At 34.5% G+C, this 115,343-nt stretch carries 112 protein-coding genes, 3 pseudogenes, 3 riboswitches and 1 other annotated feature (1 of these 119 running past the window's edge); of the genes and pseudogenes, 61 read left to right on the top strand and 54 right to left on the bottom strand.

All coding sequences use genetic code 11. The annotated features are described in order from the left end of the window. The 12 genes from J4O15_RS11690 to J4O15_RS11635 all read left to right on the top strand — a co-directional run. On the top strand, positions 1 to 179 hold the 3' portion of the coding sequence (locus J4O15_RS11690) for a Dabb family protein (protein ID WP_009218799.1). It extends 115 nt beyond the left edge of the window; the window shows 179 of its 294 coding nt (coding positions 116–294); its start codon lies off the left edge, out of view; it ends in the stop codon at positions 177 to 179. Positions 180 to 389: 210 nt separating this feature from the next. Then, positions 390 to 495: riboswitch (TPP riboswitch) on the top strand. Between the two features lie 161 nt (positions 496 to 656). Next, positions 657 to 1,187: an energy coupling factor transporter S component ThiW gene (thiW, locus tag J4O15_RS11685; RefSeq protein WP_208100897.1), complete on the top strand. Its 531-nt coding sequence runs from the start codon at positions 657 to 659 to the stop codon at positions 1,185 to 1,187. Then, positions 1,181 to 1,996, top strand: a complete 816-nt coding sequence (thiM, locus tag J4O15_RS11680; protein WP_208100896.1) for a hydroxyethylthiazole kinase — start codon at positions 1,181 to 1,183, stop codon at positions 1,994 to 1,996. Before thiW ends, thiM begins: the two co-directional genes overlap by 7 nt. Then, the gene (gene thiE, locus J4O15_RS11675; RefSeq protein ID WP_208100895.1) at positions 1,983 to 2,618 is read left to right on the top strand and encodes a thiamine phosphate synthase; all 636 of its coding nucleotides are present in this window, start codon (positions 1,983 to 1,985) and stop codon (positions 2,616 to 2,618) included. Before thiM ends, thiE begins: the two co-directional genes overlap by 14 nt. A gap of 28 nt (positions 2,619 to 2,646) precedes the next feature. Beyond that, positions 2,647 to 3,477 carry a bifunctional hydroxymethylpyrimidine kinase/phosphomethylpyrimidine kinase gene (gene thiD, locus J4O15_RS11670; protein ID WP_208100894.1) on the top strand — a complete coding sequence of 277 codons (831 nt, stop codon included), beginning with the start codon at positions 2,647 to 2,649 and terminating at the stop codon, positions 3,475 to 3,477. After that, positions 3,452 to 4,618, top strand: a complete 1,167-nt coding sequence (gene cytX / locus J4O15_RS11665) for a putative hydroxymethylpyrimidine transporter CytX (RefSeq protein WP_208100893.1) — start codon at positions 3,452 to 3,454, stop codon at positions 4,616 to 4,618. The genes thiD and cytX overlap by 26 nt, the downstream gene beginning before the upstream one ends. Positions 4,619 to 4,823: 205 nt before the next feature. Next, positions 4,824 to 7,064: a formate C-acetyltransferase gene (pflB, locus tag J4O15_RS11660; protein ID WP_208100892.1), complete on the top strand. Its 2,241-nt coding sequence runs from the start codon at positions 4,824 to 4,826 to the stop codon at positions 7,062 to 7,064. Between the two features lie 211 nt (positions 7,065 to 7,275). After that, the gene (gene pflA, locus J4O15_RS11655) at positions 7,276 to 8,004 is read left to right on the top strand and encodes a pyruvate formate-lyase-activating protein (RefSeq protein ID WP_208100891.1); all 729 of its coding nucleotides are present in this window, start codon (positions 7,276 to 7,278) and stop codon (positions 8,002 to 8,004) included. Between the two features lie 199 nt (positions 8,005 to 8,203). Further along, positions 8,204 to 9,076, top strand: a complete 873-nt coding sequence (locus J4O15_RS11650; RefSeq protein WP_208100890.1) for a ketopantoate reductase family protein — start codon at positions 8,204 to 8,206, stop codon at positions 9,074 to 9,076. A gap of 107 nt (positions 9,077 to 9,183) precedes the next feature. Beyond that, positions 9,184 to 9,618 (top strand): cytidine deaminase family protein, encoded by a 435-nt coding sequence (locus J4O15_RS11645; protein WP_208100889.1) that lies wholly within the window; start codon positions 9,184 to 9,186, stop codon positions 9,616 to 9,618. A 240-nt stretch (positions 9,619 to 9,858) separates the two neighbouring features. Then, complete coding sequence (locus tag J4O15_RS11640) at positions 9,859 to 10,758, top strand: helix-turn-helix transcriptional regulator (RefSeq protein ID WP_208100888.1); 900 nt, start codon at positions 9,859 to 9,861, stop codon at positions 10,756 to 10,758. A gap of 62 nt (positions 10,759 to 10,820) precedes the next feature. Continuing rightward, on the top strand, positions 10,821 to 11,096 hold the full coding sequence (locus J4O15_RS11635; RefSeq protein ID WP_208100887.1) for a GyrI-like domain-containing protein: 276 nt from the start codon (positions 10,821 to 10,823) through the stop codon (positions 11,094 to 11,096). 199 nt (positions 11,097 to 11,295) lie between these two features. Here the strand turns inward: J4O15_RS11635 and tnpA (J4O15_RS11630) are convergent, their stop codons facing one another. Further along, a complete protein-coding gene (gene tnpA, locus J4O15_RS11630; RefSeq protein ID WP_208100886.1) occupies positions 11,296 to 11,775 on the bottom strand; it encodes an IS200/IS605 family transposase in 480 nt (159 codons plus the stop codon). A 150-nt stretch (positions 11,776 to 11,925) separates the two neighbouring features. Here tnpA (J4O15_RS11630) and J4O15_RS11625 point away from each other — a divergent pair. Then, a pseudogene (locus J4O15_RS11625) lies at positions 11,926 to 12,405 on the top strand (ClbS/DfsB family four-helix bundle protein); the annotation flags it as partial. Positions 12,406 to 13,040: 635 nt separating this feature from the next. Here J4O15_RS11625 and J4O15_RS11620 read toward each other — a convergent pair. The 3 genes from J4O15_RS11620 to J4O15_RS11610 all read right to left on the bottom strand — a co-directional run bounded on the left by J4O15_RS11620 (position 13,041) and on the right by J4O15_RS11610 (position 16,240). Further along, positions 13,041 to 14,312, bottom strand: a complete 1,272-nt coding sequence (locus J4O15_RS11620) for an IS1380 family transposase (RefSeq protein WP_208100885.1) — start codon at positions 14,310 to 14,312, stop codon at positions 13,041 to 13,043. A gap of 69 nt (positions 14,313 to 14,381) precedes the next feature. Continuing rightward, the gene (locus J4O15_RS11615; protein WP_208099434.1) at positions 14,382 to 16,058 is read right to left on the bottom strand and encodes an IS66 family transposase; all 1,677 of its coding nucleotides are present in this window, start codon (positions 16,056 to 16,058) and stop codon (positions 14,382 to 14,384) included. Next, on the bottom strand, positions 16,058 to 16,240 hold the full coding sequence (locus J4O15_RS11610) for a hypothetical protein (RefSeq protein ID WP_208099433.1): 183 nt from the start codon (positions 16,238 to 16,240) through the stop codon (positions 16,058 to 16,060). Before J4O15_RS11610 ends, J4O15_RS11615 begins: the two co-directional genes overlap by 1 nt. A 642-nt stretch (positions 16,241 to 16,882) precedes the next feature. Between J4O15_RS11610 and J4O15_RS11605 the strand changes: the two genes are divergently transcribed. Both J4O15_RS11605 and J4O15_RS11600 read left to right on the top strand, forming a co-directional pair. Next, a complete protein-coding gene (locus J4O15_RS11605) occupies positions 16,883 to 18,076 on the top strand; it encodes an IS630 family transposase (RefSeq protein ID WP_208100349.1) in 1,194 nt (397 codons plus the stop codon). Between the two features lie 60 nt (positions 18,077 to 18,136). Further along, positions 18,137 to 19,936, top strand: coding sequence for a hypothetical protein (locus J4O15_RS11600; protein ID WP_208100884.1), 1,800 nt, complete (start codon positions 18,137 to 18,139; stop codon positions 19,934 to 19,936). A gap of 219 nt (positions 19,937 to 20,155) precedes the next feature. On the opposite strand, the pseudogene J4O15_RS11595 reads toward J4O15_RS11600, so the two are convergent. Next, positions 20,156 to 21,524, bottom strand: a pseudogene (locus J4O15_RS11595) (transposase). Between the two features lie 308 nt (positions 21,525 to 21,832). On the opposite strand from J4O15_RS11595, the gene J4O15_RS15990 reads away from it, so the two are divergent. The 13 genes from J4O15_RS15990 (at position 21,833) to J4O15_RS11535 (ending at position 32,821) form a co-directional block, all read left to right on the top strand. Continuing rightward, positions 21,833 to 21,955: a hypothetical protein gene (locus J4O15_RS15990; RefSeq protein WP_442911601.1), complete on the top strand. Its 123-nt coding sequence runs from the start codon at positions 21,833 to 21,835 to the stop codon at positions 21,953 to 21,955. Between the two features lie 90 nt (positions 21,956 to 22,045). Further along, positions 22,046 to 22,975, top strand: coding sequence for a site-specific integrase (locus J4O15_RS11590; protein ID WP_208101297.1), 930 nt, complete (start codon positions 22,046 to 22,048; stop codon positions 22,973 to 22,975). A 173-nt stretch (positions 22,976 to 23,148) separates the two neighbouring features. Then, positions 23,149 to 23,589: a hypothetical protein gene (locus tag J4O15_RS11585; protein ID WP_208100883.1), complete on the top strand. Its 441-nt coding sequence runs from the start codon at positions 23,149 to 23,151 to the stop codon at positions 23,587 to 23,589. A 76-nt stretch (positions 23,590 to 23,665) separates the two neighbouring features. Continuing rightward, complete coding sequence (locus J4O15_RS11580) at positions 23,666 to 25,006, top strand: FAD-dependent oxidoreductase (protein WP_208100882.1); 1,341 nt, start codon at positions 23,666 to 23,668, stop codon at positions 25,004 to 25,006. A 196-nt stretch (positions 25,007 to 25,202) separates the two neighbouring features. Further along, positions 25,203 to 25,341, top strand: a riboswitch (cobalamin riboswitch). Between the two features lie 295 nt (positions 25,342 to 25,636). After that, a complete protein-coding gene (gene cbiQ, locus J4O15_RS11575) occupies positions 25,637 to 26,437 on the top strand; it encodes a cobalt ECF transporter T component CbiQ (RefSeq protein ID WP_208100881.1) in 801 nt (266 codons plus the stop codon). A 159-nt stretch (positions 26,438 to 26,596) separates the two neighbouring features. Next, positions 26,597 to 27,433 (top strand): energy-coupling factor ABC transporter ATP-binding protein, encoded by an 837-nt coding sequence (locus J4O15_RS11570; RefSeq protein ID WP_009218735.1) that lies wholly within the window; start codon positions 26,597 to 26,599, stop codon positions 27,431 to 27,433. Between the two features lie 39 nt (positions 27,434 to 27,472). Then, on the top strand, positions 27,473 to 28,225 hold the full coding sequence (locus J4O15_RS11565; RefSeq protein WP_009218734.1) for an energy-coupling factor ABC transporter permease: 753 nt from the start codon (positions 27,473 to 27,475) through the stop codon (positions 28,223 to 28,225). Continuing rightward, positions 28,225 to 28,539 carry an energy-coupling factor ABC transporter substrate-binding protein gene (locus J4O15_RS11560; protein WP_009218733.1) on the top strand — a complete coding sequence of 105 codons (315 nt, stop codon included), beginning with the start codon at positions 28,225 to 28,227 and terminating at the stop codon, positions 28,537 to 28,539. The genes J4O15_RS11565 and J4O15_RS11560 overlap by 1 nt, the downstream gene beginning before the upstream one ends. Before the next feature lie 220 nt (positions 28,540 to 28,759). Continuing rightward, positions 28,760 to 30,097 carry an ATP-binding protein gene (locus J4O15_RS11555; RefSeq protein WP_208100880.1) on the top strand — a complete coding sequence of 446 codons (1,338 nt, stop codon included), beginning with the start codon at positions 28,760 to 28,762 and terminating at the stop codon, positions 30,095 to 30,097. Positions 30,098 to 30,393: 296 nt separating this feature from the next. Further along, complete coding sequence (locus tag J4O15_RS11550) at positions 30,394 to 31,377, top strand: diaminopimelate dehydrogenase (protein WP_208100879.1); 984 nt, start codon at positions 30,394 to 30,396, stop codon at positions 31,375 to 31,377. 186 nt (positions 31,378 to 31,563) lie between these two features. Beyond that, on the top strand, positions 31,564 to 31,905 hold the full coding sequence (locus tag J4O15_RS11545) for a hypothetical protein (RefSeq protein ID WP_208100878.1): 342 nt from the start codon (positions 31,564 to 31,566) through the stop codon (positions 31,903 to 31,905). Between the two features lie 125 nt (positions 31,906 to 32,030). After that, positions 32,031 to 32,354, top strand: coding sequence for a hypothetical protein (locus J4O15_RS11540; protein ID WP_208100877.1), 324 nt, complete (start codon positions 32,031 to 32,033; stop codon positions 32,352 to 32,354). Positions 32,355 to 32,455: 101 nt separating this feature from the next. Beyond that, positions 32,456 to 32,821, top strand: coding sequence for a hypothetical protein (locus J4O15_RS11535; RefSeq protein ID WP_208100876.1), 366 nt, complete (start codon positions 32,456 to 32,458; stop codon positions 32,819 to 32,821). 63 nt (positions 32,822 to 32,884) lie between these two features. Here the strand turns inward: J4O15_RS11535 and J4O15_RS11530 are convergent, their stop codons facing one another. Then, the gene (locus tag J4O15_RS11530) at positions 32,885 to 33,454 is read right to left on the bottom strand and encodes a hypothetical protein (protein ID WP_040457514.1); all 570 of its coding nucleotides are present in this window, start codon (positions 33,452 to 33,454) and stop codon (positions 32,885 to 32,887) included. Between the two features lie 101 nt (positions 33,455 to 33,555). After that, on the bottom strand, positions 33,556 to 33,849 hold the full coding sequence (locus J4O15_RS11525) for a hypothetical protein (RefSeq protein WP_208100875.1): 294 nt from the start codon (positions 33,847 to 33,849) through the stop codon (positions 33,556 to 33,558). 309 nt (positions 33,850 to 34,158) lie between these two features. Between J4O15_RS11525 and rpsO the strand changes: the two genes are divergently transcribed. The 21 genes from rpsO to topA all read left to right on the top strand — a co-directional run bounded on the left by rpsO (position 34,159) and on the right by topA (position 58,791). Continuing rightward, the gene (rpsO, locus tag J4O15_RS11520; protein WP_208100874.1) at positions 34,159 to 34,425 is read left to right on the top strand and encodes a 30S ribosomal protein S15; all 267 of its coding nucleotides are present in this window, start codon (positions 34,159 to 34,161) and stop codon (positions 34,423 to 34,425) included. A gap of 289 nt (positions 34,426 to 34,714) precedes the next feature. After that, positions 34,715 to 36,817: a polyribonucleotide nucleotidyltransferase gene (locus J4O15_RS11515; RefSeq protein WP_208100873.1), complete on the top strand. Its 2,103-nt coding sequence runs from the start codon at positions 34,715 to 34,717 to the stop codon at positions 36,815 to 36,817. 44 nt (positions 36,818 to 36,861) lie between these two features. Then, on the top strand, positions 36,862 to 38,211 hold the full coding sequence (gene mgtE, locus J4O15_RS11510) for a magnesium transporter (protein WP_009218722.1): 1,350 nt from the start codon (positions 36,862 to 36,864) through the stop codon (positions 38,209 to 38,211). Between the two features lie 108 nt (positions 38,212 to 38,319). Continuing rightward, the gene (locus J4O15_RS11505) at positions 38,320 to 38,952 is read left to right on the top strand and encodes a GTP pyrophosphokinase (protein ID WP_009218721.1); all 633 of its coding nucleotides are present in this window, start codon (positions 38,320 to 38,322) and stop codon (positions 38,950 to 38,952) included. Next, positions 38,933 to 39,604 (top strand): response regulator transcription factor, encoded by a 672-nt coding sequence (locus J4O15_RS11500; RefSeq protein ID WP_208100872.1) that lies wholly within the window; start codon positions 38,933 to 38,935, stop codon positions 39,602 to 39,604. The genes J4O15_RS11505 and J4O15_RS11500 overlap by 20 nt, the downstream gene beginning before the upstream one ends. Position 39,605: 1 nt before the next feature. Then, a complete protein-coding gene (locus tag J4O15_RS11495) occupies positions 39,606 to 40,871 on the top strand; it encodes a sensor histidine kinase (protein ID WP_208100871.1) in 1,266 nt (421 codons plus the stop codon). Between the two features lie 36 nt (positions 40,872 to 40,907). Further along, positions 40,908 to 41,037: a sequence feature (ribosomal protein L10 leader region), on the top strand. Positions 41,038 to 41,087: 50 nt separating this feature from the next. Further along, positions 41,088 to 41,576: a 50S ribosomal protein L10 gene (rplJ, locus tag J4O15_RS11490; protein WP_208100870.1), complete on the top strand. Its 489-nt coding sequence runs from the start codon at positions 41,088 to 41,090 to the stop codon at positions 41,574 to 41,576. Positions 41,577 to 41,603: 27 nt separating this feature from the next. Further along, positions 41,604 to 41,978 carry a 50S ribosomal protein L7/L12 gene (gene rplL, locus J4O15_RS11485; RefSeq protein WP_009218717.1) on the top strand — a complete coding sequence of 125 codons (375 nt, stop codon included), beginning with the start codon at positions 41,604 to 41,606 and terminating at the stop codon, positions 41,976 to 41,978. A gap of 161 nt (positions 41,979 to 42,139) precedes the next feature. Beyond that, complete coding sequence (locus tag J4O15_RS11480; protein WP_009218716.1) at positions 42,140 to 43,438, top strand: dihydroorotase; 1,299 nt, start codon at positions 42,140 to 42,142, stop codon at positions 43,436 to 43,438. 21 nt (positions 43,439 to 43,459) lie between these two features. Then, positions 43,460 to 43,891 carry an HIT family protein gene (locus tag J4O15_RS11475; protein ID WP_009218715.1) on the top strand — a complete coding sequence of 144 codons (432 nt, stop codon included), beginning with the start codon at positions 43,460 to 43,462 and terminating at the stop codon, positions 43,889 to 43,891. A gap of 525 nt (positions 43,892 to 44,416) precedes the next feature. Then, a complete protein-coding gene (locus J4O15_RS11470; RefSeq protein ID WP_009218714.1) occupies positions 44,417 to 44,788 on the top strand; it encodes a GntR family transcriptional regulator in 372 nt (123 codons plus the stop codon). A gap of 26 nt (positions 44,789 to 44,814) precedes the next feature. Continuing rightward, the gene (locus tag J4O15_RS11465; RefSeq protein WP_009218713.1) at positions 44,815 to 45,381 is read left to right on the top strand and encodes a UvrB/UvrC motif-containing protein; all 567 of its coding nucleotides are present in this window, start codon (positions 44,815 to 44,817) and stop codon (positions 45,379 to 45,381) included. Then, positions 45,371 to 46,402 carry an ATP--guanido phosphotransferase gene (locus J4O15_RS11460; protein ID WP_009218712.1) on the top strand — a complete coding sequence of 344 codons (1,032 nt, stop codon included), beginning with the start codon at positions 45,371 to 45,373 and terminating at the stop codon, positions 46,400 to 46,402. The genes J4O15_RS11465 and J4O15_RS11460 overlap by 11 nt, the downstream gene beginning before the upstream one ends. Before the next feature lie 12 nt (positions 46,403 to 46,414). Beyond that, positions 46,415 to 48,904 (top strand): ATP-dependent Clp protease ATP-binding subunit, encoded by a 2,490-nt coding sequence (locus J4O15_RS11455; protein WP_009218711.1) that lies wholly within the window; start codon positions 46,415 to 46,417, stop codon positions 48,902 to 48,904. Between the two features lie 148 nt (positions 48,905 to 49,052). Continuing rightward, positions 49,053 to 49,727 (top strand): ABC transporter ATP-binding protein, encoded by a 675-nt coding sequence (locus tag J4O15_RS11450; RefSeq protein ID WP_009218710.1) that lies wholly within the window; start codon positions 49,053 to 49,055, stop codon positions 49,725 to 49,727. Between the two features lie 4 nt (positions 49,728 to 49,731). Next, the gene (locus J4O15_RS11445) at positions 49,732 to 51,471 is read left to right on the top strand and encodes a COG1361 S-layer family protein (protein WP_009218709.1); all 1,740 of its coding nucleotides are present in this window, start codon (positions 49,732 to 49,734) and stop codon (positions 51,469 to 51,471) included. Continuing rightward, on the top strand, positions 51,472 to 52,830 hold the full coding sequence (locus J4O15_RS11440) for an ABC transporter permease (protein ID WP_009218708.1): 1,359 nt from the start codon (positions 51,472 to 51,474) through the stop codon (positions 52,828 to 52,830). It abuts the gene before it with no gap. Between the two features lie 110 nt (positions 52,831 to 52,940). Continuing rightward, the gene (galE, locus tag J4O15_RS11435; RefSeq protein ID WP_208100869.1) at positions 52,941 to 54,008 is read left to right on the top strand and encodes a UDP-glucose 4-epimerase GalE; all 1,068 of its coding nucleotides are present in this window, start codon (positions 52,941 to 52,943) and stop codon (positions 54,006 to 54,008) included. Positions 54,009 to 54,062: 54 nt separating this feature from the next. Then, entirely contained in the window at positions 54,063 to 55,577 is a 1,515-nt protein-coding gene (locus J4O15_RS11430) for a YifB family Mg chelatase-like AAA ATPase (protein WP_009218706.1), read from the top strand. Between the two features lie 10 nt (positions 55,578 to 55,587). Next, a complete protein-coding gene (dprA, locus tag J4O15_RS11425) occupies positions 55,588 to 56,703 on the top strand; it encodes a DNA-processing protein DprA (protein WP_009218705.1) in 1,116 nt (371 codons plus the stop codon). A 12-nt stretch (positions 56,704 to 56,715) separates the two neighbouring features. Continuing rightward, complete coding sequence (gene topA / locus J4O15_RS11420) at positions 56,716 to 58,791, top strand: type I DNA topoisomerase (RefSeq protein WP_009218704.1); 2,076 nt, start codon at positions 56,716 to 56,718, stop codon at positions 58,789 to 58,791. 96 nt (positions 58,792 to 58,887) lie between these two features. On the opposite strand, the gene J4O15_RS11415 is transcribed toward topA, so the two are convergent. Continuing rightward, positions 58,888 to 59,100: a hypothetical protein gene (locus tag J4O15_RS11415; RefSeq protein ID WP_009218703.1), complete on the bottom strand. Its 213-nt coding sequence runs from the start codon at positions 59,098 to 59,100 to the stop codon at positions 58,888 to 58,890. Between the two features lies 1 nt (position 59,101). Then, positions 59,102 to 61,030 (bottom strand): ABC-F family ATP-binding cassette domain-containing protein, encoded by a 1,929-nt coding sequence (locus J4O15_RS11410; RefSeq protein WP_208100868.1) that lies wholly within the window; start codon positions 61,028 to 61,030, stop codon positions 59,102 to 59,104. Between the two features lie 319 nt (positions 61,031 to 61,349). On the opposite strand from J4O15_RS11410, the gene J4O15_RS11405 reads away from it, so the two are divergent. The 8 genes from J4O15_RS11405 to J4O15_RS11370 are packed head-to-tail and all read left to right on the top strand — an operon-like array spanning position 61,350 to position 68,147. Further along, complete coding sequence (locus tag J4O15_RS11405) at positions 61,350 to 62,006, top strand: redox-sensing transcriptional repressor Rex (RefSeq protein WP_009218701.1); 657 nt, start codon at positions 61,350 to 61,352, stop codon at positions 62,004 to 62,006. Continuing rightward, on the top strand, positions 61,999 to 62,367 hold the full coding sequence (gene acpS, locus J4O15_RS11400) for a holo-ACP synthase (protein ID WP_009218700.1): 369 nt from the start codon (positions 61,999 to 62,001) through the stop codon (positions 62,365 to 62,367). Before J4O15_RS11405 ends, acpS begins: the two co-directional genes overlap by 8 nt. A 17-nt stretch (positions 62,368 to 62,384) precedes the next feature. Then, positions 62,385 to 63,263, top strand: a complete 879-nt coding sequence (locus J4O15_RS11395) for an NAD(P)H-hydrate dehydratase (RefSeq protein ID WP_009218699.1) — start codon at positions 62,385 to 62,387, stop codon at positions 63,261 to 63,263. After that, positions 63,250 to 64,428 carry an alanine racemase gene (gene alr, locus J4O15_RS11390; RefSeq protein WP_208100867.1) on the top strand — a complete coding sequence of 393 codons (1,179 nt, stop codon included), beginning with the start codon at positions 63,250 to 63,252 and terminating at the stop codon, positions 64,426 to 64,428. Before J4O15_RS11395 ends, alr begins: the two co-directional genes overlap by 14 nt. A 47-nt stretch (positions 64,429 to 64,475) precedes the next feature. Continuing rightward, complete coding sequence (locus J4O15_RS11385; RefSeq protein ID WP_208100866.1) at positions 64,476 to 65,810, top strand: hemolysin family protein; 1,335 nt, start codon at positions 64,476 to 64,478, stop codon at positions 65,808 to 65,810. Next, the gene (locus J4O15_RS11380; protein ID WP_243762054.1) at positions 65,788 to 67,194 is read left to right on the top strand and encodes an MATE family efflux transporter; all 1,407 of its coding nucleotides are present in this window, start codon (positions 65,788 to 65,790) and stop codon (positions 67,192 to 67,194) included. The genes J4O15_RS11385 and J4O15_RS11380 overlap by 23 nt, the downstream gene beginning before the upstream one ends. Before the next feature lie 46 nt (positions 67,195 to 67,240). Continuing rightward, positions 67,241 to 67,969 carry a YebC/PmpR family DNA-binding transcriptional regulator gene (locus tag J4O15_RS11375; protein WP_208100865.1) on the top strand — a complete coding sequence of 243 codons (729 nt, stop codon included), beginning with the start codon at positions 67,241 to 67,243 and terminating at the stop codon, positions 67,967 to 67,969. A gap of 1 nt (position 67,970) precedes the next feature. Then, positions 67,971 to 68,147: a DUF4250 domain-containing protein gene (locus J4O15_RS11370; protein ID WP_208100864.1), complete on the top strand. Its 177-nt coding sequence runs from the start codon at positions 67,971 to 67,973 to the stop codon at positions 68,145 to 68,147. Between the two features lie 759 nt (positions 68,148 to 68,906). Here J4O15_RS11370 and J4O15_RS11365 read toward each other — a convergent pair. The 12 genes from J4O15_RS11365 to J4O15_RS11310 form a co-directional block, all read right to left on the bottom strand. Beyond that, positions 68,907 to 69,560 carry a precorrin-8X methylmutase gene (locus J4O15_RS11365; protein ID WP_208100863.1) on the bottom strand — a complete coding sequence of 218 codons (654 nt, stop codon included), beginning with the start codon at positions 69,558 to 69,560 and terminating at the stop codon, positions 68,907 to 68,909. An 11-nt stretch (positions 69,561 to 69,571) separates the two neighbouring features. Continuing rightward, positions 69,572 to 71,083: a cobyric acid synthase gene (locus tag J4O15_RS11360; RefSeq protein WP_208100862.1), complete on the bottom strand. Its 1,512-nt coding sequence runs from the start codon at positions 71,081 to 71,083 to the stop codon at positions 69,572 to 69,574. After that, positions 71,080 to 72,159 (bottom strand): pyridoxal phosphate-dependent aminotransferase, encoded by a 1,080-nt coding sequence (locus J4O15_RS11355; RefSeq protein ID WP_330638793.1) that lies wholly within the window; start codon positions 72,157 to 72,159, stop codon positions 71,080 to 71,082. The genes J4O15_RS11360 and J4O15_RS11355 overlap by 4 nt, the downstream gene beginning before the upstream one ends. Beyond that, a complete protein-coding gene (gene cobM / locus J4O15_RS11350) occupies positions 72,107 to 72,868 on the bottom strand; it encodes a precorrin-4 C(11)-methyltransferase (protein WP_208100861.1) in 762 nt (253 codons plus the stop codon). The genes J4O15_RS11355 and cobM overlap by 53 nt, the downstream gene beginning before the upstream one ends. Next, positions 72,853 to 73,875, bottom strand: coding sequence for an adenosylcobinamide-phosphate synthase CbiB (gene cbiB / locus J4O15_RS11345; RefSeq protein ID WP_208100860.1), 1,023 nt, complete (start codon positions 73,873 to 73,875; stop codon positions 72,853 to 72,855). Before cbiB ends, cobM begins: the two co-directional genes overlap by 16 nt. A 5-nt stretch (positions 73,876 to 73,880) precedes the next feature. Next, positions 73,881 to 74,618 (bottom strand): adenosylcobinamide-GDP ribazoletransferase, encoded by a 738-nt coding sequence (locus tag J4O15_RS11340; RefSeq protein WP_243762053.1) that lies wholly within the window; start codon positions 74,616 to 74,618, stop codon positions 73,881 to 73,883. Positions 74,619 to 74,641: 23 nt separating this feature from the next. Continuing rightward, positions 74,642 to 75,160, bottom strand: a complete 519-nt coding sequence (locus J4O15_RS11335) for a bifunctional adenosylcobinamide kinase/adenosylcobinamide-phosphate guanylyltransferase (RefSeq protein ID WP_208100858.1) — start codon at positions 75,158 to 75,160, stop codon at positions 74,642 to 74,644. Continuing rightward, complete coding sequence (locus J4O15_RS11330) at positions 75,157 to 76,317, bottom strand: nicotinate-nucleotide--dimethylbenzimidazole phosphoribosyltransferase (RefSeq protein WP_208100857.1); 1,161 nt, start codon at positions 76,315 to 76,317, stop codon at positions 75,157 to 75,159. The genes J4O15_RS11335 and J4O15_RS11330 overlap by 4 nt, the downstream gene beginning before the upstream one ends. Beyond that, positions 76,310 to 77,659 carry a cobyrinate a,c-diamide synthase gene (locus J4O15_RS11325; protein ID WP_208100856.1) on the bottom strand — a complete coding sequence of 450 codons (1,350 nt, stop codon included), beginning with the start codon at positions 77,657 to 77,659 and terminating at the stop codon, positions 76,310 to 76,312. The genes J4O15_RS11330 and J4O15_RS11325 overlap by 8 nt, the downstream gene beginning before the upstream one ends. Before the next feature lie 97 nt (positions 77,660 to 77,756). Further along, positions 77,757 to 78,140, bottom strand: coding sequence for a DUF5071 domain-containing protein (locus J4O15_RS11320; RefSeq protein ID WP_208100855.1), 384 nt, complete (start codon positions 78,138 to 78,140; stop codon positions 77,757 to 77,759). A gap of 4 nt (positions 78,141 to 78,144) precedes the next feature. Continuing rightward, entirely contained in the window at positions 78,145 to 78,738 is a 594-nt protein-coding gene (locus J4O15_RS11315) for a DUF6707 family protein (protein WP_208100854.1), read from the bottom strand. Positions 78,739 to 78,752: 14 nt separating this feature from the next. After that, positions 78,753 to 79,382, bottom strand: a complete 630-nt coding sequence (locus tag J4O15_RS11310; protein WP_208100853.1) for a DarT1-associated NADAR antitoxin family protein — start codon at positions 79,380 to 79,382, stop codon at positions 78,753 to 78,755. 474 nt (positions 79,383 to 79,856) lie between these two features. On the opposite strand from J4O15_RS11310, the gene J4O15_RS11305 reads away from it, so the two are divergent. Genes J4O15_RS11305 through J4O15_RS11295 form a run of 3 tightly spaced genes read left to right on the top strand, consistent with a single transcriptional unit; the run spans position 79,857 to position 82,995 of the window. Beyond that, positions 79,857 to 81,026 carry a FecCD family ABC transporter permease gene (locus J4O15_RS11305; protein ID WP_208100852.1) on the top strand — a complete coding sequence of 390 codons (1,170 nt, stop codon included), beginning with the start codon at positions 79,857 to 79,859 and terminating at the stop codon, positions 81,024 to 81,026. After that, on the top strand, positions 81,026 to 81,805 hold the full coding sequence (locus tag J4O15_RS11300) for an ABC transporter ATP-binding protein (RefSeq protein WP_208100851.1): 780 nt from the start codon (positions 81,026 to 81,028) through the stop codon (positions 81,803 to 81,805). Before J4O15_RS11305 ends, J4O15_RS11300 begins: the two co-directional genes overlap by 1 nt. Before the next feature lie 56 nt (positions 81,806 to 81,861). Beyond that, on the top strand, positions 81,862 to 82,995 hold the full coding sequence (locus J4O15_RS11295) for an ABC transporter substrate-binding protein (protein ID WP_208100850.1): 1,134 nt from the start codon (positions 81,862 to 81,864) through the stop codon (positions 82,993 to 82,995). A 45-nt stretch (positions 82,996 to 83,040) separates the two neighbouring features. On the opposite strand, the gene J4O15_RS11290 is transcribed toward J4O15_RS11295, so the two are convergent. The 28 genes from J4O15_RS11290 to J4O15_RS11155 all read right to left on the bottom strand — a co-directional run bounded on the left by J4O15_RS11290 (position 83,041) and on the right by J4O15_RS11155 (position 110,494). Then, a complete protein-coding gene (locus J4O15_RS11290) occupies positions 83,041 to 83,604 on the bottom strand; it encodes a putative immunity protein (protein WP_208100849.1) in 564 nt (187 codons plus the stop codon). Between the two features lie 10 nt (positions 83,605 to 83,614). Then, the gene (locus tag J4O15_RS11285; protein WP_208100848.1) at positions 83,615 to 83,956 is read right to left on the bottom strand and encodes a zinc ribbon domain-containing protein; all 342 of its coding nucleotides are present in this window, start codon (positions 83,954 to 83,956) and stop codon (positions 83,615 to 83,617) included. After that, positions 83,953 to 84,360 (bottom strand): hypothetical protein, encoded by a 408-nt coding sequence (locus tag J4O15_RS11280; protein ID WP_208100847.1) that lies wholly within the window; start codon positions 84,358 to 84,360, stop codon positions 83,953 to 83,955. Before J4O15_RS11280 ends, J4O15_RS11285 begins: the two co-directional genes overlap by 4 nt. Before the next feature lie 63 nt (positions 84,361 to 84,423). Continuing rightward, entirely contained in the window at positions 84,424 to 85,665 is a 1,242-nt protein-coding gene (gene cbiE, locus J4O15_RS11275; RefSeq protein ID WP_208100846.1) for a precorrin-6y C5,15-methyltransferase (decarboxylating) subunit CbiE, read from the bottom strand. 8 nt (positions 85,666 to 85,673) lie between these two features. Beyond that, on the bottom strand, positions 85,674 to 86,438 hold the full coding sequence (gene cobK, locus J4O15_RS11270) for a precorrin-6A reductase (protein WP_208100845.1): 765 nt from the start codon (positions 86,436 to 86,438) through the stop codon (positions 85,674 to 85,676). Beyond that, entirely contained in the window at positions 86,431 to 87,162 is a 732-nt protein-coding gene (gene cobJ, locus J4O15_RS11265; protein ID WP_208100844.1) for a precorrin-3B C(17)-methyltransferase, read from the bottom strand. Before cobJ ends, cobK begins: the two co-directional genes overlap by 8 nt. A 1-nt stretch (position 87,163) precedes the next feature. Next, the gene (gene cobI / locus J4O15_RS11260; RefSeq protein WP_208100843.1) at positions 87,164 to 87,844 is read right to left on the bottom strand and encodes a precorrin-2 C(20)-methyltransferase; all 681 of its coding nucleotides are present in this window, start codon (positions 87,842 to 87,844) and stop codon (positions 87,164 to 87,166) included. Then, complete coding sequence (gene cbiD, locus J4O15_RS11255) at positions 87,841 to 89,031, bottom strand: cobalt-precorrin-5B (C(1))-methyltransferase CbiD (protein ID WP_208100842.1); 1,191 nt, start codon at positions 89,029 to 89,031, stop codon at positions 87,841 to 87,843. The genes cobI and cbiD overlap by 4 nt, the downstream gene beginning before the upstream one ends. 3 nt (positions 89,032 to 89,034) lie before the next feature. Next, positions 89,035 to 90,564, bottom strand: a complete 1,530-nt coding sequence (locus tag J4O15_RS11250; RefSeq protein ID WP_208100841.1) for a sensor histidine kinase — start codon at positions 90,562 to 90,564, stop codon at positions 89,035 to 89,037. 42 nt (positions 90,565 to 90,606) lie between these two features. After that, positions 90,607 to 92,448 carry an ATP-dependent helicase gene (locus tag J4O15_RS11245; RefSeq protein WP_208100840.1) on the bottom strand — a complete coding sequence of 614 codons (1,842 nt, stop codon included), beginning with the start codon at positions 92,446 to 92,448 and terminating at the stop codon, positions 90,607 to 90,609. Continuing rightward, positions 92,423 to 93,874, bottom strand: coding sequence for a glutamate--tRNA ligase (gltX, locus tag J4O15_RS11240; protein ID WP_208100839.1), 1,452 nt, complete (start codon positions 93,872 to 93,874; stop codon positions 92,423 to 92,425). The genes J4O15_RS11245 and gltX overlap by 26 nt, the downstream gene beginning before the upstream one ends. 47 nt (positions 93,875 to 93,921) lie before the next feature. After that, entirely contained in the window at positions 93,922 to 94,599 is a 678-nt protein-coding gene (locus J4O15_RS11235; RefSeq protein ID WP_208100838.1) for a response regulator transcription factor, read from the bottom strand. A 34-nt stretch (positions 94,600 to 94,633) separates the two neighbouring features. Then, on the bottom strand, positions 94,634 to 96,418 hold the full coding sequence (gene aspS, locus J4O15_RS11230; protein WP_208100837.1) for an aspartate--tRNA ligase: 1,785 nt from the start codon (positions 96,416 to 96,418) through the stop codon (positions 94,634 to 94,636). Positions 96,419 to 96,431: 13 nt separating this feature from the next. Continuing rightward, complete coding sequence (gene hisS / locus J4O15_RS11225; RefSeq protein WP_208100836.1) at positions 96,432 to 97,691, bottom strand: histidine--tRNA ligase; 1,260 nt, start codon at positions 97,689 to 97,691, stop codon at positions 96,432 to 96,434. Next, positions 97,678 to 99,102 (bottom strand): coproporphyrinogen dehydrogenase HemZ, encoded by a 1,425-nt coding sequence (hemZ, locus tag J4O15_RS11220; protein WP_208100835.1) that lies wholly within the window; start codon positions 99,100 to 99,102, stop codon positions 97,678 to 97,680. Before hemZ ends, hisS begins: the two co-directional genes overlap by 14 nt. After that, a complete protein-coding gene (locus J4O15_RS11215; RefSeq protein WP_208100834.1) occupies positions 99,099 to 99,761 on the bottom strand; it encodes an MBL fold metallo-hydrolase in 663 nt (220 codons plus the stop codon). The genes hemZ and J4O15_RS11215 overlap by 4 nt, the downstream gene beginning before the upstream one ends. Further along, positions 99,761 to 102,049, bottom strand: a complete 2,289-nt coding sequence (locus tag J4O15_RS11210; RefSeq protein ID WP_208100833.1) for a RelA/SpoT family protein — start codon at positions 102,047 to 102,049, stop codon at positions 99,761 to 99,763. The genes J4O15_RS11215 and J4O15_RS11210 overlap by 1 nt, the downstream gene beginning before the upstream one ends. Positions 102,050 to 102,184: 135 nt before the next feature. Continuing rightward, positions 102,185 to 102,928: an ECF transporter S component gene (locus J4O15_RS11205; RefSeq protein ID WP_208100832.1), complete on the bottom strand. Its 744-nt coding sequence runs from the start codon at positions 102,926 to 102,928 to the stop codon at positions 102,185 to 102,187. An 89-nt stretch (positions 102,929 to 103,017) separates the two neighbouring features. Next, positions 103,018 to 103,135: riboswitch (FMN riboswitch) on the bottom strand. A gap of 49 nt (positions 103,136 to 103,184) precedes the next feature. Further along, positions 103,185 to 104,297, bottom strand: coding sequence for a DUF4317 domain-containing protein (locus tag J4O15_RS11200; RefSeq protein WP_208100831.1), 1,113 nt, complete (start codon positions 104,295 to 104,297; stop codon positions 103,185 to 103,187). Continuing rightward, positions 104,290 to 105,039: a tRNA (guanosine(37)-N1)-methyltransferase TrmD gene (gene trmD, locus J4O15_RS11195; RefSeq protein WP_009218663.1), complete on the bottom strand. Its 750-nt coding sequence runs from the start codon at positions 105,037 to 105,039 to the stop codon at positions 104,290 to 104,292. The genes J4O15_RS11200 and trmD overlap by 8 nt, the downstream gene beginning before the upstream one ends. A gap of 2 nt (positions 105,040 to 105,041) precedes the next feature. After that, a complete protein-coding gene (gene rimM, locus J4O15_RS11190; protein WP_208100830.1) occupies positions 105,042 to 105,551 on the bottom strand; it encodes a ribosome maturation factor RimM in 510 nt (169 codons plus the stop codon). Positions 105,552 to 105,566: 15 nt separating this feature from the next. Further along, a complete protein-coding gene (locus tag J4O15_RS11185; RefSeq protein WP_208100829.1) occupies positions 105,567 to 106,271 on the bottom strand; it encodes a HEPN domain-containing protein in 705 nt (234 codons plus the stop codon). A 15-nt stretch (positions 106,272 to 106,286) separates the two neighbouring features. Beyond that, positions 106,287 to 107,531: an AAA family ATPase gene (locus J4O15_RS11180; protein WP_208100828.1), complete on the bottom strand. Its 1,245-nt coding sequence runs from the start codon at positions 107,529 to 107,531 to the stop codon at positions 106,287 to 106,289. A gap of 165 nt (positions 107,532 to 107,696) precedes the next feature. Beyond that, positions 107,697 to 107,924, bottom strand: coding sequence for a KH domain-containing protein (locus tag J4O15_RS11175; RefSeq protein ID WP_009218659.1), 228 nt, complete (start codon positions 107,922 to 107,924; stop codon positions 107,697 to 107,699). Between the two features lie 12 nt (positions 107,925 to 107,936). Beyond that, positions 107,937 to 108,179: a 30S ribosomal protein S16 gene (rpsP, locus tag J4O15_RS11170; RefSeq protein ID WP_009218658.1), complete on the bottom strand. Its 243-nt coding sequence runs from the start codon at positions 108,177 to 108,179 to the stop codon at positions 107,937 to 107,939. A gap of 97 nt (positions 108,180 to 108,276) precedes the next feature. Beyond that, positions 108,277 to 109,632: a signal recognition particle protein gene (gene ffh, locus J4O15_RS11165; RefSeq protein ID WP_208100827.1), complete on the bottom strand. Its 1,356-nt coding sequence runs from the start codon at positions 109,630 to 109,632 to the stop codon at positions 108,277 to 108,279. A gap of 9 nt (positions 109,633 to 109,641) precedes the next feature. After that, positions 109,642 to 109,983: a YlxM family DNA-binding protein gene (gene ylxM / locus J4O15_RS11160; protein WP_208101294.1), complete on the bottom strand. Its 342-nt coding sequence runs from the start codon at positions 109,981 to 109,983 to the stop codon at positions 109,642 to 109,644. 91 nt (positions 109,984 to 110,074) lie between these two features. Then, on the bottom strand, positions 110,075 to 110,494 hold the full coding sequence (locus J4O15_RS11155; RefSeq protein WP_208100826.1) for a hypothetical protein: 420 nt from the start codon (positions 110,492 to 110,494) through the stop codon (positions 110,075 to 110,077). Positions 110,495 to 110,836: 342 nt separating this feature from the next. On the opposite strand from J4O15_RS11155, the gene J4O15_RS11150 reads away from it, so the two are divergent. Then, positions 110,837 to 111,589: a TraX family protein gene (locus J4O15_RS11150; RefSeq protein WP_208100825.1), complete on the top strand. Its 753-nt coding sequence runs from the start codon at positions 110,837 to 110,839 to the stop codon at positions 111,587 to 111,589. 216 nt (positions 111,590 to 111,805) lie between these two features. On the opposite strand, the gene J4O15_RS11145 is transcribed toward J4O15_RS11150, so the two are convergent. The 5 genes and pseudogenes from J4O15_RS11145 to J4O15_RS11130 form a co-directional block, all read right to left on the bottom strand. Continuing rightward, a complete protein-coding gene (locus J4O15_RS11145) occupies positions 111,806 to 113,041 on the bottom strand; it encodes a hypothetical protein (RefSeq protein WP_208100824.1) in 1,236 nt (411 codons plus the stop codon). Positions 113,042 to 113,561: 520 nt separating this feature from the next. After that, positions 113,562 to 113,885, bottom strand: a complete 324-nt coding sequence (gene cptIN / locus J4O15_RS11140) for a type III toxin-antitoxin system CptIN family toxin (RefSeq protein WP_243762052.1) — start codon at positions 113,883 to 113,885, stop codon at positions 113,562 to 113,564. Continuing rightward, positions 113,882 to 114,034: a hypothetical protein gene (locus J4O15_RS15985; RefSeq protein ID WP_243762051.1), complete on the bottom strand. Its 153-nt coding sequence runs from the start codon at positions 114,032 to 114,034 to the stop codon at positions 113,882 to 113,884. The genes cptIN and J4O15_RS15985 overlap by 4 nt, the downstream gene beginning before the upstream one ends. Positions 114,035 to 114,173: 139 nt before the next feature. Then, positions 114,174 to 114,589, bottom strand: a pseudogene (gene tnpA, locus J4O15_RS11135) (IS200/IS605 family transposase). A gap of 32 nt (positions 114,590 to 114,621) precedes the next feature. Beyond that, the coding region (locus tag J4O15_RS11130) for an ORF6N domain-containing protein (RefSeq protein ID WP_208100823.1) at positions 114,622 to 115,343 on the bottom strand (722 nt) is incomplete at its 5' end.

Here is a 115,343-nt window from a genome sequence, read left to right as displayed (position 1 = left end):
ATGCTGATGTAGTATATAATATCCTACCTACAAGTACACATGATATTATTTTGATATTGGATGTAAAAGATAAGGCGGCACTTGATAAATATGCCTCATGCAGGGAGCATATAGCAATTGTAGACAGCCTGATAAAGCCGAACACAAATTCAAGAGTTGCAATTGACTATTTTGTGTAAAATATAATTTTAAGAAGTTTTTAAATGCAGTAATATTAGAACAGGCGGTATTATATAAGCCGCCTGCTTTTTAATAGCCGGATTTTTATTTAATTTATTTATATCTTGTATCATTTGTTTATAATAAATATGTTTATGTATTTATTTTAATAATAAATATCTTAATATTGACTTTTATTAAAATAGTGCTATACTTTTTGTAAATTATAACTATATAAATGAGGGAGCTTATATATAGGCTGAGAGGGAAGTGTGACTTTCGACCGTTTACCTGATTTGGATAATGCCAACGTAGGGAGATTTTTTACTTTCTTTTCAGGAGATACATGGTCTGTATCTCATTTTTTATTGCAAAATTAAAAGCTGCAATATCATTTCTTCTAAATCTATAATTTCCCTAAAGCTGATAAAGTTATTATAAATTGACTTCTATTGCAATATTTGTATAGGCATAAATTTTATTTTAGGAGGATTACTATGAAGGAAAGTAGTATCAAAAAGTTATGTATTGCCGGTTTATTATGTGCGCTGGCAGTTGTAGGAAGCCTTTTCTCATTTCCGGTTCTGGGAAGTAAATGTGCACCTATTCAGCATATGATAAATATCCTATGTGCAGTATTACTCGGACCTGTTTATGGAGTGGGTGTAGCATTCGGTGCAAGTCTTATCAGAAATCTTCTTGGTATCGGAAGCCCTATGGCATTTCCGGGAAGTATGTTTGGAGCTTTGCTTTGCGGCATTATGTACTATAAAACAAAAAAACTTCTCCCGACACTTTTTGCAGAGGTATTCGGTACTGCAATACTTGGTGGACTTTGTGCATATCCTGTAGCGATATTTATAATGGGGAAAAATATGAAAGATATAGTATTTTATGCCTATATTATTCCATTCTTTATATCCACATTTGCAGGAAGCATAATAGCAGGAAGTTTACTTTATTCAATATTAAAAACAAATATCCTGTCACAATTTCAAATAGAGAAGAGTCAGAGGAAAATATGTTAAAAGAGATGCTTGAAAATGTAAGGAGCAAATCACCTCTGATACATAATATAACAAATTATGTGACATCAAATGATTGTGCAAATATACTGCTTGCATGTGGTGCAAGTCCTATAATGGCTGATGAAATAGAGGAGGTTGAAGAAATCACTTCGATATGTTCAGGGCTTAATATAAATATAGGCACATTAAATAAAAGAACAATACCTGCAATGCTTGCAGCAGGAAAAAAATCAAATGAATTAGATCATCCTATAGTGCTTGATCCCGTAGGAGTCGGTGTATCAAGACTTAGAACGGATACTGCAAAAGAACTCTTGGAACAAGTGGATTTTAGTGTAATAAGGGGGAATTTATCAGAAATCAAAGGTCTTGCATTTGGGAAAAGCTATACAAGGGGAGTTGATTCAATAGATTTTATCAATAAGGAAAATCTTGACACGATAGTTGATTTTGCAAAAGAATTTGCAAAAAAAACATCTGCGGCAATAGTGATAACCTCAGCAATAGATATAGTGACCGATGGTGAGAAAGCCTATTGTATATACAATGGTGATAAGATGATGAGCAGGATAACCGGCAGTGGATGCCAACTTTCCGCTATGATGGCAGCTTATATAAGTGTCAACAAACAGAATATATTATCTGCTGCCCTTGCCTGTGTCTGTGCAATGGGATTATGCGGAGAAACAGCCAAACTTCGTATGGGCGAATCGGACGGTAACAGCAGCTATAGAAATTATTTGATAGATGCAGTATATAATCTGACTCCTGAGGATTTGCAAAAGGGAGCAAGATATGAAATTAAATAAAAAACATATGCATTTATATGCAATAACGGATAGGTCATGGACAGGAGAAAAATCCCTTTATGAGCAGATAGAAGAGGCTTTAAAAAACGGTGTAAGCTGCCTACAACTCAGGGAAAAAAATCTTGATGAAGATGAATTTATAAAAGAGGCTAAAAAGACAGCGGCTCTTTGTAAGAAGTACAATATTCCTTTTATAGTAAATGATAATGTTAATGTTGCAATAGCATCAAATGCGGACGGTATACATATAGGACAGGATGATATGGATATCAAAAAGGTACGCTCTCTTGTAGGTGAAAAAATGATAATAGGGGTGTCCGCCCATACTGTAAAAGAGGCAAGAGCGGCAGAGAAAAACGGTGCGGATTATATCGGTATAGGGGCGGTTTTTAATACATCAACTAAAAATGATGTTATGCAGGTTTCATATGAAAAATTAAAATCAATATGTGAGGCTGTAAGCATACCCAAAGTAGCAATAGGCGGAATAAACAAAGATAATATATTAAAACTTAAGGGTAGTAAAATAGACGGAGTTGCTGTTATATCTGCTATATTCGGAGCAAAAGATATAGGCAGTGCAACAAAGGAACTTGATATTCTTATAAAAGAATTATTTTAAGTAAATTTTATAAGCGGGGAGATTATTTATGAGAACAGCGCTAACGATAGCGGGGAGTGATTGCAGCGGTGGTGCAGGTATCCAGGCGGATATCAAAACCATGACTGCCAACGGTGTATATGCAATGAGTGTAATTACTGCATTGACTGCACAAAATACAACAGGTGTGACAGGTATTGTAAATATAGAGCCGGATTTTGTAAAAAAGCAGATGGAGACGGTTTTTGAAGATATTTATCCTGATGCGATAAAGATAGGTATGGTATCATCAGCAGAGATTGTAGAGGCTATTGCCTGTGAGTTTATCAAGTTTAAGGCTAAAAATATAGTACTTGATCCGGTAATGGTGGCTACAAGCGGTTCAAAGCTTATGGAAAGCAGTGCACTTAAAGAGTTAAAGGGAAGGCTCTTTCCTCTTGCGAGAGTTATAACTCCAAATATATTGGAAGCAGAGGTGCTTTCGGGAATAAGCATTAAAGATGATAAGACTATGCTTGATGCCGCAAAAATAATTTATGAAAATCATGGTTGCGCAGTACTGTTAAAAGGGGGACACAGTATAAATGACGCCAATGATTTATTATATGAGAATGGAAAAGAAATGTGGTTTTTTGGGGAACATATAAATAATCCGAATACACATGGCACAGGCTGCACCCTGTCATCAGCTATAGCTTCAAATCTTGCCAAGGGGTATACATTGGAAGATTCGGTGAGAAAGGCAAAGGATTATATATCAGGTGCATTGCTTGCCATGCTTGATTTGGGAAAGGGAAGCGGCCCTATGAATCATGCCTTTAATCTTGGAGGCGAGTATGTAAAGGAGAGTAAGTATGAACAAGCGTACTTCAGTATTTGAAAACGGATTGATTTGGTTTGGGGCGGCGGTTTCCATAGCTGAGATTTTAACGGGAACCTATTTTGCCTCTTTAGGATTTTTAAAAGGTATACTTGCCATAGTACTTGGACATATAATAGGCTGTGGATTGCTCTTTTTGGCAGGACTTATAGGAGCAAAGACTGAAAAAAGTGCAATGGAAACAGTAAAGATGAGCTTTGGAAACAAAGGCAGTTTATTCTTTGCAATATTGAATGTGTTGCAATTGGTCGGCTGGACTGGAATAATGATTTATGACGGAGCACTGGCAACACAGGGGATATTAAATATAGGTCATATAATATGGTGTCTTATTATAGGCGGACTTATATTATTATGGATACTTATAGGTATTAAAAATCTGGGTAAGATAAATATAATAGCAATGTCGGCATTATTTATAATGACTATTATACTGAGTTTTATTATTTTTAGAGGTGGCATATCCTTAGAAGGTTCTGATGAAAGTATGAGTTTCGGTGCGGCACTTGAACTTTCTGTGGCAATGCCTCTTTCATGGCTTCCTTTAATCAGTGATTATACAAAGGAGGCAAAGGAACCTGTAAAAGCTACAGCAGCAAGCAGTATTATCTATGGGCTTGTGAGTACATGGATGTATATTATAGGTATGAGTGCCGCATTATTTACAATGGAATCAGATATTGCACAGATACTTCTAAAGGCGGGGCTTGGCATAGTAGGTCTTTTAATAGTAGTTCTTTCTACAGTAACCACAACATTTCTTGATGCATATTCAGCCGGAGTTTCCACAGAATCAATTATGGAGAAAATACCGGGTAAATGGGTGGCTGTAGCAGTTACAATTATAGGTACAGCAGGTGCCATCCTTGTACCAATGGATGATATAACATCTTTTTTATATCTTATAGGATCGGTTTTTGCACCTATGATATCAATACAGATAGTTGATTTCTTTATATTAAAGGCAGGGCATGAAAAAGAAAAATTTGCCATGTCAAATATTTTTATATGGCTTGCAGGTTTTATAATATATCGTATCTTAATAAAGATAGATACACCGATAGGAAGTACAATACCCGATATGTTGATAACAATGATTATCTGTGTTTTGGTGAATAAAATCTTTATAAAAAAGCAGTAGTATGAGTATTTCTTGATACTAAAAGTTTATAAAATGTATAAATATTAGTACAATCCCTAGTATTTCACTAGGGATTGTTTTTTATGGAGAACATGAGAAAAAATTAACAAATATCCCTTGAATATTAAACTTAATGGTGATATTATCAAGCTATAAAGAGGTTAGTAAAACCTAACTGATTTGTTTATTATATAAGGAGGTACTTATGTGCTGGGATGGTTTTAAAGGTAGAAAATGGCGTGATGATGTAGATGTGCGTGATTTTATACAAAATAATTATACAATATACGACGGTGACGAAAGCTTTCTGGAGGGACCTACCGAAGCTACAAATAAGCTTTGGGGAGAACTTTCAAAACTTCAAAAAGAGGAGAGAGCAAAGGGCGGAGTACTCGATATGGAAACCGAGATTGTTTCCACACTTACAGCCTATGGCCCCGGATATATAAATGAGGAGTTGAAGGATCTTGAAAAGGTGGTGGGACTTCAAACCGATAAACCTCTAAAAAGAGCATTTATGCCTTTTGGCGGTATAAAGATGGCTGAACAGGCTGCAAGTACTTATGGATATCAGACAAATGAAAAGTTCCATAAGATATTTACAGAATATCACAGAACTCATAATCAGGCGGTTTTTGAGGCATATACAGATGAGATGCATGCCGCAAGACATAATAAAATTATTACAGGTCTGCCTGATACCTATGGCAGAGGAAGAATTGTCGGTGATTATAGAAGAGTGGCTTTATATGGAATTGATTTCCTTATAGAAAAAAAGCAGGAGGATTTAAAAAACTGCGGTGACGACACAATGCTTGATGAAATAATCCGACTAAGGGATGAGCTTGGTATGCAGATAGGAGCTCTAAAGCAGATGAAGGAAATGGCAGCTGCATACGGGTATGATATTTCAAAGCCGGCTAAGGATGCAAGAGAGGCTGTACAGTGGCTATACTTCGGATACCTTGCAGCTATTAAAACACAAAACGGTGCGGCAATGAGTGTCGGAAGAATATCCACATTCCTTGATATCTATATCGAAAGAGATTTAAAAGCAGGCAAGATTACTGAGAGTGAGGCACAGGAGCTTATCGACCATATAGTAATGAAATTCAGAATGGTAAAATTTGCAAGAGTTCCCTCATATAATCAACTGTTCTCAGGAGATCCGGTCTGGGCAACACTTGAGGTGGCAGGACTTGGTATGGACGGCAGATCAATGGTTACAAAGAATGATTTCAGATTCTTACATACCCTTGAGAATATGGGACCTTCACCTGAGCCTAACTTAACAGTGCTTTACTCAAGCAGATTGCCGAAAGCTTTCAAAGAATATGCATCAGCAATTTCTATAAGAACAAGTTCTGTACAGTATGAAAATGATGATGTAATGCGTCCGGTATGGGGTGATGATTATTCTATCTGCTGCTGTGTATCAGCAACGGAAACCGGAAAGGAAATGCAGTTTTTTGGAGCCAGAGCAAATCTTGCAAAATGTCTGCTCTATGCTGTTAACGGTGGTGTGGATGCAAAGACAAAGGAGCAGGTAGGACCGGCATACAGACCTATTACATCAGAGTTTCTTGATTATGATGAGGTTATGCAAAGGTATGACGTAATGATGGACTGGCTTGCAGGACTTTATGTAAACACATTAAATCTGATTCAATATATGCATGATAAATATTATTATGAAGCTGCCGAGATGGCACTTATTGATACAGATGTAAGAAGAACATTTGCAACAGGAATTGCAGGATTTTCACATGTGGTAGATTCGCTTTGTGCTATAAAATATGCCAAGGTAAAGACTGTTCGTGATGAAAACGGTATAGTTGTTGACTATGAGACCACAGGAGATTTCCCAAGATTTGGAAATGATGATGACAGAGCTGATGATATTGCGGTATGGCTTTTAAAGACCTTCCTTACAAAAATAAAGAAAAGACATACTTACAGAAATTCTGAGGCTACAACATCCATACTTACAATTACCTCAAATGTAGTATATGGTAAGGCTACAGGAAGTATGCCTGACGGAAGAAAAGCAGGAGAGCCGCTGGCACCGGGAGCAAATCCAAGCTATGGCGCAGAAAAGAACGGACTTTTAGCTTCACTTAATTCCCTTACAAAGCTGCCATATGAGTACGCACTTGACGGTATTTCAAATACACAGACCATCAATCCTTCGGCACTCGGACATGGAGAGGATGAGCAAAAGAAAAATCTCGCTCAGGTAATGGACGGATACTTTGACCAGGGTGCACATCATTTAAATGTGAATGTATTCGGAACGGAAAAGCTTATAGATGCTATGGAGCATCCTGAAAAGGAAGAGTACGCTAACTTTACAATCAGAGTATCAGGTTATGCCGTGAAGTTCATTGACCTCACAAGAGAGCAGCAGCTGGATGTTATAGCAAGAACATGCCATGAAAGATTATAAGAAATTGTTTTAACCAAGGCGGTGGTAAATTAAGAATATAATACTGAAAATATATTAGCCTAAAAAACTATTGATATTGATAAAGCGAAAAACTTATCCGGTTGTCAGAGTGCCCGACTGCAATCAGATAAGTTTTCGACTTTTACCGGTATAGTTTTCGCAATATAAGTATTATAAAAGTATTTTATAAATATTACTTAAGGGAGGATATATGGAAGTAAGAGGAAATATACATTCATTTGAAACATTCGGGCTGGTAGACGGTCCCGGAGTAAGATTTGTGGTATTTGTTCAGGGATGTCCTATGAGATGTCAGTTCTGTCATAATCCCGATACCTGGTCAACTAATGAAAATCAAGTAATGACTGCTCAGGAGGTATTTGAAAAGGCAATAAGATATAGGCCATATTGGAAAGATCATGGCGGGATTACGGTAAGTGGCGGAGAGCCATTATTACAGATAGATTTTGTGACTGAACTTTTTAAAATATGCAAAGAAAACGGTGTAAATACCTGCCTTGATACTGCCGGAGGTCCTTTCAGAAAAGATACAAAATTTTTGAAAAAGTTTAAAACTTTGATGGAGTACACGGATCTTATAATGCTTGATATAAAGGAAATAAATAATAAAAGGCATGAGATTATCACCGGTATGAAAAATGACTATATTTTGGAAATGGCAAAAACCATGGATGAAATGGGAAAAAAGATGTGGATACGCCATGTACTGGTACCTGAGAGAAGCGATTATGATGAGGATTTAATTAAGCTTAGAGAATTTATTTCCGGTTTAAAAAATGTGGAAAAGGTGGAGGTTTTACCATACCACACACTTGGAAGGCATAAATGGGATAATCTGGGTATTGAATATAAGCTTGATGGAATAGCACCACCTACAGCACAAAGAGTGGAGAATGCAAATAGAATATTGAACGGATGATATAGCAGTATTTTTTAATAATATCCGACTTATCACATTTGAAAAGTCCAAGCTTTATAAAAACATTGGTTTACCATTTATTAGATTTTATTCAAGCAAGATTAGTGGTAAAATATTTTTAAATTAAAGAGCGATGAATAACAGTAATTATATGGTATATGAATCAGATATTTTATGGAGGAGAGGACATCAAAGCAATATGAGAATATTAATATATGGGGCCGGTGTAATAGGTTCATTATATGCAGTACTTTTTGCCAATGCAGGTTATGATGTCAGCATCTATGCAAGAGGTTACAGATTGGAAAAGCTAAGAGAAAAGGGGCTGTTATATTTAGAAAATAAAAATATCAAAAAGGCGAAAGTTAAGCTATGTTCAAAACTTTCAGACACTGATATTTATGATTTTATTTTCCTGACAGTCAGAAACAATCAGCTAAAAAAAGCATTGACGGAACTAAGAACAAATAAAAGTAAATGCATAGTAACTATGGTGAACAACCTCTTTGAATATAGAGAACTTGAGAAAATAGCAGGAAAGGGCAGGATACTTCCGGCATTTCCGGGAGCAGGGGGCAGCATCACGGATGATATACTGGATGCTTCACTTATTCCAAGATTTATACAGCCGACAACATTTGGAGAAATCACAGGTGTAAAGACCAAAAGAAGCAAATATCTTGCTCAAATATTTAAAAAATCAAAAATTCCCTATCAGGAAATAAAAGATATGCATAAATGGCAACTTTGTCATCTGGCAATGGTAATACCTATTGCAGATGCATATTATGAAGCCGTTTGTCCTAAAGAGGTTGGACTTGAAAAAGATATAATGCAAAGAACAGCAAAAAGATTAAAAAGGAATTTTATCTTTTTGAAAAAAGATTTGGGAGAGATTTCACCTTGGAAACTTAATGTATTTATAATAGTACCTGTTAAGATATTGACTTTTGCGCTAAGTTTTTTATTTAAAAGCAGTTTCGGCGATAAATTTATGTACCGTCATTCAATGAAGGCAAGGAATGAGATGATAAGGCTGCATAGGGAGTTTTATGGGTATATGTTGAGATGATTTATCTTACAATAAAAAAACTAAAAAACGGAGGATTATCTAAATAAATTTACAAAAAATTCGATTATATTAAATCTATAAATTCTGTTGTTATTGGAGGTATTTTGGTGGATATTTGGGAAAAAATGTATGAAAGAGCAAAGGAGCAGTATCATCCGGAAGATACTTCTCCCTTTGTATATGCTCACCATGTGGTATGTGCTTTGGAAGCAGAGAATGGAGAAATCTTTGTTGGTTTTTGCATTGAGAGTTGTAGCGGAGTACTGAATCTATGTGCAGAAAGGGTGGCAGCTCTTAATATGTATGTAAATAGCTCTCAGACAAAGATTAAACGGCTGATAGCATTTCGTGATTCGGCTCCTAATGGAGGTGGAAGCGGAATGCCTTGTGGAGCATGCAGAGAATTTCTTTATCAGTTAAACGAAGAAAATGAAGATATGGAAATCATGATAGATTATGAAAAGAGAGAAACAATAACCTTGAAGGAATTAATGCCTAATTGGTGGGGAAAAGAACGCTACGCAAAAGCAAAGGAACTTTAATAGCTCCGGTTTTGCTTATCTGAACAAAACTAAATACTGAAGATATAAGGCGATAGAAATTAAAACATCTATCGTCTTTTATTAGAAAAAATTACATGAGAGGGCTTTGTGAGAATTGGAATTTGATTAATTTTATAAATATAAATAAGGGAGATAAGTAGTGCTGTCATAATTTAAAAAACATAATATGACAACTGAAGTCAAGTTATTGTGGTATAATAATTGTAGGAGATTGAGGCGATGAAAGATAATAGACTATTTAGGATACTGTATTATGTTTTAGAAAAAGGAAAAGTTACAGCAAGTGAGCTTGCAGATAAATTTGAAGTATCGATCAGAACAATTTATAGAGATATTGACTCCATCGGCAGTGCCGGTATTCCCATCTATGCGTTGCAGGGAAAGGGCGGTGGGATAGAAATTGACAAAGATTTTGTTCTTAGTAAATCACTTCTTTCTGAAAACGAAAAACAGCAAATTATGTCAGCTCTTCAGGGACTGGATAATACCGCAATACAACATGAGAATGAGCTTCTTACAAAACTTTCCGCACTTTTTAAGATGAAAAACACCAACTGGATAGAAGTTGATTTTAATAATTGGCAAAATAATAAGTTGCATGAAAAAACTTTTAACGGTATCAAATCTGCAATTTTAAGTAAAAACATGGTTTCATTCACATACTTTAGCAGCAATGAAAAAGAAACCAACAGAAGTGTTAAACCTGTGAGATTATTTTTTAAGAGTCAGGATTGGTATCTATATGCTTTCTGTTTGCTCAGAAATGATTTTAGATATTTTAAATTATCGAGGATAAAAAAATTGGAAATACATACCGAAAAGTTTGATGACAGCTTTGAAGATGTAATACTCAAAAAAGAAATGCAACATGAGAATACAGTGCATATAAAAGTTAAGTTTGACCGTAAGGTTGCTTTCAGGGTATATGATGAGTTAAACAGAGAAATTATAGAAGATAGTGACGGAAATTTATATACTGAAATAGAAATTCCAAATGATTATAGCCTATATAATTATATTTTTTCTTTTGGAGACGGGGCAGAAGTATTAGAGCCGAAAGAGATACGAATGAATATTAAAGAAATGATAGATAAAATGTCAAAAAAATATATAAATTGACAAATGGTGTCAAGTATTCTCCTGTATAATAGATTAAACAACCTGATTTTATTACACAAGAGATGTTCACAAAGGCACTTGAGAATATAAAAAAGAAAAAGCCTGACGCATTGTATGATGAGATAAGTTTTAGAAAAATAGAAGAGGGTAAATCTATTCAGATTTTACATGTTGGAAGTTATGATGATGAGCCGAAATCATTTGAACAGATGGATGAATTTGCAAGAAAACTTGATCTTACAAGAATAGGTGATTTTCATAAAGAAATATTTTTAAGTAATAAAAACATGACATCAGAAGAAAAACAAAAAACCATATTAAGATATTCATTGAAATAGGAGGAATTTGTTATGTCAAGACCAATGACAAAAAATGATTTAATGGCTGCAGCCAAAGAAAACTATGAAAAATCAGTACCACCGGCTAAGCCGGTGGTTTGTTGTTTCGCCCTATAAGGGCTCTTTGCCTGCGCTTGAGTCTAAAGACTCATCGAAAGTTCGCCAACCGCACATCATTTACTTGCTTAGCCCCTTGGGCTTATTTTTTCTTATTGCTTTTTATTACCGGCTCACCCGTAAACGGGTCTATGTATTCTTTCATACTCATTTGGTCATATACCATATCTTCATTTAGCTGGTTTCTTATGTATTCTTCTATCTTTTTTGCATTTTTTCCTACCGTATCTACATAATATCCCCTACACCAAAAATGTCTATTCCCATACTTGTATTTTAGATTTGCATGTCTTTCAAATATCATTAGTGTACTTTTTCCTTTTATATATCCTACAAAATCTGATACACTCATTTTTGGCGGAATCTCTACCAGCATATGTATGTGATCCGGACATACTTCTGCTTCCACTATATGTACTTCTTTTCTTTTACATAACATGCTCAATATATTTGCTATATCCTGCTTTAGCTCTCCATATATTATCTTTCTTCTATATTTTGGTGCAAATACTATATGATACTTACAATTCCATGATGTATGTGATAAACTATTACTATCCATTTGGATACCCCCTTTGATATATTTATTGGTTGGCGAACCTTTTATATTATATCAAATTTGGGGGTTTTTCACATAACGCTAAAGCTATTTCAACCACCCGCATAGCAGGTGGTTTATTTGTTCTCTTGCGAGAACAGGGCCTTGCCCTAACAATTAAATGAATTTATCTCAAAAATGACTGAGGAAGAGTTAAATACACCGTTTGACTTTTCAAAAGATGAAAAGAAAAAAGAAGCCCATTGGAAAAGAGATAAGAATCTAAGAGATGTTTTAATCCATCTCTATGAATGGCATCAGCTTGTTTTGAATTGGGTACATTCCAACCAAAAGGGCGAAGAGAAACCGTTTTTACCATATCCTTATAATTGGAAGACCTACGGGGATATGAATGTGGAATTTTGGAAAAAACATCAAAAGACTTCTCTTGAAGAAGCAACTAAAATGTTTCATAAATCCCATAGCGATGTTTTACAGTTGGCTGAAACCTTTACAAACGAAGAACTCTTTTCAAAATGTGTATATAAATGGGTTGGAGGAAGTACACTTGGTTCTTATTTTGTAAGTGCAACCGCAAGCCATTATGATTGGGCAATAAAAAAATTAAAAGCTCATCAAAAGAATTACAAGTAATAATTTACTTAATCAATCGTGCTCTTGGAATATCTGAAAATATTTCATAATAAAGTTAGATAAGTGAAATATTGTATATATAGAAGCAATACTCAATCTAACATGCAACTGTTAAGAAGGAAAGGCAAGATCCTATCCTTCTTTTTTTATGCCCAAAACTTTCTTGATTATTTTTTCGGATTAAGGGTTACCAAGGGGTGTCATTTTTAAGGTTTATAGATAGAGGGGGTAATAGCCTTCTCCGGTTCAAAAGAACAAAACAAAAATAAAACCTGATAAATTTATGGTCGGGATTGTACCTTGAAAATTTCATATACCAAGATGGTACTTTAAGTGTTAGTGAGCGAGAGAATACTACGCCCAGACCTTCTTGCTGAAGGAGTTTGCCCGTTTGTTTCAGGGCATAACGTGGATGAATATTCAACTTGATTTAATGACAGAATATGGAAAAAGTGATATAATCAAAATATAGCCTGAATTATTCACGGTACAATATTTTAGTTAATTACCGTGCTATAAATCTTTAAACTTGACCAATGACGCTATAACTGACTTAATACATCTAAAAATGGGCAGACTTCCCCTAGGTAGTGTTTTTGAGTAGTTATTAAGCTCTCAAGGTTCATTATTAGTTGTTATTCAAGCTGTATACATAGCTTGCTGATATTGGATATAGTCTCATAGAACTCATCCTTATATGGGCAACTGCTACACAGCTTGAATGTCATATATCTTGCTGAACGAATTACTTTTGCAGCAATCTTTAGCAGTTTTAGACGGACAGTATCAATGCGTTGTTTTCGCATATTTGCAGATAATGCCAATCGTCTAAACCAATTAAATATATTATAAGCAAGTGCATGTATTTGAAGCCTGTTGGCATTTACAATCCTTGTATGACTGCTGACAGAGGCAAAGTCAAAACCTGTTTTACTTTCCTTTATGAAGTTTTCCATCAAGCCTCTTTTGCAATAGAACTTGATAAGATATTCAGGGGATGACTCCATGTTTGTAACAATGAATGTATACATGTAAGTCATTTGGTTTTCAGGCTTTTCAACTTTACAGACAACACGTCTTTCATAAGGCCAAGGACCTGCCTGATACATGAAGTCACCATAAACCACAGCATAATCTACTTTGTTGTTTTTTGTGATTTCATCAAGTTCATCTACAAGATATGATGCCTTATCACGAAGTATAGCATTTTCTTTCAAACGAATTACATAGCCGGTACCGTTTTCTTCACACTGTTTATATAAACCGGGTGTTGCAAAGCCACTATCTCCACGAAGGAGAAGTTTAATTTCCGGAAAACCTTCAAGATATTCATCAAGTATAGGCTGCAGAAAGTCCACAACTCCTGTGCTTGAATACTGAGTCCCGTCACGAAGCTGAATTTTAATCAAATCTCCTGTGATTCCATCATAGCAAACAAGTGGATGGTAACCGTTATTTTGATAGTGGAAGTTAAATGCTCTGCCTTCCTGTTTGCCATAGGCATTAAGAAGTGTTGAGTCCAAATCCAAAATGATAGCTTCCGGCATCTGAATGCTATAAACTTTCTTTCGAAGAATTTGATTTATTGAAAGGAACCGTTTCAGCGAATCCTCATCCATTCGATTATGAAATCTTGAAATGGTTGGTTGTGATGCTAAAGTGTCTTTATTTAGCACTGCTTTAAACACAGGATCATTTGTAAGTTCATCTGAAGAATCATCTTCAAAATAGCCTGCAATGATCATATATATCATCTGAAGAAGGTTTTCTTTATCAGTGTGATAACGGAATAATGCAGAATCATTGGTCTTAAATGATTTACAGAAAAGTTTGTCAATGCCAAGTTTACTTACGAATTCTTTTATAAGAAGTAAGCCTGCATCGGAGGATAAATCGTTACTGTACACGGGTAAGCTTGTCTTCTACATCTTAATCTATTAAACTTATGGAGTCTAACACGCCGTTCAGGCTCCATATTATCTATTAAAGATTTCCTTGACAGCAGTGTAAAGGTTTGGATTATTTTTCCGTACTCCAAGCAGCACACCCTTGCTCTGACATAATTCTTCGATGCTTTCAAAGCTTCGAAATGTCATTGCAAAAGTCTGCTTCCTCTTATAATCTCTTAAACAGCGTTCTGCTGTATTGTTTGTAGTTGGCACCCTCATATCATGCAGGAAGAGTAGATGTTGCGCTTTATATTTCTGCATCCGGCGATACAGATTGTATCCATCACGATAATAAGGACTTGGCTCATGAAGTATGTACTCTTCCCCAGCTTTTTCAAGGATTTCTTGGTACTTTCCTTCAAAGTCAGATACGATCTTGGGATCTAAATGTGCATCATCTGCATGCTCATTTCTGTAATGTACCATTTCCCGGATTAGTTCTCTCATCTTGCGGTGCCAGGTCAAAGATGGCTCATTTTCCATGCTGTCTTTCAGATACCGTTGTACATGTGCGAGACATTCCTGATGGGCATTGCCATACTTATAAAAGGTGATTTCGTGGTCGTGTACCAAAATACCTTGGAAATCCTCTGTTACAGTTCCCTTTACACCTTCATGCCCCTTTTTCTCACGGGCGAAGTAAAGAACATTCTGTTCATCCGGTGTTGCACATACATATACATATGCACTTTCTCCGTTTACCCTAGCATTTGTACAGTCTGTATGCATAACCGCAGAAGACAGCAGGTCTGCAAAGATCTTTTTTTGCTCTATTTTTGTTTTTTTTGAGAACTCATGGCAGAGTTTATTTATCATGCCTCCTGATATTTTCAGTTTTCCACCGGTAAGATCTGACAGAAAACGACTGCTTTTGTCAATAGAAACAGCACAGTCTGTGTTTAACAAAAACAAAAGTGCCTTGATGCTGCCATCATAGTTCACATCGTCAACAACACCACTTGGAAAAGCCGCATGGATTCGCTCTCCGGTCGTGGAATTGTAGTATACATCCGCTTGATATTCTGTTACATTCATAATCAACTCAACAGAAACGAGCTGCTTGATAATAGTCTTATTTGTCTTCTTAAAACCCGGATCTTTTGCCACCTCTTTTGGTGCCGGAAGGCAAATGACCTGAGTTGGTATCTGTTTCTTTCTTCCATGGTGGGCATGGCCCGGCTGTGCCCCGGGTTTTCTTCCGGTACACTCACGATTATTTGGAATTTTACTGCGGTTTCTTGATTGTGATGACGGAATGGAGGAATTCTCATAGTCACGGTTTAGCTGTGCTAAAAGTTTTTTATTTCGTCCTTTCTCATCATCAAGCTGAGTTTTTAATTCGCTGTTTTCACGGCAAAGGTCAGTAATCTTAGACAACGCCTGTTCCCTGTCACGTTCTGATAACAACCACTTCTTTTCTTTCTCTTTTAACCCACGTTTCAACTCTTTCATTGATGCATGTAGTTCTTTAAGTGCGTCCTCGTATGCTTCTTCACACCATTTCCATGCATTTTTTACATCCCTATGAAGACCTTCAATAACAAGGTTTAGTTGCTTTATCTGCCTACGATACTCATCGATCAACTTTTGATGTTCCCTTTGAATCTGCTTAAAGCGCTCACCTGATTTAAAATCGGCAACTTCCTTTTTTAGTATTTTGTTTTCCTGTTGTAAAGCACCAATATATTCAAAGGGAATTCTCATTATGATTTCTCCAGTTCCTTGATTATTTTATTCTGATTATTAACAATTCGCTCCAAAAGATATATTTGCTCTTTCTGAGCTTCGATTGTTTCCAAAAGTACCTTGTTTTCCTTTTCGTATTCCTTACATAATGTTTTTTGTAAGGCTAAAAGCTGTTCTATCTTACCGGAAATATGATTCATATACTCACCTCATTTCATGGTAAGATTATATCAGAAATGTTGTATTTATGCGAATTTGACGACAAAGTCCCTTCGTTATTTTGCCATGTTCATAACTCTTAAAAAAAACCATGTTCAAACACAGATTGTGTAGAACTATCCACAAATGATAGTGAAATCATTCTGTATAGGATAGATATAGATAAAATCTGTTGATAACTTAAATACAAAAAATTCGGTTGGCAGAGTTACCAACAAAAACTCTACTAACCGAATCACTCATAATAAAATAAGAAAATAATTTTCGGCATTTTTCACAATGGGAATATACTACCCGTGTACAGTAACGATAAATCTCCTCCATCGAAATTAATTTTAATTTTTCTATTGCTTTCAAGTGATAAGGTGTTTACAATACTCATAAAGGGCTCCTTTGTGTGATTATATTGAGTTTTAGCACCTTAATTTTACCACAAATGGACGCTCTTTTTTTATTCACTTACTAGGTGAAAGCAATATTTTGTTAAAATATAGTAATTATATGGCTTTCAGCCACGTTCATGATGTTGCCATGAATAATCTAGTATATCATTAATTAAATAACCGACACAAATAATTATTCTATGGTATAATAGGATTATTCTAAAAAGAGAGGTGCCTATTATGCCGAGAAAACCAACTTCCTTAACTCTTAATGAAGGCGATTATGAATACCTACGAACATTGATCAAGCAAAGAACCATACAGGCTCAAGTAGTTATCAGAGCTCATATATTGTTGGACAGATGTAACGGAACTCCAATTCGTACTATTGCACAAATATACGATATAAGTCCTTCTACCGTGCAACTATGCATCAAAAAATATATGGACGGCGGAACCAAAAGTGCATTATTTGATACTCAGCGTCAAGGTCGCCCTGTTGAGATCACGGATGACGCTGTTGCCTGGATTATAGATATTGCTTGTCAGCGTCCTGCTAATCTTGGTTATGCACAGGAGCTATGGACACTTAAAAATCTACATCAGCATATTCAGACTCATGCAGTCGAGGCAGGTTACCCACGTTTGGAAACAATAACAAAACCCATGGTTCAAAAAATACTAAAAAACTCTGATATAAAGCCTCACAAAATAAAGTATTACTGCGAAAAACGTGATCCTGAGTTTGAGTCCAAGATGCATGATGTACTGTTGGTGTATAAACAGGTGAGCATGCAGTTCGATGAAAACGGTCAGCTTATTATCCCGGTAGATGAACCGATGGTACATACAGTATCCTGTGACGAAAAGCCGGGAATACAGGCTATTGCCACTACAGGAGATGATCTTCGCCCTACGGTCGGAAACGGTTGTGTGATGCGAGATGCTGAATATAAGCGTCTCGGAACCTTATCACTCCTCGCCGGAATAGATCTGCTAACAGGTGAAGCAATCCCTTATGTTAGCACAACACATAAAAGTTCTGATTTTATAGAACTACTTAAAAAGCTCGATGATCGTTATTCTGAAGGAGATATCATCCGCATAGTATGTGATAACCATTCAGCGCATAAATCAAAGGAGACAAGGAACTACCTTGCTACTCGCCCCGAAGGAAGATTTGTATTTGTGTTTACGCCTAAGCATGGGTCTTGGCTTAACATGATAGAAAGCTTCTTTAGCAAAATGACGAAACAGATGCTCAAAGGTATCAGGGTAGAATCAAAGGAAGAGTTGGAGCGTCGTATCTACCTTTACTTCGATGAAGTCAATCGAGAACCGGTCGTTTATCGTTGGTCATATAAAATGGATGAAATTAGCGTTGTCGAAGCGATTGAAGCAGGAGTTAAAACCAATGAAGTTTGTAACAGTTAATAATTATTCGATACACTAGGTATAGTATGTTAAATATCTTGATAATGGAAGGTGATATTCATGTCAAATGAAATGTTAAAGAAAAGAAGAGAAGAAGTTTTGGGAAGATGTATTGAAATTTCTTCCATCAATGAAGAGATTCAATCTGTTGATAATCATCCTTTAATCAAAAAAATGTCTCAACATATAAACGATAGATCTTTAAAAATTCGAGATTTTTGTAGTGTAGAGAAATATAATGTTTTCTTTAATGGAAAAGTTGGAATTGGAAAGTCTAGTGCAATTTGTGCAATGTTTGGTCTTTTAGACTTTTCTGAACGAAATAGCAAGAAAAAAATTGATGATGTTTTTTTGCTAAAAACTGGAACAGGAAGGACTACTATTTGTGAAACAGAAATTATTCCAAATCGAGAAAAAACGGAGTTAATTATCGAACCTGTCCAAGAAGATTTTTTCAACAATTTAGTCTTGGAATTTGTTCGAAGTTTAAAAACAATTGATAATAATGATGGAAATATTCTTGCAGAAGAAGAAAAACAACTGATAAAGAATATGGCTTCAATACCACTAAACTTGTCTGCTATTGAGATTCTAAAAGAGTTTGAAGACAAAGACATTGAGAAAGAAATTTTGGAAATTATTAATTACAATAGAAGAAATAAACTCTCATACGAGAAAGGTGATAATCCTTTTAATTCTTGGTTAAAAAAGCTGTTCTCAGATGTTAATTGTGGTAAAGTTAAAGAAGCTCCAATGCCGAAAAAAATTACTATTCATATCAGCACGAGCGATACTCCTCAATCTATTCCTGACTTCGTGGGTTCGATTTTTGATACGAGGGGAATTGATGGAGGAGAAAGACCAGACATTCAAAACTATATAAAACAAAAGGACTCAATTTCTATAATGTGTGATGAAATTAACGCTATAGCAGGTTATGAAGTTTTGGATTCGATATTAAAGCAAACACTTATTGAGGAAGATAAAGATAATCGGTATAGAGTTATTCTTATGGGGATTGACAAAGCTGGAGATTTAGATGAAATTACAGGGTTTGAGGGTGATAGATGTAATGGTATTAAATTCAAGAAAAATCAGGCATTAGAGATAATGAAACGAAAGGGTATAAATTTTTGTGATGATAATGTTTATTTAATTGACACAATAGCTGGTTTTTCACTAGACAAAAAAGTTATCAGAGATATGGATGAGAATGTACTAATAGAAAATCGAAAAAATTTTCAGACATACATTGAGGATGTTTTGATGAGAATGTACTCAGATTATAATTCTGAATTACTATCTTCTTTATCATCTTTGGAAATATTAAGGCGTAGTAAAGTAGATGATAAAACCTTTGAGAAAATCAGAGAAATTAGAATGTTAGCAATAGAATATATAAAAAAATTAGAGATGAAAAGTTCTAGCATCCAGAATAAGTTTGAAGATGAAATTATGTGTATATATCATTCTTCTTTAAGAGGAGCAGTTAACCATTATGGAATTGGAAAAACTGCTGATGTTTATGGAACTTTCCAAAAAAGTGGTGGTGAGGAATTTATTAAAGAATTTAGTGAGTGTAAAACTAGTCTAATTGCTAAAACCGAACAGATTTTTAGCAAAGACAGTGACCTTACACAAGTATGTGCTCAACATATTATAGATACAATCAATGGATTATATAAGGAAGGATTTGAGCAGTATAGGCAAGTTTCCTATGATGAAACTTACGATAAATTGTATAATTATGATTCTTGGAAGAAACCATATCAATATTGGGGGGACGGAAAAGGGGATTATAAACAAAGAGTTTGGAAAGATATAGATTTAGAAATAGTAGGTAATTGCGAAACTCGCTGAGCTCGTTCGCAATCCTTATTGCATACAAGGATAAATTTGTGCAAAGCACAAATTTTAAGCTAAAAAGTTGATAACTACAAGATTTAGGCGCACTTTAATAAGCATAGTGCTTATATAAAGTTGATAAGTCCTAAGCAATTAAAGATTTTAAACTTCTGATATGTTGTCGTTGGTTGATTTTATCGGCAACAACTACAGTTAATAACTGTGATATACCGGCTAGCAGTAAATCGGAATGCAGTGTTTTTTCATTTGTTGTTTTCCGTTTAGCAATGCAGAAACTATCCTTAAAGTGATTGATTGATTTTTCAACATTTACCCTGATCTTATATGTTTCATCCCACTCTTTAGAACCTCGTTCTACTCCGGGATAAGCTCTGAGATTCTTTTCAGGATAAACATAAATCATTCTACCGCAGGAAGAAGTTGTACAGGGATTGTCACAGTGACAGACACGTCTTTTGGACTTGTCTTGTCGGTTGTATTCCCATTTCATTTTTGGACAAACGAACTTTATTGTAGACAGCTTGCTCCTTAAATGGGATTTACTTCCTTCACGTTTCATCGGAAGTGAAGAATCATGAGGGCAACAAGGAATACCATTTTCATTGAAGGTATATTTAATATTATCCATTGAGAGATTAACTTTTAAAGGAATAAATGCTTTTTGGAAATTGAAATCTTCAAAAAGTGATTTGTAAATCTCAATGGTATCAAAGGCTGCATCACCAAGGAATATAGATGGTTTAATACCCGGATGCCTTGTTTTAAAGTCCTTTAAGGTAGGAAGTAAAGCTTTGGAATCAGCAAGCGATTTGTCTTCATCCGGTGACTTTGCTTTCTTTTCAACTACAATGTCAGGATGGGAAGCAAGATAATCCTTATTGTAGAAATCAATGGAACGAACAATTCCAAGCCCATTGGTAATAATACCGAACTTGTAAGCGTAGCAGAAATGCCCGTTAATGTACTGCTGTTTAACCTCATGGTTTGATGAAGCTGATGTTGGCATAGAAGCATATGCTACCTTATAAGGGTCATAAGAACTATCAAAATTCATAGATTTTGCATAGGATTTGAGCTGCCTGATAATGCGGTTGGCGTATTTAGGATTATTTTCGGTTACATAAGCTTCAATACCTGAAGTGTCAAACAAGAGCATAGAAGCAAGGTTGTTATCAATATCCCTACATATCGGTTCAGTTAAATCAACAAGCTTATCAAAAACAGCTTGTAAGTCCGATAAAAAATCCTGTTTAAAACGAGTGATTTTAGAAGCATCAGGAACTTTGGTGAAGCCACAGAATTCTCTCAGATGTCTGGAATAATGAAGAAAGACAAGCAAAAGAGAATCTGTCGGAATAGAAAACAGACGTTGAATAATCAAAGCCCAAAGCATAGCAGTCAAAGGATATTTGCGATTTCTGCCTGTGGCTGCATAGTAATGATTGTAAAAAGAAAACGGAATAATTTCATCAAGGTCAATATGATTTTCCAGCAGAGTAAGAAACTGAGGTTTGTCAGATTCAAAAATATCTTTACAATCTTCAAAAATATCTGCCAAAGAGAGTTGTTTTTGTGATATCATAGTAATGTCTCCTTTCGGGATGTGGTTTATGGTTTTGTGCAACTCCATTATATCACAGACCTAGAGGAGATTTTTATATTTAGTAACAAAAAAGTGTCGTATTTATATGGCTTTTGGCGTTTCGCAAACGCCTATTAGAAATAGAAGCGAAAGGAATTTATAGGAAACTGGATAACCAAACCTTGAGAATACAGTTTCTTGAAGAGTTAGTCAGTTTTTTAGATGTATAGAATCTTAGAGGAAGTAAAAGCAAATTGTGATATGTTTGAAAAGATGGCGAAGAAGTAAAAGTGGAAAACTTCGCTTTAGTGAAGAAGTACCGAAGTGGTAGGGAATACACCAAATGCTTGGTATATGGCGAAAAAAGAGAGATGGTAATGGACTTTAAGAAAGGTGATCTTAAATACGATACTATATTTTTGTTGGATTAGAGGATTCAGCATTTTAGAATTTTAAAAATCAACCTTATGAGGATAGATGTGCATTTTTTGTTGCATTATCAAGAGCAAAAGTAAGAATTGATTTTATATTTAGCTCAAATAGACCAATACAATTTTCAAATATACAGAAGATGGATATCAATATACAAAGAAGGTGCCATCAGAGATGTGACATTGTCAAAATATAGGATGAGTCTTATTTGGGTGGAAAAGCTTGTTCCAAACCTTCGGCTATGTGATATAACAAGGGTTGAATATCAACAGATTATTAATGATTATGCAAAAGAGCATGAGCGTCAGACTACCATGGATTTTCATCATCAGCTAAAAGGTGCCATTTTGGATGCGGTAGATGAGGGACTTGTACCAAAAGATCCGACAAGAAAAGTTATTATAAAGGGCAGGATTCCGTCAAAAAAGAAAATTAAGTATTTAAACCAGTTTGAACTGCACAGCCTTTTAAAGAGCCTGACTCTGGGGGATGAAGTGAGTTGGGACTGGTTTATTTTACTTTTGGCTAAGACAGGAATGAGATTTTCAGAAGGACTTGCAATAACACCTAATGACTTTGATTTTGCACATCAGACGGTATCTGTTAATAAGACGTGGAATTATAAGGAAGGTGGAGGTTTTTCACCCACAAAAAACAAGTCATCAGTACGAAAGGTGCAGATTGACTGGCAGGTAGTTATGCAATTTGCAACCTTGGTAAAAGATCTTCCGTCAGATAAGCCTATTTTTGTAAAGGATGGCAAGGTCTATAATTCTACAGTCAATGATATTTTGGTAAGATATTGCAAAAAATTAAATATACCTATTATTTCAGTACATGGTCTTCGCCATACACATGCCTCCATTTTACTATATGCCGGAGTTTCTATTGCCAGTGTAGCAAGAAGGCTTGGGCATGCCAGTATGACCACTACACAGAAAACATATCTTCATGTGATACAGGAACTGGAGAATCAGGATATAGACCTTGTGATGAGATCGCTTTCAAATCTTTTATAAAGAAAGCATTGTATATAGGAGTGCCTGTAATATAGTTTTATAACCGATGAAGGACTGTTGTGGTATATTTAAAATCCAATACACAATATATAATATAATACAATGTAGATTCAAGATAAGTAGACAGTAGAATTAAAAAGTTCTACTGTGTTAGGTTCATTTAGGAGTAAATCATGGACAAAAATTTAAACAAATTTATATATGACAGACACAGCAATATTATTTTTAGCCTTCAAAACAGCAGAATAAGGGGAATTAAATTCCATAATAAAATACTTACTCTAAAGCCGGATACATTATTTAGATATATCGACAATGAAGAAAAAGAATATACAGGTGAAATCTGTTTTAAAAATTGTGATTTAGACCTATGCAGTGTATTGATTTTTAATAAAACATTAGGTAAAGGTCGCTTCATGGGGAATGCTGTATCTTTAGAGGAATTTATGGGAAGTCATAAAGATTCAGAGTTTGAAATTATTACAGAAGGGTACTTTGGAAATACAACTACTTACTCAGGATGGCTTTGGGATGAAGGGAAAAATCCTGTATCAGCTATTATGTATATATGGAATAGCGGGAATATGGAGTATTGTATTGATGGAGAAATATAGTTTTTTATTTAAGTATTTCAATTGTATAAAATTAGGTGTATAATACCTCCAAAATATAAGTAAAGGAGAAAAGCTTATGAAAGCTAATTATGATATAGTTGTTATCGGTTTCGGTAAAGCGGGAAAGACACTTGCTGCAAAGTTTAGTAAGGCAGGCAAGAGTGTTGCTTTGGTTGAGAAAGATGAGAATATGTATGGAGGTACCTGTATAAATGTGGGTTGTATTCCTTCAAAGCGTCTTATAACAGATGCATCCAAATCTCCAACCGGGGAGTTTGAGAAAAGAGCACAGCATTACAAGGAGGCGGTTGCAGAAAAGAAAAAACTGACAGCTGCTCTTAATAAGGCAAATTATGATAAGATAGCAAGTACAGGTGTGGATATCATTGACGGAATGGCATCTTTTAAAGATGATCATCATATCATTGTTTCAACTAAAGACGGAAATATTGAAATTGAAGCCGAGAAGTTTATTATAAATACAGGTTCTGTTACTGTAATACCAAAGATTGAAGGTGTGAGCAGTAAAGGTGTATATACATCAGAGTCTATTATGAATCTTGAGAAATTACCGAAAAAACTTACTATCGTAGGTGGTGGTTATATTGGACTTGAATTTGCTTCTATGTATGCTGATTTTGGCAGTAAGGTAACCATAGTTCAGGATGGTGAAGTATTCTTACAAAGAGAAGATGAGGATATTGCAAAGGCTATTCGTGAAGTATTGGAAGCTAAGGGTGTAGAGATTGTTACAGGTGCAAAGGTAACTAAGGCAAAAGAAGGTGAATTATATTATGAGGTTGCAGGAGAGTCAAAGACTTTGGACTCTGATGCCATATTACTTGCTGTAGGTCGTAGACCGAATACTGACGGTCTTGGATGCGAAAATGCAGGGGTTAAGCTGAATGATAGGGGTGCCGTAGAGACTGATGAGCATCTTAAGACAAGTGCAAATAATATCTGGGCTGCAGGTGATGTATGCGGTAAGCTTCAATTCACATATATTTCTTTGGATGACAGTAGAATTATATGGGATGAGATAATGGGAGAGGATAAGAGAACTACTGAGAACAGAGGAGCTTTCTCTTATTCAGTATTTATCAATCCGCCGTTTTCAAGAGTTGGAATGAGCGAAAAGGATGCAAAGGCTGCAGGAGTGGAATATAGAGTTTTAAGCCTTAGTGCAAATGCCATTCCAAAGGCAAAGGTTTTAAGAAAAACAGATGGAATACTAAAGGCATTGGTTGCAGCGGATGGAACTGTTCTGGGTGCGGAACTTTTCTGTGAAGAGTCCTATGAAATGATTAATTTTATAAAGCTTGCAATGGATTATGGAATAAAGGCAAAGGATATAGCAAACTTTATATTTACACATCCTACAATGTCTGAGAGTTTAAATGATTTATTTGCAATGTAAATTTGCAATACAAAAATAGATAAATAATAAACGGGCTGTCGTTTTAAAGAGTATAATGCAAAATATCAGTTAAATTTATTTTAGTTTACCGTATTTTGTGTATTCTTAAACGGCAGCTCATTTTTATTCTTTGTTGATTTTAATATAGTATTATGATAAGATTTTCTTAATAAACATAGATTTTATGCTTTGCATAGGAAGTCGGGTGAGAATCCCGCACAGGGACGCTACTGTGATAATTAACAGATTCTTATTTACCACTGATTTTATTTATAAAATTGGGAAGGGAGAATCTTCCGATAAAATAAATTTTACCGGAATTTAAGTCAGGATACATCTATGTGATATGTGGTTGAGATGTGAGAAATTTATATTTTAAATGATGAGTTTTAATTATAGAATTTTAGGACATCTTATTTACGCATATATCAGAAACTGAGTTTTACGATCCCGGAAACTTTCAGTAATAAAGTTTTATAATTTTTAGTTAATCATTTTATAATGTATTTTTATGCTTATAATTTGGTTTACTGATTGTGTTTATAATCTATTAACTGTTTTACAAAGGGATCATCGGGTTTGACAATCTTTACACCTTTGTTAGGCAGTTATTTTTTTGAGGAAATTTATATGGCTCATCAACATGGAGGTTATTTCAGCATAGATTTATATGCTTTTAATTCAAAGCTAAAAAAAATAAATCCCGAGTACAAGCTTATATCTGCTTTAATAACACTTATTTTAACAATAGTATTTAACAATATTTTTGTATCCACATATATACTTTTTTTAATGTTTTTTATAACTGTAAATCTGGGTGGTATGGATATTTTTGAATATATTTCAATGCTTCTTGCACCTCTTGGTTTTATAGTTCTTGCAAGTATAAGTATTGCCTTTGGCTTATCATTTGGGCAAGCCGGAGAGTTTTATATTAAAATTTTTAATATCTATATCCATACTTCAAGAATACAGCTTATAGAAGCTTTTGAACTTATGATAAAGGTACTTGCCTGTGTAAGCATTATGCAAAGCCTTATATTATCAACCATGCCCTATGAAATAATAAATGCTTTAAGAAGTATGCATGTACCTAAACTCATAATAGAACTTATGAATCTTATTTACAGATTTATATTTATTCTTATAGAAAGTTATATAAATATGCGTAATTCCGCAATTTCAAGACTTGGATATCATAATTTTAAGTCATCAATTTTCACTTTCGGAAATATGGCGGGAAATATACTTGTAGTCTCTTTAAAAAAAGCTAATGCATACTATACCGCAATGGAGGCCAGATGCTTTGACGGTGATTTAAATTTTCTACAGGAAGAAAAAAAGCTTAAAAAAAGGAACCTGGTAATAACAGTATTGAATATTTTAATTATGTTTGCTATATGGATTATTACATTAAATTACGGCTTTTAATATATATAATTAAAAGTTGAAAGAAATTTTTTAAAACTCCATAAAATACGGTACAGTCGGGAATTTATAGATTCAGGATGGTTTTATTATCAGCTTAATTATATCTGATGAAATTTATATTTACTTGTACTGATATCAGAACAATAAAGGTTAATTTATATGAATAATATTATATTAAAAGCGGAAAATCTTCATTACTCCTATACTAAAGAGCATGAAGTATTAAAGGGTGTATCTCTTGATATATATGAGGGTGAAAGGCTTGCCATACTTGGAGCCAACGGTTCAGGAAAGTCAACTTTCTTTTTAAATATAAACGGAGTGTTAAAGCCTGAAAGCGGGGCTGTATATTACAGGGATAAGCTTATAAATAAGAGTTCTATAAAGGAACTCAGAAAAAATGTAGGCATTGTATTTCAGGATGCGGACAATCAGATAATAGCTTCCACAGTAAGAGCCGAGGTCAGCTTCGGACCTATGAATCTTGGCTTAAGCAAGGATGAGGTTACAAAAAGAGTACAGGATTCCTTAAATTATATGGGGATATCACATCTTATAGACAGACCGCCACATTATCTGAGCGGTGGAGAGAAAAAAAGAGTAAGTATAGCAGATATTATAGCAATGGATTCTGAAATTATTATATTTGATGAACCGACAGCATCACTGGATCCGCAAAATATTTCCATATTTGAAGAAGTTCTTGGTAAGATGAGTCTGGATAACAGAACTCTTATTATTTCTACACATGATTTAGAATTTGCATTTCGCTGGGCAGACAGGATAGTGGTATTTTGTGCCGGAAATATAATAGCGGACTCGGATCCCATTACCGTATTGGCGAATCAAGAAGTTTTAAAAAAGGCAAATCTGAAAAAGCCCATACTTCTTGAAGTTTTTGAAACACTTGTGGAAAATTCCGTATTTAAAGCGGATGCTAAACCGGCAAGAAATATTGAAGATTTTAGAAAAATGTTTATTTCTCAAATCTCTTGATTTGAGTTTATAAAATATATTTTTTCAAAGGAGGATTACATGAAAAAACAGGAGAAACTAATTATTGCTCCGGCAATTATACTTGCTTTTAGCTTTGCGTTACCATTCAGTGCCAATGCTATGCACATTATGGAGGGCTTTTTGCCTGTAGGGCATGTTATAGCATGGAGCCTTATTGCATTGCCTTTTTTAATAGCGGGGTATATGTCAATTAAAAAGACAATAGCAAAGGACAGGAAGTCAATTACACTTTTAGCTATGTCGGGAGCATTCGTATTTGTACTGTCTTCACTTAAGATTCCTTCAGTTTCAGGTTCCTGCTCACATATGACAGGTACGGGACTTGCAGCTATTCTTTTCGGTCCCAGTGCGGTAAGTATACTTGGTATTATAGTTCTTATATTCCAGGCACTTCTTTTGGCACATGGAGGATTTACCACACTTGGTGCCAACACATTTTCAATGGCTATAGCAGGACCTTTTGTATCATTTATAGTATATAAGATTTGTAAAAAGTCAAAGGTAAATGATAATGTTTCTATTTTCTTAGCGGCTTTTTTAGGTGATTTACTGACATATGTTGTAACAGCATTCCAGCTTGCCATTGCATATCCTATGAAGGAAGGCGGAGTAATGGCTTCTGCAGGTGAGTTTTTACTTGTATTTGCCCCTACACAGCTTCCGCTTGCTATAATAGAGGGATTACTTACCGTGGTTATAGTGATAGGACTTAAGACTTATGCTGAGTCTGAGCTTAAGGAGATAGGATTTTTAGCAGGAGGTGTTAAATAATGTCAAAGAATAAAAAACTTGTTATAAGCTTACTTGTAATAGCAGTATTGATAGCTATAGTACCCTTATTTATGCTAAAGAATGCCGAATTTGGCGGCTCTGATGATGCCGGAAGCGAAGTGGTTGCACAGATACAGGGCGGAGAATATGAGCCGTGGTTTGAGCCGATTATAGAAACAGCTCTTGGAAAGGAATTGCCGGGAGAGGTTGAAAGTCTTCTTTTTTGTGTACAAACAGGTATAGGAGTTGGAATAATCGCCTATTATATGGGAAGATTTGTTGAGAGAAAAAAACACGAAGATAATAAAAAATAAAAATTGACTGTTGCTTTGCAAGATGGAATGTAAAGCAACAGTTTTTATATTTTATTATTAGATTAATTATAGGTAAAAAATAAAATAGTAATGAACTGCAATATATAATTTGATAAAATATAAGTATAAATATTGTTTTATTATATAAAAATGGTACTTATATTATTTGGTATATTTTATAAATAAAGTGAGGATGTTAATTATACATAAGGAGTGCAATATGGTTGAAAGTCAAAATATAGAATGGAAAGAATCTTGGCGTGATGAATATTTGAAGTGGATATGTGGTTTTGCAAACGCTAAAGGTGGGAAGCTATACATAGGAAAGAATGATCATGGTGATATAGTAGGTATAACTGAATCAAAAAAGTTATTGGAGGATATACCTAATAAAATCACACAGTCTCTGGGAATTGTAGTTGATGTAAACTTATTAACAGAAGGTGGGAAAGATTATATTGAAATAGTTGTTCTGGAATATTCTACAAGCATTTCATATAAAGGAGTTTACCATTATCGTAGTGGCAGTACGAAGCAGATACTGACCGGTCCGGCATTAGAAAGCTTTCTAAATGGGAAACATGGTGTAACATGGGATAGTATGCCTATACCTGCATTTACTATTAGAAATGTAGACGATTCTGTTATTACAAAATTTAAAGAATTGGCTGCTAAGAAAGGAAGAATTGATTCAAAGCTGTTAGAGGAGCCAAAAGAAATATTGTTGGAAAAGTTACATTTAACTTCAGGTGAATATCTTACAAATGCAGCCATGATGTTGTTTGCAAAAGATCCTGAACAATGGCAACTTGGTGCATATGTTAAGATTGGCTATTTTGAGTCTGATGCAGAACTAATATATCAAGATGAAGTTAGAGGCTCTTTGATTGAACTTGTTGATAAAATAATTGAAATTATATATTTAAAATATATGCGTGCCAAAATATCATATATTGGTATGCAGAGACAAGAAAGGTATTTTGTACCGGAGGCAGCCTTAAGAGAAACAATACTTAATGCATTATGCCATTCTCAATATAACTATGGTGTGCCAATACAGATAAGCATTTATGAAGATAAAATGTATATTGCTAACTGTGGTAGACTACCGGATAATTGGACAGTTGAAAATTTACTTGTAAAACATGCATCAAAGCCATTTAATCCTAATATTGCAAATGTATTTTATTTAGCCGGATTTATTGAGAGCTGGGGTAGGGGTATAGAAAAAATATGCGAGGTATGCAAAGATGAAGACCTGCCAATGCCGGAGTTTATTGTAAATCCGGGAGATATTATGGTTAAGTTCACATCAATGGAAGATAGAATTGTTCGAGTACAGGGAAAGGTGACTGAGAGGGTGACTGAGAGGGTGACTGATGGAGAGAAAGCAGTTCTTGATCTACTGGCGGTTGATCCCGGTTATACTTATGAAACAATGGCAAATATATTAAGTGTAAGTCGTAAAACAATATCTGAAAGAATAAAAAAATTAAAATTCAAAGGCATTTTGGTACGAATAGGCTCAGATACACAAGGCTATTGGAAAATATTATAATTAAATACAATATAAAAATGTAAATATTATCTGCAAGTAAGTTTGTATGGTCAACAAAAATGAAGATTAGATTGTATACTTTTAAAGTATAACATTATAAATTCTTCTTGCAATTTTTCAAAAAAGTATTATCATATATACAGCTAAACACATAGTTTATTGTGAATGATACACATTTTTAGGATAGGATGCTCAAAGACGAGTCTTGGGGTAATTCTATCCTTTTTCGTATCAAAGCTTGGTATAGTATAATAGAAAGGATTTGCCAGATTATTTAGCTGAAGGCCGGTGAGAAAATGATAAGAATAGGTATTTTAGGATATGGAAACCTTGGAAGAGGAATTGAAAGTGCTATAAAGCATACAAAAGATATGAAGCTTGTGGCGGTATTTACCAGGAGAGATCCTGCAAGTGTAGACATTCTTACAGATAATGCAAAAGTGGAAAGCATTGATAATATACTTGAATATCAAAACGAGATAGATGTTTTGATACTTTGTGGAGGAAGCGCCACTGATTTGCCAAAGCAGACACCTGAGTATGTAAAATATTTTAATGTGGTAGACAGCTTTGATACTCATGCAAATATACCCGAGCATTTTGCAAATGTAGACAATGCTGCAAAGGCAAGCAGTCATTTCGGGCTTATTTCTGTAGGTTGGGATCCGGGTATGTTTTCTCTTAACAGATTATATGCAAATGCAATACTTCCTACAGGAGGTGATTATACATTCTGGGGCAAAGGAGTAAGTCAGGGACATTCCGATGCAATCAGAAGAATAGACGGAGTAATTGATGCAAGACAGTATACAGTTCCTGTAGAGTCGGCGCTTGATGCGGCAAGAAGCGGTAAGAATCCGGAACTTACTACAAGACAAAAGCATACAAGAGAGTGTTATGTGGCTGTAAAAGAAGATGCAGATAAGGCAAAAATAGAAAATGAGATAAAGACAATGCCGAATTACTTTGCAGACTATGATACAACAGTACATTTTGTATCATTGGAAGAATTAAAGAAGAATCACTCAAAACTTCCACATGGAGGATTTGTAATCAGAACAGGTAAGACAGGTTGGGAAAATGAGCATAATCATGTGATTGAGTACAGCTTAAAGCTTGATTCAAATCCTGAGTTTACAGCTTCCGTAATAGTTGCATATTCAAGAGCTGCATATAGAATGCATAAGGAAGGTAAGATAGGAGCACATACTGTATTTGATATTGCACCGGCATATCTTCTTGATATGTCAGCTGATGAAATGCGTGCACATTTATTATAAAAATATAGATACAAAAGGGCTGTTTTTCAGCTCTTTTTTATTGTGAAAAACAATGTTAAAAGATATTTACTGTAATGTGGCTAATTTTAAATAATTGTATGGTATGTGGTATAATCATATTAATATAAAAATAATAGTGAACTTATATTTTTATAATAGCTGTATAATTATTTACAGGAGGGCTGTATGGAGGAATTATTGAGAAAATATATAATAAAAAATTACAGATATTTTATTGCTATATGTGTTGTCTATTACTTATGTCCAATACTTATGCTATTAGGGAATGATGTTATAGTACTAATGAGTTTATCAATAAAATATATACCTGTTGTGGTCTTAATAACATCCATTATATTTGCGTCTAAGAATAATTTTCACCTGTACTTTTCTTGTATAACGGCAATATTATGGATTCCGGTTTTAATTATAAAATTTGACTTTATAATTATCATGATAATACTTTTTATTATAAGTCTGACAGGTCAGCTTTTGGGTATGATAATACATAAATTTTTAAACAGATAAAATGATTGGTTAAACATTGGCTAAAAATATAAATTAAATAATTATTATATAAAAATACATAGTATTATAGTATTTATTTGATACAATGAGAGCAATAACAATAATGTATTCGAGGAGGTACTGTGATGGATTATTTAAGAAAATATTTTTGCTTTATTATTATCGCCATTGTATATTATTTATTGCCGGCTTTTTGTATAGTTGATACCGGAAGCGGTATGTTTGTTTTATTTTTGATACTTCCTGTTTTTACATTTTTTACAGCAGTATTTTTCACATTAATTAATGGATTTAAATGGTATTATTCTTTTATTGTAGCGGCATTATGGCTCCCAAATATTATTATTCTGAACGGATCTGCAGCAATTTATGCTGTTATCTTCTTTGTACTAAGTCTTGTCGGTCAGCTGACAGCATTTGCTATGTCCAAAATTTTGCTTAGACGATAGTTGTTTTATTTTGAAAACTTAAAGATTGTATAAAGCATAGAGTTACCGTTTTAAATGATGGTATAATTTTTTGATAATATATAAACCGCTATGGAGAGAGTATGGAAGAATTTTTGAAAAAAAGTCTGGTACAAAAGTATAAGTATACTATTGTAATAGTTGTAGTATATTATATATTGCCTATTTTTGTTTATTTATTGCCTGTAAGACATCCGTCAGATAGTATGATATATGCATTGTATTTGTGGTGTATTATTATACCATTGGTTATATTTATTTCTTCAATAATATTTGCAATATATAATGGTCTGCAATGGTATTTTTCATTGCGAGTAGCTGTTTTATGGCTGCTGTATATGGTCGTTTTCGGGGCTCAATCACTTGCATTTGGCGGTGTATATTTTGTGATAAGCTTAGTCGGGCAGTGCATAGGAGCATGGTTTAAAGATAAAAAAATAGTATTATAGTATTTAAAACACCCTCCATTATAGTCTTTTTAGTAAAGAGCATATTTTAGAGGGTGTTTTACTTTAAATTTTCTTTTTTATTATAAAAAATATAAGACTGAGTAAAATAATTATAATGCCTATAAGAAAATTCAAATGGACTTTTCTCTTGCCGGTATCAGGGGTTTTATTGACAATATTATTTACTTCAGCTTGAGTGGAGATGACGGACTCTTTAATTTCAACTATCTTAGACTCTGAGTTTGTAAAGCTTCCGTTATGAATGTATTCTGCCATTCTCTCAGCCATATAAGAGTCATCTTTGATAACTAAAGTATCGATTTCAGTGCCGTCAACTTCAAGTATCCAAGGAGAAATACCTCCGGTACTGTCGTAGGATACGAGGTATAGTCTGCCGATTTTTAAAGTGTCCGAATAATTAATATCATTAGCACTGCATAAAACCACATCCTCGCTGTTTTGGTTAAAATTCCCTTTTATACTTGTTTTTTGAATAAAGGTAAAATCGGTATTGCTTTTTGCTTTTAATTCTCCGATATAGACGGTAGCAGTCGAAGAGTTTAAAAGTCCCTCAGGAATATCCCCGGCATAGATATTTATCGGAATAACTGTAAAGATAAACAATAAAAACAAGAAAAATAATTTACGATAAATAATATCAATCACCCCTTTCAAAATTATGTTGTAAAGAAATTATACTATATATAAGCGGATGTGAGAATACATATTTCTTCTTAATACAGGGCATCCTTACATATCATAAAAATGGGTAAAAAAAGTATGATTCCTACAAAAAGCACTACATACTCCAATCTCATATTATATACGGTATGCTTAACTTCATTTCGGTTTAAATATTTTAAGAGAAAGAAATTGATTCCCGTAATAATAATATGGAACAACAAAAGGGCAATATACTGCTGTTTTTCAGCCTTAAAAAGGTAGGGACTGAGTTTACTTAAAATAACCAATCCGCCAAAATAATCCGCCACAACAATAATAATTCCATATCCTTTAAAACTCATCATTTTTCATCCTCCAAATCTTTATAAACCCGCTTTCTTTCATCAAAAAGCCATAATTGTACGGGAATTATAATACAATAATCGTTTCCCAAATAAATTTTATTATACTACCTTTAAGTCTTTTTATACAGTCGAATATCTATTAAAACATTGAGGGAGGGAAGAGAATATAACATCCTTTATAAGATTTTTTCATTGACATTGCCCGGCTATTTTGTTATTATTTTGAGGTAGTAACGCCTATACATGAGATATGGATACTCCAACCTTACCTTATGTATACGGTAAGATTTTTTTCAAAGGAGAAAGCAAATGATTACAAAAGAGAAAAAGACAGCTATCATGGAAGAGTATGCAAGAAAAACAGGAGACACAGGTTCACCTGAAGTTCAGATAGCAGTTCTTACAGCAAGAATCACAGAGTTGACAGAGCATTTAAAGGCAAATCCTAAGGATCACCACTCAAGAAGAGGTCTTTTGAAGATGGTAGGTAGGAGAAGAAATCTTTTACAGTATCTTAAGAATAAGGATCTTGAGGGTTATCGTGCACTTATAGAGAAGCTTGGACTTAGAAAGTAATAAAAAGTCTTTAGTTTTAAGGATTTCGTTCAAGGAAAATTCTTTGAAAGCCTTGCGTGATTATCGTATCATTGGTGGAGAGTTTTTCTCCACCTTTTTTAGGATATTGGAGCAAGAAGTTATTCTATGTGACCAAATATGTTCTAACATATTATTATAATTTATTGATGGCTTGTAGCCGAAGCTAGTGATAAGCACTAAAATTTTATTTTAGTTTTTATCACTAGTTCATATTTTTATGTTTCAAGAAGGTTTCTTCTCGAATATCGGCAAGCCAAAAGGAGATGAAATGAGTAAGGAATTTAAAAGTTATTCAATGGAACTCGCAGGTCGTACTCTCAGAGTTGATATTGGCAGAGTGGCTGCGCAGGCAAATGGTGCCGCATTGATGCATTATGGTGAAACAACGGTTTTATCTACAGCTACCGCATCAGATAAACCAAGAGAAGGAATTGATTTTTTCCCTCTTTCAGTAGAGTATGAAGAGAAAATGTATGCGGTAGGTAAGATGCCCGGTGGATACAATAAGAGAGAAGGAAAGGCAAGCGAAAATGCAATACTTACATCAAGAGTAATTGACAGACCTATGCGACCGCTTTTCCCGAAGGATTACAGAAATGATGTTACATTAAACAATCTTGTAATGTCTGTTGATCCTGATTGTTCACCCGAGCTTACAGCTATGCTCGGTTCTGCTATAGCAACTGCAATATCCGATATTCCCTTTGACGGTCCATGTGCTACAACACAGGTCGGTATGGTGGGCGGATTCTTTGTGGTGAACCCTAATGAGGAACAGATGGCTGTATCAGATCTTAAGCTTACTGTAGCTTCTACCAGAGATAAAGTAATAATGATTGAAGCCGGTGCAAATGAGATACCTGATGAGAAGATGATCGAGGCTATATATAAGGCTGATTCGGTAAACAAGGAAATTATTGGATTTATCGATAAGATTGTTGCGGAAGTAGGTAAGGAAAAGCATGCCTATACAGCATTTAGTATTCCTGAGGAACTTACTGCCGCTATTAAGGAGATAGTACCTCCACAGGAAATGGAAGTAGCCGTTTTTACAGATGAGAAGCAGGTAAGAGAAGAGAATATAAAGGCTATTACACAAAGACTTGAAGAAGCTTTTGCAGATAAGGAAGAATGGCTTCCTATACTCGGAGAGGCTATATATCAGTATCAGAAAAAGACTGTAAGAAAGATGATTTTAAAAGATCAAAAAAGACCTGACGGCAGAGCTATGAATCAGATTCGTACACTTGCCGCTGAGACTGATATTATCCCGAGAGTGCATGGTTCTGCAATGTTTACAAGAGGACAGACTCAAATCTGTAATATAGTTACACTTGCACCTTTATCGGAGGCTCAAAAGATTGACGGACTCAATCTTTTAGAAACAACAAAAAGATATATTCACCAGTACAACTTCCCTTCATATTCAGTAGGTGAGACCAGACCTTCAAGAGGACCGGGAAGAAGAGAAATCGGTCATGGTGCTTTGGCTGAGCGTGCGCTTATTCCTGTACTTCCTACGCCTGAGGAATTCCCATATGCTATAAGATCCGTATCTGAGACTTTTGAATCAAACGGTTCTACATCTATGGCATCTACCTGCTCTTCATGTATGGCGCTTATGGCTGCAGGTGTTCCTATAAAGAGAATGGTGGCAGGTATATCCTGCGGTCTTGTAACGGGAGATAGTGATGATGACTATGTTCTTCTTACAGATATTCAAGGCCTTGAAGATTTCTTTGGAGATATGGACTTTAAGGTAACAGGAACAGATATGGGTATCACTGCAATACAGATGGATATAAAGATTCACGGACTTACTCAGGATATTGTAAAGGGTGCTATTGCAAAATGTCATGAAGCAAGAGATTTTATCTTAAATACATGTATGAGACCTTGTATATCAGAGCCTAGAAAAGAAATAAGCAAGTATGCGCCTAAGATTGCACAGATACAGATAAACCCTTCTAAGATCGGTGATGTTGTAGGTAAGCAGGGTAAGACTATAAATAAGATAATTGAAGATACCGGAGTAAAGATTGATATAAGCGAAGAAGGTCTGGTATCGGTAGCAGGTACTGATCAGGCAATGATTGATAAGGCTATTGATATTATCAGAGGTATTACAATAGAAATCGAAGCCGGAATGATTATGAGAGGAACCGTGGTTCGTATGCTGGAGTTTGGTGCATTTGTTGAATTGGCTCCGGGTAAGGACGGTATGGTTCATATCTCAAAACTTTCGGATAAGAGAGTTGAGAAGGTGGAAGATGTTGTCAAAGTAGGTAATGAAGTTACTGTAAAGGTAATAAAGGTTGACCCTATGAAGGGAAGAATTGATTTATCTATGAAAACTTCAGACCTGATCTAAAGTATTTTTGATTTAAAATATTCTTTGCAGAGAAAGGTGGGACTATGGAAGAGAACATAAAAGAAGTATTATTTGATCTTGTATCAAGAAAACAGTTCCGACAATTAAAAGATGAACTCTGCGATATGAATGAGTTTGATATTGCTTCATTTTTGGAAGAACTGGATTCTGAAAAGCAAATAATTATATTTAGAATGCTTCCTAAAGAACTGGCAAGTGATGTGTTTGCCTGTTTGGAGATAGAGACACAGAGTCATATTATTAACAGTATTACAGATAAAGAGCTGGCATATATAATTGAAGAATTGTATGTAGATGATGCCGTAGATATGCTTGAGGAGCTTCCGGCAACAGTTGTAAAAAGGGTTTTGCAAAATGCCGCTCCCAGCACAAGATTACAGATAAATGAATTTTTGAAATACCCTGAAAATTCGGCAGGATCTATAATGACTGCCGAATATATAGGGTTAAAGAAAAATATGACTGTAGAAGAGGCATTTGCCTATATCAGAAAGCATGGATATGATAAGGAAACTATATATACCTGCTATGTAATGGATGCAAAGCGAATGCTTGAGGGTGTGGTAACTGTTAAAGAGCTTTTGATGAATGACTATGAAGTCAAAATCGAAGATATCATGGATACCAATGTCATAAAGGCTGTTACTACTGATGATAAGGAAGAGATTGCCGATTTATTCAATAAATACGATTTATTATCATTACCTGTAGTTGACCATGAAAACAGGCTTGTAGGTATTGTTACCATTGATGATGCTGTGGATGTTATGGAAGAAGAGGCCACAGAGGACTTTGAGAAGATGGCTGCTATGCTTCCGTCTGAGAAGCCTTACTTAAAAACAAGTGTATTGGAGCTTGCAAAGAACAGAATTACATGGCTTTTGGTGCTTATGATAAGTTCAATGCTGACAGGTGGAATACTTACAAGATATGAGGATGCATTCAAAGTAATGCCTTTGCTCGTTTCGTTTGTTCCTATGCTTACAGATACCGGAGGCAATGCAGGTTCACAGTCATCTACTATGATCATCCGTGGTATGACGATAGGTGAAGTAGCAAGTTCGGATATATTTAAAGTTATATGGAAAGAGGCAAGAGTATCCGTTGTTGTAGGTTTAATACTTGGACTTGTAAACTTTATAAGACTTGTTATTCAGTATCCGGGACAGCCTCTTGTAGCGCTTACAGTTGTTTTGGCATTGTTTGCTACAGTGTTTTTGGCCAAGGTCATAGGTGGAATACTTCCTATACTTGCAAAAAGACTTAAGCTTGATCCGGCTATTATGGCTGCACCGCTCATTACTACTATAGTTGATGCGGTGTCACTGGTTATTTATTTCCAGATTGCGGTAGAGCTTTTGCATATCAAATAATTATGAATTTTTTCTTAGGCTAAACACTAAAAAGTTTAGCCTTTTTTCATTCTTTATACACTTATTTATGATAAAATATCTGTATAAAGATAAGAAGGACTTTGAGTAATGAATATATATGGCAACTATGAAAAATATCTTGAAATGATTTTAGAAAGCTTTTCAAAAGATGTATATGCACTCAATGAGGAGCATAAGAACAAAACCGGATATAAGCTTTTTGAGCATTTTATATCAAGAATCAAGACTAATGAGAGTATGATAGAAAAATGCGAAAGAAAGGATTTGGAGCCTACCACATACAATGCATTAAAAGAAATAAAAGATGCAATAGGTGTAAGAATCGTATGCGGATTCGTTGATGATATATATACTCTTGTAAATATGTTTAAAAAGATGAAAAACATTAAGGTGGTTGAAGAAAAGGACTATATACTTAATGTAAAGCCTAACGGTTATCGTTCTTATCATATAATACTTGAGATTATTACAGAGTATCCCGATTGTGAAAACAATGATATGGGAAGGTACTATATTGAGATTCAATTAAGGACTATTGCCATGGATTCGTGGGCATCTCTTGAGCATCAGATGAAGTATAAAAAAAATATAAGTAATCATGAGAGGATTACAAAGGAACTCAAAAGATGTGCGGATGAATTGGCATCCTGTGACTTAAATATGCAAACAATAAGGAATTTAATAGAGGAGTCGGATAGCAATGAGAATATTATTAGCTGAAGATGAAGTTGGTCTATCAAGGGCATATGCTACTGCATTCAGAATGCAGGGATATGAGGTTGTGCAGGCGTTTGATGGAGAAAGAGCTCTTGAGCTTGCAAGCAGTGAAATATTTGATTTGATGATTTTTGATATAATGATGCCTAAGATGACAGGTCTTGAGGTGTTAAAGAAAATAAGAGATGCGGGTAATAGCACATATATAATTATTCTTACCGCAATGAGCGAGCTAAATAATAAGATAGAAGGGCTTGACCTCGGTGCGGATGAATATCTTACAAAGCCTATTGATCTTGGTGAGTTACTTGCCAGGATTCGTTCACTGGAAAGAAGAATAGATAAAAACTTTAATGAGAATATACTGACCTTTGGCAGTGTAAAATTAAATGTCGCAGAGCAGGAATTATCAGCCAAGAATTCCATTATTCTGGCAGGTAAAGAGACCAAGCTTATGGAAGTTCTTATGTTAAATAAGAATAAAAAGCTCTCAACGGATTATATTTACAATCATGTATGGTCAAAGGATGAGGACTCGGATGCCGGATATGTCTGGATATATATATCCTATCTGAAACAAAAGTTAAAGGCAATCAATGCGAATATAGAGATTATGGGAGAAGAGAATTGTGAATTCGAATTAGTTGAGGTGTAATTTGTTTAGGAAGCTGCGTATACAATTTATTTTAGTTGCTACTGTGGCGGTATGTCTTATGCTCATTTCCGTCATAGTTGTTTTGAATACTTCAAAATATGCAACTTCAGAAAAAAGAATAAATAAAATACTGGATTTATTATCGGAAAATAATGGAGTACTTCCCGAAGAAGAAGTAATAGAAAAAATACTGGGTAAGAAAACAAATCCGGATATTGTATTTCAATACCGCTATTTTAGTGCCGAGGTGGATGAAAGTAATAAGGTAATCACTATGAACACCGAGCATATAGCTACATTATCGGAAACTGATGTGATTTTTTATGTAAAAAAGATTCTCTCGGGAGGTAAGACTTATGGAAGTTTTGCAACTACAGACGGTCAAAAATTTGCATATAAATTTAATTTTAATGACAGTGACGGCAGTAAGCTTATTGTAGTACTTGATATCACAAGATATTCGGAAGACAGGGCTGATTTGATTGAAACTTCGGTATTTATTTTCTTTTCAAATCTGGTATTTTTTATAATAATATTTGTTATATTCTCCGGTAAGGTTATGATGCCTTTCATGGAAAATTATAGAAATCAGAGAGCGTTTATAACAAATGCAAGCCATGAATTAAAGACTCCCATAGCCATTATCTCTGCAAATAATGATCTTGGAGAAATGATAAACGGAGAAAACGAATGGACTCAGAGCACCAGAGAGCAGATACAGCGTTTGACGGAGCTTATAAACAGGCTTGTGGTACTTGCAAGATTTGAAGAGCAGACAAATGTTGTTACTGCTAATATCAACTTTTCAGATATTGTGGACAAAGCTTCGAAATCTTTTAAATCTCTGGCTCTAAAAGGTGGAAAACATTTTGAATCGAATATTCAAAGCAATATATATATATCAGGAGATGAAAGTGCCGTATATGAACTGGTAAATATACTTATAGATAATGCAAACAAATACTGTGATGACGGAGGCACTATAGGTGTAAGGCTTTCACAGCAGGGATTGACCTTTAAAAAGGCTAAGATGGTTGTATATAATACATACAAAGAAGGTAAAAACATAGATTATTCAAAATTTTTTGAAAGGTTTTACAGAGAAGATCAGTCACATAACAGCAGTATTTCAGGATATGGTGTAGGGCTGTCCATTGCAAGAAATATTGTAAACAGACATAAGGGTAAGATTCATATATCGTATAAGAATAATATAATTTATTTTAATATCTATTTTAATATAGCGGCAAATAGCGAAGAAAAATAAAATAATCTATTGACAATTACTAAGTTCTTTGATATCCTAGGCAAGGTAAAACGACCGTAGACAGTAGGTGCCTTTGGCTTAAAGCAATGCCTACCGAGGAAGTGACTAAGTACGTTAATGTATTCTCACTCTCTGTCTTGCGGCAGGGAGTTTTTATGTATGGATTTACACTTATTGCTTTTACGGGTTTTACTGAAACTATAAAGGAGGTTAGAAATGGCAAAAATCGAATTAAAACAGCCTATAGTTAAGGAAATTACCGAGCTTTTAGATGGCGCACAGGCAGCTGTAGTCGTTGACTACCGTGGTCTTACTGCTGAACAGGATACAAAGCTTCGTAAGGAACTTAGAGAAGCAGGTGTAACTTATAAGGTTTATAAGAACACAATGATTCGTATAGCTGCTAAGGGCACTCCATTTGAGACATTGTACAGCTCACTTGAGGGACCTACAGCAATTGCAGTTTCAAAAGAAGATGCAACTGCACCGGCTAGAATACTTTACAATTTCTCTAAGACTGCTCCAAAGCTTGAGTTAAAAGCGGGAGTTGTAGACGGTGTAACATATGATCAGGACGGTATTAAGGTTATAGCTACAATACCATCAAGAGACGAGTTGATTGGAAGACTTCTTGGAAGCATTCAGTCACCTATTACAAACTTCGCTCGTGTGCTTAATCAGATTGCTGAGAGCAAGGAAGCGTAAATAAAACAAATATTGGAGGATTATTAAATGGCAAAGTTAACAACTGCAGAGTTTATCGATGCAATTAAGGAATTATCAGTTCTTGAATTAAATGAGCTTGTAAAGGCTTGTGAGGAAGAGTTTGGAGTATCAGCAGCAGCAGGCGTTGTAGTTGCAGCAGCAGGTGCAGGCGCAGCAGCAGCTGAGGAGAAGACAGAGTTTGATGTAGAGCTTACAGCAGCAGGTGACCAGAAGGTTAAGGTTATCAAGGTTGTTCGTGAGGTTACAGGACTTGGACTTAAGGAAGCAAAGGATCTTGTTGACGGAGCTCCTAAGGTTCTTAAGGCAGAGGTTTCTAAGGATGAGGCTGAGGCTATCAAGAAGCAGCTTGAGGAAGTTGGAGCACAGGTTACTCTTAAGTAATTTTATAAAATTTGGGCGGTTGCATTGCAGCCGCTTTTTTATTTACCTTTATAATTTATAAAACTAAAAAGCTTAGAGTATATTCTTATATAATTTCCAACAAAATATATTATATGATATAATATAGCCCGATATAAATAGTGGAAAGGAATATATATTATATGATAATGTTAAAAAATGTCAGATTATTGGATCCTTGTACAAGGACTGATGATATAAGAGATATACTGATTTCTGAGGGAAGAATAAGAAAAATAGATAAAGACCTGTACTTGGATGCCACCCTCATGGCAAGGGCGAATGGTGAAAGACTTAAGGTCTATGACTGCAGCGGTCTTTGTGCGGCTCCTGGATTTGTAGATGTTCATGTGCATCTTAGAGAGCCGGGATTTGAATATAAAGAAGATATAGCAAGCGGAGCGAGAGCTGCAGCCAAGGGAGGATTTACCACTATTGTAGCAATGGCAAATACAAAGCCGCCTATTGATACGGCTGAAACTGTATTTGAGGTATTAAAGAAGGGAAGAAACACTCCAATCAATGTTAAAACATGTGCCTGCATCACAAAGGGAATGAAGGGTGAAGAACTGGCTGATTTAAAGGAGCTTAGAGAAGCCGGAGCTGTAGGATTTACCGATGACGGCAGACCTCTTTTAGATGAGAATCTTGCAAGAGAAGCTATGAAGGTTGCAAGAAATATAAAGATGCCGCTTTCATTCCATGAGGAGGATCCGAAGTTTATCAAAGAAAACGGTATAAATCACGGAGTTTCATCTGAAGAAATGAAAATTTACGGATCCGACAGACAGGCTGAGATATCCATGGTGGCAAGAGATTGCAAGCTTGCCAAAGAAACCGGTGCAACCATAAGCATTCAACATATAAGCGCAAAGGAAAGTGTGGAGCTTGTAAGAAAGGCAAAAAAAGCGGGACTTCGGGTATTTGCAGAGGCTACCCCACATCATTTCTCACTTATAGATAAGGATGTAATAAAGTACGGAACATTGGCAAAAATGAATCCGCCTTTAAGAGAAGAGGCTGACAGGATGGCAATTATTGAGGGTTTGAAGGATGGAACAATTGATATTATTGCTACAGATCATGCACCTCACAGTATAGAAGAAAAAAATAAAGATTTTGTAGATGCACCAAGCGGTATAATCGGACTTGAAACCAGCTTTTCACTTGGCTATATGAACCTTGTAAAACCGGGGCATTTATCACTTCTTGAACTTATTAACAGAATGAGCTATCAGCCTGCAAGACTTTATAATATGGACAGAGGTATTCTAAGAGAGGATGAAATAGCGGATATTGTAGTTTTTGATATAAATAAAGAATGGAAGTATGATAAGAGCGAGAGCAAATCAAGCAATTCACCCTGGCTTGGCTCTACATTGCAGGGAAAGATAGTATATACTATTTGTCAGGGCAATGTTGTTTATGAGAATGTGGATTAAATTCCGATATAAGGAGATTATATGAAGGATAATAACTGTGCTTATTGTATGCAGGGGGATTTGTTATTAAAGTTCGGATATCCGGTCGGTAAGATGGAGAGCGGATATTTATATATCTTTAAAGAGCAGACGAAGATGGGAAGAGTTATATTTGCATACAAGGACCATGTAAGCGAAATTGTAGATATTTCCGATGAAGAAAGAAATCAATTTTTCTTTGATGTAAACAGTATATCAAAGGCTCTGCATAAAATTTTTTCGCCAAGTAAGATAAATTACGGGATGTATGGAGATACGGGATGTCATCTTCATATACATCTCGTTCCAAAATATGAGGGTGGTGATGAATGGGGATTCACATTTACTATGAATCCTGACAAAAAATATTTGGCGGATAGTGAATATGAAGCTATGGCAAAGATTCTTAGGAGAGAATTGAATATTAAAGAATAAATTTATACAACGAGAAACAGCAGCCGAAAGGCTGCTGTTTCCCTGTTAGAGTGATATAGGAGTGCATAATGCACATTTTGTAGTGAGAGGTCAACGCAAGAAAACTCTCAACTACGAGTCATATAATAACATAAACCCGCGATATATGCAATAGGTAAGAAGTTAATATTTCATGAACTTTAAGTAACAAGAGCTACATAAATAAAAGTTAAATATTAAATTATTTGTACAATTCAACTTGTTAAAGCAAAAAGTGAAACATATATTCAAATTTTAGTATAAAGATAATGAATAAAATAAATGATAATGATAAATAAATATAATATAAATTTACAGTTTAAGTCTTTTAGTATTCAAAATGGTTTTATTATGTATACTAAAAGTGTAAAATATTGTTTTTAGAACGGTATTGTGTTATACTACCACTATAACATTTATAACTTGCTTGAAGTAAGGATTCACCTTTTTATTAAAAGTGAATTTGAAAAACATAAATTTGACAAATTTTTATTTTGGAGTGTAAGTATGGATGTAATCATAGATTTTCATAGTGAAGAGGCTATATATGTACAGCTTTGCAATCAGATAATCGTAGGGATTGCAACAAATAAATATCATGAAGGTGATATGTTGCCGTCGGTACGACAGTTGGCTGAAGAAATAGGCATCAATATGCATACCGTAAACAAAGCCTATGCTACTTTAAAGAGAGAAGGCTTTGTACAGCTTGACAGAAGAAAAGGCGCAGTGATAAAGATAGATGCAGATAAACTTAGGGTATTAAACAGTATGAGAAAAGAGTTTGGCGTAGTAGTGGCAAGAGGTATATGCAATGGTGTCAGCAGAAGCGAAGCACATGAACTTATAGATGAACTGTATAATGAGTTTGAAGTATAGGAATTTGAGGAGATATAATAACAAAGATGTTATGTGAAAAATGTAAAATTAGGGAAGCAAATGTCTTTTACACTGAGATAATAGATGGTGATCAAAAAAATGAACATCATTTATGTACTGTATGTGCCAGAGAGTTTGACCAATATTCAAGTATATTTGATAAAGACTTCAGCTTTTCAAAATTATTGTCAGGAATATTGGGGGATGTATTTGAAAAGGAAAACAATGAGTATAAGCAGATAATATGTCCCACATGCAGTACCAGCTATGATGATTTTATAAAAAATTCCATGTTTGGTTGCAAGGACTGCTTTGAAGTGTTTAATTTACTTATAAATGATAATATAAAGCAGATTCATGGCAATGATACACATATAGGTAAGATTCCCAAAAATCATCATAAGAATGACAAGATGCTCCCAAGATCATTGGTCACAGATAGTATTGATACTATTTTTTCAAAAGAGGACCAAAAGATTGAGAACCTTAAGCATAGGCTTGAGGATGCCATCAGGAAAGAAGATTTTGTTCAGGCTGCCCTACTTAGAGACAGAATAAAGACTATCAAAGAGGATAATGAAGATGTGGTATGATAATGTATCCTTAACGACGGATTATAATTATGTATGCAGCAGGATAAGGCTTGCAAGAAACTTTGACAATGCATTGTTTCCAAATAAGCTCTCCGACAGTGAAGCCAAGAAGCTTATTGACAATACATTGAATGAATTATCAAATATTTCTACCGATTTGGGTATCAATACAAATGCAAATATACTTGACAGAGTTTCTGAAATAGAAAGGATGTCAATGTATGACAGAAAAATACTGAATCTGACATTGGCAAAGAAAAAGACACCCACAGGTATTATATTAAATGACAGTGAAGATATCAGTATAGTTATAAATGGTGATGACCATATACGCTTGCAGACATTTTCAGTAGGTATATCACTGTATTATTTATCTGAAAAAGCAAACAGAATAGATGACTATATAAACGGACATTTTGATTATGCGTTTAATGATAAGTACGGATATTTAACTACCTACCCCACAAATATAGGAACGGGGATGCGTGCAGCCGTAATACTTCATCTGCCGGCATCCACACAAAGTAAGGGCTTTTCAAAGCTTGTATCAGGTGTGGGGAGGTTTGGAGTATCTGTAAGAGGGTTACATGGTGAAGGCAAGGAGAATTTCGGAGCATTGTTTGAAATCAGTAATCCGAAGACTCTGGGTATTTCCGAGAAGGAGATAATTGATACAATTACAAAAGTTGCCAATCAGTTAAATACAAATGAGAGGAAACTCAGAGAATCATTTCTAATCGAAAAAAGATTGGAGAAGCAGGATGAAGCATATAAATCCTTCGGAGTTTTAAAATATGCAAGAAAATTATCCTTAAAGGATGCACTGAGCTTTATAAGTTCGCTTATGATGGGAAGTGCTGACGGACTTATAAAACTGACTAATCAGAATAAATTATATTCGCTGATGATAGGCTCACAGGCATCAAATCTTTTAAAAATGACGGGAAGACCGCTAAATGAAGATGAGATAGACGAAATAAGAGCGGAGTACATAAGGGAAAATATAGGGGAATTACAATAGAAAGGAAAACGAATGGCTGAAAGATATACATCCCAGGCAAAAGAAGCTATTAAGTATGCCGAGATGGCTGCTAAAGAATTATCGCAAAACTATGTCGGCACTGAACATCTCCTTCTTGGACTTGTTCAGGAGGGAAGCGGTGTTGCCGCAAAAATACTTGAAAATAACGGAATAACGGAAGAGAAAATCTTAAATTTAATAGATCAGCTTATAGTATCAAATTATAATGTGGCAATAGAGAGTAAGCAAAATTATTCTCCTCTTGCAATAGGTGTGCTTCAAAACGCCTATAGGGAGGCTACAAGATATAAGTCCGCTCTTATAGGTACGGAGCATATACTTATAGCTATAATAAAGGACAGTGCATGCATTGCACATAAGCTTCTTTTGACCATGAATATAAATATTCAAAGAATATATATGGAAATCTTATCCGCAATGGGAGAGGAAACCGAGAGAAAGGAAAACTATGAAAAGACAAGCAATAAATCCGCCTCTTTATCCACTCCTACACTTGATAAGTATTCCAGAGATTTAACAGAATTTGCAAGAATAGGTAAACTGGATCCTGTTATAGGCAGGGATAATGAAACCAATAGGGTTATGCAGATTTTATCAAGAAGAACCAAGAACAATCCTGTACTTATAGGAGAACCGGGAGTCGGAAAAACCGCAGTAGTTGAGGGACTCGCTTCTCGTATTATTTCAAAGGAGGTTCCGGATACATTACTTGATAAAAGACTGGTGACTCTTGACCTTCCTGCAATGATTGCAGGTTCAAAATACCGTGGAGAGTTTGAAGAAAGAATCAAAAAAGTAATAAATGAGGTGGTAAGTGCCGGAAATGTATTACTTTTCCTGGATGAACTCCATACAATCATCGGTGCAGGCGGTGCCGAGGGTGCTGTAGATGCATCAAATATATTAAAACCTTTGCTTGCAAGAGGAGAGTTGCAGCTTATAGGTGCAACTACCATAGATGAATACAGAAAGCATATAGAAAAGGATTCGGCACTTGAGAGAAGATTCCAGCCTATAATAGTGGAAGAGCCTTCTTTAGAGGATGCTACAAAGATACTTATGGGACTTAAGCATAAGTATGAGGAGCATCATGCTGTATCTATTACCGACAGGGCTATAGAGAGTGCGGTTAAGCTTTCAAAAAGATATATTTCAGACAGATTTTTACCTGATAAGGCTATCGACCTTGTGGATGAGGCTGCTTCAAAAACAAGGATAAGCAATTATATGGAGCCTGAAAAGATTAAGGAAATCAAGGCTGAAATAGAAAAAATGGAAAAAGAAAAAGAAGATGCGGTAGGCGCTGAAGAATTTGAAAAAGCAGGTGAGATAAAGGAAAAGCAGGAAAAACTCAGAGAAAAACAAAATAAACTGCGTGAAAAATGGATTGAGGATAAGAAGAATAAAAAACTTATCGTGGATGAAGATGAGATAGCGGATGTTGTTGCTCTTTGGACAAAGATTCCTGTAAAAAAGATTACCGAAAATGACTCTCAAAGACTGAATAATCTTGAAAAGGTATTACATGAGAGAGTTGTAGGGCAGGAAGAGGCTGTAAATGCCGTTGCAAGAGCTATAAGAAGAGGTAGAGTCGGACTTAAAGATCCTAAAAGACCTATTGGCTCATTCTTATTCTTGGGACCTACAGGTGTAGGTAAGACTGAACTTTCAAAGGCACTTGCCTATAGTATGTTCGGCTCTGAAAATGCTCTTATTCGTGTTGATATGAGTGAATATATGGAGAAACATTCTGTTTCCAAGATGGTCGGCTCACCTCCGGGATATGTAGGATATGATGAGGGTGGACAGCTTTCTGAAAAGGTCAGAAGAAACCCTTATTCCGTGATACTTTTTGATGAGATTGAAAAGGCACATCCTGATGTATTTAATATCCTTTTACAGGTACTTGATGACGGGCATATCACTGATTCAAGCGGTAGAACGGTTGATTTTAAAAACACCGTAATTATCCTTACTTCAAATGCCGGAGCACAGAGAATAGTTGAACCTAAGCAGCTTGGATTTGCTTCAAACTCCGATAATGAAAAGGACTATTCGGTTATGAAGACCAATGTTATGGATGAAGTTAAACAGATGTTTAAACCTGAGTTTTTAAACAGAATTGACGAGACCATAGTATTCCACCAGCTTACTCGTGAAAATCTTAAGGAAATTCTTGATATATTGCTTAAGGAAATCAATAACAGACTTCTGGAACAAATGCAGATGAGCTTAAAGCTTACAGAAAAAGCCAAAGAGTTCCTTATTGATAAGGGCTATGATAAAAAGTACGGTGCCAGACCTTTAAAGAGAGCTCTGCAAAATGAGATAGAGGATAAGATGGCTGAAGAGATACTTGCAGGAAATGTAAAGCAGGGTGACAGCCTAAAGGTGGATTGTAAGGGTGAGGATAAAGAAAGAGAACTTATCTTTAAACCTGTAGTAAAGAAAACCAAAACTAAAGAACTTATAACACAGTAACTATTTTAACCGGTTGATATTTGCAAAGCATATATCAGCCGGTTTTTTAAAATAAAATATAAAAATTCAAAAATATAAATATAAATATCCCAAATATATGCTATGATATAGGATATATAAGTTTATTGTATTTCTTGAAGGTGAATATATGAATAAGACAATAATAGAGGTTAAGGGACTGTATAAATTCTATAAAGCAGGTGAGAATATAGTACATGCTTTGGACGGTTTAGACTTTACAATAAACAAGGGAGAGTTCGTGGCAATAGTCGGTCCGTCAGGTTCCGGAAAATCTACGCTTTTAAATATGCTTGCGGGGCTTGAAAAGCCTACAAAGGGGGAAATAATAATAGGCGGAACACATCTGGAAAAACTTAAGGAAAATCAGCTGGTTGCTTTTAGAAGAAATAATGTCGGATTTATTTTCCAGTCCTATAATCTTTTGCCCACTATGAATGCTCTTGACAATGTGGCATTGCCGCTGGTATTTAGAGGGATGGACAATAAAAAAAGAATAGAAATAGCCAAGCAATATCTGACCTTGGTAGGACTTGAAAAACAGATGTATCAAAACGGTAATGCAATGAGCGGAGGACAGCAACAAAGAGTGGGTATTGCCAGAGCACTCGCCATGCAGCCGAAGATAATTTTTGCAGATGAGCCCACAGGAAATCTTGATACAAAGACTACTGCTGAAGTTTTGGAACTTATGAAGCAGATTGTAAAAGAGGAAGATCAGACTCTGATTATGGTAACTCATGATGTTGATATAGCCAAGGTGGCAGACAGACAAATTAAAATCGTAGATGGAAAGGCGGTATAGCGGGATGAAAATGGTAAAGAAAATTTGGGGACTGATGATGATTCTTATTATGGCAATTATTTTACCAATGCAATCCTTTGCCAAATTAAGAAATATCGAGAGCAATAATGTTTTTCATCAGGACAAAGTGCCTGTAGGTAAAACAGGTAAAATAATGAATGTTACATTCTATGTGGAAACAGGTTCAGATTATGCTGATGCATGGGCAGGTATTGCCTATGATGATGAAGAAGACGAAAATATAGAATTTCCTTTTGAACTTACCTCAGAAACTACGGACAGAAAACATATAGGTAAGATAACAAAGGGCAAGAAAAAGAGTGTCACTATTTCGGCAAGAGTAAGAAGAGATATACCTGAAGGTTATTATGGCATTGCGGTATATTTGGCTGATGAACAAAATGGAGGCAAGGGAGTACAGGAATATATAAATGTATATATCCAAAAATCAAGTACCACTGAGAGCAGTGAAGCTGAGGTGGTAAAGGATGTGGAATTTACTATAGGAGAGGGGCAGTCAACACCGAGAGGTGCATATCCGGATGTTTTAAATTTCAGCTTAAATATGGCAAACACAGGAAAGCTTACAGCATTTGATGTGACCGCACATATGGTAATGGATAAGGACAGTACCGTTTTCCCCTTTGAAATAAACGATGCCAATTATGACAGGCATTTTGACAAGATTGAAAGTGGTGGTATGACAAGCCTTGATTACAGCTTTGCCATACAAAAAAACACCTATACCGGATATTATCCTATAAAACTTGAAATAACATATCGTGACAGTACGGAAGGAGCTATAAAAAAGGCAGAAGAACAGTTCTTTGTACATGTAAAAAATAAAGAAAAGGATGAAACCACCTCTTCTCCGGGAGAATTTAATCCAAATGACAGAACAAAGGCAAGAATTGTGGTGGACAGCTATAAAACTATTCCTGAGGAGGTATATGCCGGAGAGAATTTTGAACTGATTTTGGTTATGAAAAATGCTTCCGCAAGTGTACCCGCAAGTAATATTTTGTTTACCCTTGAGTCTGAAAAAGCAAGTGAAAGTGCGGTATTCAGTATACTGGAGGGTTCAAGCTCACATGCGGTCAATTCTTTGCCTGCAAACCAAACTACGGAACTTAGGCTTAAAATGAGTGCAAGAGCCGGTGTTGACCAGAGGTCATATACCATCACTATAAATGAGCAGTATGATTCACCCGAGTTTAAGAATGCTACAGATAAGGTGACTGTGGATATCCCGGTAAAGCAGATAGCAAGAATGAATATAGGAAGTTTTGAGATAAATCCGGAAACTATCGGTGTGGGTGATGATGCAAATGTTACATTCCAGATAAATAATACCGGAAAAGTTATACTTTATAATCTTATGGCTAAATTCAAAGCGGATTCTATAAAAGAAAATGAGGCATATGTAGGAAATATAAAGCCCGGAGAAACAGGAAATGTGGATGTAAATCTTACCGGAAAAGCAACAACAGCGGATGACGGAAAGATACATCTTACAATCAGCTATGAGGATGAAAACGGAAATGTAAAGGAGGAGACCAGAGAATTTATATTAAATGTAAATGAGGAATTACCGTCAGATTTAGATATAATCGATCCAGAAATTCCGGATGAGCCTGTTTCAAGATTTAATCCTTTACCGTTTATTATCGGCGGAATAATTATAATTATCATTGTAGCAACTGTTATAGTGTTGAAGAGAAAAGGTAAAAAGGAGCAAATGTAAATGAAACTACTTGATTTACTTAAATTAAGTATTTCAAATCTAAAGAGAAGAAAGTTAAGGACAGTACTTACAGTACTTGGTGTACTGATAGGTACGGCTTCCGTGGTTACCATGCTTTCACTGGGGATAGGGCTTGATGAATTAAACCGTGAGAGTATGGCTAAGTACGGATCATTAAAGGCAATAGATGTTACAGTACCGTTTAACAGACAAAATGATCCTTCAAAAAAAAGCGAACCATTGTATATAAAAGATGATACTCTTGATATATTTGCAAATATTGCACATGTAGACGGTGTATCCCCGGTACTTACCACATCGGTTATTATAATGCAGGGACCATATATGCAAAATGCCCAGATAACCGGAGTCGGAGAGGATTATATGAAGGAGATAGAGCTTGCAAGCGGACATCTTCCGACAGATAAAAAAACACTTGAACTTATATATGGAAATTTTGTTATAAAGGATTTTTATAACCCCAAAAAGCCTAATGAATCATATTATGAGTCAAATAAGCTTGCAAATGTAGATTACTATAAGCCTATGTTTGTGATTTTCGATACGGAAACTTATGAGAAATCTATATTTGGCGGAGAAAATGCCCCCAAGCCTCCTAAGAAATATATTATTGATACTGCAGGAGTGGTAAAGGGGGGAACTACCATGGATGATTATAATAATTATAATAATTACAGTTTCGGCATCTATTGTAATATTGATGCCCTGAAGGTAATGCTAAAGAAAATCTATAAGCATAAGGCAATCCCCGGTCAGCCTACAACAAAAAAAGGTAAGCCTTTAAAATATTTGGTCTATGATTCGGCAAAAGTATATGTGGATGATATGAAAAATGTAATTACAGTACAAAAGCAAATCAGTGATATGGGCTATCAGGCTGAGTCACAAATGCAATGGATTGAGCAAAATAAGGCATCCACCAATATGATTCAAATGGTGCTTGGAGGTATAGGCGCTGTATCGCTTTTTGTTGCTTCCATAGGTATTGCAAATACTATGATGATGAGTATTTATGAAAGAACCAAGGAAATAGGTATCATGAAGGTTTTAGGCTGTGATATGAACCGTATCAGGGATATGTTTCTTATAGAATCAGGTGCTATCGGGCTTATCGGCGGAGTCACCGGTGTGATTTTCAGTTTTATTGTATCAATGATAATTAATGCTCTTGGAGTAGCATCGGTTGTAGCGGAAGTGGATGGAAATATTTCCAGAATACCTCCATGGCTTGTAATATCGGCAATTATTTTTGCAATTGTTATAGGTATGGTAGCGGGATTTTTCCCTTCTCTTAGGGCTATGAAGCTCAGTCCTCTTACAGCACTTAGAAATGATTAAATATAATAAAACTATTGTTGATTTAATATATATTTTATTATAAAATTTAAATAATCAATATGTTTACAACAGTTTTTGACTATTATATATGAACTGTTATTGGAGGGCTTATGGCAATTTTAGTTACCGGTGGTGCCGGTTATATTGGAAGTCACACCTGTGTTGAATTATTGGATGCAGGATATGAAGTTGTTGTAGTGGATAATCTGGTAAATTCCTCAAGGGAATCCTTGAAAAGAGTTGAAGAGATCACCGGAAAGTCTTTGCGTTTTTATGAAGTGGATTTATTAAACCAAAAGGCTCTTACAAAGGTGTTTAAAGAAAATGATATAGATGCGGTTATACATTTTGCAGGACTTAAGGCTGTAGGAGAATCGGTTTATAAGCCGCTTGAGTACTATCATAATAATATTACCGGAACTCTTATTCTCTGTGAGGTAATGAGAGAATTCGGCGTTGATAAGATAGTATTTTCATCAAGTGCCACAGTTTATGGAGATCCTAAGATTGTTCCTATTACCGAGGATGCACCTCTTGGAGTTATTACAAATCCATACGGCAGAACAAAGGGAATGCTTGAGCAGATACTTACAGATTGCCATACGGCAAATGATAAATTTTCTGTAATGCTGCTTAGATATTTTAATCCTATCGGGGCTCATGAGTCGGGAAGAATAGGTGAGAATCCAAAGGGTATTCCAAACAATCTTCTACCATATATTACACAGGTGGCTGTAGGTAAGCTTGTATGTCTTGGAGTATTTGGAAATGACTATAATACAAAAGACGGTACCTGTGTAAGAGATTATATCCATGTTGTGGACCTTGCAAAGGGACATGTAAAGGCACTTGAAAAGATTATAAAAGATCCCGGAAAGGTGGATATATATAATCTTGGAACAGGTATCGGATACAGTGTGCTGGATGTTATAAATGCCTTTGAAAAGGTAAATGATATAAAGATAAACTATGTATTTAAGGATAGAAGAGCCGGGGATGTACCTGCATGCTACGCGGATCCTTCCCTCGCATTTAAAGAGCTTGGCTGGAAGGCTGAGAAAAACATAGAGGATATGTGCAGAGATTCATTCAGATGGCAAAAAGCAAATCCGAATGGATTTGAGGAAGACAATTCTGATATAATTATCAGAAAAGATGCTTCCGTTATTAAAAAATAAATATTAATATGTGGCTGCTCGCTCTTATTCGGGCAGCCACTGATAAAGGAGATTATGCTTAGTAAAATACATACGGCAGGTCTTTTAGGCATCAATGCATTTCATGTCTGTTGTGAAACCGATATCGGAGATGGTCTACCCGGCATTATTCTAATCGGGTCTTTATCAGGTGAAGTAAAAGAAGCGGCAGACAGAGTAAGGACCGCCATCAAAAATTCTAATTTTTCTTTTTATCCACGAAAAATCGTTATAAATCTTTCCCCTGCAGAAATTAAAAAAGAAGGCTGTGCTTATGATTTGCCGATTGCAATATCAATACTTGAAGCACTCGGCATTATAAAATCAGATATATTAAGAAAATCAATGTTTGTAGGTGAGCTGTCACTAAGCGGAGAGTTATTGCCGATAAAGGGAATACTTCCAATAGTTATATTTGCAAAAGATATGGGCTTTAAAAATATATTTCTTCCCTATGATAATCTTGCTGAGGCAAATATAGTAAAAGATATAAAAAATATTGGTATAAAAAATCTAAAAGATCTTATAGAAATTCTAAATGGTGAAAAAACATATACAGAAAATATTCCGAAACAAAATCCCACAATAAAAGAATACAGTGATTTCTCAGATGTAAACGGTCAGATTCTGTTAAAAAGAGCTGTACAAATAGCTGTAGCAGGCAGGCATAATATATTATTTATAGGTCCGGCAGGTACAGGAAAAAGTATGATTGCACAAAGAATACCGGGTATAATGCCGAATATGACTGATGAAGAATCACTTGAAGTTTCAAAAATATACAGTGTATGCGGACTGTTAAATTCAAAAGAACCGGTATTAAAGATAAGACCATATAGAGCACCACATCATACAGTGTCGCCACAGGCATTATCAGGAGGTGGAAGAGTTCCAAAGCCCGGAGAGATATCTTTGGCACATAAGGGTGTGTTATTTTTGGATGAACTTGCCGAGTTTAAGACAAATACAATTGAGGTTTTAAGACAGCCTATGGAGAATAAAACTGTAAGTATTTCAAGGGTAAATGCAAGTATTGATTATCCTGCGGATTTTATGCTTGTGGCTGCAACTAACCCGTGTAAATGTGGGTATTATCCGGATAGAACTAAATGTAATTGTAATGAGGCACAGGTAAGAAAATATCTTTCAAGGATATCAAAGCCCTTGCTTGACAGAATCGATATTACTGTGGAGACTTCAATGATAAGATATGATGAACTTAAGGGGGATTTTAATAATATAAGCAGCGAAGAAATAAAAGAGTATATAGAAAAGGTAAGACAGATTCAGCTTGAAAGATATAAGGAGTACGGCTTTTTTTATAATTCAGAAATACCGCCGGCATTTATAAATGAATTCTGCCGCTTAAAAAGGGAGGATGATGTTTTTTTATCCAATCTGTATGAAATGAAAAAAATGAGTGTTAGAGGGCTGCATAAAATCTTAAAGGTAGCAAGAACAGTAGCTGATTTTAATGAGCATATAAATATTGAACATGATGATATATGTGAAGCGATATCTTACCGTTCTTTGGAAGATAAATACTGGTAAAGGAGGAAATATGCAATTTTTTGAAATAACTGATAAAGAAGCTTTATTTTTTCTTTCTACATTATCGGAACTGGGTTATGCCTCAAAAAAGGAGATTTATGAGAAGATAAAGCCGCTTTATAATATCTTTACTATGAGTTTTGATGATTTAAAGACAGGGCTTAAATTAAAAGAAAAACAAATACATGCCGTCTTAAAATTAAAAAACATAATAAATAATTTACATGAAGAATATCTTTCACTTGCTGACAGAAATATAAAATTTATACTTCCCTTTGAAGATAGTTATCCGTCAAAACTTCTTAATATCAGAGATTATCCATTCGGTATATTTGTAAAGGGCAAAGTACCTGTACAAAGAAAGAGTGTATCAATAGTGGGTAGCAGAAGTGCAAGTGAATACGGTCTCGGTATGGCGAAATTTCTTGCACAGGAACTGGCAAAAAACGGAGTGGATATAATAAGCGGTATGGCTCTGGGAGTTGATACAAGGGCACATGAGGGTGCAATACTTGCCAATGGAAAAACCTATGCGGTACTTGGCACGGGAGTAAATGTATGTTATCCTGAGAGCAATTTTAAATTATATAATGATTTATGCATCGGTGAGCATGGAGGAGTTATATCAGAGTTTCCACTTGGAACTAATCCTTTAAAAATAAATTTTCCTATCAGGAATCGAATTATTTCAGGTTTGGCTGATATTACAATAGTGATAGAGGCAAGACTTAAATCAGGTTCACTTATAACCGCTTCTCATGCATTGGAACAAGGCAGAGAGGTATTTGCGCTTCCGGGAAGAATAACCGATTGTATGAGTCTTGGTTGTAATAAACTTATATCTGACGGTGCGGGTATTATATCCTCTCCGACAGATATTTTAGAGGCTCTTGACTTTAATATTGATGGGAAAATACAAGTATATAATGAAAAAAACGCTAATATACTTGCAAAGAATGATAAAAAGGTTTATAGTTGCCTTGATTTAAAACCGAAATATATTGATGACATAATCAAAGAAAGTACTTTAGATGTATCTCAGGTGCTAAGCTCACTTTTATTACTTGAATTGGAAGGTTTTATCGTACAAGTATCATCAAATTATTATTGTAAGAGAATAAATTAGTAAGGGGTTAAAATGGCTGGAAGTTTAGTGATAGTGGAGTCGCCTGCAAAGGTTAAGACCATTAAAAAATATTTAGGTTCAGGTTATGAAGTAACGGCTTCAAACGGACATGTAAGAGATTTACCCAAATCAACTATGGGTATTGATGTTGAAAATGATTTTGAACCGAAATATATTACTATAAGGGGAAAGGGCGAGTTGCTCGCTAAACTGAAAAAAGATGTAAAAAAAGCTGATAAAATATATCTTGCGACTGACCCTGACCGTGAGGGTGAGGCTATAAGCTGGCATCTTTCAAAAGCGCTGAAGCTTGATGACAGCGAAAAGAAAGTATTTCGTATAAGCTTTAATGAGATTACAAAAAATGCTATAAAAGATGCTATAAAGCATCCGAGGAAGCTGGATATGAATCTTGTGGATGCACAGCAGGCAAGAAGAGTTTTGGACAGAATGGTGGGATATTCGATAAGCCCGCTGCTCTGGGCAAAGGTAAAGCGTGGATTATCTGCCGGAAGAGTACAGTCTGTAGCTTTAAGAATGATCTGTGACAGAGAGGCACAAATAGATGCCTTTATACCTGAGGAATACTGGACACTTGAAGCCGAGCTTTTGACAAGCTATTCTAAAAAGGCTGTTACTGCGAAGTTTTACGGTACAAAAAACAAGCTGAATATAAATAATAAAGCTGAAATGGATAAAATATTAGAGGCATTAAAGGGTGTATCCTATATTGTTTCAGAGATAAATGAGGGAGAGAGAGTAAAAAAAGCTCCTATTCCTTTCACCACATCCACTTTACAGCAGGAGGCAAGCAAAAAGCTTAATTACTCCACACAAAAAACCATGAGACTTGCGCAGCAGTTATATGAGGGTGTGGATATCAAAGGAAAGGGAACCATTGCACTTATTACATATCTTCGTACCGACTCTACAAGAATAGCTGCGGAGGCGGATGCGGCTGCAAGGGAGTTTGTAGGTAAGAGCTATGGACCGGAATACGTTTCAAAAAATGTTGTTACAAAAACCAATAATAATAATGTTCAGGATGCACATGAGGCTATCAGACCTACAGATGTGAATCTGACTCCTGCAATGGTTAAAGAATCTTTGCCAAGAGAATTGTTCAGACTGTATCAGCTTATCTGGAAAAGATTTGTTGCCAGCAGAATGGAGAATGCAAAATATAAGACAACATCGGTAAAACTTAGTGCAGGGGATTATACCTTTACTATGTCAGGTTCAAAGATAGTGTTTGACGGATTTATGAATGTTTATACCGATGATGAAGAAAAGGTAAGTTCGGATACTATTATAGGTAAGCTTAAGGTGGGAGATGAGCTGAAACTTGAAAAGCTTTTGGATGTACAGCATTTCACACAGCCACCGGCACATTTTACAGAGGCAAGTCTGGTAAAAGCACTTGAAGAGCAGGGAATCGGTCGTCCGTCTACCTATGCCCCCACTATTACAACAATTTTGGCAAGACATTATGTTGTAAAGGAGCAAAAAAATCTCTATGTTACAGAGCTTGGACAGATAGTAAACTCAATGATGGTAAACTATTTTGGAAGCATTGTAGATAAGGAGTTTACCGCAAATCTTGAACAGCTTCTGGATTCGGTAGGAGATGGCAGTGTAAACTGGAAAACTGTGGTATCAAACTTTTATCCTGATCTTGAATCAGCTGTAGACCAGGCTTCAAAGGAGCTTGAAAATGTAAAGATAGCGGATGAAGTGACTGATGTAATTTGTGAAAACTGCGGTAAGAATATGGTTATAAAATACGGACCGCATGGAAAATTCCTGGCATGTCCCGGATTCCCCGACTGTAAAAATACCAAGCCTTATCTTGAAAAGATAGGAGTAAAATGCCCGAAATGTGATGGAGAGGTGGTCATAAAAAAGACCAAGAAGGGTAGAATATACTATGGTTGCAGCAATGCACCCGAATGTGAGTTTATGTCATGGAATAAACCTTCATCTATTGCCTGTCCAAAATGCGGCTCATATATGGTGGAGAAGGGAAATAAGCTTCTTTGCATGAATGAGGAATGTGGCTATTCCGAGAATAAGCCTAAGGAAGAATAAAACTAAAGCCTTCTTTTATATAAACAAAAATTCAGGGAGTGTATGACTTTAATTGAGCCATACACTCCCTTTAAACTGTTACCACCGGCAGAGTTATTATTCTTTATCATCCTCTTTTTTATCAAGATTTTTTATCTGTTTTGTTATAACAAGATATGCATATATAATTACCGGCATTACAATATCTATGAATAATAATGTAAATAAGAGCCTTGTGTCAGATGAAAATATTGCTACAAAAATTGTGGCAGTCAAACTGAATATAAGTATAATTAAAATTATAATAGCGAAAAGCCTTTTCATTTTCATATCAATTTTCCTCCAGACTTAAGGTAAGTTCTTCCCACTCATTCATAAGTTTTTCAAGTTTTTCCTCCAAAGAGCTTTTTTCTTTTTGAAGTTCCATAAGCTTGCCTACATTTGATGAAATCTCAGGGTTTGAAAACTCCTCATCAATAAGCCCAAGCTTTTCTTCAAGCTTTTCTATTTCTTTCTCACATTTATTTAAGGCATTGGAGAGCTTTTTCTTTTGAGCCTGTGCAGTCTTATTTTCAATCCATTCCTGCTTGGAATCTGAGATTTCTACAGACTTTTCTTTTGATTCATTTGAGATAAGATTTGCAGCGCCTTCCACAGCCTCTCTTTTTTCAATATAATAATCATAATTGCCTATATAATTTAACAATCTGTTTCCTGTAAGGTCAAGAATCCTTGTAGCAGTCTTATTGATAAAATATCTGTCATGTGAGACATAGCATATAGTACCCGGAAAACTGTTTAAAGCACTTTCAAGCACATCCTTGCTGAGTATATCAAGATGGTTTGTAGGCTCGTCAAGAAGTAGGAAATTTGCCTTTGAGAGCATAAGTTTTACTAAAGATACTCTACCTCTTTCACCACCGGATAAATCTCCGATTTTCTTATATACATCCTCACCTGTAAAAAGAAAAGCCGCAAGAATATTTCTAATTTGAGTATTGGTCATCTCAGGATAGGTATCGGAAATCTCGTCAAAAAGAGTTTTATCCATATGAAGTACCTGATGTTCCTGGTCATAATATGCTATAACCACATTGGAACCGTAAATCACCTCACCGCTGTCAGGAGATAGAAGACCGTTTATTATTTTTAAAAGAGTGGTTTTACCTGTTCCGTTATCACCTATTATAGCCACCCTTTCGCCTCTTTTTATTTCAAAGTTTATATTTGAAAAAAGATGTTTTTCATCAAAACTTTTTGAGAGATTGTTTACAGAGAGCACATCCTTACCGCTTTCCTTTGAAATATCTAAAGAAAGTCGCATATTTTCTATATGAGTTTGCGGAGCTTCAACTCTTTCTATTTTCTCAAGCTGTTTTTGACGGCTTTCAGCTCTTTTTATTGACTTTTCTCTGTTAAATTGCTTTAACTTACTGATAACAGCCTCTTGGTGCCTTATTTCCTGCTGTTGATTTAAATACTCCTTCATTTTTGCATCAATCAACATTTGTTTTTTAGCTGAAAAGTCGGAATAATTGCCGCTATACATAGTTACGACACTGTTTTCTATATCTATGACCTTACTTACTATTTTATCAAGAAAATATCTGTCATGAGATACTATTATTACCGCACCCTTATAGTTTAAAAGATAGGACTCAAGCCATTCTATACTTCTTAAATCCAGGTGGTTTGTAGGCTCGTCAAGTAAAATAATATCCGGCTCTTCAAGTAATAGTTTGGCAAGGAACACTCTGGTCTTTTGACCACCCGAGAGAGTATTTATTTTTCTGTCAAATTCATTTTCATTAAATCCCAAGCCTTTTAAAATACCCGTAACCTTGCTTTTTGCGGCATATCCGTCCATAAGCTCATAATTATGTGTAAGAGCGGTATATGAGGAATATAATTCTTCCAAAGCCTCACCGCTAAGATGCTGCATCTGCTCCTGCATATCAAGCATTCTTTTTTCCATGCTTAATATATGCTCTATTACGGTGTATAATTCATCAATTATACTTAGTTTTGAATCAACATTATTTATTTGGCGTAAATACCCAAGCTTTGCATCCTTTGCCGGTATAACATTACCGCTATCGGCATGTTCTTCACCGATAAGTATTTTTAAAAGAGTGGTTTTACCGGCACCGTTTACACCAACTATAGCAACTTTTTCATGTTCATTGACTAAAAAGTTTGCATCTTTTATTATCTCATTGCTTCCAAAAGACTTTGAGATATTTGTGGCAGTTAAAATCAAAATTTGCCTCCTTAGTCTTATAATCCACATTAGTATAGCTTAAATATGTATTTGAATGCAAGGAAAATGGAACAAAACATTATGTGTATTAAGAATATAATAACTCAAGTGAAGAGTAAAATATAAAAATATTACTATATATATCTGTATTGACATTTATATTAATAGATAATATACTAATTGTAGAATTCTTAACAAATGGAATTGCTAAGCATATTTAGGAAGGATTAAACAGATGCTTTTGAGGGCATTTGTATCGGACTTTGATTTTACTTTTCTTATCTATTTTACATAAATCAATGTCTGAGGCGGAGTAACTATGGAAGAAAGAAAAATATCAAGGGCGGTTATATCAAGATTACCAAGATACTACAGATACTTGGGTGAGCTTTCTGAAGAGGGTGTTGAAAGAATATCCTCCAAGGAACTGAGTGAGAGGATGAAGGTTACGGCTTCTCAAATCAGACAGGATCTTAATAATTTTGGCGGTTTCGGACAACAGGGTTATGGATATAATGTAAGATATCTGTACAATGAGATTGCTAAAATACTGGGTATTGATCGCCAGCACAATGTTATCATAATCGGTGCAGGACATTTAGGTAAGGCCATTGCAAACTATGCAAATTTTGAGAGAAGAGGATTTCTTATTAAAGCAATGTTTGATGTGGATCCTAATCTGTTTAATAAGACCGTTCGTGGTGCAAGAATATATTCTCTTGAAAATCTCGAAAAATTTATAGCTGAGAATGATATACAGATTGCCGCACTTACCATACCGAAGACTCGTGCTATGGAGGTTGCAGACAGACTGATAAAGTCAGGTATTAAGGCGATTTGGAATTTTGCGCATACAGATCTTGTAGTTCCTGATGATGTGGTAGTTGAGAATGTGCATCTTTCAGAATCTTTAATGAGACTTTCATACAGAGTCAGTAATGTAGATGCAATACCTTTTGAAGGAAAGTATGATTAGAGGTATCGGAACCGATATAATAGAAATAGATAGAATATCAAGAGCAATAAAAAAAGATTTTTTTTTAAAAAAGGCTTTCACCTACAGTGAGATAGAAATGGCAAAGTCAAGAAATACAGACAGCTTTTTGGCAGGAAATTTTGCTGTAAAGGAAGCCTTTGTAAAGGCATTGGGAACAGGTTTTAGAGGTGTAAAACTAAAGGATTTGGAAGTGCTTAGAGATGATTATGGTAAACCTTTTATTAGAATATGTAATATGTCAAATGTTCATCTAAAAGGTATTGCCGTGGGAAAAATTCATGTATCTATAAGCAATACAAATTCACTTGCTATTGCAATGGTGGTAATAGAATCGGATTGATATGTGGAGAAAAGGATATGAGAGTTCTTGATGAAACTGCATTAAAATATATACCTGACAGAAAAAAGAATGCAAATAAGGGAAGTTATGGGCATGTGCTTGTTATTGCAGGCAGTACCGGTATGAGCGGTGCTGCATTTTTGAGTGCAATGGCGGCATATCGCTCGGGTGCAGGACTTGTAAGAATATTCACTGTAAATAAAAACAGAACAATTTTACAAACTCTTTTACCTGAAGCTATAATTACAACATATGATGAGAGAGAAGCCTTTGAAAATAAGGAAGGCTTTATAGGAAAGGTAAAAAAATGCCTTGACTGGTCAAGTGTTGTAGTACTAGGTCCCGGACTTTCCACAGATTATTATGCCAAAACCATAGTCGAATATGTATTGTCGGAATGCTATGTACCTATGATAATAGATGCCGACGCTTTAAATATTATTGCCGCTGACAATACACTTACAAAATACTATACCGACAATGTTATTATAACACCTCATATCGGAGAGATGTCCAGACTTATAAATATATCAATAGACGAGATATTATCGGAACCTGTAAAATATGCAGGTGAATATGCCTCTAAATATGGAATTACGGTTGTACTTAAATCTCATCAAAGCGTTATTGCCGCCAAGGATGATATTTTTATAAATAAATCCGGAAGTGCCGCTATGGCAAAAGCCGGAAGCGGTGATGTACTCTGCGGTATAATAGCAGGTATGTTCTGCCTTGGAATAGAGGATGATATGGCTGTGGCACTTGGAGTATTTATTCATGGCATGGCAGGCAGTCTTGCAGGCAGAAAATATGGAGAACACAGCATCCTTGCAAGAGAAATCATTGATAATATCGGAGAGGTGCTAAATAGAAGGAAGAAAAATGGACTCATATAGACGAGCTTATGCAAAGGTGGATTTAGATGCTATAAAGCATAATTTAATGATAACAAAGCAGGCTTTAAAAGAGAATATGAAGCTGGCAGCTGTTGTAAAGGCTGACGGCTACGGGCATGGCAGTGTTCCGGTATCACTGCATATAAAGGATATTGTGGATTTTTTCTGTGTGGCGACTTTGGAAGAGGGAATAAATCTAAGATATCATGGTATTACAAAGCCGATTTTGATACTTGCATGTATTCCAAGAAGCAGCTATAAGGAATCCATTGTATTTGATATAAGAGAATCTGTTTTTACATTGGAACAGGCTAAAAAAATAAATGATGAAGCAAAAGAGATGGGTAAAAAGATGAGCATTCATATCGCCATTGATACAGGTATGAACAGAATCGGTTTTAAACCTACAAAAGAAAGTGCTGATATCATTAAAACCATAAATGAAATGAATAATATAGAAATCGAGGGTATTTTCACTCATTTCCACAGTGCCGATGAAATAGATCTTACTTCTGCAAAAAGACAAGAAGAATTATTTTTGGAATTTTTAGATATGCTTCGTAATATGGGTATTGAACCCAAAATCACACATGCATCCAACTCAGCCGCCATTGTAAATAATATCGGAACGCAGCTTGATATGGTAAGATGCGGTATTACAATGTATGGTGTATCACCTTCAAATGAAGTAAACCTTAAAAGCTTTGATTACAGACCTGCTTTAAGTATTTACTCCACCATTACCTATATAAAGGAGATAAAAGCGGGAGAATGTGTAAGCTATGGTGCAATATTTAAGGCGGAAAAGGATATGAATATTGCAACAATTTCATTCGGATATGCGGACGGATACCCCAGAGATTTAAGCAATAAGGGATATGTATTGATTCATGGGGTAAAATGCAGGATACTTGGAAGAATATGCATGGATCAGACAATAGTGGATGTCAGCAATATTCCACAAGTGGAGATAGGAGATACTGTAGTGATTCTTGGAGAAAGTGAGGACAGTAAAATCACTGTTGAAGAATTGACAAAGGATTCAAATACATTTTCCTATGAATTTATTTGCGGTATAAATAAAAGAGTACCTAGACTTTACTACTGCGAAGGTGAATATATAGGCAAAAAGGATTATATAAGAGATTTATATACTATGGTATAATTCTTAAAATAATAAAATATTATTTATCAGATAAATAGGAGATTTTCATGGACGATGCTCATTCGGCATTTTTAATTACTACTTTTATAATTGTATTATTTATAAATTTTTCGATTCACTCTTTTAATTCGGCTATTCATGAGTTAAACAGCTCTGATATTGATGAGGATAAAAATGGTGACAAGCTGAAATACTATATGGAAAATCCGGATAAGGTACTTTACTGTATGTATATTATAAATGTCTTATCCGGAATTTTCTTCGGATGGTTTTTTATAAGGTCATTTACCTCCGGTATTAAGACATTTTTATCAACCTTACTTCCTATATCGATATCAACGAGTATTTCGATTTTTATCGTTCTATTATTATTTTGTATTTTCTTTGTTATTTTCGGAATATCTATACCAAATAAGCTGGCAAGAAAATCACCGAAAAAAAGTGCCTGTATTTTTATAAATATTTCAGCTGCTTTAATTTTTATTCTTTCACCGATTATCTATATTGTGGACGGTATTTCTTATATTATTTTAAAGATCTTCGGTGTAGATATGAAGGTGCAGTCGGAAACTGTAAGTGAGGAAGATATAGTCAGTATGGTAAATGAAGGTCATGAACAGGGGATATTTGAGGGCTCCGAGGCGGAAATGATTACCAATATCTTTGAGCTTAACGATAAGCAGGCAAGGGATGTTATGACTCATAGAAAAAATGTTGTATTTATAAATGGAGAGGACAGTTTACAGGATGTGATTGACTTTATGCTGACCTCCGGTATTAACTCCAGATATCCGGTTTATAAAGATAATATAGATAATATTATGGGTATTTTGAATATGAAAGATGCCTTGATATGCGAAAATACATCAAATTATCAAAATACCGCAATTAAGGATATTCCAAATATTCTAAGAAATATTACATTTGTTCCTGAAAATAAAAGCCTTGATACCCTATTTAAGGAAATGCAATCAGAAAAAAATCATATGGTTGTAGTGGTGGATGAATATGGACAGACATCCGGTATTGTTACTATGGAGGATATACTCGAAGAAATTGTCGGAAATATCATGGATGAATATGATGAAGACGAAGAGCTTATAAAGGAACTGTCAGATGGTTCATTTATAATGAAGGGAATGACTCCGTTATCTGATATAGAAGATATTTTAAATATAAAATTTGATGAAGAGGAGCTGGAAAATTTTGATACTATCAATGGTCTTATGATATCTCGACTTGACAGAATCCCGGAAGATAATGAGAAATTTGATATAATAATGCATGGATATGAGTTTAAGGCATTACATGTCTCAAATAAAATGATAAACACCATTAAAGTAACAAAATTACAAGAGGATGAAGAGCTTAAGGAAGAATAACGGCTTATTTATGTTGCCGTTCCAGATGTTTGAAGACAGGGAGTATATAAGGAGGGTTTTATATATTGCACTTCCTGTTTCTCTTCAAATGTTACTGAAAATGATTGTAAACTTTGCCGATACCGTAATGATTGGTAAATTGGGTGAAACTTCAATTGCCGGTGTTGGGTTGGCAAATAAATATTTTTTTGTTTTTGTACTGTTTATCTTCGGTATAGAAAGCGGAACAGGAATACTCGCATCACAGTACTGGGGCAATGGTGATATTAAAAATATCAGAAAGGTGCTTGGGCTTGGTCTGTTGTTGTCTGTTGCAGGAAGCATAATACTTACCCTTATTGCTTTTTTTATGCCTGAAAAAATAATGATGATTTTTACGGAATCTGATAATACTATAGCAATAGGTGCAACATATCTCGGTGTGGTATGTCTTTCATATCCCTTTACCGCGGCAACAGATATTTATATTTCCACAATGAGAGCGGTGGGAGAAGTAAAGGTACCTGTTATAGCAAGTGTCTTTGCTATAATATTAAATATTGTCCTAAACTATATTTTGATATTTGGAAAATTCGGTTTGCCTATGCTTGGAGTGGTAGGTGCAGCTATTGCAACTGTGACAGCCAGAATATTTGAATTTATTTTGACAATTACACTTATAACAATAAAAAAATCACCTATAATATGTCCAATAGCAAAATTAAATCCATTTTCAAAGGAATTGATTACACAATTTGCCAAAACAGCATTGCCTGTAATAGTCAATGAATTCTTTTGGGGCATCGGAACAACACTGTATTCGGTTGCCTATGGAAGGATGGGAGATGCGGCTGTAGCCGCCATAACAATTTCCACGGCATTACAGGATCTTATGGTGGTATCATTTCAAGGTATAGCAATGGCGACAGTCGTTATACTGGGAAATGAGATGGGCGCAAATAATTTAAAAAAAGCAAAGCAATATGGTTCATATTCATATATAATGACTTTTTTGGTAGGTGTTATTGCATCCATGCTTATAATGATTTTCAGATTACCCTTTGTATCACTTTATAATGTATCTGATAATGTGATAAATGATGTAAAAGTATGTCTGTTGGTATTTGCTGTATATTTTCCACTTAAGGCGGTAGCGGCAGTAAATATAGTAGGTATTTTAAGGAGCGGAGGGGATACTTTAGCATGTCTTTTCCTGGACTTATCCTCAGTATGGCTGATAGGAGTTCCCATGGCATTTCTTGGAGGGCTGTATTTTAAATTCCCCATTTATATAGTTTATGCAATGGTACTTTCGTCAGAGATTTATAAGGTAGTAGGAGGGTACATCAGATATCGTCAGGGCAAATGGCTTAAAAACCTTGCTATAGAATTGACAGCAAATTAATTTCAGTATAAAATATAGCTTTGTATTAGTAGATAAAGGAGATAATATGTCAGGACATTCAAAATTTGCAAATATTAAACATAAAAAAGAAAAAAATGATGCGGCAAAGGGTAAAATCTTTACTGTAATCGGAAGAGAGATAGCAGTAGCTGTAAAAGAGGGAGGACCGGATCCAAACAATAACTCAAAGCTTAGAGATGTTATTGCAAAGGCAAAGGCAAACAATGTACCAAATGATACAATTGAAAGAGGTATTAAAAAGGCTGCCGGTGATGTAAACTCTGTAAACTATGAGCATAATATATATGAAGGCTATGGACCTAACGGTGTTGCAATCATTGTAGAAACTTTAACAGATAATAAAAACAGAACTGCGGCAAATGTAAGAGCCGCCTTTACAAAGGGTGGTGGAAATATAGGAGCTCAAGGCTGTGTATCATTTATGTTCGATAAAAAAGGTCAGATCCTTATAGACAAAGAAGAATGTGATATGGATTCGGATGAACTTATGATGGCTGCACTTGATCTTGGTGCAGAGGATTTTAATGATGAAGAAGACAGCTATGAAATCCTTACAGATCCGGATAATTTTTCTGCAGTCAGAGAAGGACTTGAAAAGTTAAATATACCTATGGCAAATGCCGAGGTAACTATGATTCCTCAAAATTGGGTAACACTTTCAGATGAAGAAGATATCAAGAAGATGAACCGTATTTTAGACCTTTTGGATGCTGAGGATGATGTGCAGAATGTATATCATAGCTGGGACGAGTAATATGACATTGCCAAAGGATCCTGTGATGTTATTATCACTTATAAATACCAAGCTTAGAGACTTTAATTCTTCATTGGAAGATTTTTGTAAAGAAAATGATTTGAATGAGGATGAGATAAAAGAAAAACTTGAGATAATTGATTATCACTATGATGAATTTAAAAACAAATTCGTATAAGTGGACTACAGGGAATAGATAGCTTTTAATTGACTTCCATTTAATTTGTTTTTCTTATATTTTTATTTAATGTAAATAATTCTATTTATGAGTATTTCATATTGATCATATTAAACTTATAAAGTAGTATTTAGATAGTTAGTGATAGATAACCATCTAAATACTATTTTTATTTGGAGGGATACAAGTATGAAATCCGTAATGAGAAGTATATTTAAAAAATATAGTATATTTATTGTTGCCATACTTAATTTGTTAATGTTTATTATAAGTTGTATAGTATTTTATTGGTCCGGATATATTCGTGATCAATATAATATAATGAACGACGGAGAATACTTTGATACTTTTTATTTATTTTGTATTGTTATAATTGAGATATTTGTATTCTCTTTAATATATTTTTTAAGACAATATAAATTGGGAATATATAAAGTATTTTATCTATTGTATATAGTTTTACTTATATTGTTTGTATCTAAAACTATAAATTGTATTATATACTATAACAATTATAGTAAAGAAGAGTATATTAAATTACATAAGGTTTCATTACAAAGTTTAAATTATATAATTAAAGATACCGGTGCGGACAATTATATATCAATAACTATTCGTTAAACTCAAGTTTAACGAATAGTTATTGATAAAAAATACTGTAAGCATAATATACTTACTTCTTATATAAAAAGCTGTTTAAGCCTTATATTCCTATTATAGCCTAAACAGCTTTTATTAACTTCTATTTTATAAAAATCTTTATACCATCTGCAATAATGCCGCATTTATTATTGCAGCACATACATTGCTGCCGCCTTTATTTCCATCACATATTATAGCAGGTATATTGCTCTGTTTTATAAGCTCCTTTGCTTCTATTACATTTACAAAGCCTACCGGGGCTGCAATTATAAAATCCGGTTTATACTTATCTAAGAGTTCATTTATCCTTATAAGTGCTGTCGGTGCATTTCCCACAGCAAATACTATGGGGATTTTTTTACCTGTTAATGCCTGTTTATTTTCATGCATCTGATAAGCCAAGTCTATAGCCGCATTTGCTCTGGTTGTTTCATTTTTTTTAGCAAATTCAATAGTCTGTTTTTCAGCTATCAAGCAAGCCGGTTCTATACCGAATTTATCTGTAAGTATGCGTTTATTTATACCGCTGAGTGCCATATTTGTATCTGTAAAAATCATAGCATTGGATTGTATACAATTTTTCAATGTCTGTAATGCATTATTCTGAAAAATAACATTATGTTGATAATCAAAATCCGCCGTAGTATGTATGGTCCTTTTTACAACTAAAAGTTCCTCATCGGAATAAAATTTTAATCTTTCCTCATCCATCCTTGAGGTAATGATCTCAAAACTCTTTTTTTCTATATCTTCAGGTCTTATTTGTAACATAAAACTCCTTTTTATATTTTATTCTCGGAAATACCTATAATATTGAATAATTCCTTTATATCTAAAGATTCCTCCACTAAATCTGCAAGTAAATCATATTGTAATTGCTTATAACTGTTAAAATCATTTATATTATCCGGAGTGATTTCTTTACCTGCTTTTACAGCCAATCCCTTTATTAAACTGTCCACAAATCCGTCATTTTCAAATATACCATGTATATATGTACCAAGTATATTTTTATTTACAAAACCTCCGTTATCTGTAACATTTGATATTGTAAAAGGTATTTCCTTAGGATTTATGCTGGTTCCCATATGTATTTCATAGCCTGAAATACTATGCACACCCGAATTATCTATAAAGTTCGGATAATTTATTATTTCAGTCTGTATTTGCCTTGTTGTTTTCTCCTTTGCAAATACTGTACTGAAATTTAAAAGTCCTAAACCTTTCTCAGTACCGCCTTCTTCAACTTTGTGTTTATCTATAAGCTCATTTCCAAGCATCTGAAAACCGCCACATATTCCAATCAAATTATAACAGGACAGATTGGAATAATTAAATCCGCTGTTTTTAAGCCATTTAAGATCATATAGGGTGTTTTTGGTACCCGGTAAAATAACAAGATCTGAATTTTTTAGTTCATTTGGTGAATATATATATTTTAATACTATTTCTCCTCTTCTACCGAGTGGATTAAAATCTGTAAAATTTGATATATGAGGCAGTCTGATGACTGCAATATTTATCTTATTATCAGAAAATTCCAACTTTTGTGTATCAAGTCTTTCAGAAAGGCTGTCCTCATCATCTATATCTATCTTTGTCATGGGTATGATACCAAGAAAAGGGATATCCACATCTATTTTCTTAAAATGTCTTGCAAGCATTTCAAATCCGGGGGTAAGTAGATTCTTATCTCCCCTGAATTTATTTATAACAATACCCTTTATTCTTCTTTTTGCTTCTTCTTCCAGCAATACTACAGTGCCGTAGATTGAAGCAAAGACTCCACCTCTGTCTATATCGGCTACCAGTATAACAGGAGCATTTACAAGCTTTGCCATGCCCATATTCACTATATCATTTTCATTAAGATTTATCTCTGCGGGAGAACCCGCACCTTCTATGACTATAATGTCATAATCATTGCATAGCTTATTATAGGCTTCTAAAATATATGGTATAAAATCACGCTTATTTTTATAATACTTTGCCGCACTCATATTATCATATACTTTACCGTTTAAAATAACCTGACTGCCTGTATTTGATGTAGGCTTTAAAAGTATGGGATTCATCTCCACTAAAGGCTTTATACCTGCAGCCTCAGCCTGCATTACCTGAGCTCTGCCCATCTCCATACCGTCCTCGGTTATATATGAATTAAGAGCCATATTTTGAGATTTAAAAGGTGCTACTTTAAAACCTCTTCTTTTTAACATTCTGCAAATTCCGGCAACTAAAAAGCTTTTTCCGGAATTTGACATAGTACCCTGTACCATTATAGCCTTTGTCATATAGTATACCTCTTAATAAGCTTTTTTATTGTTTCAAACAGTATAATATTCTCTCTATATGTTCTGACTGCGACTCTAAAATAGGTATCATCAAGTCCTATAAAATCGGAACAATCTCTTACAATAATTTTTTCTTTTAATAGATCCTTTGATAAATTCTTCTTATATTTACAAAGTAAAAAATTTGCCACAGAAGGAAAGACCGATACGCCTATAGATTTTAGATTGCTTTCAAGTGTAATCTTCTCTTTTTGAATATCTGCCACAACAGCTTCCATATTTTGCTTTAATGAATACTTTGCCGCCTCTATTGCCAGTGTATTTATATCCCATGAAGGTGTAAGCTTTTCAAGCTCCTTTACTATATTTGAATTATTTAAAATCAAATATCCGAATCTAAGCCCCGGGAATGCATACAGCTTTGTAAGTGATCTGAGTATGGCTACATTATCAAAATTATATAAATTTTTTATTTGAGAATGGTTTTCTCCTCTTTCTACGAACTCCAAAAAACATTCATCCAGCAGGACAAAAATATTTTTTGATTTGCAATGAACAAGTATTTTTTGTAACAAATCTTCTTCTATTATAAATCCTGTGGGATTATTTGGATTAGCAAGTACTAAAATATTAATATTATCTGATAATATGTCTAAAATATCATAATCAACCTTTAAATTCGGCATATTATAATATATTATTTTGCTGTTTGTAGATTCGGCTGCCAATCTATAAGATTCAAAGCTTGGAACGGGAAGACATATATTTATATTCCTGTCAAATAATTGAAAAAGTCTGAAAATAATACTGTTTGCTCCATTTCCAAGGTATACTTTATCATCTTTTATACCATACTTTTGACTTATTAAAAACTTTATTTCACTGTAATTTTCATTGGGATAATGCTCTAACAAAGGAATACTCTCCTTTAATATATCCTTCAGCACTGAATCAAGTCCATATGGATTGATACTGGCTGAAAAGTCGATATAGTCACTACCATCTTTTGAAAACTCTAAAAATCTACCTCCATGCATCTTTTGCCTCTCGAAACTCATGGCTGAAGTTTTTATCATAGAGTTTGCTTAACTCAAACTCGTCAGCTAAAAATCTACCTACATATACAAGTGCGGTTTTATTGATATCTGCACTCTTAACCTCTTTTGCTATATTTTCAAGTGTGGACATTATAATTTTTTGATCAGGCCAGCTTGCCTTATATACTACAGCAGCAGGGGTGTCCTTTGGATATGATGTCATAAGTTTATTTGCAAGTTCTTCAATACCTGCAATACTTAAAAAGATTGCCATACTGGATTGTATTTTTGCAAGATTTTCAATGCTTTCAGCCTCCGGAACAGGTGTCCTGCCTGCCATTCTTGTAAGGATTAAGGTCTGTGTTACTCCGGGAAGTGTAAACTCTCTCTTTAGCGCCGCAGCACCGGCAAATACCGAACTTACTCCGGGTATTACCTCATATTCTATACCTGCTTTATCAAGAGCGACCATCTGTTCTCTGATAGCGCCATACATAGCCGGATCACCGGTATGCACTCTTGCAATGTTTAATCCCTTTTCACTTGAATTTAGTATGATTTCCAATACCTCATCCAAGCTAAGTGATGCGGAATTTATCAATTTTGCATCTGTTTTTATATCTGTAAATAATTCCTTGTTTACAAGAGAACCTGTATAGATGATAACATCGGAATTATCTATTATTCTTTTCCCTTTAATAGTTAAAAGTTCAGGATCTCCTGAACCCGCACCTATAAAATAAAGCATGCTATTCCCCCAATTATAAAATTTATTATCAGTAATACAATATAAGACAGATATGTGATATTATTTAATACCACAATATCATGAGCTTTAACAATATTTTCACCATCTCCTATACTTTGTTTCTTCACAAGCTTACCAAAATAGAAAGCATCACCAAGGAGTTTGGTATCAAAAAAACCTGCAATTACACTTTCAGTCTGTCCGGCATTCGGACTGGAATGAACATATCTGTACTTTATAAATGCTTTTACAGACCTTGTAAATATATTAAAATTATTTTTTAAAATAGCTATAAAGAAAATCACAAATAATAATATAAAGGCTGAAAATCTTGCAGGTATAAAATTTACAATATCATCAAGAACAGCTGCCGCTTTGCCTATATAAAAATACTTTTTATCTTTATAGCCTATCATGGAATCCATGGTATTTATCACTTTATAAATAATTGGAAGTACCAAAATAAGATAAATAAACTGCTCTCCAAAAAGCAGAGCAATAATACTTCCGATAGTCGCATAAAGCCATGGTGCCACAATACCGTCAGACATATTTTCAGCTACAGTCTCTATAACGGCTTTTATAATCTGTTCAAAAGAAAGAAACATTGTATCTCTGCCAACTATCATAGAGAGAGCACTCCTTGATTTGTCTATATCCCCCGATATTATTTCATAATATACTTTCATACTTTCATATTTCAGTGAGGCTTTGGCAAATATCTGAAAAAACAAAAAAAACTCGGCTATAAATCCCAATATATAGTTTAGCCTATATATATATTTATCTGTTAAATACGCCATGCCTCCCCAAAATAAAACATTAAATACTACAATTAAAAATCCTGAAAAAAGCAGCCCTATATCTGTTTTAAATATTTTTCTAAAAAAAATTTCAAGATAAAAGATGCCCTTTCCCATAAATCTTACAAGATGTGGCAATTCTTGAATATCCCTTAGGAAAAAATCCAAAATAAAGCCACAAATAAATGCTGAATAATGAATCATTATTTTTAGGGTGATAATGCAAGCACCAAAACAACAACCAGCTCTGCCAATTGCAAAAAATAGCCTGCAAGATCACCTGTAATACCCCCGAATTCTTCAAAAGATTTGACTCTGTAATATAAAAAAACCAAAAAAGTAGATATTGAACATAATAATCCATAGTTTGTGTTTACAATAATCATGGACACACCGGTAAGCACAATAAATAAAAGCAGTACCACCCTGTTAACATATATCATACTTTTATCTGCAAATTCAAATGCAAGGCCATTGCCTCTGGCATTTCTAAAAACCACCAAAGATAATGCACTATATGCCCTTATAAGTATATAGGAAATTGCCAATATATAGATTTTACTAAAATTATTAAAGCAAAGTACCGCGGCAAAATAAAGTAAAATATATACCAATCCTCCTATTATGGCAAATGCACCGGAGTTTGAATCCTTCAATATTGCCAGTTTTCTTTGTTTATCCTGATTAGAGCCAAGGGCATCCATTGTATCCAAAAAGCCGTCCATATGTATGCCGCCCGTATATAAAATAGGCAATACCGTAATGAAAGCCGCAATCAATATCGGATTAATTTTTAATTTATAAAAAAATACAGAAAATATAAGTAAAAAAATCCCTTCGACCATACCTACTACAGGTAAAAATAAAAGGCAATATTTCATATTTTCTTTTTCCCATTCAAAACTTCTGACCGGAAGCTTTGAATACATGGCAAAAGTTATAGCCATTGATTTAAATACATTGATCATTTTTACTTTCTATTATAGGGTAGACCGTAAACCACTTCTACCACCCTATCTGCTACATCTATTATTTTCTTATGCAAGGAAAAAAGACATTCAATAAAGATATCCAATTCCTTACTTTGATTTACTTGGGTAGAAAATACATCATTTCCAACAATAAAAACAGAATTACATCTCTTTTCAATTGTCATTATATCAGAAAAAACCTCTTCTGTAATCTCTTTGAAGTTTTTTCTAAGACCTGAGCCGTCAAATATATTATTTGCTAAAAGATTTGTTAAATCTTCAAGTAAAATATTATTTTTAATATCTATGTCGATATTCTTTATATTTCTAGGTTCTTCAATAGTAATAAAACCTTTGCCCTCTCTTTGCAAAAGATGTTTTTTTATTCTTTCGCTTGAAATTTCTCCTATATTTTCCATAGTAGCCAAATAAATTTTATTTTCAAAGCTTTTTGAAATCATAGCCTCCGCATATTCGGATTTTCCGCTTGACACTCCACCATAAATATAAAATATCATATAAATCTCTTGTATTCTTCTATTTTGATATCTGAAAATGAAGCATTCTTTGTATAAATCTCGGATATAAGATCAAGAAGAGGAAAAAGCATGGCGCATCCGCTTCCTTCACCAAGGGCAAGCGATGCGTTTATAACAGGCTGTAAATCTAAAATCTCAAATATAGATACGGCTACAGGCTCACGGCTAAGATGTGAAGCTATCATATACTCCTTTGATATAGGATTTATAAAGTATGCCAAAAGGGCTGCAATCTCAGAAATTACACCATCTATTATAATCGGAAGTTTATATATTGCTCCTCCAAGGAAGATACCTGTAAGTGCGGCTATATCAAGTCCCCCGACTGATGAAAGCAAATCAAGTATAGGTATGATTCTAATATCAAAATTCTTATCTTTAACAGAAGATAAAAAATTAGAATATCTAAATCCGTATTTATTTATTCCTTTTTCTATTATCTCTATTTTTTTTTGAAGCTTTACATCATTAAGACCTGCTCCACGCCCTGTAACCTCTTTTACAGGAAGATTTAAAATCGCAGCTGATAATGCGGAGGATGTGGTTGTATTTCCAATACCCATTTCACCGGTACCTATAATACTGATTCCCTTGGTCTTTAGATTCTCCACTATTTTTATTCCTGTTAATACAGCTCTTAAGCTTATATCAAAAGGCATAGCCTTTTCTTTTATAAAATTATTGGTACCATGCATCAGCTTGTAATTAAAAACCCCCATTGAATACATCTTGGTATCAAAGCTGTCAATTCCCATATCTACAACCATCAGATTAGAATTACACGCCCTGCATAATACCGAAATACTGGAGGTTCCCATTGCCATACTTTTTGCAACCGCCAATGTAACTTCTTTTCCTGATTGTGAAATCCCCTCTTCCACTATTCCGTTATCCGCACACATAACGGTAATACATTTTTTATTTATATATGGTATCTCACTCTCAAAAATGGCTGAGAGCTTTTGAAAAATTTTCTCAAACTCTCCAAGACTGTCAAGAGGTTTAGCAATATTATCCCAATGCTTTTTAGCAATTTCTCTGTGCTTTTCAGAAGTATTTGTAATACTGCCGGAAAACTTTTCTAATTCATTTAATAATTCTTTTTGTATATTATTCAGAACAGGTGCTTTATACATTGTAATTCCCTTCTAAAAAGCAAATTAAATTCTCTATCAAAAATTCATAACCACGAAGGTATATATGTGGAAATCCTGCAAATACTCTTTTATTTGTATGTATACAGTCCCATTCCTTGCTTTTATTTGCCTTTATTGCATGAGCATAATCTCCATTATTTGTAGAATCAAAATAGTGGAACTCATGACTTCTAATCTTTTGATTTTTTTTCATCAAGAAACTGTCTGATTTTGCCTCTATTTCAATATAACCGAATCTGACAAGTTTTGGAGTCTTAAAGGCTTTTGCCTCTATCAATCCAACTCCTTGAAAAACTTCTCCATTATTATCTTCAAAGCTTTCATGCAGATAAATAAAACCTCCACATTCTGCAATTATCGGTATATCCTCCGCTTCATATATACTATTTAGCATAGAAGTATTGGAACTAAGCTCCTTTGCATAAATTTCAGGGTATCCTCCACAAAGCCATATAGCAGAAATATTATCCGGCAGTTTTTTATCATATATCGGACTGAATTTTACTATTTCAAAGCCGTATTCTTGCAATACCTTTATATTTTCAGCATAGGTAAAAGAAAATGCTTCATCATAGGCAAAGGCAATTCTGTGCTTTGTACCTTTAGAATTTAATTTTCTGACAATGTTGTCAGAGGGCTTAATTTTAACAATAAACTTATCAAGCGCATCAAAGTCCAAGCTTTTTTTCAGCCTGTCCGATACCCTCTCCACTATAGAGAATATATCCCTTTGAGGTTCATACAGTCCAAGATGGCGACTTTCTATATGATAACTTTCATCATGGTAGAGATATCCCAGTAAAACAAGGTTTATAGCATTTATTTTTCTATTCAATAATTCAATATTGCAGTCATAAGGCAATTTGTTTACTATAACGGCTTTTACACGATGTGAAAACTTTTGAAGATACTCTTCAAGCTTTTCCAGCTCATCAATATCTATAACAAGAATGACATCAACACCTATTTCCTCTGATACTATACAGGCACTGCATCTTTTACCTTCCCCGTATACTCCGTCAAAGAGTCCCATTGCCCCCTCTATGATAGCTGTATCTCCCAAAAAATTTCTAAAGAACACATTTTTAAGTTCATTTGGTTTATAATCAGGCTCTAAAAAGAAAGGATCCAGATTGGTCGAAGGACTCCCTGCAATCTTTTCATGATACATGGTATCTATATAATCCGGTCCTGTTTTATATATAGAAATGGTTTTTCCCATTTTTTTTAATATATTTATAAGCCCCAATGTAATAAGAGTTTTTCCACTCCCCGATTTCATTGCTGAAACCATAAAGGCCGTTTTGTCTATAGAGTACATTTTTAATGCTGCTCCTTTTAGTATTTGTTAGAGAATTATATAACAAAAAGACTGTTAAATAAAGAGCCTGCCATTTGTTTATAGGCTCTTATACAGATTACAAATAACACAGTATATCCTGTATTATATCTTTTATTTCCATATCATCTTCATCAAGTGTTTTTTTAAAGATTATACTGTTAAGGCAATCTGTCAAAGCAGGCTTTAACAATATTTTATTCGACTTTTCTAATCTACTATATACATTCAATAATATCCAATAAATCCATATACTGTCATTTGAATAAAATATTTTTGAAATAGATGGAAGTAAAATATTTTGTCTAAGCACAAATATATCTGTCACTTCCTTAAAAATTGGAAAGTTGGCATCTTGAAGCCAGGTAGATAAATCATCCCCTATTTCACTTATTTCTCTATCGTTTAATTGTCTAATTTTTCTACAAGCTTCAAAATCAAATTTATCTCTTGGTAATATCATAAATTTAAAATCTTAAATACTTAATGTACTCTCCTATTTTTTCTTCAAGTTTATATCTGTTCTCAACCAAATACGGATAAAAGCCTGTTACACCGTATGAAATCATTTTGCACAGTCCTGAAAATCTATATGCTCCTTCAGCACTTTTATTTTTATTCTGTATCGCTCTTTCAATTTCATTTGCATAGGATACTGATTCCAAGGTCTGTCTGCCTGCAATCCTTGTATAAAACTTCCAGGTGCCTTCTTCTGTATCTTCTTTAGTCCGAGGTACTGAATATACTTTTTTCATATTGGCAACAATCTCATCTTTTTTAGGTTTATTACCTTCCGATTCATAAATATATGCTTGCAATCCCCAGATAGCCAGAATCCATGTCCATAAATTAAAATTTATCTTTTCAGGTATATCAATATTTATAATATTGTATATATTTAAAATCTCATCTTTATAATCATAAATATAGAGCCAGAAGGCTAATTCATATAGATTGGTTAAATCCTTGCTTCTAGTTAGTGCAAAACTCTTTGCAAGCCTTTTAGAAAATTTAATTATATTTTTCTCATTATATTTTATACTAAGCTCTTCAAAATTCATCCTCACACCTTTTACTAGCCCATTATATGTGCTATGTGAAATTTTATCCATTCATTTTTATCTTTAAGTACATCAAAAGCATCCATTTTTTTCAATAGTTTATATATTGATGCAGATCTTGCTTGGCAGTTTATAGACCTGTTTGGATTAAACTCTATATCCGTAAACCATTCATAGGCTGATAAATCCAATGCCTTTCCAAAGTTCTCAAGCAATGCCGATACATATATATAATCATAAAATGCTGTTTTTGGCTCAAGTTCCCATTCAACTCCATCCTTTACAAAGGCGATCAGATTTCCGGACTTACGATGTCTTGTATCTTGCTTTGCCTCCTTAGGTGTTACATCAAGTAAATCTAAATATGGTCCGCCATTTTTATATTTTTTAGAAGATTGAAAAATATTTTCCAAATATATCCCGTTTATTTTTAGCTTAAAGGCACTCAGCTTAGTACCGATCGGATCAAAACCTTTTGATGACACCTCCAATGCTGTGGCTTTTGTACTTAGTTTTATAGCATTATGAAATGCTTTTATATTCTTTTGTTTTTGTGAAAAAGCAAATCCGTCACTCCACTCAAATTCAAAACTTTGACATATAATCTGATCATCCTTTATCGTCCATGCCGGTCTCGTTGTCATAAATTCACCCCCGATAATTTACTAAAATGTATATGTATCTAATGATACAATAAAATCTTTTATTATAATACTCTTCCATTATACTTAAATACAAATATCTAATCAATCCGAACTTATAAGAGTTGCCTTAATATACTTAACAAATGGCTTACAGAAGTTTCTTGTAAATTTATATGTTATATGAACATACTTTACGATTTTATCCAATTTTTTTATGTCTAAATTTTATAAAAGATATAGAATTCATATTTATAGATAAAATCAATAAGTCTTATAGCTTTATACAATACTACCCTATACTTATTTACATAATAAATAAGTTTATGATATGGTATTTATGAATTAGATAAAACCCCGCCTTCGGAAAAACTTTGTATATTATATGTATAAATATACAAAGGGTATTTTTAATAAAATCATATAGCTGAGCTTTTTACATTAAGCTATATAAAACAATATCAAAAAGGAATTTACATGAGTAAGAATAATACCTATAACAAAGAAAACAATTTAAAACAATCAGATAATAATTTGATTTCTGATAATTTAATTCAAGATGAGGAGCAGTTTTTAAAAGAATATAAATCCGATAAAAAAACCGGACTTATATATTTTTTTGTTGTGACATCCCTTTTAATCGGTGTTTTTCTTATATCTTTTAATTCAGGAAGATATGATATGTCAATAGTTGATGTTATTAACTCTATTATAAGCGGAATGAAGCATGGTATATGGTGGTTACTCTCACATATCGGTTTTAATTTAGCCGAACCTACATGGATGAGTGGTCCGGAGGACACCATAATATGGCTTGTACGTATGCCACGAATCTTTGCTGCGATACTTATAGGGGGTTCTCTTGCAGTTTCCGGAGCAACTTATCAAGGACTTTTTAGAAATCCTATGGTATCACCAGATGTTCTTGGTGCATCTGCCGGAGCAAGTGTGGGAGCCTGTATAATGATGCTTTTTAATATGGGACCTGTTATGATACAGATTGCAGCCTTTGTTATGGGTATTTTTGCTGTTGCATTATCATATTTTTTAAGTAAAACAATCGGAAAAGGAACAAATGTAATTTTACTTTTAGTTCTTTGCGGTATGACAGTTAATACACTCTTTCAAGCCTTGGTTTCCGTTACAAAATATCTTGCAGATACCGAGGAACAATTACCTGCAATGACATACTGGCTGATGGGAAGCATTGCAAAGGTAAGTTACAATGATCTTAAATTCTTTTTGATACCTTTTGGACTGGGTGTTATACCTATTGTTGCACTTAGATGGAAGCTTAATCTTCTATCCTTTGGTGAAGATGAAGCAAAAGCAATGGGCATTGATGTTTCAAAGGTAAGAATTGTTTGTATTATATCTGCAACTCTTCTTACAGCTGCTGTTGTTTCAATAGCCGGAACAATAGGCTGGGTAGGGCTTATGATACCGCATCTTGTAAGATTTATTTCAGGTCCTAATAATAAAACACTTATACCTTTTTCACTCCTGACAGGAGCTTTATTTATGCTGATAGTAGATGATTTTTGTCGTACATTGCTTGCATACGAAATTCCTCTGGGTGTTCTAACATCGCTTATCGGAGCACCTTTCTTTATATATATTTTATTTAAAACAAGGGGGAATGCATAATGGAATTATCAATAAAAAATGCAAGCTGTGGCTATGGAAATACTGCTATATTGGAAAATGTTTCACTTTCCATTAAACAGGGAGAAATAGTATGCATACTTGGCCCCAACGGCATTGGCAAGACCACACTCTTTCGCTCGGTACTTGGTTTTTTAAATCTCATTAAGGGTGAAGTTATGCTTGACGGAAAGCCGAAATCACAAATCAGTCCAAGGGATTTTGCAAAATGTGTCGGCTATGTACCTCAGGGGCATGAACCGCCATTTCCATATTCTGTAAAGGATGTAGTTGTAATGGGTAGAGCAGCACATCTGAAAAGATTTGAATCTCCCGGAGTAAATGATTATAAAATGGCATACAAGGTCATGGAAATGCTTGGTATTTCATATTTACGAAATAAAACCTATACAAATATATCAGGTGGTGAAAGGCAGATGGTTCTTATTACAAGAGCTCTTACCCAAGAACCTAAGATTCTTGTAATGGATGAACCTACAGCAAATCTGGATTTTGGAAATCAGGTACATGTACTTGAGTGTATAAGTAAACTTACATCTTCCGGGCTTGGAGTGCTTATGACAACTCATAATCCTGACCATGCCTTCCTTTGTTGTGACAGGGTAATACTTCTTACAAAGGACAGACAGGTGATGGAGGGAAGTGTTGATGAAATAGTTACTGAGGAAAACCTAAGGCGTGCCTATGGTGTGGATGTTAAAATCAGTTCAACAAAAACTGATACCGGAAAGATAATAAGAAGTTGTATTCCGCTATTATAAAAAAGGAATATTTTAGGCTTCTTAATATATTTATTATTTTATTTTAGGAGGAGATTATGAGAAAAAATAATCGTATTGTCAAAGCACTTTTAGCAGCATTAATGTGTACATTTATGGTTACAGCATGTGCCAACACATCAAGCAAAGAGTCGGCTGCTGTTGAAACCAAAGCAGTAGAAACTACAGCGGCGGAAACTACAGCAGAGCAAAAAAGCACAACTCGTAAAGTTACAGATATGAAAGGTGTGGAAGTTGAGATTCCAATGGAAGTAAATACCTATGTTGAAAGCTGGTTTGCACATAATGAAGTAGACCTTATGCTCAAAAAAGCTGAAGGTATGTTGATTACATCCGCTACTCCGGAAAAATTTCCATGGATGTATGCTATATGTCCTAATTTCTACAATGCAAAGTCAACAGAATTTTCAACAGATATGAATCTTGAAGAAATTATTGCCGCTAAACCTGATGTTGTATTCGGCTCAAATGAAGACTATAGAGAGATGTTTACAAATGCAGGTATTCCTTTTATAAACTGTATGTTTACAAACTATGATGAGCTTAAAAAATCTGTAAAGCTTACAGCAGAGGTATTCGGTGGAGATGCGATTAAGATTGCTGATGATTATATAGCTTATCTTGATGAAAGAACATCATGGGTTGCAGAGCGTACCGCTTCCATCCCTGAGGATCAAAGACTTTCCGTAGCACATGGAAGTTCTGTATATGAGCTTAACTTTGACGGTGCAAATACAATTATTGATGAGTGGATTAAATTCTCAGGTGGAAAGAATGCTGCAGGACAGGAAGTTGAGGGTAACCTTAAGAATATAAGTATTGAGCAGGTGATGGCATGGGATCCTGATGTCCTTATTACAGGAAAGCCGCAGACTGAAGTTGAAAAAATCATGGGTGATGCTACATGGGCAAATCTTTCGGCTGTAAAGAACAATAAGGTATATTCAAATCCTAAGGGTGCTTTCGCATGGGATCGCTATGGTGTGGATGCCGCACTTCAACCACAGTGGTGTGCACAGATTTTATATCCTGATTTATTTACCGATTTCAGTATAAGGGATGAAGTAAAGAAGTTTTACTCAACTTTCCTTGGTTATGATCTTTCAGATGATGAAGCACAGATGATTCTTGACTGCAAGAACCCTAATCTTGAAGACTATCCGAAGAACTGATATTTTATATTAAAAGACGGGCCGGAGATAAAACCGGTCCGTCTTTTAAATATCGATATAAATTTCCGCTTTCAGTATAAAACTTTTTGCAAGTTCTATCTGTATATTTCTTTCACTTTTCACCATATCATAATCATTTTTATATTTAAGATTAATTAATTTAATTGCATAATCGGATGATACTATTGCATGTCCTCTCATATGTCCTGTTGCAATAGCCTGTGCGTATATTCTTGCAGCATATTTACTTACTTCATCAATAGAATTTTTTGATAAAGTATTGGCAAGGAACCATGCTTTTCGAAGATTGTATGCATTTATCTTTCCGTTAAGCCTGTTTTCTAAGGCTTGTAAACTCTCTTCTATTATAGATTTTTTAAGGTTTTCATTATTAATATTTATATAATCAATATATCTTTTAGCATTTGTAATCGCCCAATATGATAAATAATATTGTGGTAATTTTTCTAATATTAACTCAAGTTCAATTCTTTTTTCCAAATCATCATCTATTTTTATTTTATACTTTGACGGTATTTTTATTTCACCATTTAGATATGAGTTTTTCTCAAATTCATTCCATGCGTAATCCTTATAATTATTTTTCATTTTTTGTATTTTACTCTACTATCTTCCATTTTCCGTTATAAACCTGTAATCCATATCCGCAATACGAGCAATTATTGTTTTTATCAGGCATAAAGTTTGCACCGCAGCTTGGACATTCTTTTTCAATATATATTTCTCCCCTGCTCTTTATCCTACTTGGATATTTTGCTCTTTTCATACATAAACTAAGATTTTCTTTTTTAATTAAAAGCTTTCCTGTATTTTTTAAGAAAGTTCTTGATATATGTACCTTTAATTTGATATAGGTTTCTTCATCCTTATTCCATACTGAATTTAATTTAATTTTATTTACATTAAAGGAAAGCAAATCTTCTTTATTTTCTTTTTTCAAAGCTCTTCATTGATACAGCTTCTAAGATAGCTTTCTGAATAGCGTACAATCTTCTTTTTTAACTTGTTTTGTTTAATGTTTAAAAGAGATAATAGACTAATAGGTATTGAAACACCGGCAAATATTAATATAAGAGAAATAATCCAACTAATATTATAAAAAGATAATCCTGTTCCTAAAATAAGAAAACTATATCCCCATAAGCTAAAAACAAGTAGAAAAAATTTACCGGTGTTTCCCATTTTATCATAAAAATCAAAACTTTCCACCTGCCAATCAAAAAATTGATGTAAAATAATTGCATTACAGTAAGGGCATGTCACTTCCTGTGAATTTAAATTTATTTCCGCACCACAGCTTGGACAGTAGACTATACTTTCTTTATAGTATTCACTTTTATTCACCTTTCTGTCATCATGTCTTATAATGCGAGATTGTCGAAGAAGTATGGCGGCATTTTTAATCTGTTACCATATTTTTGCTATAAACACCATATTCTGTGCCATCATCATATTATAAGGTCCTACCTCTTTTGACTTTGATATATTTACGGCTGTAATTTCAGTATCATAGCCTCTTTCCTTCGCCATTTTGATAATATCGCTTATCTGTGCTATAGTCTCCATTGTTATGGCTGAAATCACAACAGTGGGATTTTTCTTTGATGAGAATATCATATCCATCACACTTATCAGTTCACCACTGCTGCCACCTATAAAGATTTTATCTGCATCAAGTATATTATCCAGTCCTGCAGGTGCTTTTGCATGTATAAGTTCTATATTTTCAGCATTGAAATTATGAATATTTTTCTTTATCAACTCCACCGCAAGTTGATTTTTTTCTATGGCATATACCTTTCCCTCATAAGCAAGCCTTGCCATTTCAATACTGATTGATCCGCTTCCTGCGCCTATATCATAACATATACTGTCAGGGCAAATATCCAATTTACTCATAATCACGGCTCTTACCTCAGACTTTGTTATCGGAACTTTATCCCTGACAAAGACTTCATCAGACAGTCCAAAGCTGATTGATTTGTCTGCATCCGGATTTAAAATAATCATACAGTTTAAATCTGATATTTCCATTTCTATAAGCTGTGATGCCTTTGACTTTGTAATTTTTTCATCATCATAAGAGAGATTTTCACCAAGTATTATATCAAGCTCATGAAATCCGAATTTAATAAGCTTTTTGCAAATCTCTTTTACACCTTCAGCCTTTGATGTAATTATAAATGTATATTTATTTGAAGATATATTATGATATAAAAGTTCCTCCTTGCCATGAAATGATAATATCTTTACCTTGGAAATATCTATATTGCTCTTAGCACATATATAACTTAAGCTGGATATTCCCGGATAGGTCTTTATAGTTACTCCATGGAATTCTTTTTCGGTTTTTATAGCTTTATCTATTTCAGAAAAAAGTTTTTGGCTGCCGCTAAAAAGCGAAATATCACCGCTAAAAACTATTGCTATCTCATAACTTATATTTGTTCTGATAATATCAATTATTTTTTCTGTTTTATATTCAATACAATAAGTCTTGTCTTTAAAATATTCTTTTACACTGTCCACTATTCTTTTGGCGCCTATAATTATATCAGAGTTTTTAATTGCTTCATAGGCGGCTTTTGTCAAAAGATTCGGATTGCCAAGTCCTATTCCTATGAGATTTATATTTTTAGTGTTTTTCATAACAAATCCTATTTATTATAATATTTTTTAATTTTTTCTATACATTCAGCCACTGTAATACCTGTTACCTTTATCTTTGGTAATATTATTATAGCTTTACAACCGGTGCTTTTTGCAGCCTCTATCTTTTCATCAAAACCACCGCTTTTTCCTGAGAGTTTACTTACCAGGTATTTACAATCAAACTCCTTTATTATAGCTTCATTTAACTCCTTAGAAAAAGGACCTTGCATTGCTATAATATTTTTTGAGGCAACTCCTGCCGACAGGCAGGCATTTATCGAGTCTACACTTGGAAGAACTCTTGGAAAAATACGGCTTGAAAGTTCGCTGTAGTCAGCTATCTCTTTACTGCCGGTTGTAAGTAATATATTTCCGCTTGTATTTAAAAGGTATTTTACAGCCTCTTCATTACTTGAAAACTCAAGTATTCCGCAAAAAGATGAGATATTTATATCTTCCCTTTGTATTTTTAAAAGCATTACTTTTTTATTGTCCAAATTTTTTATGGCTGTTTCTATATTTTTTGAAATTTCATAGGCATATGGATGTGTGGCATCTATAACATATGAAATATCGTTCTTTTCTATTAAAGATGAGATTTCATCTATATTTAATCTTTTATCGCTTACTCTTACATTTGTAAACAGGGGTAGAACTTCCTTGCCATATCCCGTAGCTACACAGAGTAATGTATCTATACAAAGATTATCACATGCTGTGGCAATTTCTCTGCCTTCGGTTGTTCCTCCAAAAATAAGAATTTTACTCATTGTTATATCCTCTTGGTGTAACAAGCTTTCCTTCTATTACCTTTGTCATGGAATTTCCTATAAATACGGTTTCAAACATACCTACCTTTACATCCTTTAACTCTAAAAGGCTGTAGATACTGTATTCTTCACCCTCTCTACCTATATTTTTTGCAATGGCACAGGGGGTATTATTATCTTTATGTTTTAAAAGTATTTCGCAGGCTTTTTGTAAATAATCCACACGCTTTTTACTTCCGGGATTATATAGGCATATACAAAAATCTCCTATTGCCGCACACTCGAGTCTTTTTTCTATTTTCTCCCATGGTGTCAAAAGATCACTAAGGCTTATTATAGCAAAATCATGTATGAGCGGTGCACCGATTATTGCGGCACCTGAGAGTGCGGCTGTTACTCCTGCCATGGTACTTACCCTTACTTCTTTATACTTAGGTGCTATACCAAGCATAAGACCTGTAAGTCCATATACTCCCGCATCACCGGAACAGACAAATGCTACGGTTTTACCCTTCATTGCCTCTTCAAATGCAATTACGCATCTTTCATACTCCTTTGTCATAGGTGTGGAAAGACATTCTTTATCAGGCCATATTTCTTTTATAAGGTCGGTATATACCGTGTAGCCTATTACTACATCACTTTCCTCTATTTTTTTAATAGCCTCCACGGTCATCTGCTCATACTTACCGGGCCCCATACCAATTATATAAATTTGTTTCATTCTAACCTCTCACAATAATCAATGTAAAATATCCACTGCTCTCAGGCAGATTTTTTGATCCTATAAAAATCTTTTCATCCTTCATTCCGCAATTTTCCACCATATACACATTACAATCAGATTTATTCTCTTTGATATATTTTGCCAGCTTTTCATAGCTTCTTCCGGATTTCATAAATACTAAAGTGCCCTCTAAATTAAAAGCTTCCTCAAAGGAATATGATGAAGGTATTATATGAAGCTCTTCATCTGCAAGTGTCAAAGGTATTGAAAGTCTGGCTGCAGCTGCACTGAATGAGGTAATGCCTGCAATAGTGATTATTTGTATATTTTCTTTTTTCAGTCTTTCAGCGATATATGAATATGTTGCATATACTCCCGGATCTCCCAGTGTAAGCAATGCAACATCTCCATCCATTAAAAGATCTTTTATTAAAGCTGTAATCTTTGCATGTGCCTCCTCCAATATATCCTTATCCTTGGTCATCGGAAAATCAATACAAACCTTTTTCTTTTCTTCTATCTCAGGTATTGCCTGTTTTGCTATATTAAATGCTACCGAACTTGCCTCACTTTTCCCGACAAAGCAGACTGTACCGGAGTTTCTTACTGCATTTACAGCCTTTATTGTCATAAGCTCAGGATCTCCCGGACCTACTCCTACACCATATAGTTTACTCATATATTTTCTCCCGTATCTATAATCGTATAATTATCGCTAAAAACAATAATTCTTATTTTAAAATTATTTTTAAACTCATCAATATTTGCAAATCTGTTTTTATGATAAAATATCTCCGCCTTAAACGCACGATTATATGCATAATAAAGCATTTGATTTGCAAGTATATCAAAACATCCTTCAAGATTATTATCTTTTATTATGGTTATGGCACCTGTGGTAGTCTTTTGTTCCAGTATATCAGCTATAGTCGGTGCCAGCAAAGTAAAATCATAATTGATTTTTAAAGCATATTTTAAAACTGCGGCTGTAAGTAATTCAAGTCTTGAGTCCGAATCATTTGAATGAGTATTCATTATTCCGCCGGAAAGCTTTATAAGCTTTCCCATATCACCGCATAATATGATTTCTCTTGCATCATTTGATATGGCATAGTCAATACCTTCACCGATAAAATTACTGATAATTGCAACAATATTGCTTTCTATATTAAAATTATTTTCAAGAAACTTTGCCCCTATATTTCCGGGTGCCAAGTACACTCGCTTTTTATCGGAGTTTTGTAATCTAAACTTTATATCTGCTTTTATTGTTTCTAAAAGTGCAGTCTTACTCATTGGAAGTACCAAACCTGAAGTACCGAGTATTGAAATACCTCCTATAATTCCAAGCCTTTCATTAAATGTTTTTTTTGCAATTTCAATACCGTTTTGTACCATAATAGTAATATTGACAAATCCTTTATACCCGAATTCACTCAGTACACTTCCAAGATTGTCAATCATCATCTGTCTTGGCACAGGATTTATAGCCGCCTCACCCTTTGGAAGAGCAAGTCCGTTCTTTGTGAATGTTCCTACACCTTCTCCCGCAAAAAAATTAAATTCAAGTCCCTCATTCTTTTTTATAAATTCAAGCTTTGCGCTGATTAAAATTCCATCGGTAACATCAGGATCATCTCCTGCATCTTTTATAACACCGCAAATATAATAATCGTCTTCCACTTTGGAATATTCTATAGGAATACTTAAGCTTATGCCTGCAGGAAGCTCCACTTCAACCATCTTTTTTTCGGAATTAAGGTAAAGATATAATGCCCCCATTGCGGCAGCTGTTGCACTTGTACCTGTTGTAAATCCATATCTTTGTACATTGCCGTTTTTTATATTAAATTCATCAATTGTCATATCTTATGCCTTTGGTATTCTAAAGCCAAATTCCACACCGTCATTTATATTTCTTACATCAACATTGCCATTATGTGCCTCAATTATTGCTTTTACTATGGAAAGTCCTATGCCGCTTCCACCATATGCTCTGGAATGTGCCTTATCAACTTTAAAGAATTTTTCCCAAACATTGCCTAAATCCTCTTTCGGTATCGGATTTCCTGTATTATAAACCTTAAAAATGATATTCTTACCGTCATCATCTACAGTGATTTTTATTTCTCCAAAGTCTTTTACATGATGAATTGCATTGCTTATATAATTTGTGATTACCTCTTCTATTTTGAATTCATCAGCATATACATATATTTCCTTGTTTGAATCAAAGATTATATTTACATTTTTTTCGCCTATCAATATAGATATCGAGCCCAGAATATTGCTTATAAGTGCAGTTATATTGAATTTTTCTTTATTTAATATACTGTTTCCGGATTCAAGTGATGAAAGTGTAAGGAGTTGTTTTACCATTTTATTCATCTTTTCACTTTCATCCATAATCACCTCGGTATAGTACTTTCTGCTTTCCTCATCCTCACATAGCCCCTCATTCAGCCCCTCGGCATAGCCTTGTATAAGTGCAATAGGTGTTTTAAGTTCATGTGATACATTGGCAATAAAATCCCTTCGCATCTCATCAATAGCTTCTTTTCTTTTTATATCCTCTTTTAAAAGCTCATTGGCTTTTTGTAATTCATTTATTGCCTTTTCCAGTCTGTCTGACATATAGTTCATATTCTGTCCCAGTGTCTGAATCTCATCACTTCTGTTTCCTGTATATTTGGCGGTAAAATCAAGTTTCCCCATTTTATTTGATATATCTGCCAATAAAAGTATAGGTTTTGTAATCATTTTTGCGATAATAAAAGTTATGATTATTGTAATAATAAAGCCTATAATTGCAATATAAACAAGAAATTTATTTGATATATTCACACTTTCTTTCAAGCTGGCAACAGGTGTGGACATAATAACCATGGTCTGATTATCGCTGCAATATCCGAAAGCTTCAATGAAAGAGCTTTTTTGAGCTATTCTATGCAGTATTATTGTATAATTTTCACTTTTATACAGAATATCCTTGCTGTCAATATTTTTATTACCTATAAATCCGTCCTGTATCCTGCTTAAAAGGCTGTCTCCCTCTCTTGCAGAGGAATATATTGCCTTATTTGTAAAAGAATCCACCAATACTATAGTAATATTATATTTATTGGAGTATTCCACAATAATATTTGATACACTGTCATTTATAACAGATTGATTTTCATGGTTATTTTGAATAATTGCCTGCCCCGAAGAACCGATTTTCATTACTTCATTATCTATTTTTAAATATGCCTCTTTTATATCACTGACCTTTTCATTTTGATAAAACAACGGAAGTCCGAAATTATTTAATACTCCCATGGACAATAATAATATAAAAATAAAAAACAGTATTATTAAGGTTATCTTCATGCGAAGAGAATGACTGAATTTTTTTATCATATACACCTCATAATGACCGTAAGATATTTCACTCTAAATCAATTACGGTCTTTCTTTGGAGGAAAGTTCTATTATAAAGTCAGATTTACCTATTGACTTTCCAAAATTTTCCTTACAATAACAAATAAAAAGCTTATTTCGGGCTCTTGTCATCGCAACATAAAACATTCTGCGCTCTTCTTCTATCTCTTCAGCTCCTTTTGCCTTCTTATAAGGAACACTCCCCTCATTAACATCAATAATATATACTATATCAAATTCAAGACCTTTGGAAGAATGGAAGGTCATAAGTCTTACACCTGTATCATCTTCATTTGATTTTTTTCTCGCCTCAATAAGCTCATTTTTATACTCCTCCATATGTATAAACCAATCGTTAAAAGTATTAAACTCAGAGGCACTGTTTTCCAAATCACCAAGAACGGTATAGCAGTCATCACTTTCTATGCCGTTCATATCACAGTATTCTTCTATATATTCATCATAGCCGACTACATTTCTGATATATCTAAGGGCTGTTGCCGGCTTTAAATTCTTTATTGTTCTAAGATGCTCTCTTAATTCTATTATTCTTTTAATCATATAACTTTTATCATCATAATAATCAAAAAGTGTTTCTATATTTGCTTTTGATGAGGAAAGTGAATCCCTGCTTATATATCTGTTCGGCTTATTTGATATTCGTAGCAAATCGGTTTTATTGCCTGTATTTAGGGCAAGCCTTATATAGGATATTATATCCTTTGCCACCCAATGTTCAAACAGATTTGGAATGGAATCCCTTATTGTAAAAGGGATATTGTTTTTCATCATTCTTTCTATTAAAAGTCTTGGCGAAAGATTGGTGCGATAAAGTACAGCAATATTGTTTATATCCTGTTTCGCTCTTATATATTCCTTTATATCATTTACAATGGAGCTGACCTCCCCGAAAGGATTTTTAAATTCTATCACGGAAACCGGTGCACCACTACCCTTATGAGCCCTAAAGCTTTTAGGAAATCTTTTACTGTTAAATGATATAAGCTTTGTTGAAGCATCAACTATCTGAGTGCTCGATCTGAAATTGATATCCAAAAAAACTTTTGAAACATTTTTAAAATCTCTTTCAAATCCAAGCATTATCTCCGGTCTTGCACCTCTGAATCTGTATATGGACTGATCATCATCCCCGACAACTGTAATATTTTGGTCTTTTCCTGCCATAAGTTTTATTATATTATACTGCAAAAAGTTAATATCCTGAAACTCATCCACAAGTATATATCGATATCTGTTTTGTACAGCTTTTAAAATATCTTCTCTTTCACTTAAAAGTTCATAGGTCAAGGAAAGCATATCTTCAAAATCAAGTTTATTTAATGTTTCAAGCTCAGCCTCATATTCCCTGTATATTTTTTTAAATACATCACTTCCTATACTGTTTGAATAATAATTTTTTATATTTATATTGTCCTGCTTTATAAGGGCAATTTCATTTAAAAGATTACCTGAAAGAGTATTAATATCCTCATTTAATATAGAGTTTCTTTTTATCAATTCTTTTATAATTGTATATCTAAGCTCATCAGATGCTATTTGCTCCGATGTAAAGCCATAGGCAGTTTTTAAAAGGCTAAAGAATACTGAATGAAAGGTTCCAAAAGTGACAGGGCTTTTGCTGTATAGATTTTCAAATCTGTCCTTCATCTCCTTTGCCGCCGCCCTTGAAAATGTGACAACCAAAATATGGGCCGGGTTTACACCCGGCCCCTTTATAAGATATTTTATTCTGTGTGTAATTACAAAGGTTTTTCCGGAGCCGGGACCTGCCAACACCATCAAGGGACCGCCCCCATGTTCTATGGCTTTTTTTTGATTACTGCTGTAATTTATCAATTCCAATCTTAATCCTTCTTATTGATTCTTCTTTTCCAAGAACTTCCATAATCTCCGTAGCACCGGCAGGAGTCATTTGCTTTCCTGAAAGTGCAGTTCTTATAGGCCACATAATAAATCCTGTCTTATACTCATGTTCCTTACCGAATTCCTGTAAGATAGAGAACAAATTATCATTGGTATACTCATCGGTATTCTCTAAAAGCGGTAATACTTCCTTTAAAAGAGCTAATGAATTCTCAGAATTTGTTTTCATTTTTTTATGTGTATACATTTCTGTATCATATTCAGGTAATTCCTCAAAGAAGTCAATATGTGAACCTATCTGCGGCAATACTTCTATTCTTGTTTTTACCATATTTGATATCTTTTTAATATCCAGCGGCTTTTTTATAACTTCTTTAATATATGGCTCAGCCAGTTTAAAGAAATCTTCCTCACTCATTTTCTTTAAATATTCACCATTCATCCATGAAAGCTTGACCATATCAAAGACTGCAGGTGATTTTGAAATATGTTTATAATCAAAAGCCTCTATAAGTTCCTGTAAAGAGAATATCTCCTTATCATCCTCCGGTGACCATCCAAGAAGTGCCACAAAGTTTACTATTGCCTCTGAGACATAACCTTGCTCTGTCAAATCCTCAAATGATGAATGTCCGCTTCTTTTTGAAAGCTTTTTATGCTCCTCATTGGTTATTAAAGGACAGTGTACATAGGTCGGTACTTCCCATCCGAATGCCTCATACAATCTGTTGTACTTAGGTGATGATGAAAGATACTCATTTCCTCTAACTACATGTGTGATGCCCATTAAATGATCATCAACAACATTGGCAAAGTTATAAGTAGGATAGCCGTCCGATTTTATAAGAACCATATCATCCAGCTCGGAATTATCCACTGTAATATCACCATAGATATCATCATGGAATGATGTTGTTCCGGTTGTAGGGTTGTTTTGACGGATCACATATGGGATACCGCTTTCAAGTTTTTCTTTTATTTCCTCCTCGGACAGTGAAAGGCAATGCTTATCATATTTCATAATTTCTTCACCATTCACATTTGATCTGAGTGAATTAAGTCTTTCCGGAGTACAAAAACAATAATATGCCTGCTTATTTTCTATAAGTTTTTTAGCATACTCCAAGTAGAGTCCCTGTTTTTGTCTTTCACTCTGCACATACGGTCCGACTCCACCATCCTTATCAGGACCTTCATCATGTATAAGACCTGTTTTTTCCAAGGTTCTGTAGATGATGTCTATAGCACCCTCCACATATCTTTCCTGGTCTGTATCCTCTATTCTAAGCAGAAAATCTCCACCCTCATGCTTTGCAATTAAATATGCATATAATGCGGTTCTTAGATTTCCCACATGCATCCTTCCGGTAGGACTTGGTGCATATCTTGTCCTTATTTTTGTCATACCCTCTCCTTATCTATTAACTTTACAGCACTTTATCAAAATGCTTACTATGATGTCACCTCAAACTTATATCCCATGCCCCAAACGGTTTTTATATAGTCTCCACGCTCACCCATCTTTGCACGAAGTTTTTTTACATGGGTGTCAATGGTTCTGGCATCACCAAAATAATCATAATTCCATACAGAACTTAAAATCTTTTCTCTGGACAATGCAATCCCCTTATTCTCAATAAAATATGTTAAAAGTTCATATTCTTTAAAGCTTAAATCAACAGGTTTTTGATCTATATATACGCTTCTTGCCACTTTATCTATCTCAATAGCACCTGCTACCAGCTTTTCTTCAGATTCACCTATTGTTCTTCTAAGTACCGCCTCCACTCTTGCTACAAGTATCTTTGGTGAAAAAGGCTTTGTAATATACTCATCAACACCAAGCTTATATCCCAAAAGTTCATCTCTTTCTTCACTTCTGGCAGTCAACATAATAACAGGCACTTTAGAATACTGCCTTAAAACCTCTAAGGTTTCAAAGCCGTCAAGTTTCGGCATCATAACATCCAGTAAAATAAGCTTTATATCTTTATTTTCATCAAAGACTCTTAAAGCTTGTTCACCGTCCTGTGCTTCCAACACTATAAATCCTTTAATGGTGAGAAAATCTTTTACAAGTTTTCTCATTCTGGCTTCATCATCCACCACCAATATCTTTACATCGTCCATATAATCTCCAACTAAGCATGGTCAAGCAAAATTGCTATTCCTCTTTTATTATAAGTCCAAGTTCCTTAAGTTGTGCATCATCCACTCTGTCAGGGGCATTTGTCATAAGATCCGATGCATCTTTTACCTTAGGGAATGCTATAACATCTCTGATAGAATCAGCTTCCACCATAAGCATTACCACTCTATCAAGACCGTATGCAAGTCCTGCATGAGGAGGAACACCATATTTGAATGCCTCAAGCAAATATCCGAATCTCTCCTGCGCTACTTCTTTTGTAAGTCCGAGTACCTCAAACATCTTTGCCTGAACATCACCCTGATGTATTCTTACGGAACCTCCGCCTATCTCGGTACCGTTAAGTACAATATCATATGCCTTGGCTCTTACTCTGCCGGGATCCGAGTCAATATACTGCCAATCCTCATCCATAGGCGCAGTAAAAGGATGGTGCATTGCCTTAAATCTGTTTTCTTCCTCCGACCACTCAAGCAGAGGGAACTCTGTAACCCAAAGGAATTTGTAATCATCCTTCTTTAAAAGTCCAAGCTGACTTGCAAGTTCAACTCTTAATGCGCCAAGAGTATCCCAGACTATCTTATTGCTGTCTGCCGCAAAGAAAAGCATATCTCCCGGCTTTGCATCCATTGCCTGCTTTAATCCTTCAATCTCAGCCTCTGTCATAAACTTGGCAAATGATGACTTGATATTTCCGTCAGCTTCAATAGCCATATAGGCAAGTCCCTTGGCTCTGTAACTCTTTACAAATTCTACAAGAGCATCAATTTTCTTTCTTGGCATTCCTGCCTGTCCGGTTGCATTGATACCTCTTACACTTCCACCTGCCGCCAAAGCATTTTTAAATACTGCAAATTCAGAGTTTGCAACGACATTTGAAACATCCTTTAATTCCATGCCGAATCTAAGGTCCGGTTTATCCGAACCGAATCTGTCCATAGCCTCCTGCCATGTCATCCTCTGTATAGGAAGTGCTATATCAATATCCAGTACATCCTTAAAGAGTCTTTGTAAAAGTCTCTCATTTACATCCAAAACGTCATCCACGTCAACAAATGAAAGTTCCATATCTATCTGTGTAAATTCAGGCTGTCTGTCGGCTCTAAGATCCTCATCCCTGTAGCATCTTGCAAGCTGGAAATATCTGTCATAGCCCGATACCATCAAAAGCTGCTTAAAAAGCTGTGGTGACTGCGGAAGTGCATAAAAACTTCCCGGATATACACGGCTTGGCACAAGATAATCTCTTGCACCCTCAGGAGAACTCTTTATAAGAGTAGGTGTTTCAATCTCTAGAAATCCGTTTTCGGCAAGGAAATTTCTTGTGGTTGTAGCCACCTTACTTCTGACCATAAGATTTCTTTGAAGATCAGGTCTTCTAAGATCAAGGAATCTGTATTTTAGTCTAAGTTCTTCCTTTGTCTTTGAATCCTCTTCTATATGGAATGGCGGAGTTTCAGACTCTGAAAGTATTCTAAGTCCTGTGGCTCTGACTTCAAGCTCACCTGTCTTTAGTGATTCATTAAAAGCTCCGCTTCTCTTTTTTAATATTCCTGTTACAGCAATACAAAACTCCTGCTTAAGCTTCATTGCCTTATTAAACACCTCACTCCCGCATTCTTCCTCTTCAAAAATAATCTGTAATATACCTGAGCGATCTCTTAAATCACAGAATATGATTCCACCCTTATTACGGTTCTTTTGAACCCAACCCATTACAGTAACTTCACTCTCAAGAGTTGCATTTACAACCTCTGCACATCTATGGCTCCTTTTTAAGCCAAGCATTGATTCTGCCATCTTCTTCTCCTAACTACTTTAAAGCTTCTCTATAAAATTCTTTGAATTGTGTATATCCTTGTTTTTCAAGCCCTTCTTTTTGGAACTTTTTATTTTTATTCATTTTGGAAACCAAAACAATATTTCCCAACTCTCTAAATGCCGCCGCCTCTTTTAATATATTTGTCAATACCGCCGCTTCAATATTCTTTTCATAAAGGAATGCAATTTTTTTGCTTTCATCCGGAATTTTAAATCCTGCATCCATAAGTATGGTTATAATTCTTTCAAAACCGATAGAAAAACCGCAGGCAGCCGTATCATTACCTGTAAATTTTCCGATCATTTTATCATATCTTCCTCCACCTGCTACAGAACCGGAAAAACCTTCCATACTTACTTCAAAAATGGTGCCGGTATAATATCCCATACCACGAACTAAAGTAGGATCAAATTCCAATGAGAAATCATTTGATTTAACATCCAATACTGTATTCATTATCTCGGATAAGCCATCTAAAACACCCTCTTCAATAAAACCTGACAGACTGCCCTTTAAAGAAATAAGTGCTTTTGAATCATTTGTGAGTCCGTCAAAAAGACTTAGATATTTCTCACATTTTTCCTCTCCGTCGAGTTCATTTAATTCTTTCCTTACTCCTTCAAGTCCGATTTTATCCATCTTATCAAGGATAATAAACACATTACTTATATTATCTTGTGAATAACCGGCATAAAGAGCCATTGCCATAAGAATTCTTCTGTCATTTATTCTTACAGTAAACTTCTTACCATGTGCTATCTGACTGAGTGCCTTTGTGGTGGCAAGTATAAGCTCTATTTCCGCAAGATTTGAGGCCTCACCCAAAATATCTATATCACATTGTGTAAACTGTCTGAATCTGCCCTTTTGCGGTCTGTCGGCTCTATAAACATTACCTATCTGTAAAGCTTTAAAAGGGTTTGGAAGATTTGCCTGATTATTTGCATAATATCTGGCAAGCGGCAATGTAAGGTCATATCTGAGTCCGGCATCCACCAAATCATTCTCATCATTTATATTTTCAAGCTGTAATTTCTCACCTCTTTTTAGAATCTTAAAAATAAGCTTTTCATTGTCACCGCCCTGCTTACTTAAAAGATTTTCTATATGCTCCATAGCCGGAGTTTCAATGGAGTTAAAACCGAAGCTTCCATAAGTCTTTTTAATAATATTTATCAAATAATCTCTGATAAACATCTCCTCAGGAAGTATATCCTTCATTCCGGTGACACTTTTTTTAATCAATGCCATTCATTTTTTCCTTTCTCATTATCATTTCATCAAGTCTTTCAATATACAGCTTGGGATCTTTAACATTTTCGATTCTCTCAATTCTGCCGTCACCAAAAACTATTTTACTTGATGTTCCCGCTCCACAAGCTATGATAGTCTGTTTCTCTTCCATAATCAATATATTATAAAGACATTCTTTATGCGGTTTTGAAAAACCTATATTCTCAAGATTTCCTGCCATATTCTTTTGGCGATATAAATAATACGGATTTAATCCAAGATCAATGCAGGTATCAATTGCCGTATTTATCATTGATAAAATCAGGCTGTTATCCATGATTTCTCTTTTATTCTCTGTATTAAGTCTTGCGGCTCTCTTTAGCGCAAGCGAATGTATGGTAATAGACTCGGGCGCAAATTCTCTAACCTTTGTAAAGCTGTCTATAACATCATCCAAGTTCTCACCGTTTAGCCCGATAATAAAATCCATATTTATATTTTCAAATCCGATTTCTCTTGCAAGACTGAAACTTTCATATATATCTTCAACGGTGTGTTGTCTGCCGATCAAATTCAAAGTCTTTTGTTGCATGGTCTGTGGATTTATAGAAATTCTATCCACATCCGCAGCCTTTAAAGCCTCAAGTTTTTCTCTTGTTATGCTGTCAGCTCTTCCGGCTTCTACAGTAAGCTCCAAAAGATTTGAAAGATCAAAGTTTTCCTTTACAACATTTAAAATTTTTGCCAATTGATGCGCTTCTAAAGAAGTAGGTGTACCACCTCCCATATAAACGGTTTGTAGCTTTTTACCGGCATACATTTTTGATACTGCAATAAGTTCCTTACAAAGAGATTCAATATAAATATCCGTATCCTTTTTCCACTGAGATATGGAATATGATGTAAATGAACAGTATAGGCATCTTGTCGGGCAAAAAGGTATGCCTATATAGAGACTGTATCCCTCTTTATAATCCACCTTTTTAAGTATCTCAAATTCTGTTCTTGCAGTATTTATACAAAGTTCGATCCTTTTATCACCTACGAGATAAATCTCCTTTAAATGCTTTCTTATATCTTCCAAAGATATATTATTTTCAAGCATTTCCATAACAATCTTTGTAGGTCTTATTCCTGTAAGAGTTCCCCATGGAAGCTTTTCATTACCAAGTTTTAAAAGATTATTGTAAATATTTCTTTTTAAATCATTTTTTGTATCAATTTTCGCTTCTTTTATCGGCGAAATAAATTCAAGTATTTTATCATCACTACTTATTTTGATATGATACTTATTATCTACCTTAAACAAATTCAAAGAAAGTATCGCATCTTCATCCTTGTAGATATATTTTTCTCCCGGATAAAAAGCCATTAAAAGTTCTCTGATATCCTGTTCAAAGGTCATATCCTCAAGTAATAATGATATCATCTGTTTATACCATGCTCCTGCACATATATTGCAACAGGATTATATTTCTTTTCATGTCCTACTGTGGTCATTTCCATATGTCCGGGCAGAATATTTACATCCTCAGGCAGAGTAAGTACCTTTTCATAGATTGACTTTATAATAGAAGGATTGTCACCGCCATAAAGATCCGTTCTGCCGCAATCCTCTCTAAATACCGTATCACCTGAAAACAGCAGCTTTTCATCTTCAATATAATAGCATCCCGACCCCTTTGTATGTCCGGGCGTAGCTATAAATTTGATATCTGTGCCAAGTAAATTTAGAATATCCCCGTCATCCAGCAAAACATCCGCCTTTGTAATATAGCCGTTTCCTATAAAGGATCTTCCTCCTGACTTATGGCTGTCGGAAAGCATCTCATCATCATGCTTTGAAATATACACTTTGATATTATATCTTTTCACAAGATCATTTACCGCCATTATATGATCAAAATGCCCATGTGTAAGTAGTATCGCCATAGGCTTTAATTTATTTTCCTCTATCACATTGATTATAGCATCACCCTGAGCGGACGGATCCACTATCAAGCATTCCAAGCTTTCTTTATTGTAAGCTATATATACATTGGTCTGTACCGGACCAAGTGTCATCACATATATTCCTATATTATTCATTAACCTGTTGCCCTTTCAATATCTATTACTCCGGTAATCTGTCTTAACTTTCCTATCAATGAGTTAAGCTCTTCTCTTCCTCTGATATCAAATACCATATTTATAGTTGAAATATCCTGTTTATTGGTACGTGCATTCATATTATTGATTGTAATACCGTTTTCACTGTAAATTCGTATTATATCAAAAATAAGTCCTGTACGATTATGAGCAAAAATCTGAAGTTCAGTCTGATATTTTTCCTCAAGCTTGGCATCTTCAAACTCCTGCCACTCGGCAGGTATAAGCCTTGTTCTGTCATCTGAAGGAAGATTCATTACATTTATACAATCCGTTCTATGTATTGATACACCCCTTCCTCGGGTAATAAAGCCTACTATCTCATCACCCGGCACAGGATTACAGCATTTTGAAAATCTTACTGCCAAATCCTCAATACCCTTTACAGTGATACCGTTTTTTGACTTTTTACGGATAAAATCACTATTATTGTTTTCACCGAGGCTTTCTAAAAGAGCACTTTCTGAAATCTCTTTTTTAGCAGTCTTTTTTTGCTCCTCAACCATCTTATTGATGATTTGCCCCTCTTTTAATCCGCCATGTCCAAGAGATGCAAGTATGGAATCCCAGTCCTTTATAGCATAGCGCTTCATCACCTTTTCCTGATACTGGGGTTTGTTTATTTCAGACCAGTTGATTCCCTTTGCCTTACAATATTTCTCAAGCATTTCCTTGCCACGAATAATATTATCTTCTTTCAGCTCGCTTTTAAACCATTGCAGTATCTTTGATTTTGCCTGATTTGACTTTACAATATTCAGCCAGTCCCTGCTTGGACCTTTTGAGTTTTGTGATGTTATTATCTCTACTCTGTCACCGCTTGTAAGCTCAAAATCTATATTTACAAGTCTGCCGTTTACCCTTGCTCCGACCATTTTATTACCTACAGCGGAATGTATGGAGTAGGCAAAGTCAATAGGATTGGAGCCGGCAGGCAGATTCTTTACATCTCCGTTTGGGGTAAAGCAATAAACACTGTCCGAGAAAAGATCCAAATCGCTTTTTATAACTTTAAGAAATTCAGCATTATCAGATGTATCCTTCTGCCATTCAAGGATTTGTCTAAGCCAGTTCATCTTGGCATCTTCAGAACCCTGTGCCTCCGAACTGCTTCCGGTCTCCTTATATTTCCAATGTGCGGCAATACCGAACTCAGCAGTCTTATGCATCTCATAGGTTCTTATTTGCACCTCAAAAGGCTGACCTGTATCGGATATTAAAGTAGTATGAAGTGATTGATACATATTTGGCTTTGGCATAGCTATATAATCTTTAAATCTGCCGGGTATCGGCTTATATATCTCATGCGCAGTGCCAAGTGCCAAATAACATGCCGCCACATCTTCAACTATTATTCTTATTGCAAAAACATCATAAATCTGATCCAGAGTCTTATTTTGATTTACCATTTTTTTATAAATAGAAAATAAATGCTTTACTCTACCGTTTATCTGATATTTTATCCCTGTAACAGATAGATGTTCGTTAAACTTTTTTATTATTTCATCAACAAATTGCTGTCTTTGTTCTTTTCTGAATGCGAGTTTTTCCGATAAATCATAGTAAATATCCGGATGTAAATATTTAAGAGAAAGATCGTCAAGCTCCACCTTGATTTTTGAAATACCGAGTCTTTGTGCAATAGGAGAATATATATCCATAGTCTCCCTTGCCTTTTCTTTTTGTTTTTCAGGCTTCATATATTGAAGTGTACGCATATTGTGAAGTCTGTCGGCGAGCTTTATAAGTATAACCCTGATATCCTTTGCCATAGCCAAAAACATCTTTCTTAAGTTTTCAGCCTGCATTTCGATTTTATCATTTTTTAATGAGAGCTGTGTAAGTTTTGTAACTCCGTCCACAAGATTTGCAACATCTACACCGAACATATCTGAAAGCTCTTCAAATGATATAGCTGTATCTTCTATTACATCATGCAAAAGTCCGGCTGCTATGGTCTCTTTATCAAGTTCAAGCTCCGCAAGGATTATTGCAACACAAATAGGGTGAATTATATATGGTTCACCGGATTTTCTTCTTTGATCATTATGTGCAGTCTTTGCCAATTCATAAGCTTTTGTTATCATACTGATATCATCTGAAGGATGATAATGTAATATGATATTAACAAGTTTTTTATATAAACTCTCCGGTGATGTAAAATCAGCCGGTTTATCAATCTGAGTTTCTATTTTTTCATCTAGAAAATTAAAATTATCCTCTTTCATTAAACTCCTTTAGCCTAAACTATTGCTATAGATGCAGGTAGGGTATATTTGTCTAAGCTTTTATTATACGAATATAATCAGAAAAAAGCAATAATAGGCAAAGAAAAAACCGGCACTTATGTGCCGGTAAGGAAACTATTTTGCTGTATTTACTTCCCTAAATGAATTGCCCTGTTTGAGTATAGGTGAAAACTTCTTATATAGAACAATTGTAAGTGCAGATATAAGTCCACCCTTTAAAAGATTTAAAGGAACAACTATCATCAGTGCAAATGTCTGAATATTGGTTACTGCAGGATTTACGGCACTTCCCATACCGATAAGTGCGCTAAGGTCCATTCCATACATCTGTGCAAATTTCGGTAAAAGATATATAGCATTAAAAAGTGAACCGAATACAGCCATTGTAAGAGTTCCGGCTATACTTCCAAGTAAAGCGCCTTTTCTTGTTTTACTGAAAATATAAATAATACTTGACGGGAGTATCAGTGCAGCCCCTACACAGAAATTTGCAAGTTCTCCTACAAATGCTGTAGTTGTTGACCTAAACATCACCTTTAAAAGTATCTTTATAAACTCTGTAAGAATTCCTGCAACAGGTCCGTAAGCAAAGGTCACTATCATTATAGGCAACTCTGAAAAATCAAGCTTATAAAATGTAGGAGCAAACGGTACAGGAAACTCAAACATCATAAGTATTGTACTTAATGCACCGAATAAACCTATCATTGCAATCTTTTGAGTAGTAATAATCGGTCCGGTATAACTCGACTTCTTATTTGCAACCCCTTCAAATAGATAGGCGACTACAAATGTGGCAAGTACGATTCCAAGAAATTCCACTACAAAAACAAAATTTTCAACTACTGTTTCTAACATAACTACCTCCATAGCTTATGCTTCGGAGTGTGTTTTCTTCAATACAAAAACCCCTATAAGCGTATAGGGGGCATTCACAAGAATATGAAAACACTCTTCTCTCATCCAGACTATACTGTCGGTTTTGGAATTTCACCAAATCAACTGCCCATGCAGGTCGCAGACTATACTGCCGGTGGGGAATTTCGCCCCGCCCCGAAGAATCATTTTATTGTTATCTATATGCTAAAACTTTTTATACGAAAAGTCAATAGTTTTATATACTTTTTACAGGCATACCGTTTACTTCCACATCATCTTCAATCGGTACAAGAATATATTTTCTGCCGTCTATCACCCTTGTCTCCAGCTTTTCAATAGAGTCGGTATCGGTTTTTACAGTAATACCGGGAGTTTTTACTTCAAACTTTCTTGTATCTATAACATTATCCGCCAGTACTTCGATATTTGCATCTTCACTTTTTTCATAGGACTCTATTGCCTCATCAGATACACCGCTCTTTGATATAAGCTTAACCATATCATTCTTTGTAAGTACTAAAGGTTCAGGATTATCTGAATTTTCAGCTATTAAATCCAGCATATTTGAGCTGAGAGCAGACATAACAGGCATTGTAAGTTCATCTCTTAATATATCATACAGCACTGCCTCAAAAGTCTCCTTTTGCATAGCGGATGACATAGGGGGATTTACTCCTATTATTTCATTTATAAAGTTTTCGTTCAATGCATCATTTTTTTTGCTGAAATAAAGCGCCGCATGTATATCTGTAGTTCGCTCCGTAAACGCCGGGAATAAAAAACCGTGCATAGGCATTCCCACAACCCAATCTCTTATTCGATTGGTTATAACACCTTCATTTGCAAAATAGCTTAATGCCGGTTTTGAAAGACTCACAGGGCAAATACTGCAAAGCAAAGCGTGATATACCTCATTTGAAGCATCATCCATAGCAAGTTTATCACTTGCTTTCCCCGGAATATCATACATAATATCAATCAGTATAATATAGTAATTCTCTGCATATTCATATGATTCTATTACTTTTCTAAAAAACTCGTCTAAAAGAAGTTCATCATCCAGTCTGCTCTCTCTAAGTTGCATCAAAAAGGAGTGTGGGCAGCCTTCATCTTCATCATCCAAAGAAAAATCTAAAGTAAGCAATGACTTTCCTATAGCTCCCGAGAGTGTTTTCCTAAATATTTCCTCGTATTTAAAAGCATCCTCCTCAGGCAGTGAGTAGAAAGCATCTTTATTCATAAATTTTATATTTTTTTCCGCATCAACATAGCAACCGGCATACTTTGTGATAACATTAGTATCCTTATTAAATTGTTTTTTGATTTCATTTATTTCTTCTCTAATCATCTAAATCACCGCTTTCTTCTTTCAACTCATCCAGATAAATCAAGTCTTTTTTGCTAAGATTTGCATTTTTTAATAAATCAGGTCTGTTATAAAGAGTTCTCTTTATAGACTCTTTTCTTCGCCATTCTTCAATATTTTTATGATGTCCCGAAAGCAGCATATCCGGAACTCTAAGTCCCTCATATTCCACAGGTCTTGTATACTGAGGATATTCAAGCAAATTATCCTCAAAAGACTCAAAATCCGCACTTTCATTATTGGTAAGTACGCCTTCCACCATTCTTGCTATTGCATCCATCATTACCAGCGCCGGAAGTTCACCTCCGGTAAGCACATAATCACCTATGGAATAACATTCGGCATTTGTAAGTTCCAATGCCCTTTCATCCACACCTTCATAATGACCGCAAAGAAAGACTATTTCATCAAGCTTTGCAAGCTCTTTGGCATCATTTTGATTAAAAACCTTGCCCTGCGGAGAAAGATATATAAGCTTCACTCTTTTATCAAGTCTTTTACAAATACTTTCATAAGCTTTATGTATCGGCTCCGCCTGCATAACCATACCTGCACCGCCACCGTAGGGATAATCATCCACCCTTCTATGTTTATCCAATGTAAAATCACGAATATTTATGGTTTCCATTGAAATAAGATCATTTTTTATAGCTCTACCCACTATGCTTGTGTTCATACACATATCTATCATTTCAGGAAATAATGTTAAACAAAAAAACTTCATATCTATAAATCCAAAAGTCCGTCCAAAACATGAACTTTAATTTTCCCCTCTTCAAGGTTTACATCCAGTATACATTGACTGATATATGGGAATAATACCTTTTTTTCACCCATATCCACTTCCATTACATGATTTGCCCCTGTAGGAAATACATCTGCAACCTTTCCAAGTAGATTTCCATCCTCACCTATAACATCCAGACCTATAAGATCTGCAATATAGTTTTCATTTTTCTTTAGTGGAGTGGCATTATCTCTATCTACAAATAAATCAGTATTCCTTAAAGCCTGAATCTCTTCCGGTGTGTTAAACTGCTTAAATTTTACAAGTGCCATATTCTTTTGAAATCTGACCGTTTCAATATCAAGCGAAGTCTCAACTCCCTTAATATTAGCATATACTTTTTTTATCTTTTTTAGTCTGTTGCTGTCATCGGATGTAGGATACACCTTTGCCTCACCCTTTATACCATGGGAACTTGTAATAACCCCCACTCTAAATCTATCTATCATCTTATTCACTTTCTTTTATTTGACAATATCATTATCTAATGCAATATCATATATAGCATTTACAATAAGTTCAATATTTGTTATATATTTTTCTACAAATTCTTTTGTAATATCCTGTTTTTTTGCTGAAGCGTGGCTTCTATCATTTTGGTGAGCTATATCATTTCTTCTTTGAAATAAATCTATTACAACTTTTTTACCATACTTAATCGGATCTTTGCTTTCTTTAGAGAAAGCCCTTTCCATAGTTTTACTAAAATCAATTCCGATTAAATTTAATTGATCCTTCATACTTTCATGAGATAAAAAGACATCTCTACTGAATCTGTCATTAAGATACTCAAAAAACCAATCCTTTGAATTTACCGTATTTATTGCATCCTCTACTTTTGACATAGGAACCATAAATCTGTAGTATTTTTCCGACTTAGTCCATTGTCCAGTAAACATTTTAAATAAACAGAATTTACTCATCTCATGAATAAAAAAATCCAGAAGACCTTCTGCAAGAACAACTTGAGAGCGCCATATTGTCTTACCATCGTTTTCATTTCCATTTTTATTTAACAAATCCGCTACAGTATACTGTGCTTTTACTTCATTTAAACTTTCTTCAAAATGTTCCTTGATTTCTTTAAGTGAGAACTGTATCGGTAATTCGATTACTTTAAGTTCTCTTTTTTCTTCAACTCTTGGTGAAAGGGATAAGTCTCTTCTCATTGTTTACCCTCACACTCATATTCCATCTACTATTTTAGCAAAATCAAGATTTAGCATTGGAATAGCACCGTATTTACCTGTAATATAGCCATTTCCGAATTTTTCTTCGCGTCTTACATTTTTGATTTCTGCCAATGAAAAAAGATCTGTTGAACGATCTTTCTTCATTTCTGTAAACCAAATTTGATCTCTTCTAAATAAATCAAAATTCAATAATCCTGTTTCATGAGTAGTAAAAATAAGCTGTGGAGTTTTATCTGTTTTAGTAGAAACAAAAAGTTTTATCAGTCCATAAACCAATGCCTCATGAAGATTTGCCTCCAACTCATCACAAATTAATACTTTACCATTTACCATAATATCGATAATTGGGCATAGCATTCCGAAAAGCTTTTTTATACCGGTTGATTCTTCCGACATAAGATCGGTTTCAAATTCATCATAAACAATCTTAGTTGAAATACTCTCAGCTCTCGCTTCCGCTATCACCTTTTTAAATTCATCTGATAAAAATGGAAGCAATTCAACAGAATCAACTTCAGCTTCATTAATAGTAACATTTATATCTTTTATTCCTGTATCTAATTCCTTTAGAAAAGTCAATACAGAATTCTTAATATTTTCATTTTTATATATTTGATGTAAAGAATAATCCATCCATATATCCTGTTTACTATCTTTATATATAATTAAATAATCACTAAAAAAGTTGAAAACATCTTTAACCTCATCTACATTACTGAAGTTTGCAGCACATGACAGCATCAACCGGTTTGGCATCAGTACATCTTTACATGTTTCAAATTTTTTACGAAACTTACTTCCCTCAGTGAACTCATTATTTGTTCTTTCAAAAATTTTAGTCTGCTTTCCATTGGGGAAATAATATAAATACTCTTCTACTACAACCATGTTTTTTAGAGAAAAACCAAAAACATATCTTATTTCTTTTACTACAAAATGAAGTTGATATCTGCTTTCTTCTTCAAAACCGTCCAATTTATGAGGTGATTGTCTTATACCCTGCCCGGGTTGATTTAGTATACTGTTTAATACAAGATTTCTGACAAAATCAATTGCATCAACCAAATTACTCTTTCCCGATCCGTTTGCACCATATATCACTGCCGATTTTAAAACATCCAAACCTGCAATCTTTTCTATTTTTTCCTCATGTGATGTATCTTTCCCTGCTAAAGCAGAAAATATTATTTTTTCTCGAATAGATTTATGGTTTGAACAGGTAAATTCAAGTAGCATATTATTCCTCCTTATTCTGATAATATAAATAATATCATATTAAGAAAGATTAAACAATGATATTTGCAGTTTATATGCAATTTTAAACATTTAAATCTTCATAACCATTATTTTATATTATTTAAAAATAAAAATAAAGCCACTACAAATGTAGCAGCTTGTTTGTTATTTTATTTCCAATACTACCTTTTTCTCAGCTCTTATAGATGCCGATTTTATAATGGAACGTATAGCTTTTGCTATCTTTCCCGACTTACCTATGACCTTGCCCATATCGGCTTCGGCTACTGATAATGTACATATAGTAGTATCTCCATCAATTGTTTCTTCTACTTTGACCTGCGCCGGATCGTCTACCAAAGCTTTTGCTATGACTTCAATGACTTCTTTCATAATCAGTCCTTATTATACTAATCCTGCACTCTTTAAAAGTTTAACAACTCTGTCAGTAGGCTGAGCACCGTTTGCAAGCCACTTCTTTGTGTTTTCCTCATCAAACTTGATTACACTTGGCTCAACTGTCGGATCATAATAACCGACCTCGTCGATAAATCTACCGTCTCTTGGTGAACGAGCATCAGCCACTACTACTCTATAGAAAGGTGCCTTCTTCTGTCCCATTCTCTTTAATCTCATCTTAACTGCCATTTTATTATCCTCCTAATAGCTATTAAATTATGTATATGTTCTTTAATAAGATATATACCTATATATGATCAATTCTAATTATTTAGAATAAAATCCTTTAAAATCCAATCTTCCCGCCGAAAAGCCCTCCAAGAGCTCCCCTCTTTTTACTGTTTTTCATCATTCCGGGGAATTGTTTCATCATCTTTTTCATCTGCTCAAATTGCCTTACAAGCCTGTTGACTTCAGCAATATTTACACCTGAACCCTTTGCGATTCTGCTTTTTCTTGAAGGGTTTAAAAGACTAGGATCAAGTCTTTCTTTTTCAGACATACTCTGTATAATCGCCTTTATCTTTACCATCTGCTTATCATCTACCTCAGGTAAAGCAGCCTTGCCTCCGATTCCCGGCAACATACTTAGAATACTTGCCATACCGCCCATCTTCTCAAGCTGTTCCAGCTGCTCAAGAAAATCATTAAAATCAAAATCGGCTTTTGCAATCTTTTGAGAAAGTTTTTTTGCTTTTTCACTGTCCATATCCATTTCAGCTTTCTCAATAAGTGAAAGGATATCTCCCATACCAAGAATACGGCTTGCCATTCTGTCCGGATAAAATTGCTCCAAATCAGACAGCTTTTCACCCATACCCACATAAAGTATAGGCTTTCCTGTAACGGCACGAACTGAAAGTGCCGCACCACCTCTTGTATCACCATCAAGCTTTGTAAGTATTACACCTGTGATATCAAGCTTTTCATTAAAGGTCTCAGCGACATTTACCGCATCCTGACCTGTCATTGCATCCACCACCAAAACAATGTCATCAACATTTACATTACCTTTGATTTCCAGGAGCTCATTCATCATATCCTCATCAATATGCAATCTTCCGGCAGTATCAAGGAATACTATATTGTGATGATTCTCTTTGGCAAATTCCAATGCTCTTTTTGCAATCTCTGCAGGCTTGTGAGCCGTGCCCATCTCAAAAACAGGCACATCCACCTTTTCACCATTTCTTTTTAACTGCTCGATTGCAGCCGGTCTGTATATATCACAACCTACAAGCAATGGCGAATTACCTTTTTTCTTTAATTTCCCGGCAAGCTTTGCGGTGGTAGTGGTTTTACCCGCACCCTGAAGACCTGCCATCATTATAACGGTTATATCCCCTGACGGTTTTATCTTAAGCTCGGTGGTCTCGCTTCCCATCAAAGAAACCATTTCTTCATTAACAATTTTAATAACCTGTTGAGCAGGTGTAAGTGAGTTGAGTACATCAGAACCGATAGCCTTTTCCTGAATACTCTTAATAAAATCCTTTACGACCTTAAAGCTTACATCAGCCTCGAGTAGAGCCAATCTTACTTCCTTAAGCCCTGCTCTCACATCATCTTCTGTCAGTCTGCCCTTGCCACGAAGATTTTTAAAAACATTTTGAAGTTTTTCGGATAAGCTTTCAAAAGCCATTCAAACCTCCTACACATCCAGTATCCTAAATGACAGCTTTTCTATCTCAGAAATAAGCTTCTCATTCTTTGTTTCCTGATATATCTTAATAATCCTTTGAATCTCTTTTACATAAGATTTTGTTTCATCAAACTTTTTTATCAAACCAAGCTTTTCCTCATAAGAAACCAGTGATTTATTGCATCTTTTTATAAGATCACTTACTCCCTGTCTGCTGATGCCCTCGTTTTCAGCAATCTCACTTAATGAAAAGTCGTTAAATACCACATCTTCATAGATTTTTTGCTGATGCACTGTCAAAAGCTTTCCATAAAAATCATAGAGAATACCTTGATTGATATATTTTTCTATATCATTATTTTCCATACTGAGAGAGTATAACAGCATAAAAGTAAGCTGTCAAGTGTTTTTACTTGACAGCTTGAAAATATACGAAATATACTTATTCCGGTATATTAAGCTCTTTCCAAAGTTCTTCAATTGGACGTGTTTTTAATGTCCCTGCCTCTTTTTGTGTCTCATACCCTTCAAATATTTGGGTATCATATTCATATTTATCAAACTTAACACTTACACTATTTCCATCAAACATATAGTCTACAAAAATATACATATTATCCCATCTCTCTTTGTCCCATATCTCTTTGTCTTTTCTACCTAAATAAAGTGCTTCAAATTCATCCGCCTGGTCAAATGGAACCAGCCATCCACCTAAATCACATACTTCAATATCTTCAAGGTCTAAATCTCTTCCTTCACCTGTTTCAGAAAAGAAAACTCCACCAAGTTTTTTTGCCTCTTCTTGTACAATATAAAAATATTTTTCAAATTTAGCACCTTCATTTGTGCGTAGTCCTCTCATTAATCACCTCCACATAAATAAGCATAATTTAAAATAATTGCTTTTAAATAGTTTTAATAAAGTTATTCAAACTCTGTTTTATTAAAATTCTTAAAATAGATAGTTTGATTGTCTGTAGTATAAGCCTCCTACATAATACCTCCACTACCCATTTCTATACATATATTTAATTTATAAAAAATCCTTGACAATTAACAACATCTTGGCAAAATATATTTATATAATTTTATAAAAAAATTTTACATACAGTATAAGCTATACTGAATATAAATTATTTTATAAATATATAGACCTTGGAGAAGGTCGGTAAAAAATACTACTAATTGTCTAAGGAAGATAAATATGTTTTCAAAATTAAACGAAAGAGGATTAAATACATCAGATCTTAAACTTGTTGCAATCATTGCAATGACAATAGATCATCTCACCTGGCTGTTTTTCCCCGGACTTCAAAGAGTCTGGTATGTATGCCTCTTTCATATAATAGGCAGACTAACCGCACCTATTATGTGGTTTTTTATAGCAGAAGGTTCACATTATACTAAAAATCCTAAAAAATATATTACAAGGCTTTTTGTTTTTGCAATTATATCTCATTTTGCATACAGCTTTGCATTCGGCTTAAGCCCTATACCCTTTAAAAGTGGAATATTTAATCAAACAAGTGTTATATGGTCATTGGCTATAGCGGCAGCTTTGATATATATTGTAAATAATTACAAACTTTCCTTTTTTAAAACTTTTATATTCACATTAATTGCAAGCCTACTCTCTTTTCCATCCGACTGGTCAAGCATAGCAACTATGACACCTTTCTACCTTTACAATCACAGAGAAAATTTCAAAAAACAGGCTTTTGATTTTATATTTTTCGGGTTTTTATATACCTTAGTATATTTTATATTTATAGATAAAATTTATGGAGTATTACAATTATTTATTTTACTAAGCATACCTGTACTTAGTCTCTATAACGGGCAAGTCGGAAGGAACAGTAGCATGAAATGGCTATTTTATATTTATTATCCTGCACACCTTGCTGTAATAGGGGTGTTAAGGCTTCTGCTATATGGCAATATAAATATTTTGTTTTAATAGTAGCTGTTTACCGGTTGGATTTTATCCGCCTAAATATAAATCATTATATAAAAATATCCTGACCAAGTCACAAAGCCAATGCGCTTTCTACTTGTCAGAATATTTCTATTTGTTATGCAGGGACTAACATTTCTTATCTTTAAATACATTTGTATTATACAGTTTCGTATAAGCATATAAAGTATACTATATATTTATAGATTCCATAAAACATTATTTATTAAAATATTTTTCCATTAAATTAACCCACTCTTCATATCCGGGGCTGTAACAAACAGAGCTGCCAAAAATAAATCCTTCTCCTGCAACTATTCCTAAGTAGTAGGGCGTAATCTGTAGTTCTATCTCGCTTCCGTCCTTTTTTGTAAGAATCAATAAATCCTCATAAGACGGTCTGCCCATATAAGATACTTCAGAGCTTTTTAAAACTTCAACTATTTCATTAACTGCATCAGGATCCTCTATATTTATAATCTTGCTTTGCCCATCTTGGGCATTTTTTCGAATCAGTTTTATGGAAGAAATATCTCTAATCTCATCTAAAGAACGAACCTCAAAAAAATCCTCAACTTTTTCATAAAGAGTTTGATTAACGGAGTCCATAAATGGCATATCTTCACCATTATACCCATATAAAAGTACACATTCATTGTTTATTTTTGATGAATCGACTTTTCTATTATCCTCTGCAATTGCAATCAGTTCATCATATGAAATCGGTTTGTATGCATAAAAATCCTCCCCATGTTCCCATTTATACATAAATATATATGGTGTCTTAAAAGGCTTAAGGGCTCTTAATTGTTTTTCATGTAATTGATGGATATATTCAAGTCTGTTTTTATTTAGTATTTCATTAAATACCTCACCTAAGTTCATACCTGAATATTTTATATCACCTGATATATACTCAAAATCTGAATATTGTTTAATACCCAAGTAAATATATTTCCCGTCTTTACTTTGATAAAAGGACAAAACCCCCGGAAAATCATATATTTTCTCAAAACTATCCTCATTACCCATCTGATCATCAATCAATTTTCCCAGCTGAACATATCCGTTTTCTTCAACCATCGAATCTAAATCCATCAAGAGTGGTTTTTCAGCTTTAGATATCCCAAGAATATATGCATATCCGTTATCAGAAAACCGCCCCAAAAACTTATAGTCATCTTTTATAGGTTTTGTATAGAACTCTAAAAGAGCCTCTTCCATATCCATATATTTGATTTCAGGAGTTTCCACCTCCATTATGCTTATTAAATCCCTTATTTCATTCATTTCCGTATCGGTAAGCTCATTTCCTGCAGCACTCTCAGAAACAGAACTTGTTTGTTTATCTATATCCGTATTTTCAATAGTTTCCGTAGATTTTAATTCCTGCCTCCCATTACAAGCAAACAATAATGCTACCGATATAAAAATATACAGCCAAGTTTTTTTCATAGAGTTGCCCTCCCATAAAATATCATCAGTATGGATTTTTATAACCATACTAAAATCAAGTTCTTTTTTAAGAAATTCATCTCTCATCTGTAACAAATAATCTTGATAATATAGTCCTGATACTAAACCATCTTCTGATATAATTATATTTATTTTATAGTTCACCCACCTCTTGTAAATCTACTGCCTATGGCATTAAATCAATTTGTCATTGTAGTTTATAAATACTATATAGCATTTATAAAAGACATTCTATATGTGTCTGAAAAATTATTTCTCAAGATACATACAAAGATTTTTTGAATAGGTGTTTGTCTCTATTTTTCTCTGTCAAAATATTTGTTTTTGAAAAATTGCAGAATACTATTACACCCTTGTGTCAAGTATTGGATACATTTTTTCGTTCAGAAATTGCTTTTTTAAGGTCAAGATTTTCGGTTACACTTGCTTTACACTTTTTCATGGTGAAATTTTTGCACCTTGAAACTTAGCATAGCAATCAAGTTCTAAAATTTACTACCTATTTCAACCTGTTCATAAGTTCTAAAATCATATCTACATCTGTAAAAAACAGATTGATTCCTCTTTTCTTCATAGCGATGACTTCCTTCAGCTTTGTCCGAAGTTCTTTATCCAATTTTTTGTGTACCGTAATCGGATTCCCTTGAATCGTATGTACATGATCAAAATAAACCGCTTTAACCGGAAAGGCATTTTGTATTAAAAATGCATTTTTTTCCCCGGCAAATGTCCCAATTACAATCGTGCTGCACTTTCCGTTTCTCTTTATTTTAGAAGCAACAATCTTTTTGTATTTTTCTACTTTCGAGCTAATCGGTATCATCCAAAAATATCTTTATTCTTTGAATCCTCAATTGCATAGTAATTCGGTCGATAATTCCCATTTTCCTTGTTGCTCATTAGAGAGGAATCTGACACATCAGAAAAGAAATGATCCTTTATATGATAAGAATATCCTTGTTTTACCTCCATACAAACCTCCAATCAGTACCACCGGCTTAGCCGGTGGTTTGTTGTTTCGCCCTATAAGGGCTCTTTACCTGCGCTTGAGTCTAAAGACTCATCGAAAGTTCGCCAACTGCACATCATTTACTTGCTTAGCCCCTTGGGCTTATTTTTTCTTATTGCTTTTTATTACCGGCTCACCCGTAAACGGGTCTATATATTCTTTCATACTCATTTGGTCATATAACTTATCTTCATTTAGCTGGTTTCTTATGTATTCTTCTATCTTTTCCCATACTTGTATTTTAGATTTGCATGTCTTTCAAATATCATTAGTGTACTTTTTCCTTTTATATATCCTACAAAATCTGATACACTCATTTTTGGCGGAATCTCTACCAGCATATGTATGTGATCCGGACATACTTCTGCTTTCACTATATGTACTTCTTTTCTTTTACATAACATGCTCAATATATTTGCTATATCCTGCTTTAGCTCTCCATATATTATCTTTCTCCTATATTTTGGTGCAAATGCTATATGATACTTACAATTCCACCCTTGTGTCAAGTATTGGATACATTTTTTAAATTCCCAATCTGCTTCACTTCTTATCTTAACTTCAACACCGGATTTTTCAATAGGTTATTGATAAGGTCTGTATAAATCATCTGATCGACCACTTCCGTTATGCTTGTGATTCTTTGCCCTGTATCTTTAGAAGACGCTCCGCAATGATAGATTCGTTGATGTTCGGTATTCCAGTTGATAATAATGTATCTGTCATGAAACTCTCCACCGGATTTTTGGAATGTTATCTTTCTAAACGGATACTCCTCACAAAAATCCTGATATTCAAGGGTATGAAGTCCTTTGCCGATGTTATCGCTGAATATAATGACCTCTACCGATGACGGGACATCTTTTAACAAGACCAAAGTTTTCACTCCAATGTAGTTATCAACGATATAGATACTCTTTTTCGCTATACTGTAAATGTCCTTATAAGCGAGATTTGCTTCGATAGGCTGTCCATTCAAAAGTAAAAAGCCGTATTTGAGCTGTGGATTGCTAAGGTCGAGAATCAGTTCAGACAGTTCAGATTTATGCACCACATTGTTTAAGGTGTCCATCACTTCCGCCACCTGATCTTCCACATCTCTTAAATCCCGTCTTAAATCCTGCATTTCCACAACATTGCTCGTAATCTGCATCGAAAGCTGTAAAAACTCTCTTTTCCCAATCAACCCTTGATTTTCTACGATATAGTCTTTCATTTGCTTGAAAGTACGAATCAGAGCTTTACTCTGCTTGACCGCAAGCTCTCCTTTGA

Origin of the sequence: Lachnoanaerobaculum sp. Marseille-Q4761 (assembly GCF_017565785.1) — a bacterium.
GTDB lineage: Bacteria > Bacillota > Clostridia > Lachnospirales > Lachnospiraceae > Lachnoanaerobaculum.
Note: the sequence above shows the minus strand (reverse complement) of the source record. Positions and strands in the feature narration are given on the sequence as shown.

Bases quoted from the DNA above. Each gene is read 5' to 3' on its own strand.
- J4O15_RS11465 (WP_009218713.1), top strand. From the start codon at position 44,815: ATGTTATGTGAAAAATGTAAAATTAGGGAAGCAAATGTCTTTTACACT.
- pflB (WP_208100892.1), top strand. From the start codon at position 4,824: ATGTGCTGGGATGGTTTTAAAGGTAGAAAATGGCGTGATGATGTAGAT.
- rpsP (WP_009218658.1), bottom strand. From the start codon at position 108,179: ATGGCAGTTAAGATGAGATTAAAGAGAATGGGACAGAAGAAGGCACCT.
- J4O15_RS11640 (WP_208100888.1), top strand. From the start codon at position 9,859: ATGAAAGATAATAGACTATTTAGGATACTGTATTATGTTTTAGAAAAA.
- J4O15_RS11315 (WP_208100854.1), bottom strand. From the start codon at position 78,738: ATGAATTTTGAAGAGCTTAGTATAAAATATAATGAGAAAAATATAATT.
- thiD (WP_208100894.1), top strand. From the start codon at position 2,647: ATGAGAACAGCGCTAACGATAGCGGGGAGTGATTGCAGCGGTGGTGCA.
- J4O15_RS11385 (WP_208100866.1), top strand. From the start codon at position 64,476: ATGGACGATGCTCATTCGGCATTTTTAATTACTACTTTTATAATTGTA.
- J4O15_RS11380 (WP_243762054.1), top strand. From the start codon at position 65,788: ATGAAGAGCTTAAGGAAGAATAACGGCTTATTTATGTTGCCGTTCCAG.
- J4O15_RS11150 (WP_208100825.1), top strand. From the start codon at position 110,837: ATGTTTTCAAAATTAAACGAAAGAGGATTAAATACATCAGATCTTAAA.
- J4O15_RS11540 (WP_208100877.1), top strand. From the start codon at position 32,031: ATGGATTATTTAAGAAAATATTTTTGCTTTATTATTATCGCCATTGTA.
- J4O15_RS11450 (WP_009218710.1), top strand. From the start codon at position 49,053: ATGAATAAGACAATAATAGAGGTTAAGGGACTGTATAAATTCTATAAA.
- J4O15_RS11370 (WP_208100864.1), top strand. From the start codon at position 67,971: ATGACATTGCCAAAGGATCCTGTGATGTTATTATCACTTATAAATACC.
- J4O15_RS11155 (WP_208100826.1), bottom strand. From the start codon at position 110,494: ATGAGAGGACTACGCACAAATGAAGGTGCTAAATTTGAAAAATATTTT.
- J4O15_RS11185 (WP_208100829.1), bottom strand. From the start codon at position 106,271: ATGAGAAGAGACTTATCCCTTTCACCAAGAGTTGAAGAAAAAAGAGAA.
- trmD (WP_009218663.1), bottom strand. From the start codon at position 105,039: ATGAAGTTTTTTTGTTTAACATTATTTCCTGAAATGATAGATATGTGT.
- J4O15_RS11395 (WP_009218699.1), top strand. From the start codon at position 62,385: ATGAGAGTTCTTGATGAAACTGCATTAAAATATATACCTGACAGAAAA.
- J4O15_RS11545 (WP_208100878.1), top strand. From the start codon at position 31,564: ATGGAGGAATTATTGAGAAAATATATAATAAAAAATTACAGATATTTT.
- cptIN (WP_243762052.1), bottom strand. From the start codon at position 113,885: ATGATACCGATTAGCTCGAAAGTAGAAAAATACAAAAAGATTGTTGCT.
- J4O15_RS11300 (WP_208100851.1), top strand. From the start codon at position 81,026: ATGGAATTATCAATAAAAAATGCAAGCTGTGGCTATGGAAATACTGCT.
- tnpA (WP_208100886.1), bottom strand. From the start codon at position 11,775: ATGGATAGTAATAGTTTATCACATACATCATGGAATTGTAAGTATCAT.
- J4O15_RS11550 (WP_208100879.1), top strand. From the start codon at position 30,394: ATGATAAGAATAGGTATTTTAGGATATGGAAACCTTGGAAGAGGAATT.
- J4O15_RS11375 (WP_208100865.1), top strand. From the start codon at position 67,241: ATGTCAGGACATTCAAAATTTGCAAATATTAAACATAAAAAAGAAAAA.
- J4O15_RS11555 (WP_208100880.1), top strand. From the start codon at position 28,760: ATGGTTGAAAGTCAAAATATAGAATGGAAAGAATCTTGGCGTGATGAA.
- cobK (WP_208100845.1), bottom strand. From the start codon at position 86,438: ATGAGTAAAATTCTTATTTTTGGAGGAACAACCGAAGGCAGAGAAATT.
- thiM (WP_208100896.1), top strand. From the start codon at position 1,181: ATGTTAAAAGAGATGCTTGAAAATGTAAGGAGCAAATCACCTCTGATA.
- J4O15_RS11580 (WP_208100882.1), top strand. From the start codon at position 23,666: ATGAAAGCTAATTATGATATAGTTGTTATCGGTTTCGGTAAAGCGGGA.
- topA (WP_009218704.1), top strand. From the start codon at position 56,716: ATGGCTGGAAGTTTAGTGATAGTGGAGTCGCCTGCAAAGGTTAAGACC.
- acpS (WP_009218700.1), top strand. From the start codon at position 61,999: ATGATTAGAGGTATCGGAACCGATATAATAGAAATAGATAGAATATCA.
- J4O15_RS11500 (WP_208100872.1), top strand. From the start codon at position 38,933: ATGAGAATATTATTAGCTGAAGATGAAGTTGGTCTATCAAGGGCATAT.
- J4O15_RS11310 (WP_208100853.1), bottom strand. From the start codon at position 79,382: ATGACAACGAGACCGGCATGGACGATAAAGGATGATCAGATTATATGT.
- cobI (WP_208100843.1), bottom strand. From the start codon at position 87,844: ATGAGTAAACTATATGGTGTAGGAGTAGGTCCGGGAGATCCTGAGCTT.
- J4O15_RS11210 (WP_208100833.1), bottom strand. From the start codon at position 102,049: ATGAAAGAGGATAATTTTAATTTTCTAGATGAAAAAATAGAAACTCAG.
- cytX (WP_208100893.1), top strand. From the start codon at position 3,452: ATGAACAAGCGTACTTCAGTATTTGAAAACGGATTGATTTGGTTTGGG.
- J4O15_RS11445 (WP_009218709.1), top strand. From the start codon at position 49,732: ATGAAAATGGTAAAGAAAATTTGGGGACTGATGATGATTCTTATTATG.
- J4O15_RS11585 (WP_208100883.1), top strand. From the start codon at position 23,149: ATGGACAAAAATTTAAACAAATTTATATATGACAGACACAGCAATATT.
- J4O15_RS11600 (WP_208100884.1), top strand. From the start codon at position 18,137: ATGTCAAATGAAATGTTAAAGAAAAGAAGAGAAGAAGTTTTGGGAAGA.
- thiE (WP_208100895.1), top strand. From the start codon at position 1,983: ATGAAATTAAATAAAAAACATATGCATTTATATGCAATAACGGATAGG.
- mgtE (WP_009218722.1), top strand. From the start codon at position 36,862: ATGGAAGAGAACATAAAAGAAGTATTATTTGATCTTGTATCAAGAAAA.
- J4O15_RS11650 (WP_208100890.1), top strand. From the start codon at position 8,204: ATGAGAATATTAATATATGGGGCCGGTGTAATAGGTTCATTATATGCA.
- J4O15_RS11325 (WP_208100856.1), bottom strand. From the start codon at position 77,659: ATGTACTCTATAGACAAAACGGCCTTTATGGTTTCAGCAATGAAATCG.
- J4O15_RS11295 (WP_208100850.1), top strand. From the start codon at position 81,862: ATGAGAAAAAATAATCGTATTGTCAAAGCACTTTTAGCAGCATTAATG.
- J4O15_RS11455 (WP_009218711.1), top strand. From the start codon at position 46,415: ATGGCTGAAAGATATACATCCCAGGCAAAAGAAGCTATTAAGTATGCC.
- J4O15_RS15985 (WP_243762051.1), bottom strand. From the start codon at position 114,034: ATGGAGGTAAAACAAGGATATTCTTATCATATAAAGGATCATTTCTTT.
- J4O15_RS11460 (WP_009218712.1), top strand. From the start codon at position 45,371: ATGTGGTATGATAATGTATCCTTAACGACGGATTATAATTATGTATGC.
- cbiD (WP_208100842.1), bottom strand. From the start codon at position 89,031: ATGACAATTGATGAATTTAATATAAAAAACGGCAATGTACAAAGATAT.
- rimM (WP_208100830.1), bottom strand. From the start codon at position 105,551: ATGATAGATAGATTTAGAGTGGGGGTTATTACAAGTTCCCATGGTATA.
- J4O15_RS11480 (WP_009218716.1), top strand. From the start codon at position 42,140: ATGATAATGTTAAAAAATGTCAGATTATTGGATCCTTGTACAAGGACT.
- J4O15_RS11175 (WP_009218659.1), bottom strand. From the start codon at position 107,924: ATGAAAGAAGTCATTGAAGTCATAGCAAAAGCTTTGGTAGACGATCCG.
- J4O15_RS11515 (WP_208100873.1), top strand. From the start codon at position 34,715: ATGAGTAAGGAATTTAAAAGTTATTCAATGGAACTCGCAGGTCGTACT.
- hemZ (WP_208100835.1), bottom strand. From the start codon at position 99,102: ATGATATCATTATTACTTGAGGATATGACCTTTGAACAGGATATCAGA.
- J4O15_RS11355 (WP_330638793.1), bottom strand. From the start codon at position 72,159: ATGATAAAAACTTCAGCCATGAGTTTCGAGAGGCAAAAGATGCATGGA.
- gltX (WP_208100839.1), bottom strand. From the start codon at position 93,874: ATGACAAAAATAAGGACAAGATATGCACCAAGTCCTACCGGAAGGATG.
- J4O15_RS11560 (WP_009218733.1), top strand. From the start codon at position 28,225: ATGTCAAAGAATAAAAAACTTGTTATAAGCTTACTTGTAATAGCAGTA.
- J4O15_RS11305 (WP_208100852.1), top strand. From the start codon at position 79,857: ATGAGTAAGAATAATACCTATAACAAAGAAAACAATTTAAAACAATCA.
- cobM (WP_208100861.1), bottom strand. From the start codon at position 72,868: ATGCTTTATTTTATAGGTGCGGGTTCAGGAGATCCTGAACTTTTAACT.
- J4O15_RS11505 (WP_009218721.1), top strand. From the start codon at position 38,320: ATGAATATATATGGCAACTATGAAAAATATCTTGAAATGATTTTAGAA.
- alr (WP_208100867.1), top strand. From the start codon at position 63,250: ATGGACTCATATAGACGAGCTTATGCAAAGGTGGATTTAGATGCTATA.
- rpsO (WP_208100874.1), top strand. From the start codon at position 34,159: ATGATTACAAAAGAGAAAAAGACAGCTATCATGGAAGAGTATGCAAGA.
- J4O15_RS11440 (WP_009218708.1), top strand. From the start codon at position 51,472: ATGAAACTACTTGATTTACTTAAATTAAGTATTTCAAATCTAAAGAGA.
- J4O15_RS11475 (WP_009218715.1), top strand. From the start codon at position 43,460: ATGAAGGATAATAACTGTGCTTATTGTATGCAGGGGGATTTGTTATTA.
- J4O15_RS11200 (WP_208100831.1), bottom strand. From the start codon at position 104,297: ATGATTAGAGAAGAAATAAATGAAATCAAAAAACAATTTAATAAGGAT.
- J4O15_RS11215 (WP_208100834.1), bottom strand. From the start codon at position 99,761: ATGAATAATATAGGAATATATGTGATGACACTTGGTCCGGTACAGACC.
- J4O15_RS11335 (WP_208100858.1), bottom strand. From the start codon at position 75,160: ATGATATTTTATATTTATGGTGGAGTGTCAAGCGGAAAATCCGAATAT.
- pflA (WP_208100891.1), top strand. From the start codon at position 7,276: ATGGAAGTAAGAGGAAATATACATTCATTTGAAACATTCGGGCTGGTA.
- J4O15_RS11565 (WP_009218734.1), top strand. From the start codon at position 27,473: ATGAAAAAACAGGAGAAACTAATTATTGCTCCGGCAATTATACTTGCT.
- J4O15_RS11610 (WP_208099433.1), bottom strand. From the start codon at position 16,240: ATGAATCATATTTCCGGTAAGATAGAACAGCTTTTAGCCTTACAAAAA.
- J4O15_RS11250 (WP_208100841.1), bottom strand. From the start codon at position 90,564: ATGATAAAAAAATTCAGTCATTCTCTTCGCATGAAGATAACCTTAATA.
- J4O15_RS11290 (WP_208100849.1), bottom strand. From the start codon at position 83,604: ATGAAAAATAATTATAAGGATTACGCATGGAATGAATTTGAGAAAAAC.
- galE (WP_208100869.1), top strand. From the start codon at position 52,941: ATGGCAATTTTAGTTACCGGTGGTGCCGGTTATATTGGAAGTCACACC.
- J4O15_RS11470 (WP_009218714.1), top strand. From the start codon at position 44,417: ATGGATGTAATCATAGATTTTCATAGTGAAGAGGCTATATATGTACAG.
- J4O15_RS11535 (WP_208100876.1), top strand. From the start codon at position 32,456: ATGGAAGAATTTTTGAAAAAAAGTCTGGTACAAAAGTATAAGTATACT.
- J4O15_RS11360 (WP_208100862.1), bottom strand. From the start codon at position 71,083: ATGACAAAGGCTATAATGGTACAGGGTACTATGTCAAATTCCGGAAAA.
- ffh (WP_208100827.1), bottom strand. From the start codon at position 109,632: ATGGCTTTTGAAAGCTTATCCGAAAAACTTCAAAATGTTTTTAAAAAT.
- cbiE (WP_208100846.1), bottom strand. From the start codon at position 85,665: ATGAAAAACACTAAAAATATAAATCTCATAGGAATAGGACTTGGCAAT.
- J4O15_RS11145 (WP_208100824.1), bottom strand. From the start codon at position 113,041: ATGAAAAAAACTTGGCTGTATATTTTTATATCGGTAGCATTATTGTTT.
- J4O15_RS11415 (WP_009218703.1), bottom strand. From the start codon at position 59,100: ATGAAAATGAAAAGGCTTTTCGCTATTATAATTTTAATTATACTTATA.
- rplJ (WP_208100870.1), top strand. From the start codon at position 41,088: ATGGCAAAAATCGAATTAAAACAGCCTATAGTTAAGGAAATTACCGAG.
- J4O15_RS11605 (WP_208100349.1), top strand. From the start codon at position 16,883: ATGCCGAGAAAACCAACTTCCTTAACTCTTAATGAAGGCGATTATGAA.
- J4O15_RS11235 (WP_208100838.1), bottom strand. From the start codon at position 94,599: ATGGACGATGTAAAGATATTGGTGGTGGATGATGAAGCCAGAATGAGA.
- thiW (WP_208100897.1), top strand. From the start codon at position 657: ATGAAGGAAAGTAGTATCAAAAAGTTATGTATTGCCGGTTTATTATGT.
- J4O15_RS11525 (WP_208100875.1), bottom strand. From the start codon at position 33,849: ATGATGAGTTTTAAAGGATATGGAATTATTATTGTTGTGGCGGATTAT.
- cobJ (WP_208100844.1), bottom strand. From the start codon at position 87,162: ATGAAACAAATTTATATAATTGGTATGGGGCCCGGTAAGTATGAGCAG.
- J4O15_RS11365 (WP_208100863.1), bottom strand. From the start codon at position 69,560: ATGTTACAAATAAGACCTGAAGATATAGAAAAAAAGAGTTTTGAGATC.
- J4O15_RS11205 (WP_208100832.1), bottom strand. From the start codon at position 102,928: ATGTTAGAAACAGTAGTTGAAAATTTTGTTTTTGTAGTGGAATTTCTT.
- J4O15_RS11635 (WP_208100887.1), top strand. From the start codon at position 10,821: ATGTTCACAAAGGCACTTGAGAATATAAAAAAGAAAAAGCCTGACGCA.
- cbiB (WP_208100860.1), bottom strand. From the start codon at position 73,875: ATGATTCATTATTCAGCATTTATTTGTGGCTTTATTTTGGATTTTTTC.
- J4O15_RS11570 (WP_009218735.1), top strand. From the start codon at position 26,597: ATGAATAATATTATATTAAAAGCGGAAAATCTTCATTACTCCTATACT.
- hisS (WP_208100836.1), bottom strand. From the start codon at position 97,691: ATGGCATTGATTAAAAAAAGTGTCACCGGAATGAAGGATATACTTCCT.
- J4O15_RS11615 (WP_208099434.1), bottom strand. From the start codon at position 16,058: ATGAGAATTCCCTTTGAATATATTGGTGCTTTACAACAGGAAAACAAA.
- J4O15_RS11405 (WP_009218701.1), top strand. From the start codon at position 61,350: ATGGAAGAAAGAAAAATATCAAGGGCGGTTATATCAAGATTACCAAGA.
- J4O15_RS11180 (WP_208100828.1), bottom strand. From the start codon at position 107,531: ATGCTACTTGAATTTACCTGTTCAAACCATAAATCTATTCGAGAAAAA.
- cbiQ (WP_208100881.1), top strand. From the start codon at position 25,637: ATGGCTCATCAACATGGAGGTTATTTCAGCATAGATTTATATGCTTTT.
- J4O15_RS11330 (WP_208100857.1), bottom strand. From the start codon at position 76,317: ATGTATAAAGCACCTGTTCTGAATAATATACAAAAAGAATTATTAAAT.
- dprA (WP_009218705.1), top strand. From the start codon at position 55,588: ATGCAATTTTTTGAAATAACTGATAAAGAAGCTTTATTTTTTCTTTCT.
- J4O15_RS11430 (WP_009218706.1), top strand. From the start codon at position 54,063: ATGCTTAGTAAAATACATACGGCAGGTCTTTTAGGCATCAATGCATTT.
- rplL (WP_009218717.1), top strand. From the start codon at position 41,604: ATGGCAAAGTTAACAACTGCAGAGTTTATCGATGCAATTAAGGAATTA.
- aspS (WP_208100837.1), bottom strand. From the start codon at position 96,418: ATGGCAGAATCAATGCTTGGCTTAAAAAGGAGCCATAGATGTGCAGAG.
- J4O15_RS11340 (WP_243762053.1), bottom strand. From the start codon at position 74,618: ATGGCTATAACTTTTGCCATGTATTCAAAGCTTCCGGTCAGAAGTTTT.
- J4O15_RS11320 (WP_208100855.1), bottom strand. From the start codon at position 78,140: ATGATATTACCAAGAGATAAATTTGATTTTGAAGCTTGTAGAAAAATT.